This is a genomic window from Paraburkholderia sp. RL18-101-BIB-B (assembly GCF_046026985.1).
Lineage (GTDB): Bacteria > Pseudomonadota > Gammaproteobacteria > Burkholderiales > Burkholderiaceae > Paraburkholderia.
This window is the reverse complement of record NZ_JARESV010000013.1, coordinates 112,145-195,195: the sequence shown is the minus strand read 5'-3', so window position 1 is coordinate 195,195 and position 83,051 is coordinate 112,145. Positions and strand designations below refer to the sequence as shown.

Here is an 83,051-nt window from a genome sequence, read left to right as displayed (position 1 = left end):
TCTTTTCCCCCCCGTCACTCGCTTCCCAAAACCCTTGGGGGGGCGGCGCGTGCCCGGGCCCCCCCCGCCAAGGTTCGAACCGGGTGACTCAATACATTAGCAGCCGTGTTTTACTGGCCGTTTTGCATCGTGCCGCCGGTTCCTTTATTCATGCCATTACCGGTGCCGCCGCGCGTTCCGTTGTTCATGCCGTTACCCGTGCCGCTGTTCGATCGGTTCATCGATGGGCTATTCGGCGTCGCGCCGGTGCCGGTCCCGATGCCGCCGCCGGTGCCGGTCACGCCCGGCGAACCGTAGCCCGAATCGCTCGGGCTCTTCATCGATCCAGCGCCGACGCCGGGCGTTGCGGTCCCGCCCGCGCCACCGGTGGTGCCGCCGCCCGCGCCCACGCCGGTACCGCCACCGCCCGCACCTCCGCCGCCCGCACCTCCGCCGCCACCGGCGCCAGCCTGCGCATAAGCGCCGCCCGACAGTGCTATCACGAGCGCCGAAGCGAAAATTGTCTTGGTAATGCGTTTCATGGTTCACCTCCATAGAGTCGGTTTGATGTCACGCAAGCGCCTGTCGCTCACATGCATGGACTGCCGCAAGCGGTGTGCCTCGCTTGAGCGTGTTCCGCTCGAACATGGGGCCGCGGCAGCATGCCGGTGATCGAGCATGGGGCGTTCCCGGCGTCGCGTGATCAAACCGATATGGAAACCGAACTATTTTGCAGTGCAGCGAAACCGATTCAGCGTGCGCGTCTTGCCATGCCGTTGCGGCCCGCCGTTCGTCCACCTCGACCCCACGTGGTTTCGGTGCGCTGCCGGGATGCGCTGCACGCTTTCGTACTTTCCATTACATTGCGGGTGCGGTGGCGCTTTAGCATCGCTCCCTCTAATCAAACAACGGTGTCTGCCATCGTCGATTCCATGCAGCCAATCGTCTCAGTCACGAACCTGTCGAAAACCTATGCCACTGGTTTTCATGCACTCAAAAACATCAATCTGGCCATCAACCGCGGGGAAATCTTCGCCTTGCTCGGTCCGAACGGCGCGGGCAAAACGACCCTCATCAGCATCATCTGCGGCATCGTCAACGCAAGCGTTGGCAGCGTGACGGTGGACGGCCGCGACATCGCGACCGACTATCGCGGCGCGCGCTCGCTGATCGGCCTCGTGCCGCAGGAGTTGACCACCGACTCGTTCGAAACCGTCTGGGCGACCGTCTCGTTCAGCCGCGGACTGTTCGGCAAGCCGAAAAACCCGGCCTACGTCGAAAAGGTGTTGCGCGACCTGTCGCTGTGGGAAAAGCGCGATAGCAAGATCATCACGCTCTCGGGCGGCATGAAGCGGCGTGTGCTGATCGCCAAGGCGCTCTCGCACGAACCGCGTGTGCTGTTCCTCGACGAACCGACCGCCGGCGTGGACGTGGAGTTGCGCCGCGACATGTGGAAGCTGGTGCGCTCGCTCGCCGAGAGCGGCGTGACGATCATCCTCACCACGCACTATATCGACGAGGCCGAGGAAATGGCCGACCGCATCGGCGTGATCAGCGGCGGTGAGATCATGCTGGTGGAAGAGAAAACGGAGCTGATGCGCAAGCTCGGCAAGAAGCAGTTGACGCTGCAACTGGAGAGCCCGCTCGCGCAAGTGCCGGTCTCGCTGACCGGCTATGGGCTCGACGTCGCGAAGGGCGGCACCGAGCTGATCTACACCTACGAAGGCGAGGGCGGCCGCACCGACATCATCGCGCTGCTCAAGGCGCTCGACGACGCCGGCATCCGCTTCAAGGACCTGCACACCACGCAAAGTTCGCTCGAAGACATCTTCGTCAGTCTGCTCCGAGGTGACCAATGAATATCTACGCAATTCGCGCGATCTACAAGTTCGAGATGGCGCGCACCTGGCGCACGCTGATGCAGAGCATCATCGCGCCGGTGATTTCGACTTCGCTTTACTTCGTCGTGTTCGGCGCGGCGATCGGTTCGCGCATCAAGGAAGTGGACGGCATCAGTTACGGCGCGTTTATCGTGCCGGGTTTGATCATGCTGTCGCTGCTGTCGCAAAGCATTTCGAATGCGTCGTTCGGGATTTACTTTCCGCGCTTTACGGGCACCATTTACGAGTTGTTGTCGGCGCCGGTTTCGTATCTGGAAATCGTCGTGAGTTACGTGGGCGCGGCGGCCACCAAATCGATTCTGCTCGGGCTGATCATTCTTGCGACCGCGGGCTTGTTCGTGCCGCTGCAAGTGCAGCATCCGTTCTGGATGATCCTGTTTCTCGTGCTCACGGCGGTCACGTTCAGTCTGCTCGGTTTTATTATCGGCATCTGGGCGGATAGCTTCGAGAAGCTGCAGCTCGTGCCGCTCCTGATCATCACGCCGCTGACTTTTCTCGGCGGCAGTTTCTATGCGGTCAATATGCTGCCGCCGTTCTGGAGGGTCGTGACGCTGTTCAACCCGATCGTCTATCTGGTGAGCGGATTTCGCTGGAGCTTTTATGGTCTCGCCGATGTGAATGTCGAGGTGAGCCTCGGCATGACCGCGCTTTTTCTGGCGGTGTTTTTGTTGATCGTTGCGTGGATCTTCAAGACCGGTTATCGGCTCAAGACCTGATAGTGCACCCGTCATGCGAAACTCACGGATGCCCCCAACACGGAGCCGGTAGCCATTATGTCCGTCGATCTCAGTCTGATTGAGCGAAGCGCGTGCGAAGTCGTCGATCTGTTGCGTGAGGAAGCGGTGAGTCCGCACGACCTGCTCGACACGCTCGCCGCGCAGGTCGCGCGCGTCGAACCGCAGGTCAACGCGCTGCCCACGCTCTGTTTCGAGCGTGCGCACGCGCATGCCGATGCGCTGCTGAAGAAGCCCGTGGCCGAGCGCGGCTTGCTGTGCGGCCTGCCGGTGCCGATCAAGGATCTGACCGACGTGGCGGGCGTGCGCACCACACGCGGATCGCTGGTCTACCGCGACCGTGTGCCGGAAACGTCGGATGCCGGCGTGACCTTGCTCGAAGCACGCGGCGGCGTGGTCTACGCAAAATCCAACACGCCGGAGTTCGGCTCCGGCGGCCATACGTATAACAGCGTGTTCGGCGTGACGCGCAATCCGTGGGACCTGTCGCGTTCGGCGGGCGGCTCGTCCGGCGGCGCGGCGGCCGCGCTGGCGTCAGGCACCGCGTGGGTCGCGCAGGGCTCCGATCTGGCGGGGTCGCTGCGCACGCCGTCTGCGTTCTGCGGCGTTGTCGGCATACGTCCGACGCCGGGTCGCGTCTCGTACGGCCCGGTGGCCAATCCCTACGACACACTCGGCATTCACGGGCCGATGGCGCGCAACGTGACCGACGCGGCGCTGCTGCTCGACGCGATGTGCGGCGAAGTCGACGGCGCGCCGTTGTCGCTGCGTGAGCCGGCGGCCTCGTTCCTCGAGCATGCGCGCCGGCCGCAACGGCCAGCGCGTGTGGCATTCAGCGAAGGACTCGGCATCGCCACCGTCGAGCCGGAAATCCTGGCGATCTGCCGCAAGACGATGGATCGGCTCGCGGCGGCGGGCGTCGGCGTGGAGGAGAGCGATCTCGACCTGAGCGCGGCGACACAGGCGTTTCACACGCTGCGCGGCATTGCCTACGCGACGAACTACGAAGACGTGCTGGCGCAGCACCGCGACGTGCTGAATCCCAACGTGATCTGGAACATCGAGTTCGGTCTGCAACTGGACAACCGTGCGATGCGTTCGGCGCAGCGCACCCGTGCGGAACTCTTCTACAAGCTGAATGCACTGCTGCAGCGCCATGACGTGCTGATCTGTCCGGCCTCGATCGTGCTGCCGTTTCCGGTCGAAGCACGCGATATCCGTGACGCGGTCGGCCAGCACTTCGAGACCTACATCGACTGGCTCGCGATCACTTATGCACTGACGCTCACCGGCATGCCGGTCATGGCGATTCCGTGCGGGATGAGCGCGAGCGGGCTGCCTGTCGGCATCCAGATCGTCGGTAAGCCGCGTGGCGAGGCGGCGTTGCTCTCGGCGGCGAGCGCGATCGAAGAGATCATCGGCACGTGGGCCACGGGCAAGCCGCCAGTCTTTTGAACGTCAACCTGCGTACGATGCGCGGCGTGTGAGCCGCGTGAGGAAAAGGGTTGAGGGCCGGGTGAGGCGTGCGTGAAGATCGCGCCGTGGCCGGCACCCGAACGGGCATGCCGGCCGCGACGCCAGCCTCTACGTCACATACGCCTGCGCGACGTTGATCAACTGCACGCGGTTGCGCACGTTGAACAACTGCCGCAGACGGCGCAAGTGGTAGTCGACGTTATGCGGCGACAGCCCGAGGAAGTAGGCAATCTCCTTGTCCCGCTGACCCTGCACGACCGCCTTCAGCACCGCATGCTGCAACTCGCTCAGCGTGACGCGCTGCTGCTGCGCGGGCGCGATGCCGATCACGCTCTTCGCGTGTGTCCAGATGAACTCGTGGATCGTGTGCGCGAACATCAGCGTCTCGGCCACGATCGATTCGGTCATCCAGCGCGGATTACCGATCTCCGAATTGAAGCACAGGCTCGCGCTCAGCTCCGGCTCGGGCAGCGGCATCTGCGTGAGAATGCCGCTTTTGCGCCCGGTCGCCTCCAGCAAGTCGATCAGCGCGCCGAGCCGTTCGCTGCGCATTTGCGCACGCGGCAGGTCGGCGCGCATGTCGGCCGTATTCCAGAGGAACGGCATGCCGGTCGGCGAGGCGAGTGCCACGCGCGGGTCGAGCTCGAAATAACGCTCGCGGAAATAGCGCGTGAGCCAGCTTTGCGACTCGTAGCTGGTCAGCACGAACATCGTCTTGTGATGCGCCGACGTGCGCGTGGCCGAATAGCTGAAAGAGTCGAAGCCGAGTTGCTTGATGCGCTGCCGCACGAATTCGATGCGGTCCTGCGCGCTGCCAAAACGCACCAGCGGACTGATGACCGGTGCGGCGCGGCGCGCCGCGGGCGAGGGTGTGCCGATCTCCTCCTCGGTGAAGAGTGTGAGAAAACCTGTGGGCGCCACGCCTGTTGCGGTGCGGCTGGATGCCCTGGATGCTTCAGCCGCGTGGGCTGATTTCTCGAGTTGCCGCGTGCCGGCCGGGTAAGCCGGTTGGGCGGTAACCGCCGAGTTGTATGCTGCCGACGCGTGCCCGGCTTCACCTTGCGGCGAGCCGGTCAGCCAATGCGGCAGCGTATCGCATTCGTGTTCCATGAAACGGTAGCTCCGGCGTTCGAAACGCGTGAAAGACGACAACCTGAATGATTAGCTATTTCCAAAAATTGCGGTAGCCGGTTCCTTGCTATCATTTTTGAGTTCTTGCTCCGACAGCGGATTGGCAACGCGGGTATGGCAGGGTTCACTCTTCATATGGCACCTCCCTGGGAATGGACGTGATGGCACGAATTCCAAAACTCACAACGACGCTCGCCTACAACCGCTACATGGCGGGCCAGAAACTGGTGTCGAGCGTGGATCGCCCGTGGCGGCACCTGGTGCTGCGTTCCTATCTCGAACCGGCCGAGCAGGAACTGCTGGAAGCGCCCGGCTTGCAGGACCTCACGCTGATGACCCTCGCGAGCGGCGCCGAGCACCTCGAGCGCAACCTGAACGGGCGCTGGGAAAGCGCCGATCTGCGGATGGGCGACGTCTGGTTCGTGCCGCCCGCGCCGATCTCGTGGCGCTGGCGTTCGATCAGCGATGAGCCGCTGTCGACCGTCCATTTGCACATCGAGCGCAGCCTGATCGACAGCGTCGCCGATCAGATGGAGCTCGGCGGCTCCCGCGAGCTGTCGCTCGGCGACGCGATGCGGTTTCGTGATCCGTTGATCGCCGCGATGCTTGCTGCATTGCATCGCGCCGCCGCCGATCCGGCCGACTCGCGCCTGTATGTCGATGCGCTGGTTCACGCGCTCGCCGCGCACGTGTTGCAGCACTATTCGCGCGGCCGCCCCGCGTTGGCCGGATTGCTGGCGCGCCCGGAACGCCTCGTGCCGCGCTGGATCCGCCGTGTAACCGATTACATTCGCGCCAATCTCGCCGAGGATCTGGCGATCAGCGAACTGGCCGCACAGGCGGGGTTAAGCAGCTTTCATTTTGCGCGTGTGTTTCGCCGCGAGACCGGCGAGACGCCGCATCAGTACGTATCGCGATTGCGGCTCGAGGAAGCGGCGCGGCTATTGCGTGCCACCGATCAGACCGTGCTGCAGATTGCGATCGCGGTTGGTTTCGAGAATGCCAGTCATTTCTCCGTGCAGTTCAAGCGTGACTACGGCGTGACGCCGCTCGCTTACCGGCTGCGCGGCTGAAGTACGGATTGCGCGGCTGGAAGTGGCCGGCTGGTCAGCCCGGCAATCGCGGGACGGCGGCGGACGGTTCGAGGCAGTCCGATGAGTACACTCGGAGCCTCGCCGCTTTCGTCGCCGGGCAATGCTGCGGCCCCTGTCTCTGACGGCAGACAGGGTTGGGTCGCCGGAAGGTACAGTCCGATGAGCCGCCTTGGGGGAATCACGCACTTTGCGCAGTGTGCTGCGCATTGCGCGGCTTGCAAACTACGAACTTTCGTGGCGCTCGGGCGGTTGGACCTGGCATGCGTGTGCCGTTGTGGCTTGCCGGGCGGTATTCGCACAAGAAAACAGTACTGGTCCAACTGGCCTGACCAGTCGAACGGCAACTGTATCTGTCGAAGCCTTGCATCGGACGACAGAATGATGTGCCTACGGCCTGGCTCCGCCTTGCGTCAAACCTCCGACCGACCACTCCATTCACCCTCACACTGGAAACCTGGCGATGACCCGACTCCGAATCACCTCCTGTGGCCATGTCTTTACCGCCGAAACCCATCCGGACGCGCCGCAAACCGTGGCCGCCTTCCTGAAGCTCCTGCCGTACCGGCAGAAGATCATTCATGTGCGCTGGAGCGGCGAAGGCTGCTGGGTGCCGCTTGGCGACTTCAAGCTCGAGAACGACGGCGCGGCGGTCGGCTTCGAAAATCACACGAGCCATCCGTCGGTCGGCGACATCCTGTTCTACCCCGGCGGCTACAGCGAAACCGAGATCATTCTCGCGTACGGTTCGTGCTGCTTCGCGAGCAAACTGGGACAACTTGCGGGCAATCACTTCCTGACCATTGTCGAAGGCAAGGAGAAGCTGCGCGAACTCGGCACCAAGGTGTTGTGGGAAGGCGCGCAAGACGTGTTGTTCGAAAAGATCTGAAGCAGTGGCGCCGGGTCGCGCAAGGGGGAGACGTTCGGGCGGCTCTTGAGGGGACTTTCTTTGTGAGACCCTCACGGAGGCTTTCTTTGCGGCGCACTACTGCGGACGCGTCCTAACCCTGGTTAATTTTTATTCCATAAATCGCGCATACTGGAGGCGCCCGGGCGGCTTGTGAAGCGCTCACCTTCTGCCTCCTGAGCGCGGTTTGCAGTCCATGCGGACGCGTTAGGTACGCTCCGAAAGCAGTTCTTTGGAGCCGGCGCGGAACACCTATTTTCGCCGCCATGCGGCGCCAGGTCTCGCACATGACGGACTCGCACGTACTGCCGCTTACCGCTTTCGCCACACAGTTGCGCCTGCAACAGGTCGATCTGACCGAACGCTGGATGAAGGCCGTCTTTCACGACGCCGAATTGACCGAATCCGACCGGCTGACCTACGAGCAACTGGCCGATCACATCCCGAACATCCTCGACGAAATCTGCAGCGTGCTGGAGAACCAGGATCTCGACCATGTCGAGAGCGCGATCGAACGCGACGCGCGCCTGCACGGCAAATTGCGCTGGAAGCAGGGCTACCGGATCGACGAACTGGTGCGCGAGCTCGATCTGTTCCGGCAGATGCTGACCGGCGCGATCGTCGAATTCAGCGAAGCGCGGCCGTATTTCACGCGGCGTCATGAGGAGCGGGCGCGGCATTTCATCGACGAAGCCGTCAGCTTTGTCACGCTGACCTCGATCCGCGAGGTCGTCAACGAGCGCGACCGGAAGATCGACGACTACACCGGACGCCTCGAACGCGCGAATCACGAACTGACGCTCAAGCAACGGCTGGTCGGCGATCTGTACGAGTCGCGCATGCAGATCACGCGTAGCGTCGTGCACGATTTGCGCAACTTTCTCAACGTGTTTTCGATGGCGCTGCAACTGATCAGTCGCGCGCCGTCCAAGATCGAGACCGCGCTCGCGCTCGCGAACCGTCAGGCAGCCGATATGAAAACGCTGGTCGACGAACTGGTCGAATACTCGGTCGTGCTCGGCGACGACAGTCCCCTCGTGCTGGAAACCTTCGCGCTGCGCGAGCTGTTCGACGAACTGGTGATTTCGTGCGAAAGCGCGATCGAAGCGAAAGGGCTGCGCCTTCTGACTGCCTTTGACGGGGCGTTGGATGTGGTCGTCTCCAATCGACTCAAACTCAAGCAGGTCGCGCTCAACCTGTTGACCAACGCGGCCAAATACACGAAGGCCGGGCAGGTCGAATTGAGCATGACGGCCGCGGAGGACGATCGCTGGCGCCTGCGCGTGTCGGATACGGGGGTGGGCATCGGCGCGTCGGACCGGGAACGCGTGTTCAAGGAGTTCGAGCGCGCCGCCGATGACGACGTTCCGGGCGCCGGGCTGGGCCTCGCGATCGTCAAGGAACTGTGCCGGGTGCTGGAGGGCGAAATTCGTTTCGACTCGCAGGAAGGCGAAGGGACGATCTTCGAGATCAGTTTTCCGATGCGCTTGCAGGCGGTGGATGGGTAATAGCGTTATTCGGCGTTTGTCCGTTTAAGGGTTTTGGCCGTAATTCTTAATTGACCAATCCATTATTTAAGAATAACTGAACCTCCGCTTAATCCCGCCTAATGCACAGTCCGTGCACATTGAGACGTTTGGCATTTCGCGTCTTAAATGGACTACGCCTTTGAGCTAATTTGAGCTAAAAAATAGCTTTTAAGAATTTGCCGTATTCCGCGTAATCGCGGCATGGCGGCAAACTGTGCGCTTCGCTTTTGTCGGCCAAGTGAAAGCGCAATGCCATCTCAAGTTTTTACTGATTTCTCTTTAATAGTTAGGATGACATAAGAAAAATCTTGGCCTACGAGGCTTTAAGAAAAAGATTGGGAGGAATGTTGAACAAGTCTTATAGGACCGTATGGAACAACGCGACCCGCACCTACGCGGCGGCGTCCGAGGTGGCGAAAAGTCGCGGTGCGAAAGGGGCTTCGGTACGCGGAGCGCTGATGGCCGCCGGAACCAGTCTGTTTGGCGTCCTGGTGGTGGCTTCGCCTGCGAGAGCGGCGGAGGAGTCGCCCAACCCGATCATGAATGCGCCTGTCCAATGGGACGTCGACACGCTGACGACCGTCTCCCAGCCGCCCGAATCCGGCGCGGCCCGTTCGAAAACGCTGACTCTGGGAGCCGCCGCGTTGACGGACGCAGTACCGGTCACCCAATACATTGCTGTGAGTTCGTTCACTACGCCGGCTTTGACGACGTCCGCGTCGGGGGGAGAAAACGCAATGGCGATTGGCGTCGGTGCGATGGCCATCGACGACAATGCGCTCGCAGTCGGTACGAGTTCCGGCGCTGCGCGTAGCAACACGACCGCGGTCGGCGCGGGCGCAGCAGCGTTGGCGCCTTATGCGACGGTGGTGGGCGCCGGCGCGACGTCCAACTATTTCGCCGAGAATGGTGTTGCAATCGGCTACATGGCAGCCGTTCAGAATGTCAACGCGGTGGCTATCGGGACAAACGTCCAGACGGACGCGGTAGACTCGATCGCAGCCGGCAGCGGTGCCTGGATCACGGCGGCCGCAGCGAAAGCGATCGCGTTCGGTTCCGGCTCGAAGGCTACCGCAGCGGGTTCCGTAGCGCTCGGTGCGGATTCCGTCGCGGACCGATCGAATACCGTCTCAGTCGGCAATGCCGCGCTGCAACGGCAGATCACCAATGTTGCAGCCGGTATCCAGGGTAACGATGCCGCTAACGTCACACAGTTGAAGGGCATGGCGGCCGTACTGGGAGGCGGCACGGACGTTGCCGCTGACGGAACGATCGCAAAGCCTGTCTACAAAGTCAGCGGGAAGATATACAACGACGTCGGCTCCGCGCTCGCGGCCGCCGTCACGACCAGTACTCAGGCCAGCGCGGATTCTGTCCAGTACGATTCGAGCTCACACAGCGCCGTCACGTTGGGCGGCACCGCCGCGCCGGTTCGGCTCACCAACGTGCGCGCCGCGAATCTCGCTGCCAACAGTTCGGACGCCGTCAACGGCGCGCAGCTGTTCACCACGAATCAGGCCGTCGCGCAGAACACGGGCAGCATCACGAACCTCGATCAGCGCGTTACGGATAACACGACGAACATCAGTAATCTCGACCAGCGCGTCACCGACAACACGACGAACATCAGCAACCTCGATCAGCGCACCACGACGATCGAAGGCGACGTGAACAACATCACCAACCAGATCACCAATGGCGAGATCGGGCTCGTTCAGCAGGATCAGACGTCGCGTATTCTCACCGTGGCGAAAGGCACGGATGGCGCCCGCGTCGATTTCACCGGTACCGGCGGCGCACGCGAGCTGACCGGGATTGCGGCGGGCACCACCGATGCATCCGCGGTCAATCTCGGCCAGTTCAAACCGATGGTGGCCGCGTTGGGCGGCGGCGCCCAGATCAACGCCGACGGTTCTGTGACCGGCCCGAGCTATCACATGCAGGGCGGCACGCAAACCACCGTCGGCGACGCGCTCGGCTCGCTCGACAACGGCCTCACCACCTTGCAGCAGAACATGGCGACCGGCGGGATCGGCATGATCACGCAGGATCCGGTGTCGCGTGTCATCAATGTCGGTGCAATCACGGACGGCAATCTGATCAACCTGGCCGGCACGGCGGGCAACCGCGTCGTCACAGGCGTGGCAGCCGGCGTGGTCGCTCCGGCCAGCAGCGACGCGGTCAACGGTTCGCAACTGTATGCGCAGTCGGCGGGCACGGCGGTGGCGCTCGGCGGCGGGTCGACCGTCAACGCGGACGGATCGGTGACGGCGCCGTCGTATCGCGTGGGCGGCACGGTCGTGAACAACGTCGGCAACGCGATTACCAACCTGGATGGCCGCGTCACGCAGAACAGCAGCGACATTGCCGGCCTGCAGACCACCGTTGGCAACCTTGGCGGGGCGGTCGCGAATGCGGTGCAGTACGACAGTTCGGCGCATGACAGGATCACGCTCGGCGGCACGGCGGCCAATGCGCCGAAAGTACAGCTGACCAATCTGCAGGACGGCACGCTATCGGCCACCAGTACCGATGCAGTGACCGGTGCTCAACTCTGGAACACCAATCAGACTGTCAGCAGTCTTAGTCAGCAGATCAACGTGGTGCAGAACAGTCAGACCACTGGCAGTCCCTATGTCGCCGTCAGCAGTTCTGGTAACGCGGCTCAGGCGATCGGCAACGGTTCGGTGGCGATTGGCGGCGGCGCCAAAGCGTCCGCGCCGAACTCGGTGGCGATCGGCGAGGGCTCGGTAGCCGATGTGACGAACACGGTGTCTGTCGGCTCGTCCGGCAGCGAGCGCCGCATCACCAACGTCGCGGCAGGCCAGACGCCCACCGATGCAGTGAATATGCAGCAGTTCCAGGGCGGCCTGAGCAACATAGCACGCGCCGCCTACACCGGAACGGCGTCCGCGATTGCATTGACCATGGTGCCGGAAGTGGACGCGACCAAAAATCTCGCGATCGGTGTCGGAACGGCCGGGTATAAGGGCTATCAGGCCGTAGCGGTCGGCGTGTCGGCGCGTGTCACGCAGAACCTGAAAGTGAAGCTGGGTGCCGGCATTAGCTCAGCCACGACGACAGTGGGTGCCGGTGCGGCCTACCAGTGGTAACGCAAGGGGGTTATTCGCCGCACCCGAGCGGCGCGGGCATCAATTCCGCCACGACCGCGCTCACGGCCGGCGCGGTGTCCCAATGGCAACAGGGAGACGGGAGATCGGCGCGTTCGACATGCGCCGGTAGACAGTCAACGAGTCATGCTCGATGCAAGCACCCCGCGCGCTGAACGCGCGGGGTTGCCATACGACATTTACTTGAAGAGCTTCATCGCCTGCGAGAGCGTATTGACCACGCCCCATGCCAGCGGCAGCGTCACATACAGCCAGAAGACGGCGAGTTTGGCCTTGCTGGTCTGATTCCCTGCTTGAACGGTCGACATACGAGTCTCCTTAAGCGCCTTTGGCGAGTTGTGCGTCGGTCATGTGGTGCTTGTCGTCCACGCGCTTGACCAGCAGGTTGCAGACGAAGCCGACTACAAGCAGCACGGCCATGATGTGAACGGTCATCGTGTAGGCGTCCGCCTTGGCGACGCCTTGCGCGACTTCATAGGCGCGAATGTAGTTCACCAGCACCGGACCGGCGACGCCCGCCGCGGCCCACGCCGTCAGCAGACGGCCGTGAATGCCGCCGACGAACGCCGTGCCGAACATGTCGGCGAGATACGCCGGCACGGTGGAAAAGCCGCCGCCGTACATCGTCAGGATCACGCAGTAGGCGAGCACGAAGAGAGCGATGTGACCCGACGCAGCGAAGCCCGGCACGAGGTAATACAGCACCGCGCCGAGCGCGAAGAAGATGAAGTAGGTGTTCTTGCGGCCGATCCAGTCCGACGCCGACGCCCACACGAAACGGCCGCCCATGTTGAAGAGCGACAGCAGGCCGACGAAACCGGCTGCCGCGGCTGCCGACACTGTGTCCTTGAAGCTCTCCTGAATCATCACCGAGGCCTGGCCGAGAATGCCGATGCCGGCCGTCACGTTCAGGAACAGCACGAGCCAGATCAGATAGAACTGTGGCGTCTTCAACGCCTGATCGATATGCACATGGTTGCGCGAGATCATCTTGCTCTGGCTGGTGGCGCTCGGCGTCCAGCCGGCCGGCTTCCAGTCCGCCGGCGGCACGCGGATCGCGAGTGCGCCGATCGTCATCGAGATGAAGTAGGCGATGCCGAGCACGACGAACGTCTCAGCCACGCCGATGCTGGTTGCGCTGCGAAAGTGGTTCATCAACGCCACCGACAACGGCGCGGCGATCATCGCGCCGCCGCCGAAGCCCATGATCGCCATGCCGGTCGCCATGCCGCGGCGGTCCGGGAACCAGCGGATCAGCGTGGACACCGGCGACACGTAGCCGAGGCCCAGCCCGATTCCGCCGATCACACCGTAGCCGAGATAGAGCAGCACGATCTGATGCAGATACACGCCGAGCGCGGAAACCAGGAAGCCGCCACCGAAGCAGCATGCGGCGGTCAACATCGTGCGGCGCGGGCCGACGCGTTCGAGCCACTTGCCGGCGAAGGCCGCCGACAAACCGAGGAACACGATCGCCAGCGAAAAGATCCAGCCGAGCGACGTCAGCGACCAGTCATCCGCGCTGGATTGCGTAATGCCGATGACCTTGGTCAGCGGGCCGTTGAACACCGAGAAGGCATACGCCTGGCCGATACAGAGGTGGACGGCAAGGGCCGCAGGCGGAACCATCCAGCGCGAAAAACCTGGCTTCGCAACGGTGGCCTGTTTTGAAAAGAAGGGGGCGGAGCCTGAATTCCCGCTAGGCTCGGTGATACTGCTCATGGTCGGTCTCCGGGGTGACGAATTAGTTGTTATCGGCGCTTCACACCAATGCTTTAGGTCTCGCGGCGTAAAAATTGTGGTTTTTGGTGCCGTCGATATATGTAATTAAGGTGCATATGGTGTGCACGAATTCGCGCCAAAATCAGCTTCGTCGAACGATAGGGCGCGATCAATCCCTTGGCAATATGAGATGCAAATGCATAAGGTGTTTGCCTGGTGAAACACGACCGTATTTTGTCGAATCGCGGCTTGGCAATGAGACTGTCCGGAATAAGCTACCGAACGCTCAATGCAAAGCGGGCCGGCAATGGCATCTTTCGCCGCGCCGGCCCGCTTATCAGTGATCGAGGGAAACTCAGTCGACGGTGCGTCCGGTCTTCATCTTGGCCGCCACGACCACCGAGATCAGGCAGCCGACGGCCAGATACGCCGCCACCGGGTGCCACGAGCCGCCGGCAAAGCTGACCAGCGCCACCGCGATGAACGGCGTGAAGCCGCCGCCGACCACGCTCGCCACCTGATAACCCACGCCCGCGCCGCTGTAACGGTACTCGGTGCCGAACAGTTCGGTGAACATGGGCTGCTGCACGCTCACCACCATGTCGTGCGCGATGTTGGCGAGCATGACGGCGAACACCACGATCCACACCGTCGAGCGTGCTTCGAGCGCGAGGAAGAACGGCACCGCGCTCAGCATGCCGACCAGCGCGCCGACGATATACACGCGGCGGCGGCCGAAACGGTCTGCCAGCAACGCGAAGCACGGGATCGTCACGCAACTCAGCGCGCCCACCAACAGACCGATGGTGAGGAAGAACTCGCGCGGCATATGCAGATTGGCCGTCGAGTAGTTCAGTGCGAATGCGGTCACGATATACATCGTGAACAACTCGGTCAGACGCAGTGCGATGATCAGCAGGAACGCCTTCGGGTGGCGCAGCAAGGCTTCGACGATCGGCAGGCGCACGCTGCGCTCACCGTGCTTGCCGACTTTTTCGACGAACTCCTTCGACTCTTCCATGCTCGAGCGGATCCACAGCGCGATCAGCACCAGCACCACGCTGAACAGGAAGGGCAGGCGCCAGCCCCAACTCAGGAACGAGGCGTTGTCCATCGAACGGCTGATCAGCGCGACCAGTCCGGTCGAGAGTACGAGGCCCACGCCGTAGCCGACTTGCACGCCGCTGCTATAGAACGCTTTCTTCTTCTCCGGCGCGCTTTCGACCGCCATCAATGCCGCGCCGCCCCATTCGCCGCCCACCGCGAAGCCCTGGATCGCGCGCAGGGTCACGAGCAGCACCGGCGCCCACCAGCCGATGGCGGAGAACGACGGCAGCAGGCCGATCGCGGCGGTCGACAGACCCATCATCATCACCGTGAGCACCAGCATGCGCTTGCGTCCGAGCCGGTCGCCGTAGTGTCCGAACACGAAGCCGCCGAGCGGACGGAACAGAACGCCGACGCCGAAGGTGGCGAACGCGGCCAGCGTGCCCATCGCCGGGCTGACTTTTGGGAAAAACTCGGAGTTGAAAACGAGCGCGGCGACGATGCCGTACAGCAGGAAGTCGTACCAGTCGACCACGGCGCCGACGAAGCTGCCGAGCGCCGCCTGGCGGGCCTGGCTGCGCGCCTTGCGGTTGTCGACCGTAGCGGCCGTCGGGATGGTGGTACTCATGACAATGTCTCCTTGAAACTCTCGGGCTGCTAGGGGCGGGCGGCGGACACTGGGCTGTGGCCGCTCGCGATCAATTGCAGGATGTGCGAAGGTTAATGATGCGGAGTCGATCCCACAATCCGCATCCGATAGAAATTGCGCGATCATCGGACGCGACTGCGCGAATAGCGCGCGTTTTGCGCGTTTACACCGAGCGCCATGCGTTCGTGCATGGCGATGAACCACCGGGAAGCAGCCCGTGCTACCGTGAGGATGTAATCCTGAAACAACAGTTATTGATATACTACATACGGAATATTGATTTTTGCGGCAATGCAGCATATGATTGAGTCATTCCTTCACTCAATCATTCGGAGTTACAAATGGAATTTGTTCCTCTTTCGCTGTTCGCCGCTGCTGTTGTTGGTTTGGGCTCTGCCGCCACTGTGCTGTTGACCCGCTGGATTCCGCGGCCGGTCGCCCAGCTTGCAGCGCAACATGGCCGCTTTGTCGGTCTGGGCGAGCAACGCGTGGCAGTGGCAACACCGTATCGTGCGCATGTTAAACAAGAGGCGATGAATGTCGTCAGAACTTCAAACTGAAACAGTGGCCACACCGTTGACGTTGTCATTGCAGCCGATCGGCGCGAGCGCGAGCTTGCGCGATCAGGCGTATGCGATGCTCCGCCAGGCCATTGCCGACGCGGACATCTATCAGAACCGCGAAGAAATCCGTCTCGACGAGCGGGTGCTGAGCGAGTCGCTCGGCGTCAGCCGCACGCCGGTGCGCGAGGCCATGACGCTGCTCGAACAGGAAGGTTTTTTGCGCATGGTGCCGCGGCGCGGCATCTATATCGTGCGCAAGAGCAAGCGCGAAATCGTCGAGATGATCCAGATGTGGGCCGCGCTCGAAAGCATGGCGGCGCGTCTTGCCACGCTGCACGCCACGGACGAGGAAATCGCCCGTCTGCGCCACATGTTCGACAACTTCCGCGACGCCACGCCGGCTGAGCACATCGCCGAGTATTCGGACGCCAATATCGCGTTTCACCAGGCAATCGTCGAGTTGTCCAAGTCGCAGATCATTCTCGACACGATCAAGAACATCTTTATCCACGTGCGCGCGATTCGCCGCATGACCATTTCGCAGAGCGACCGCGCGTCGCGCTCGATCGTCGATCATCTGCGCATTATCGAGGCGCTGGAGCAGCGGGATACCGAACTGGCCGAGCGTCTCACGCGTCAGCATTCGCTGGATCTGGCCGCCTTCGTCGAGGCGAATTGCGATTTTCTGGACTGATGACTGGCGGCCCAAGGGGAGTCTGATTGGCAAGTTGAACAAGAAGGGCCCGCGGTGGAGACACCGCGGGCTTTTTTGTTTGCCGCCAAACCAACGTGGCGCGGGCCGCACGAGCGATGCGGGATAAACCTCGCTTGACGGTCTTAGAAATATGGTATGTGATATATCAAACGACGCGAGACAACAACCGGCCTCGGTGTTTTCCCTCGAATCGAGGCGACGGCATCGGCACTTTTCCTCGTAACCCTTAGCAGACAAGCAAAAGCAGCAGAACACGAGCCACGAGCATCTGGAAATCCCGATTGATTGAATCTGATATATCACATACGGTATGGTCCAGCTGAGTGGAGTGCAAGGTCGAGACTGTTCGAAGCGGGCGAGTTCACCGATAACCCTTTTGCGTAACCGATTGACCCAGGAGCCGACTATGTCTGCAGTTGTGTCATCCCTGCACCCAGCCACGGACACGATGCGCGTGCTCACGCTCGAGCAGGAGGTGCGCACCGCCAGCGCCTTGCCGCGCGCTGCCCTCAAAGCGACCCATCGCACCGGCCGCCCGGCGGTCGTGAGCATCTGCGCTGACCCGAGCCCGTACGCGCTGGGGACCCGCAACCAGACCACATACCAATGAGCCACCCTTCAGGAGACAGGACATGAGCAAAGCACTCGACGGTGTGCGCATTCTCGACTTCACGCATGTGCAATCCGGGCCCACCTGCACGCAGCTGCTTGCATGGTTCGGCGCGGATGTGATCAAGGTGGAGCGGGCGGGCGCGGGCGACATCACGCGTGAGCAGTTGCGCGATATTCCCGACGTGGACAGCCTCTACTTCACGATGCTCAACCACAACAAGCGTTCCGTCACGATCGATACGAAGAATCCTGAAGGCAAGCAGGTGCTCGAAGCGCTGATCCAGAAATGCGACGTGCTGGTGGAGAACTTCGCGCCGGGCGCGCTGGACCGCATGGGCTTCACGTGGGAGCGGATTCAGGAGTTGAATCCGCGCATGATCGTCGCGTCGGTGAAGGGCTTCGGTCCTGGGCCGTACGAGGACTGCAAGGTCTACGAGAACGTCGCGCAATGCGCGGGCGGTGCGGCTTCGACCACCGGCTTCGACGACGGCCCGCCGGTTGTAACGGGCGCGCAGATCGGCGACAGCGGGACCGGCTTGCATCTGGCGCTCGGCATCGTCACGGCGCTTTATCAGCGCACGCACAGCGGACGCGGTCAGCGCGTACTCGCCGCGATGCAGGACGGCGTGCTCAATCTGTGCCGCGTGAAGCTGCGCGATCAGCAGCGGCTCGAACGCACCGGCGTGATGAAAGAGTATCCGCAATATCCGAACGGAGAGTTCGGTGAGGCGGTGCCGCGCGCGGGCAATGCGTCGGGCGGCGGTCAGCCGGGCTGGATCCTGAAATGCAAGGGCTGGGAGACGGACCCCAACGCGTATATCTACTTCATCACGCAGGCGCCGGTGTGGGCCAAGATCTGCAACGTGATCGGCAAGGAGGAGTGGGCCACGGATCCCAACTACGCGACGCCCGCCGCGCGTCTGCCGCACCTGAAGGATATCTTCGCCGAGATCGAGCGCTGGACCATGACGAAGACCAAGTTCGAGGCCATGCAGATTCTCAACAAGTACGACATTCCGTGCGGACCGATTCTGTCGATGAAGGAAATCGCCGAGGAACCGTCGTTGCGCAAAACCGGCACGATTGTCGAAGTGGATCACCCGACTCGCGGCAAGTATCTGACGGTTGGTAATCCTATCAAACTGTCCGATAGTCCGACCGAGGTCACGCGCTCACCGTTGCTCGGTGAACATACCGACGAAGTCATGGCCGAACTCGGCTATTCGCCTGAGCAGGTCAGTGCATTGCGCACTGCCGGCGCGATCTAGGCCTGATCCAGGCAAATACGGAGCGACGAATGGATACATGGATGCGGTTCATGTCGAGCGACGGCGGCGTCGTGTTCGGCCGTGTGGAAGGCGGCTATCTGCACGAATACGAAGGTCTGGAGCACCCGGTGCCGACTGGCGCCGTGCTGTCGACGCGCGCACTGACGCCGCTCGCGCCGTGCGCGCCCGGCAAGGTCGTCGCGTTATGGAACAACTTTCACGCGCTGGCGGCGAAGCTCGACAAGCCCGTGCCGGCGCACCCGCTTTTCCTGTTGAAGCCGGCGGGTTCGGTGATCGGCTCGGGTGAGCCGATCAGGCGGCCGCTCAGCTATGCGGGCAAGATCGCCTATGAAGGCGAACTCGGCATTGTGATTGGACGGCGCTGCCGCGATGCAAGTGTCGAAGAGGCGGCCGAAGCGATTTTCGGCTATACGCTCGTCAACGACGTGACTGCCGCCGATCTGCTGAACGAAAATCCGCACTTTCCGCAATGGTGCCGGGCGAAGGGCTTCGATACGTTCTGCTGTATCGGACCGGCGATCGTCTCCGGTTTCGACTGGCAGCAAGCGCATCTTGTCACGATGCTCGATGGCGTCGAGCGGCAGAACTATCCGCTCGACGACATGGTTTTCTCGCCCGCCGAGCAGGTGAGTCTGATCTCGCAGGATCTCGCGCTCGAGCCGGGCGACGTGATCGCGTGCGGGACGTCGGTCGGCGTCGGCTCAATCAAGGATGGCGCGACGGTGTCGATCACGGTCGACGGGATCGGAACGCTGAGCAATACCTTGGGCGCCGCGCGCGCGGTCGCCGCGGAGGGCGCGGCGCCGATGGTGGCAGGCGCTGTCTGAACGGTTGACCGATTGCGCGATGCGTTGGCATCGCGCCCATGTATTCCGACACGGAGAAGCGCGCATGCCGCTAGCGTATGACAGTACCGTGTGGTGTTCGCTGGCTGTGGTGTTGGCTTCCGTGCTGGCCGTTGCGCTTGCCGCGGTCGGGCAACTGCCGCTCGAACGGCGACCGAGGCGCCGGCCTGACTGGCACGCCGGTGCATTGGCCGTCGCGCTCGCGGGCCTTTTCGCGGCCGGCATGGGCGCGAGCAACGGCGTGGTCGGAGCAGCGGTGGCGGGCGCGGTGCTCGGCGCGTGGCTGGTGCGCCGGCGCAATCTGACACGGCGCCCGCGCCTCGTTGCGCTGTTGGGCAGCAGCATGGGGCTCGCTGTCATGTCGGGCGGCTTCGCGCGTTATCTGTCGTCGGCGGCGCAGGCGAATGTCGAGCGCGTCGAACTCTATGTCGCCGTGTTCATCGGCGCGCTGATCTTTGCCACCTCGGCTATTGCGTTCTGCAAACTGCGCGGTGCGTTGCAGCTCGGCGCGGCGGTGCGGCCGGGGCACGGCATCGTCAACCTGCTTGCGCTGTTGCTGTGCGGGTGGCTCGGCTACGGATTCGTCACGGAACATGCGCAGCCATTCGGGCTCGCCTCGCTACTCGCGATGAGCGCGCTGGCTTGTGCGATGGGTGTGCATCGGATGCTCAGCCGCGAGTATTCCAGCGGCCACGAGCATGGCCACGATTCAAGCGAGCTTGCCTTTGCCGCGCGTTGCCATAGCTTGACGATGGGCAAGCGCGGCCTGTTGGCACGAATCGAATGGCACGGTGGAGAGGACCAGGCCTGGACGCTGCGCGACGTAGCGCAAGGTAAGGTGCGCACGGCAGCTTACCCGCATCGTCGAAATGGAAGCCATGGCGTGAATGCGGAACGGCGGCAACGTGTGTGCGCCGGCCACCGGCCGGCTCGCGCTACGACACGGCGCACGCCATGAATGCACACAGGCGTCGAATGGTAGGCACGACAACGCGTCGCGGGATCGTGATCGCGCCGACGTCCTCAGTCGCCCGTCGCGGCGAACTCGCTGAAGTACCGAGCCTTCTTGTGCAGAATCATTTGAGCGAGAAAGTCGGCGTCGTAGGCACGGTGCAGATGGGCGTGAAACCGCTCGATGTAGGCAGTAATTCGAGCCGCCTCGCTGTTGAATTCCTGGAGCACGTCGAGCGTGGCGCGATCCCAGCGGAAGCGCAGGCCGAGGTCGCTGAAGGCGGCGTTGTACGCGCTCAGGTGGGCGTCGTCGGGATGGATCGCGGCAACACGAGCGGTGTGCGCGCTGGGCTGGGACTCAACCGAAGCGTGATTCATGATCGGCCTCCTGGGCTGACGAGTGATGGAACTCGCTTGCAGCATAGAAGTCCTGACGAATTTGCAATAGTTAAAGTTTCATTGGGTCTCCATAGCCTACTGCTTATACACGCTCAATTCCTTGACGCGCGTGATCTTCTCGATCAGATTCGCGCCTTCTTCCATCAGGAAGCGTTTGAAGGCAACCGCAACCGGCGGCAGCCGCTTGTTCTTGCGATGCACCACGTACCAGTTGAGCATGACTGGAAAGCTCTCGACGTCGAGCACGACCAGATGGCCGAGCTGCAATTCGAGGCTGATGGTATGCGCGGACAGGAAGGCGATGCCCATGCCCGCGATCACGGCCTGCTTGATCGTCTCGGTGCTCTTGATCTCCATAGCGATCTTGAGGTTGGCAAGACGCCCGGCGAAGCCTTCTTCCATCGAATTCCACGTGTCCGAGCCGCGCTCCCGCACGATAAACGCTTCGCTCGCCAACTGGCTGAACTTGATGTTGCGCTTGTTTGCAAGCGGATGCGTGGGCGCCGCCACGATCACATACGGGTGCGGCGCGAACGGCTCATTGGTCGCATCGGTCTCGTGCGGCGGGCGCACCATCACCGCGAGGTCGGTCTGGTTGGTGGCGAGCTGATGCAGCAGTTCCTCGCGATTGTGCACGGCGAGGTTGAGCACGACGCCCGAGTAGCGGCGCGTGAATTCAGCGAGCAGCCGCGGAAAGAAGTAGTCGCCGGCGCTGATCACCGCGACATTCAGCTTGCCGCCGGAGACGCCTTTGAGCTGACTCATCGCTTCGTCGACTTCGTGGAACTGCTGGATGATCGCGCGGCTGTAGTGAAGCATTTCGGTGCCGGCCGGCGTCAGATAGATTTTTTTACCGAGTTGTTCGAACAACGGCAGCCCGGCGTGTTCTTCGAGTTGCCGGACCTGGGTGGAGACGGCAGGCTGTGTGAGGTGCAATTCCTCGGCGGCGCGCGAGAAGCTCAGGTGGCGCGCCACCGTTTCGAAAACCTTCAGTTGCCGCAGAGTCGCATTCCGCATCGTCATGACCGATGTATAAGCAAATGTGAATCAACATAATAACAAACTTTAATTATTAGTAATTCAGCAATGACCCTAGCATGGCTCTGTATAAGAAAGAGGAATTGCCGCCAGCGGAGTGGGCGAAAAACTCGGGTTAACGCTTGGATTTTAGGCCTGTTGGACGAGGCGGCCGGTGTCTCGCAGTGTAAAAAAGCATTAATTGATCGGAATAAAGCGCTTCCCAGAAAGCGATGATTTAAGCTGGTCTATTTTTAAAGCAGCGAATTAAAGACGCAAATATCAAATATTCCCGAAGGGCACGGCTTTTCGGGTCAAAACCATAAGGTGGGACGCATACAGCACGGCGTCTCCCGAGGGGATTTCCTTCGGGACGTTGGCCGGCTGCACCAAATAAATAGTGGAGACAAGGCACATGGACGATATCAGTCAGCAGACTACGACCCGCGCGTTTTGGGCGAACCGTTGGTGGCAACTCGTCATCGGCATGGTGTGTATGGCCCTGGTGGCCAACCTGCAATACGCCTGGACGCTGTTCGTCACGCCGATGAACGCGCGGCATCACTGGGGCGAAGCGTCCATTCAACTTGCGTTCGCTATTTTCATTCTCACTGAAACGTGGCTCGTGCCGCTTGAAGGCTGGCTCGTCGACAGGTTCGGACCCCGACCCGTGGTCGCGGGCGGCGCCATTTGCGCGGGCATTGCCTGGGTGATGAATTCGTATATCACGACCTTGCCGATGCTGTACGTCTCCGCGGTCATCGCCGGGATTGGTGCGGGTGGCGTGTACGGCACGTGCGTGGGCAATGCGTTGAAATGGTTTCCCGACCGCCGCGGACTTGCCGCGGGTCTCACGGCTGCGGGCTTCGGCGCGGGCGCTGCGGTGACGGTGATTCCGATCGCCAACATGATCACGCGTTCGGGCTATGAGCACACGTTCTTCTTCTTCGGCATTCTGCAAGGTGGATGCATTCTGGCGCTCGCGCTGTTGTTGAAGAAGCCGACCGCGCGCCAGCAAGCCGCACCGAAGAGGAAGTTCGCCGTCTCGAAGGTCGACTTCACGCCGGGTCAGATGATCAAGACGCCAGTGTTCTGGGTGATCTACGTGTCGTTCGTCGCGGTGGCCGCGGGCGGCTTGATGGCGACCGCGCAGATCGGTCCGATCGCCAAAGACTGGGGCCTCGCACGCATCCCGATGACGATCTTCGGCATGACCTTGCCGCTCCTGACCGCCACGCTGTCCATCGACAACGTCTGTAACGGTTTTACGCGTCCGCTGTGCGGCTTTATCTCCGACAAGCTCGGCCGTGAAAACACGATGTTCGTGATCTTCATCGGCGAGGGCCTGGCGCTGCTCGGCTTGATGGAGTACGGCACCAACCCGTATGCGTTCATGACGTTCGCCGCGTTGATCTTCCTGTTCTGGGGCGAAATCTTCTCGATCTTCCCGGCGATCTGTGCCGATACCTTCGGCAGCAAATATGCCGCGGCCAACGCAGGCACGTTGTACACCGCCAAGGGCACGGCTTCGCTGCTGGTGCCGATCGCCTCGGTACTGTCGGCGACGGGCGGCTGGAACCTCGTCTTCATCGTTTCCGCCGTCGTGACGATCGCCGCGGGCATCTCGGCGAAATTCATACTCGCACCGATGCGCTCGCGTTGGATCGAATCGCACGATGAGCCGCAGGGTGTGCTTGCCGTTGCCGGCAACGGCAAGGCGTCGCGGTTGAGCCGCTGGCCTGAGCAGACAGGGGAATAGCATAAATGGCCCACACCCGGCAGTGACGTTATGAATGTTTCGTTGCAGCAACTCAAGGTGTTTGTCGCCGTTGCGCGTGAGCGGAGTTTTACGCGCGCGGCGCGTGAGTTCGATCTGACGCAATCGGCGGTGAGCCGTTGCGTGCGTGAACTCGAAGAAGCCGTCGAATTGAAGCTGTTCGACCGTACCACGCGCCAGGTCGAACTGACTCATGCGGGCGCGAGCCTCGAGCGAAGGATCGGCCGGCTGCTCGATGAAATCGAACTGACGCTGCGGGAAGAGCGGGCCGCTTACGACGGGCACACTGGCGTAGTGGTATTGGCCAGCAATCCCGTGTTGTCGTCGAGTTGGGTGGCGCAGGGACTCGCGCACTGCGCGGCGGCTTTTCCTGAGCTCGCCGTGTCCGTCAGGGATCAGCCGCAAAGCAGTGTGCTAACCAGCGTGGAACAAGGCGAGGTGGACTTCGGCGTGGTCTCGATGGCCGAGCCGCTTGCCGGCGACCTGTTGCACGCGCAACTGGTTTTCACGACGCCGCTCCATGCGGTGATGCCACCTGCCCATCCGCTTGCCCGCCACGCGAGCGTTGCATGGAGCGAGTTGCACGAATGGGCGCTCGTCACGCTGAACGCCGACACGGGTGTGCGCGCGGCGCTCGAACTCGCCTTCAACACGCACGGCGTTAAACGACGGCCGGTGCAGGAACTCGGACATGTCGCGGCGGTGCTGCGCATGGTCGAACTGGGGCTCGGCATCGGCATATTGCCCATCGACACGCATTGGCCCGCAATAGGCGCATCATTGGTCAGCCGGCCGCTCGCGCCCGCGATGAATCTGGCGACACTGCTCGTGCATCGCCGCAACCGTTCCCTCCGACCCAACGCCGCGGCGGCCTGGGCACAGTTCTCCGCGACTTCACATGCCACCGGCGTGTCGCCGTCCGCTTCGCAGATAGACGCGAAGCCGACCGTTGCGCGCGACGGCGCCGTCCTCCACGAGCCCTAGCGTCTTTTGCCCGAACCGGCTCGCAAGCACTCAGCCCACGCAACATCCATGCAAGGAGCTTCATGATGGAAACTGAAACCGACCTCAGGCGCCATGATTTGCTGATTGACGGCAAGCGTTTGCCGCCCGGCACCGGCGAGTATTCCGTCGATATCAACCCCGCCACCGAAGAGCCGATCGCGCTGGTTGCGCAAGGCAGCGCGGCCGATGTGGATGCCGCCGTGCGCGCGGCGCGCGCCGCATTGAAGGTATGGAACGGCATACGGACGGCTGAGCGGGCCCGCATTCTGATGCGTCTCGCCGGCCTGATGCGCGCGAATCTCGAGGAACTCGCCGCGCTCGAAAGTCTCGACGCCGGCAAGCCGATCGCGGCGGTGATGCGCCAGGACATCCCGGCCGCGATCGATACGCTCGAATACTACGCAGGCTGGTGCGACAAGATCAACGGCCAGGTCGTGCCGGTGCGCCCCGATGCATTGACCTACACGTTGCGTGAACCCGTGGGCGTAGTCGCCGCGATCGTGCCGTGGAATTTCCCGCTGATGATCGGCATGTGGAAGATCGCGCCGGCGCTCGCGTGCGGTTGCACGCTGATCGTCAAGCCCGCGGAGATCACGCCGCTGACCGCGCTGCGCATCGGCGAACTCGCACTCGAAGCGGGTGTGCCGCCGGGCGTGCTGAATATCGTCACCGGCAAGGGACGTGTGGTCGGCGATGCGCTGGTCGCGCATCCCGGCGTCGACAAGGTGACGTTCACGGGCTCGCCCTCCGTGGGGCGCGGCATTCTGCAAGGCGCGGCCAGCAATTTCAAACGCGTTACGCTGGAACTCGGCGGCAAGTCGGCCAACCTGATTTTCCCGGATGCCAATCTCGACAACGCGGTGCGCGCCGCGGCGTCGGGGATCTTCTTCAATACCGGCCAGGTGTGTTCGGCGGGTTCGCGCATTCTCGCCCATCGCGACGTGTACGACGAAGTGGTCGAGCGTCTCGCCGCGCGTGCGAAGTCGATCAAGGTCGGCGATCCGTCGTCGCGCGAAACGTCGATGGGGCCGCTCATCTCCGCGGCGCAGATGAAGACCGTGCTGGGCTATGTCGAAACGGGCCGCGCCGAAGGGGCGTCGCTCGTAGCCGGCGGCGCGCGGGTGGGCGAGCGCGGCTTCTTTGTCGAGCCGACTGTGTTTGCCAACGTCGAGCATGAAATGCGCATTTCGCAGGAGGAGATCTTCGGGCCAGTGGCGAGCGTGATTCGTTTCAACGACGAAGCCGACGCGATAAGGATTGCCAATGGCACGTTGTATAGCCTCGCGGCGGGCGTGTGGAGTGCGGACATCGGCCGGGTGCATCGGGTTGCGCGGGATCTGAAGGCGGGGACCGTGTGGATCAACACATACGGCTACACCGATGTGCGCCTGCCGTGGGGAGGATCGGGCGACTCGGGATTTGGCCGCGAACACGGCGACGTTGCGATTGAGAACTTCACTGAACCCAAGGCGGTGTGGCTCGCTATCGATCAGTAGCGTTAAAAAAGGATCGAACGCGCGCGGCGTTCGATCCTTTCTTGTTTGCGTTTGACGGTATGCGAGAGAGAGCGAGTTTCTGATCGCTCTCTCTCTTTTGAGCCTCAAGCCCCCTGCAATGCCATCCGTTCACGCAGTTTGATGAGCGCCAGCACGACATCGATAGTCGGCGTGGGCTCCGCGACGAGGCGGCCCATTTCCTGCACGACCGTCAGCAGCGGATCGATCTCCATCGGCCGACGATTCTCCAGGTCGACCAGCGTCGAGGTCTTGTGCGCGCCGACCGCGCCCGCGCCATCGATACGCTTTTCCACGTCGACGCGAAAGTGCACGCCGAATTGATCCGCAATGCGCTTGGCTTCGAGCATCATCGTGCGCGATACCGCGCGCGTGCCGGGGTCGCTGGTGAGCACGTCGAGCGTGGCATGCGTCAATGCGCTGATCGGGTTGAAGCACAGGTTGCCCCATAGTTTCAGCCAGATTTCGTCGCGGATATTGTCGCGAATCGGCGCCTCGAAACCTGCCGCCTGCATGATCTCGTGCAATTGCTGAATGCGCGGCGTGCGTTCTCCGCTCGGCTCGCCGATCGGGAATTTCTTGCCATACACGTGTTTGATCACGCCCGGTTCGACGATTTCGGCGGCGGGGTACAGCACGCAGCCGATCGCCCGTTCGGGCCCGAGCTTCGTCCATTGGCTGCCGTCCGGGTCGACGCTGGCGAGACGCGTGCCGGCGAATCGGCCGCCGTGCTGATAGAAGTACCAGTACGGAATGCCGTTGACGCCCGTGACGATGGCCGTGTGCTTGCCGAGCAGCGGCTGCATTGCGTCGACCACGCCGGGCAGCGAATGTGCCTTTAGCGTAATGATCACGAAGTCCTGCACGCCGAGCTCGCGCGGATCGGACGTGCAGCGCACGGGCGCGCTGAACGTCTCGCCGTCCATGATCAGACGCGCGCCGTGCTCGCGCATTGCCGCGAGATGCGGACCGCGCGCGACGAAACTCACATCCGCACCGGCGCGTGCAAGTTGCACACCCATCAAGCCGCCGATCGCTCCCGCTCCGAAGACACAGATCTTCATGATGCCGCTCCTCTGATGATGAAAAGTCGCTTGCCCGATGCCGTATCTCGCCGTGCACGGTTTGCGGGTCATTGTTCGAGCATACGGGGGCGGGACGATTGCAGATAGTTAAAGTTTGTCGACGAATGCATTAGGGATGGGTTATGGATGACGCGACGCCCGAGAACGCGGGAAGGGAACTGTACTGAACCGGGAAGTAAGGCGGGAAGCGGACGAATGCCGCAATTGATTGGGGAATCTCTTAAGCCTAGGAAATCTACGTGGGCGCAGAACGCGACTTCTTTGAGAAGTTACGCATGCAGGCGACATCGCAAAACAGCATGTTGAGAGTGGCGCCAGAAAGTCATAGGTTGATGTGAGCTATCCCGTCGTGTTCTTGTGTGTGGCGCCCGTGTGGATAACTTTTCAACCGTTCAAAATACCGGCGAACGGCGGTCGCACGTATTGCCACAAATCAGCCCTGTTGAACACATTGGCGTGGCTCTATTTATTTGCGGAGGATACGGCTCGACATGAGTTGCCGCCTTCTCGTTGAAACCAGCCTCCCGGTCGACAAGATTGCCCGCCGATGCGGAATCGGCAGCGGCGGACGCCTTTCCAAACTCTTCCGCACTCTCCTTGCGACGACACCGACCGGGTATCGTTCGTTCAAGCGACAAACATACAAACTGTCGCAACGAACCGTTTAAGGGGCGGGTGGTATTGAGGCGGTCGCGGCACGTGCGCCTCAAACCAGCTTCCTTGTTGTGGGACATACGATCCAACTTCACACGTACGGCGGCGTCATTGCACGTTTGGGTTCTGTCGCATCATCTGCGTCCTGTGCGATGCGCTCGAGCGAAACGGCGTGATTGGCCGCGCCGAGTGCTCAATGTCCAACTCCCTCACCCCCGCCTCACCATCAAAAACCCCACCCCAATCGCCGCCAGAAATCCCCCACAGCAGCGATTAAACCACCGCCTTACCCTGGCACGCACCAGCCACTTCCCAAGATACATCCCGGCCCACGAATACAACGCAATAGCAAACCACTCCAGCACGAGAAAGCTCGCCCCGAGCACCGCAAACTGCGGCAACATTGGCTTCGCAATATCAACAAACTGCGGCAAGAACGCGGTAAACACGAGAATAGCCTTCGGATTGCCGGCGGCCACGAGAAACTCCCTTCGCGCGACCCGCCCAAGCGACGCCTCTTCCTGCTGCGTCGTGTCGATCGTAGGCGCATCGCTCCGCCAGAGCTGAATGGCCAACCAGATCAGATAAGCCGCGCCGGCCAGTTTGATCGCGAGAAAGAACCACTCCGAGGCGTGCAACACAACCGCAAGACCGGTTGCGGCAAGCACGAGCATCACGGCGAATGCGACCAGGCGCCCCATGCCGCCGACGAACGCGGTCATGAAACCGTGACGCGCCGCTACATTGATCGACAGTAGATTATTAGGCCCAGGCGCGAGATTGATCGCAAAGCAGGCAGGCAGGAAGAACAGCCAGGCGGTGATGGACATGACGGCTCGCAGGTAAAACGCAATTGCCACGGAGCGCGGCACGCTATTGCAAATTGTAGCGAACCCGGCCGACCCGATGTCGACGATGCGCTTAATTCACCGCTTTGACAAACCCCGGATCGCCGATCAAAGCGTCGACGCTCAACTTGACGGTATCTTCAATAGCGATGGTGCTACTGGTGAACTTCGGCGACTTTTGCTTGACCGTCTTGGTGGTCGAAAACACGACCTTCTGGGTCGCGGCGTCGGTCACCACATAACGCATTTTCAGCGTCCACAACGCCGGCGAGCGTGTGTCGTCCACAGTGAATTTCTCGATGCTGCCGCTGAGAACGCGCTCGCCTGCGTCGAGATGAAAGCCGGCGATCCGTAGACTGGTCACAATGCCGTTGCGCACGGTTTCATTGATATCGTCCTTGAGCACGATGCCCGTCATCGCCGTGTTTTCGATGCGGTTCGGCGACACTTGTCCGCTGCGAGCGGGCATATAGGCGAAGTCACGGGCAGGGGCAACGCTGAGCCAGCCGGTCGGATGCGCTACCGCGCGCGGCGAGCTATTCAGGCCGAACCAAGACCACGAGCAGGCGGAGAGCATCAACGGCAGCGCGATCGTCCCGCATCCCTTGAGCACGGTCGATGTCAAAGGTGAACGCGTGGAATTGAGCGACTGCGGCAGAGACGCGCTCCGATGCGGCGACTCAGTCGCTGTGCTGGAAAAAGCGGCGGTCGAGGTCAGAGGAGTTGCCCTTTTAGATTGAATCAAGCCGGGGAATAAACGACATGGTAACAGCGGCCCGGACTCGCGCATCTCTTATTCAGGGAGCGCTCTGCCTCTCGCAAGGAAGAAACACGTCAAGCCGTCAGAAGAACCCGGCTTTTCCTTGAGTCATATCCACCAACGCTCGCTGGGCATCATCGACCGCGTTGATGGGCAAACGGATCGTCATTTTCACCAGCATCGCGTAGGCGCTGTCCACGAGCGCATAGCCTTCGGCATCGATCCATCGGCGCACTTTCGCCTCGTCGGCGTAACTCACCTCGACGATCAGCGAAACCTGTGCAATCCGCTCGACGCGCGGCGCATCCAGCAGCGCCGAAGCGATCGCATCCGTGTACGCGCGCACGAGGCCGCCGGCGCCGAGCTTCACGCCGCCGTAATAGCGCACGACGGCGGCCAGCACGCCGTCCAGATCGTGATGCCGCAACACTTCGAGAATCGGCCGGCCGGCGGTGCCGGAGGGCTCGCCGTCGTCGGACATGCCGGACTGGCCGCCTGCCAGCAGCGCCCAGCAGACATGCGTCGCGGCAGGATGCTCGTCGCGCAGGCGCCGCAATTCGGCCATCGCGGCGTCGCGGTCGGCGACCGGTAGCGCGTACGCAATGAATCGGCTCTTGCGAATCTCGAGTTCCGCGCTCAACGGCGCGGGCAGGGTGTAAGTGGGCAAGGCAAAGACTTCGGTGAATGGAAACGCTGACCGCGCGCGGTCTTACGCCCGCCATGGTAACGGATCGACGGCTCGCTAATGGACAATCTCCGAGACGGCCATGCACGGCACGCACGGCGCGCGCCAGTCGGAAATCGCCCGTTCGTCTACAATCTTCCGCTGAACACGCGCGGCTGTCCGCCGGAACCAGCGCGTCAAAGGAGACGACATGCTTGACCTATCCACGTTAGGGACTTTCGTAGCCGTTGTACTCGGGCTCTTTCTGATTCCGGGTCCGGCGGTGCTGCTGGTGTTGACGCGCACCGTGCATGGCGGCCGCAAGGCCGGCATTCTCACCGGCCTCGGCATTGCGGTTGGCGATTTCATTCATACGCTGGGCGCCTCGGTCGGCCTCTCGGCGCTACTGATGACCTCGGCGCTGGCCTTCAACGCGGTCAAGTTCGTCGGCGCGGCCTACCTCGTTTAACTGGGCATTCGCGCGTTGCGCGAGAAGCAGGCGAGCGCGCATATGCCGACCGTCGCCCCGGTGTCGGCCTCGAAAGCCTTCTTTCAGGCCATTCCCGCCGAAGTGCTGAATCCCAAGACCGCACTGTTTTTCCTCGCGTTTCTGCCGCAGTTCGTTCGTCCCGAACACGGTTCCACGTTTCTGCAGTTCACCACGCTGGGCCTCATCTTTGTCGGCATGAGTGCGCTTTACACGACGCTGATCGTGTTGACGATTCGTCCGCTGGGCAAATTCGTCAAGCGTCTGACGTGGCTGACGCGCTGGCAGAACAAGATCATCGGTGTGCTGTTCATTTCGCTCGGCCTGCGCGTGGCCACGCAAACGCGTTGATCGATCCGCGCGGCCTCGCTTCTCCGCAGCGTCAGCGAGGCCGCATTCCCGCTAGATATTGCGGCGCTGGCGTCTGAGACGGCCTTCGCGCGCGTACTCCATCTGACCTTCCGTGCGGACCGCGAGCCTTTCCTGCTCGGCGCGGCTCATCTGCCGCGTATCGTCGATGTCGCCGACACGCAGCACTTCCTGCGCAATCCTGATGCGCAGCGTCATCAACGGTTCGCCGCGCTCGACCAGCGTGCGGTCCGCGGCGCGCGCCTGCTGAACGCCGCAGTCGATCAGGTTGCGCAGTTCCAGCAGCGTGAGCCGCTGCCGCTGGATTTCGAGGATGAGCCGCTGGACGGCCTGTTCGTCGCGCGTGCGCCACCAGGCGCGCAGCTCGGCGAGCGTGGGAGGTTCGAAGGGTGGAAGGCGCATTGCTCAGACGAAAAAGTACTGTATATATGTACAGTATATCCCGTCTTTTTACGGAATCGCGTAGAGCGCGTTCGCCGGTTCACGGGCGTCGCAGGCGAGGGCGTGAATAGCTCAGGACAGCGCGAGCATGATGGACGTGGACACCACGATGATGAAAAGACACGCGGCGGTGAGAATGTCGTAGGGATAGTTCATGTTATGAGCATCTGACGTAGCGGTGTGAAGGGCCATCATAGGGATAAGCGCGCGGCACGACTGTTAAGCTTTGCAAGACCTAGGCGCTGTCCGGCTACGTATGACTGGAGGGGAAAAGATGAACGAGGCAGCAACGCGCGTGCCTACGCATGCACCGGAGATCGAGTTCTGGTTCGACTTCGGCAGCAACTACAGCTACCTCAGCGTCATGCGCGTCGAAGCTGAGGCTGCGGCGCGAGGCGTGCGGATTCTCTGGCGTCCCTTCTTGCTGGGGCCGGTCTTTCGCGACCTCGGTTTCGACAATTCGCCGTTCGTGCTGCAGAAGGAGAAGGGCGCATATGTGTGGAAGGACATGGAACGGCAATGCCGTAAATACGGCATCGCCCTGACGCGTCCCACCACGTTCCCGCGCGCGGCGCTTCTTGCAATGCGCGTGGCGCTGCTCGGCGCGGATCGCGAATGGATTGCCGCCTACTGCCGCAAGATCATGCAACTGAACTTCGCGCATGACCGCGATATCGGTTCGATGGAGGTGGTGAGCGAAGCGCTCGATGAACTGGATTTGCCGGCGCGGGAGATCATCGCCGAAGCGCAAAGCGACGCGAACAAACTGCGCTTGCGTGAACAGACCGCGGCAGCCGTGGCCCGAGGGATTTTCGGCGCGCCGACGTTCTTTGTCGGCGATGAAATGTTCTGGGGCAACGACCGACTGGACGATGCGTTGGACTACTGCGCATCGCTCGCCACGCGCGGCTAACGTGACGAATGGTGACGAATGGTGACGAATGCGCGGCGCGCGATCGGCGCGCAAGCGAGTTATTCGTTGCCGTCCTGACAAAAACGCCGACCCGGCACGTGCGAGACGACAGCCTGAGCGATTTCAAGCGGCGTACTCTCGGCGGGCACCACCCGGCGGCTCGATTCGGGCGTGTGCTTCATGGTCCATTCGACGAGCCGGTATGAGCGCCCCCAAGGATGCTGCAGCGGGTCCGAGACCTTGCATGAGTGAATCTGGCTGACCCATTCGTTGCCGGGCATGGTGCGCAGATGCTCGAATACCGTGTCTTCAACCATGGTTTGACTCCTTCTTCGCGGGCCTGCAGCCCATCTTCTGGCGCGTCGTCGACACCCCGGGGGAAAAAGCGCCGCCGATGTTCTGGCGGCTTCAACAGGGGATGTTGTGCCTCATGGTTACAGCAAAGAATTAAGCCAGACTTAAGAAGGCGCAAAAGCGGATCGCGTAAAAGCGTGGTCGCCGCGATCGGGCTCTCAAGACCTCGCGAAATCCGCCGTTATTACAGCGATTGGGGGTCGCCAACCCCGCTTCGCCTTCTGGCCCGCACCTATATAGTGACGAACCTCGCCCAAACGCCGCTTTCCGAGCGCCTTCGCTCGCTCGTCGATACCGTGCAGCACAACGAGCGCACGCTGCGGCGCTTCCAGAACGTCGAGTTGCGTTTGATCGGCGCTCAGGACTTCGCATCGTTTCTCGACACGCTGTTCACCCAGTTGCCGCGGGAATTTTCGCTGACGGGCGTGACGCTCTGGCTCGACGACCGCGCGCCGATGCTGCGCGAGCTGCTCGAACCGGTCGCCTTGCGCGCACTCGATCAGTCGAAGCTGCGCACCTCGCGCGAAGGCGGTCTTGCCGCACAAGGTCTGTGCGAGGAGGGCCGGCCGTGGCTCGGTAAGCCGCACGACATGGATGACGCGGCGCGACGCGCGTTCTTCGGCGACACCGAAGCACCGGCAAGCGCCATCCTGTTGCCGCTTGCCGCGGGCGACACCGTCAGCGGCTATCTCTGTCTCGGCAGCGACGACCCGGCGCGTTTCGGCCAAGGCATGGCCACCGACATTCTGGAGCGCTTCGCGAGCATCGTGACAGCGAGTCTCGACAACGTGGCGCATCGCGAGCGGCTCAAACAACTGGGCATGACCGATTCGTTGACGGGCCTCGCCAATCGCCGCTATTTCGACGAGCGGCTGCGCGAGGAGATCATGCGCGCCGTTCGCTATTGCGTGCCGGTGGCATGTCTGTTCATCGATATCGACAGCTTCAAACGGATCAACGACACCTACGGCCATCAGACCGGCGACCGCGCGTTGGCGGCGGTGGCGGCTTGCGTGCGGCAACAGGTGCGCCTGGGCGATACCGTGGCGCGTTATGGCGGCGAAGAATTCGCGGCGCTGCTACAGGGCGACCGCGCCGATGCGCTCACGGTCGCCGAGCGTGTGCGCCTCGCGGTCGAGCGACTCGCTTTGCAGGACGATCATGGCGAGCGCATCGCCTTGACGGTGTCGATCGGTGTGGCGGCGCGTACGATCAGCGGCACGCCGACCGAGGCGGCCAAGCTAGGCGGCGCGATGATGGAAGAAGCCGATCGCGCGATGTATCAGGCCAAACGCAACGGCCGCAATCGCATCGAGGCGCTGGTGAATGCGGGCGGCGAGAAGATGGCTCGTTGATGTGAGCCGCTGAAGCGCGCATCGAACTTGCGTGACCGGCTGCTCGGCGCGCATGCCGCTTGAGGTTCTCAAGTGCCCGGCGCATCCGGCGGCACACCCAGCAATTGCAGCGCTCCGCCCGTCACTCCGCTGAACACCGGACCGGCCACCGTCCCACCATAAAACGCCTTGCCCGCCGGGTCGTCGATCATCACGGCGACGATCAGGCGGGGGTCGCTCATCGGCGCCATGCCGACGAACAACGCGCGGTAGCGGTTTTTCGCGTAGGTCGCGCCGACCTGTTTGCGCGCCGTGCCGGTCTTGCCGCCGATCCGGTAGCCTTCCACCGTCGCCGCGCGTCCTGTGCCGCCCACGCCGGTCGCCATTTCCAGCATCGAGCGGATGGCGCGTGCGGTGGTCGGCGTCGTAACCGCCTGGCCCTTGCCGTCGGATTGCGCGGCCGCGCCCGCTCCATTGCGCAACAGACTCACGCGATGCATCGTGCCGTCGCCGGCATAGGCCGTGTACACCTGCGCCATCTGCAGTAGCGACGTGGACAGCCCGTAGCCGTACGCCATGGTCGCCTGTTCGATCGGCCGCCAGCGTTTGTACGGACGCACCTTGCCCGACGCCACGCCCGGAAAGGTCAGCTCGGGCCGCAGACCGAGCCCGTATTCCTGATACTTGGTCCAGATCTTTTCTGCCGGCAGATTCAGCGCGAGCTTGGCGAGCGCGATATTGCTCGACTTCTGCACGGCTTCGGCGACGGTCATCACGCCATGATTCGAGGTGTCGTGGATGACGGCCGGCCCGATCTTGTACCAGCCAGGCGCGGTATCGATGACACTCTGCGGCCGCACCTTGCCCTCGTCGATCGAGAGCGCGACGACCACCGGCTTGATCGTCGAGCCCGGCTCGAAGGTGTCGACCACCGCGCGATTGCGCAACTGGCGGCCGGTCAGGCGGGCGCGGTCATTCGGATCGAAGCTCGGGTAGTTGGCGAGCGCCAGAATCTCGCCGTTGCGCGCGTCGAGCACCACCACGCTGCCGGCTTCGGCGTGATGTTTGGCAATCGCGTCCTTCAGTTGCGCATAGGCGAGCTGCTGAATCCGCCGGTCGATCGTCAGATGGATGGTCTCGCCGTTCTGCGCGGGCACGAGCGGCCGGGTCTCGGACACCACGCGGCCCAGACGGTCACGGATCACTTCGCGCTGGCCGGGCACGCCGAGCAGTTGCTCGTTGGCCGCGAGTTCGACGCCTTCCTGGCCGTTGTCCTCGATATCCGTGAAGCCGACCACGTGCGCCGCCGATTCGCCTTCGGGATAAAAGCGCTTCGAATCGGCGATCTGCGTGATGCCCGCGAGGCCAAGCTTGGACAGATGCCCGGCGGTCTCGGCGTCCACCTGGCGCTTGAGCAGGACGAAGGTCTTGTCGCCGTTCAGACGCCGGCGCAGTTCCGCCAGCGGCAGATCGAGCAGCTTCGAGAGCGGCGCGATCGCGGCTTCGTCGATCAGTTTGGGCGAAGCCCAGATCTCGTAAGTCGCGAGGCTGACGGCGAGCATCGAGCCATTGCGATCGACGATCCGCCCGCGCGTCGCGTCGAGTTCGATGGTGCGCTGATAGCGCTTTTGCCCTTGGTCGACGTAGAAGTCCTGGTTCACCACCTGCACCCAGAACGCGCGCCCCGCGAGCGAGGCGAACGCGCCGAACACCAGCAGGACGATGAATTTCGAACGCCACATCGGCAGGCGCGCGGCCAGCAACTGGTTCTTCGCGACGGGCGCGTAGGGGTCGTGCGGCTGCGATTTCTTCTTCTGGATCATTGGGTGCGGATAACGAACAGCTCGATTAACTTGCGCCGCCCGAATCGGCGGCGGTGAATACCTTGAGTTGCCAGCGGAATCGCACGGCCAGCATGCGCACCGCGAAACCGCCTGCGAGCACCACGACCGACGCCGGCCCCGGCGCCACGCCGCAGGCTTGCAAGGCCACATACACGGCGCCGGCGCCGAGGGCGATGCTGGCGTACAACTCCTGACGCAACACCAGCGGCATCTGGTTGCACAGCACGTCGCGCAACATGCCGCCGCACACGCCGGTGATCGCGCCGGCCAGCACGACAATGGCGGGGCTTACGTCCAGCGTCGCGGCCACGTCGCAGCCGATCACCGTGAAGGCGATCAGGCCGATCGCGTCAACCGTGACGAAGAGCCTCTGCCAGTTGCGCAGCCACTTCGCGCACGCCGCGGCAACCGACGCCGCCCCGATTGTAATGAGAACGTAATCTGGATGCGAGATCCACGCAAGGGGATAGTGACCGAGCAGGACGTCGCGCACCGTGCCGCCGCCGAGCGCGGTGACGGTGCCGACGAGGCACAGACCGAAGCGATCCATGCCGCGGCGCATGCCCATGAGCGCGCCGGACATGGCTTCCGCGACGATCGCGAGCAGGTAGAGGAGATGGAGCAGCATGACGGCGAGCCTCGATGAACGGCGCTCGCGGCGGCTCCGGCGTGGAGCGCATCTGCGCGGCGGGCGTTAAAAAAGCGGCCATTATCGTAAGCGTGCCGTTAGCATGAAAATGCCTTAAGCAAAATTCGGCGATGCCAAATTCGGCTTAATCTGGTTGCGGTTCGGCGCGTGGTAAGCGTTTGCTGAGCAAGGCGACACCAGGTACGCCAGAGGTGGTCCAAGGTGGACCGAGGCGCGCGCGGGCGTAAAAAAAACCGCGCGGACTTAAAAAATCCGCGCGGCTCTTTCGTTCGATTAATGCGTCGACTCCGACGCGGCGTGTTAAAGAGGCGCTCCCTGCCTGTTGAGCGCCTTCTTTTTTTTGTGCTGCTTGTGCCGGTTTCGGCCGGTCTGACAATACTCAGGCCGGCAGCGCGAAACTCGAAATCGCTTCGCGCAACACACCCACCTGGTCCTTCAGCGAATGCGCCGCCGCCGCCGCCTCTTCGACCAGTGCCGCGTTCTGCTGCGTGACCTGATCCATTTCGCCGACCGCGCGATTGACCTGCTCGATGCCCGCGCTCTGTTCGCGCGAGGCATTGCTGATCTCTTCGAGAATCTCATTCACGCGACGCACCGACTGCACGATTTCGCCCATCGTCGAACCCGCATTGGCGACCAGCGACGCGCCGGCTTCCACCGTATTCGTCGAGGTTTCGATCAAGGCCTTGATTTCCTTCGCCGCCGTGGCCGAACGTTGCGCGAGGCTGCGCACTTCGGCCGCGACCACCGCGAAACCACGACCCTGTTCGCCGGCGCGGGCCGCTTCGACTGCCGCGTTGAGCGCGAGAATGTTGGTCTGGAAGGCGATGCCGTCGATCACGCCGATGATGTCGCCGATCTGCCGCGAGCTGGCGGTGATCTCGCCCATCGTGCGGACCACGTCGTCGACCACGCGGCTGCCGCGCGTGGCGACATCTGCGGCCTGGCCGGCGAGGTGCGCGGCCTGCAGCGCGCTGTCCGCGTTCTGCTTCACGTTGACCGTCATCTGATCCATGCTCGACGCCGTTTCGACGAGCGCGGCCGCCTGTTCTTCCGTGCGTTGCGAGAGATCCGTGTTGCCGGCGGCGATTTCGGTCGCGCCGATATTGATGCTCTCAGTGCCGAGACGCACGCGCGACACCGTCTCGACGAGACCGGCCTGCATCGTCTGGAGCGCATGCAGCAGGCTGCCGGTGTAGTCCGACTGAACCGGCACGCGCGTGGCGAGATTGCCGCGCGCCATCAGCTGCGCGTGTTCCACGGCCACTTCGAGATCGCCGCCGAGCGTGCGGCGAATGCTGCGCAGCACCAGCAGCATGACGGCGGTGGCGATCGCGCCGAGCGTGACGGTGATGACGAGCCAGCGCAGCAGATTGGCGTAGAACGCGCTTTGCACGTCATCCATATACATGCCGGTGACGAGATACCAGTCCCACGGCGCGAAGTGAATCGAGTAGCTGGTTTTGGCGACCGGTTTGTCGCTCCCCGGCTTGGACCACAGGTAGTCGACAAAGCCGCCGCCCTCGCGATTGCCCGCGTTGACGATATCGACGAACAGATGGTTGCCCGCCGGATCGGTGAACTGCGCGAGATTCTTGCCGACCATTTCCGGTTTGATCGGATGCATCAGCATGGCGGGCTGCGAATCGTTGACGGAGATGTAGCCGTCTTTACCGTAGCGCATGGCCGCGAGGCTTTCCAGCGCCTGCTTCTTCGCTTCGTCTTCGGTAATGGTGTGCTGCTGCGCGAGCGTGTAGTAACGGCCGACGATGTGGTTGGCCTGGTCGATCAGCGATTTCAGCTGATCGCGGCGGTCCGAGATCATCGAGGCACGGTTTTGCCATGCGCCGAAGCCGCCGATCAGGATCAGGCCGATCCAGAGGACGGCGATCATCGAGGCCAGTTTTCTGTTCAAAGTCATAGCGGTTTTTGCTTTCGCACAGTGGTCGGTCAGGGATTGGATTCGCTTGTGGCGAGTGGCTTGTCGCTGACTGTGTTTACGGCGCGGCGGCATGGGGTCCGCAGGGCAGGGGAAACCCGCTGTTAAACATTTCTATTCGTCTGACTAAAGAGACCTTTTACCGTTGGAACGGCATTTTTTATGTTTCATCAAGTGGATTTATTCATTTTTTGCTTATTCAATCAGGCTTTCTCGCTATTGCCAATTAAAAATGTCGGTGTTGATGAATCGGCATTAATAATTAAGGCTTTCCGTAATTAAAAAACGAATATTAAAAACTCAACATCGCCACAACTGTTGACGACCAAAACGAAGGGACGCACCGCCCATCAAAGCGCCGCCATACGATTGCATCAGGATTCCACAAAACGCCAATAAAATCCAAGTCACGGTTCGCATTAGTGAATCGCAAAAAACGACACATTTTTCCACTTATCCGCAAATGGAGATAACCGCTGCCACGAAAAAGACGAATAAATAAAAATTCCGCTATAGTCGCCATTTTCCAGTCGTCAGTCGGGCAAAAGAAGAGCACCAATAAGCCCGCCACCAGGAGTACATAAAATGAACGCCCGCGAACCCGCTTTCGTCTCCGCTTCCCGCAGCGCGCGCCTGCGCCAGATGCTCGTCAGCAACGAACTCGAATTCATGATGGAGGCCCATAACGGCCTGTCCGCGCGGATCGTCCGCGAAGCCGGCTTCAAGGCGATCTGGGGCTCGGGCCTCGCGATCTCCGCGCAGTACGGCGTGCGCGACAACAATGAAGCAAGCTGGACGCAAGTCGTCGACACGCTCGAATTCATGGCCGACGCCAGCGATCTGCCGATCCTGCTCGACGGCGATACCGGCTACGGCAACTTCAACAACGTGCGCCGCCTCGTGCGCAAACTCGAACAGCGCGGCATTGCCGGCGTGTGTATCGAAGACAAGCAATTCCCCAAGACCAACAGCTTCATCAACGGCGAAGCGCAGCCGCTTGCCGATATGGACGAGTTCTGCGGCAAGATCAAAGCCGGTAAAGACTCGCAGTCCGATGAGAATTTTTCGATCGTCGCACGAGTTGAAGCGTTGATCGCCGGCTGGGGCATGGACGAGGCGCTGCGTCGCGCGGAAGCCTATCGCCAGGCCGGCGCGGATGCGATCCTGATTCACAGCAAGCTCTCGCGTCCCGACGAAATTCTCGAATTCGCGCGCGAATGGGCCGGCCGCGGTCCGCTCGTGATCGTGCCGACCAAGTACTACAGCACGCCAACCGAAGTCTTCCGCGAAGCCGGCATCAGCACGGTAATCTGGGCGAACCATCTGATCCGCGCGGCGACCTCGGCGATGCAGGCCGTTGCCAAGGAAATCCACGCGAGCGAAACGCTCGTCAACGTGGAAGACAGCATTGCCGCGGTCAACGAAATCTTCCGCCTCCAGGACGCCGACGAATACTCGGAAGCCGAAGACCGCTATCTGTCGAGCGGCCGTGCGGCCGGTTCCGCGGTCGTGCTCGCGGCGAGCCGCGGCAAGGGCCTCGAAGCCGTCACCGAAGACCGTCCGAAAGTGATGCTGCCGATTGCCGGCAAGCCGCTCTTGCGCTGGCTCGTCGATGCGTTCAAGAAGCAGGGCGTGAACGACATCACCGTGGTCGGCGGTTATCGCGCCGATGCGATCGACACGGCCGGCATCAAGCTCGTCGTCAACGAACAGCATGCGCAAACCGGCGAACTCGCGTCGCTTGCCTGCGCGATCGACAAGCTGGCCGGCGACACGGTGGTCTCGTACGGCGATCTGCTGTTCCGCAGCTATATCCTGCGCGATCTCGTGGAGAGCGAAGCGGCGTTCAGCGTGGTGGTCGATTCGTCGCTGACCGACGCGGAAAACGCCAGCGTGCGCGATTTCGCGTGGTGCTCGGCGGCCGACGACCGCGGTTTGTTCGGCAACAAGGTCGTGCTGCGTCACGTGTCGAGCGGGCAGGACGCCACGTCGGCCATCGCGTCGCAAACGCCGCATGGCCGTTGGGTCGGTTTGCTGAACGTGCGTGGTGAAGGCCGTGAGCGTTTGCAGGCGGTCATGAGCCAATTGCAGGCGCGCCCGGATTTCGCGTCGCTCGACATGCCCGCGTTGCTGAACGCGCTGATCGAAGCAGGCGAGTCGATCGAAGTGCAATACGTGCACGGCCACTGGCGCGGCGTGAACGACCTCGAGGACTTCCGCCGTGCGGGCGACTTCGCGCATGCACAAGCGCCGTTCGCGGCCGCGGTCGGCCGTGCGGGCAAAGGCGCGGCGGACGCAGCGAGCGGAGCCGCGCAATGATCGAGGCAGCACAGTTCGTCGAGGCGGCGCGCGAGCGCGGCTTCGACTGGTATGCGGGCGTGCCGTGCTCGTATCTGACGCCGTTCATCAACTACGTGTTGCAGGACGAGTCGCTGCATTACGTGTCGGCGGCCAATGAAGGCGACGCCGTCGCGTTGATCGCGGGCGTCACGCTCGGCGCGCAAAACGGCCGGCGCGGCATCACCATGATGCAGAACTCCGGGCTCGGCAATGCCGTGAGCCCGTTGACCTCGCTCACGTGGACCTTCCGTCTGCCGCAATTGCTGATCGTCACGTGGCGCGGCCAGCCCGGTGTCGCTGACGAACCGCAGCACGCGCTGATGGGTCCCGTCACACCCGCGATGCTGGAGACGATGGAGATCCCCTGGGAAACCTTCCCGACGGAAGCCGACGCAATCGGCCCGGCTCTCGATCGCGCCATCACGCATATGGATGAAACCGGCCGCCCGTACGCGCTCGTCATGCAGAAGGGCAGCGTGGCGCCGTACGAGTTGAAGGACGGCGGCGCGAGCGAGCGCCGCGCACCCGTCACGCCGCAATCGCAGTTCACGAACGTGGCGGCGAGCGAACTGGCTTCGCGTCACGACGCGCTGAACAAGGTGATCGCGCACACGCCGCTCGACTCGACGGTGGTACTCGCGTCGACCGGCTTTTGCGGGCGCGAACTCTACGCGATCGACGACCGGCCGAACCAGTTGTACATGGTCGGCTCGATGGGTTGCGTGACGCCGTTCGCGCTGGGTCTTGCGCTCGCGCGTCCCGACCTGCACGTGGTCGCGCTCGACGGCGACGGCGCCGCGTTGATGCGCATGGGCGCGTTCGCCACCATCGGCGCGTACGGTCCGTCGAATCTCACGCACGTGCTGCTCGACAACGGCGCGCACGATTCCACCGGCGGTCAGGCGACGGTGTCGTCACAGGTTTCGTTTGCGGGCGTGGCCGCGGCGTGCGGTTATGCGTCGGCGGTCGAAAGCGACGACGCGAACGTGATCGACGCCCTGTTCGAAGCGGCGCCGCTCGACGGCCCGCGCTTCGCGCGTCTCATCATTCGCCGCGGCACGCCCGACGGGCTGCCGCGTCCCACCATCACTCCGCCCGATGTGAAGACGCGTCTGATGCGCCACATCGGCGCCGCTTAAAGTCAAGGAGCGCTCATGCTGCTGCTCAATCCCGGCCCGGTGACGCTCACCGAACGCGTTCGCAATAGCCTGTTGCAGACGGATCTGTGTCACCGCGAAAGCGAGTTTTTCGATTTGCAGGAAGAGGCGCGCACGCGCCTCGTCGATCTGTACGGTCTCGACGCGAGCGAATGGCAAGCGGTGCTGATGACCGGCTCCGGCACGGCGGCCGTCGAAAGCATGACCGCCGCGCTGGTGCCGCAAAACGGCAAGCTGCTCGTCGTGGAAAACGGCGTGTACGGCGAGCGTATTTCGCAGATCGCCACGCAGTACGGCATCGCGCATGAATCGCTGAAGCACGACTGGATGCAGGCGCCCGATCTCGCGAAGATCGCCGAACGCCTCGACGCGGACAAGGCGTTCACGCACGTCGCCGTGATTCATCACGAAACCACCACGGGCCGCCTGAACGATCTGGCCGCGCTCGGCGCGTTGTGCCGTGCACGGGGGCTGCGTCTGCTGGTGGACGGCGTGAGCAGCTTCGGCGCGGAAACGATCGATTTCGCCGACACCAGTCTCGACGCGGTGGCCGCCACGGCGAACAAATGTCTGCATGGCGTACCGGGCGCGTCGTTCGTGCTGGTGCGCCGCGCGGCGCTCGCGCAGGCGGCGAGCCGCACGTACTACCTTGACCTCGGCCGTCTCGCGAAATTGCAGGATCAGCGCAACACGCCGTTCACGCCGTCGGTGCATGCGTACTACGCACTGGTCGAAGCGCTGCGCGAACTCGCCGACGAAGGCGGCTGGCGCGCGCGTCACGCGCGCTACGCGGCGCTGGCTGAACAGGCGCGGGCGGGTCTTGCCGAGCGCGGTGTCGGCAGCGTGCTGCCGCCGGAAGAGTCGTCGGTGGTGCTGCGCGCGTACCGCTTGCCGGCAGGCATTGCGTATCCGCAACTGCACGACGCGCTGAAGGCGCGCGGCTTCGTCATCTACGCGGGGCAAGGCGGTCTGTCGGCCGAACTGTTCCGCATTTCGACGATGGGCAACATTCACGCCGCCGACATCGACCGCCTGTTGCAGGGCTTTACCGAACTGATGCGCTGATTCGCGCGTCCGGTGGCTGGCCGCGCAACGCGGTCACACCGGGTCTTTGTCCGGCGGCCCATCGGGCCGTTGCGGCTCCTCGGTGTGATGGCCGGGCGACGGCGGTACTAGCGGATCGGCTTCCGGGTCGCGATTCGGATCGGCGTTGGGGTCGGGAATCGGACTGGTATGCATGTCGTAGCTCATGGCAGCACCTTTGAGTGGAGAAGAGGCCGGTGCGGCGACGGCGTCGAACTCGCGCCGGCCGTGCTCTTCAAGCGTAGGCCTTTCCGGCGCGCCGCGTCTCCTACTTTTTCACGCGACGACCCACGCTGAGCTGCCAGTAACGCTCAGTCGCGAAGATGTCGTCATAATTGCCCGCGCCGAACGCGCGCAACTGGCTTTGGTAAGCGTTGACCGCCTCGCGTTTGAGTTGCGCGCGGCGCTGCGCATCGATCGTGTGGCCGGCGCTCGGACTGGCCGGCGTCGCGACGATGCCGCGCTGCGCGAGATCGGCGAGCCGCGCCTGCACCACGCCGGGCGTGCGCCGGTGAATCGCTTCCTCGTAACCGAACCAGGTCAGATGCGACAGGCGTGGCAGGATTTCACAGCAGGCTTCAAAGACTCGCACGTGATCGTCGTGATACAGGCCGAGCGGCATCAGCAACGTGTTGGCGGTGCTGCGGTAGATAGTTTCCTCGAGCGCCGCCGCCATTTTGCTGATGGAGGGCGAGTCCAGATACTGGCTGTCGCGAAACGGCATGCGCAGCGGAATTGCGTCGAGTACTTCGAGTGCGCGGTTGTCTTCCAGCGTGCGTTCGTGGATGGCCTGATGGGCGTCCGTGAAGCCCGACTTTTCATCCCATTCGGTATGCATCGGCTGCTCGGGTGGGGCGGCGAAGACCGTGCAGACCGCAGCGTCGGGATGGGCGGCGAGCAATGCGCCGCAACTGAAGACGGCGTCGTCGAAATGGGGCGAGACAATGAAAAGGCGTGGGCTGGTTTCGCTCATGGGACGTGTGATGGGTTCGCAACGCGCGGGCCGTTGGCGAGGCCGTTCGAGGCTCGAGCGTCACGCCGGTGCTTGGAAAAATGCGGCGTCACATCAGCTTAGGCGGAATCGTCGCGGCTTGCGCGGCGGGTTTATGGTGCGCAAGCCGCGTGCCTGATCGTGATGGTCGTGCTGATCGGGTCGAGGGTTCCCGTAGAGGCTCACCCTGGTGGGACGGAGGCTTCCTGAATTGGCTCACGATTCGAGGCAAAAAAGCTACGCTCCTTCCGCCGTCAACCCCGCCGCGCGACTGAACGCCGCCACCATGCCCGCGACGATATCCTCGCGCAGCCGGCCGTCCACCATTTTCAGCGCATACGACGGATGCCACGTCGGCACGATCAGCCGCCCGCCGTGGTCGATAGTCTGCCCCAGATATTCGGACAGATTGACGTGCGCGCCCGTCAACGCCTTCAGCGCCGTCGCGCCGAGCGTGACGACCACGCGCGGCGCGATTTGCGTGAGCTCGTGTTCCAGCCAGTACTGGCAAGCTTCGACCTCGCGCCGCGCGGGCGTGCGGTGGACGCGCTGCTGCTCCAGCGTTTCCCACTTGTAATGCTTGACGGCATAAGTCAGATAGAGCGCCGCGCGTTCGAGGCCGGCGCGCGCGAGCACCGTATCGAGCAGTTGACCGGCGGGCCCGGTGAAGGGCGCGCCGTGCTGGTTTTCGTGCTCGCCGGGTTGTTCGCCGACCACCATGAGCGCCGCCTGAGCCGGACCGGCGCCCGCGACGGCCTGCTTCGCGTTGCGCCACAACGCGCAGCGCCGGCAGGTAGCCAGCGGGCCGGTGGGCTCGCGCAGCGGTGGCGTCACCGCCGAATATTCGAGCGGCGGCATCTCCGGAACGGTGACGGTGCCACTCTGCGCGCCGAGGCGGCTACGCTCGCGCGCAAGCTGTGCGGGCAGCGGCGGACCCACAGGCGGCGTTCTCCAGTAACGCAGCGGCACGGGCGCCGGCGCTCCATTGAAGGCGCTGGCGTAATACGCGAGCCAGAGCGCCTCGGTGGGTTCGCTGGTCGTGGCTTCGCCGGCCATGGCGCCGGGTGGTAACGCCTCGGTGGTTAGCGGATTCTGCTGCTGGTGCTCGGGGCAAGAGGTCTCTCCGTCATCCGCTGCCGGCTGGCTGATTCGCAGCAACATGCCGTTCCAGAAAGCCGCGCCTCGCGGTGTCGCCAGCATCCAGGTGGAATCGCCCATGCGCTCGGCAAAGCGCTCGGCGGCCTGCGCCAGCAGATCATGATGCGGCTCGTACCAGCCGACGAATTCCGGCGGTCCCATGGACGGATCGCGCCGCCTGAACAGGGTGAGTGTCACCAGATCATTGGTTTCGTGCTCGACCGACTGGATGCGCTGATCGAGCAGCGCGCCGTCGGCGTCCTGCGGATCGAGGACGTGGCGCTCGCCGTGCGTCCAACGCCACAGGATGCGGTAGAGCAGGGACCAGCGGTCCGGCGCGCAAAAGCAGGCCGCCGTTTTCAGCCAGGCGAGCAGTTCGCGAGGAATGGCGGGCGTAGCGACGACCGGGGCGGCGGAGTTGCCGGGAGCGGCGACGCTGCTGATACCCGTGTCGACTGAATCGAATTCAACCCACTCGATCCGCTCCGGCTCGACGCCTTGCCGCAGCAGTTCCCGCGCCGCGCGGCGCCAGGCGGCAAAAGACGGTTCGATTGAAATGCGTTTCATGCGGTCGCGCCGCGGCCATGCGCAACGTAACGCGCCAGCCCATGCGGACAAAAATACTGTATGGATGTACAGTATGCGCCTGAACACCAGTCCGGATCAAGCGTGTCACGTCACGACTGCCAGGCCAGGGTCGCGCAACGACTACACGTTGCGCAAATCCTCCGGCGTGTCCACATCGCGCAAGATGCCCGCATCGTCGACGTCCAGCCGCGTCACATGCTGCGACATGAGCAAGGCCCTGGCGCCGGTATCGCCGTCGAGCGCCAGCAGCGCGTCGCGATGCTCGACGCCGAAGCCGACCGGATGTCCACGCTGCCCCTGGTAAAACGGCGCGACCAGCGATGCGCCGCCGTCCAGCGCGCGCGCCACGTCTTCGATCGTGCTGGTGGCGATGCGCGGCATGTCCGCGAGCGCGACGATCCAGCCCTCGGCGCTCTCACTGGCTTCGACGCCGGCGGCCAGACTCGCGCCCATGCCGCGTTCGGCGTCCAGCGCGAACACCACGTCGCAACCGGCATCGTTCAGGAGCCGCGCGAGCGCGTCCGAACCCGGCCGCACCACGGCCAGCACTCGCGTCACGACCCGCAGCAGCCGATGCGCGGATTCATGCGCGACCGGTGTGCCGTCCGGCATGCACGCGAGCAGTTTATTGTGCAGGCCGTCCGGGTCGAAGCGCGAACCGAAGCCGGCGGCGAGCAACACGCCAGTGGCGAGCGAGGCGTAGGCCATGGGCGGGCACCGGTAGAAAGGATGAGAAGAAAGGATGAGATCGATTGTGCGATGCAACGCAGCCACAGGCAAGCGCCAATGTCGATTCACGGCGCGGGACTGCCAAGGCCACGCCGCGCTCGCTGCGAAGCAGAACGCCATGCGCGCACGGGCCCGATCCGCCTTGAAAGCAATGGCGAAGATAGACGTGAGCGCGTCCGCCACCGCATCCGCGCTAAGCGAACGCGTTGACGAACACAAACCCGAACGCGACCGCGTCGCCATGAAACGCACTGGCGAACGCGAGTGCGTCAAACCTGCATCGTCTGCATCACCTTGTCGAGCGTGATGGGCAGATCGCGCACGCGCACGCCGGTAGCGTGATACACCGCGTTCGCAATCGCCGCCGGCACGCCCGTAATGCCGATCTCGCCGATGCCGCGTACCCCGAGCGAGTTGATATACGGATCCGGCCGGTCGATAAAGCTAATGTCGAGCGACCCGATATCGGCATTCACCGGCACGTGATACTCCGCGAGATTCGCGTTGGTGAAGCGGCCATAGCGCGTATCGAGCGAGGTCTCTTCCTGCAGCGCCGCCCCGACGCCCCACACGATGCCGCCCATCAACTGGCTGCGCGCCGTCTTCTGGTTGAGCACGCGACCCACGTCGTACACGCCGACCACACGCGCCACGCGGATCGTGCCGAGATCGGCATCGACATGCACCTCCGCGAACACCGCGCCGAACGAGTGAAGCGAGTACTTCTGCTTTTCGTCGCCGGGCTTGACGGTCGCGCTCGCCTCGATCGGCTTGCCGCCCGAGCGCGCGATGATCGCCGCCGCCGGATCGCGCTTGCCCGGTTGCGAGCGGCTCATCACCCAGCCGTTTTCCACGGTGATGTCGTCGAGCGCAATGCCATGCACGGGCGAAGCCTGATCGGCGAGCGCCAGCGCGATCAACTGGCTGCGCGCCTGACTCGCCGCGTCGCGCACGGCCGGCGACACGCTCGCGGCCGATTGCGAGCCGCCCGACCCCGGCGCTCTGGGCAGCGACGAATCGCCAAGCGCGAAGCGAATGTTTTCCGGCGCGAAGCCGAGCGCGTCGGCGGCTACCTGAGTCATCACGGTGTAGGTGCCGGTGCCGAGATCCTGGGTGCCGGAGGCGACCATCGCGGTGCCATCCGGCAAAATTCGCGCGATGGCGCTGGCCTCGCTGCGATTGGCCGGATAGGTCGCGGTCGCCATGCCCATGCCGATCAGAGTGCCGCCGTTGCGCATCGAGCGAGGGGCGGGCGGGCGCCGCGACCAGCCGAATTTCTCGGCGCCGATCTGATAACACTCGCGCAAGGACTTGCCCGACCACGGCTTGTTTTCCTGCGGGTCGGCCTCGGCGTAATTCTTGATGCGCAGCGCGAGCGGGTCCATCTTCAAGGCCGCAGCGAGTTCGTCCATGGCCGATTCGAGCGCGAACGAACCGGTCGTTTCACCCGGCGCGCGCATGAAGGTCGGCGTGCCGAGATTGAGCGGCACGATGCGGTGTGTGGTCACCTGATTCGGCACCGCGTACAGCATGCGCGTGACCATGCAGCAGGTCTCGGTCCAGTCTTCGATCACCGAGGTGTTCGAGATGCTGTCGTGGCGCATTGCGGTCAGCGTGCCGTCGTGCCGCGCGGCGAGCACGAAGTGCTGTTCGGTGCGCGGTCGCGCGCCGACCGGCCCGAACATCTGCGGCCGTTCGAGCACGAGCCGCACGGGCCGCCCAGTCTGCTTCGCCGCCATCGCGCACAACGACACATGCGACCACGACGAGCCCTTGCAACCGAAGCCGCCGCCCACGAACGGCGAAATCACGCGCACGTCGCCGGGCGACATGCCGAACGTCTTCGCGATGGCCTGCGCCGCGCCGCTGACGCCTTGCGTCGAATCGTAGAGCGTGAGTTGCGGACCGTCCCAGTGCGCCATCGTGGCGTGTGGCTCCATCGGGTTGTGATGTTCGATCGGCGTGGTGTAGGTCGCGTCCACGCGCACTGGGCCGCTTTGCAAGCCGTCGTCGAAGCTGCCGCGTTGCGTGTCGGTCTGGCGGCCTTGCGGTTTGTCCGGCGCGTGCGCGTTCGGCTTGGCTTGCGCGAAGTCCACGGTCGCGGCGCTGCTCTGATACGCGATGCGCAACTGGCGCGCGGCGTCGGTGGCGTGTTCGAGTGTGTCGGCGACCACCACGGCGACCGGCTCGTTGCTGTAGTGAATCTGGTTGTCCTGCAGCAGCGACAGGCGGCGTCCGGCCGGCGGCGCCAACGTGGGCTTGCCACCGTTCGGCAGACGCGGCGCGTTCTGATATGTCATCACGAGCAGCACGCCGGGCAGTGACTGCGAGCGGCTTGCATCGATCGAGGCGATGGTCCCACGCGCGATCGTGCTGGTGACGAGCACCGCATGCGCGAGACGTGCTTCAGGAAATTCGGCGGCATAGCGCGCTTCGCCGGTGACTTTGAGCAGACCGTCGGTGCGGTCGATGGGTTGACCGATCAGATTCATGCGACACCTCCCGCGCGGCCGGCGGCCTGGTTCACTGCGCGCACGATCGCGCGCTGCGCGAGCTGCACCTTGAAACGATTGTCGTGTTGCGGCCGCGCTTCACGTAAAGCGGCCGCGGCGGCGTTGGCCAGCGTCGCTTGCGTGAGCGGCTGGCCGTTGAGCATCTGTTCCGCGCCGCTTGCGCGCCAGGGTTTGTGCGCGACGCCGCCCAATGCGATGCGCGCGGTCTTCACGCGATCGCCATCCATCTGCAATGCGGCGGCAACCGAGACCAGCGCGAATGCGTAACTGGCGCGGTCACGCACTTTCAGATAGTGGGAGTTCGCGCTGAAGAGCGGCGGCGGAAGATCGACGGCGGTGATCAGTTCGCCCGGCTGCAAGGTGGTATCGACATCGGGCCGGTCACCAGGCAGCCGGTGGAAATCGGCGAACGCGATAGTCCGTTCGCCTGCGGGGCCGCTCACGCGCACTACCGCATCGAGCGCGGCAAGCGCCACGCTCATATCCGATGGATTCACGGCGATGCACTGCGGACTCGCGCCGAGAATCGCATGCGTGCGATTGTGGCCGTCGAGCGCCGCGCAGCCGCTGCCCGGCATGCGCTTGTTGCACTGAGTGAAGGCGGTGTCGTAGAAGTAGCCGCAACGCGTGCGTTGCAGCAGATTGCCGCCGACCGTCGCCATATTGCGCAGTTGCGACGATGCGCCCGCCAGAAATGCTTGCGAGAGCAACGGGTATTGCTCGCGCACCAGTGCGTGATTGGCGGCATCGCTATTGCGCACCAGCGCGCCGAGCCGGATGCCGCCGTCAGGCAGCGTCGTGACCGTATCGAGTCCGCGGATGTGCGTGATATCGATCAGCCGCATCGGCCGCGCTACGCCGCCCTTCATCAGATCGAGAAGATTGGTGCCGCCGCCGATGAATACCGCGCCCGGCTGCTGCGCCGCCCGCACTGCGCCGGCGACATCGCCGGCGCGTTCATAAGAGATCGCATCCATGCTGTCGCTCCGTCAGGCGTTGGGGTTGTTGCCGCCGCTGTTCTGGCCGCCGCCTTCATGCACCGCGCGTACGGCGGCCACGATGTTCGCGTAGGCGCCGCAGCGGCAAATATTGCCGCTCATGCGTTCGCGGATTTCATCGTCAGAGAGTTGGGCGGGACGGTTGCGCACATCGGCCGTGACGGTGCTGGCGGTGCCGTTGCGGAATTCATTCAAAAGGGCAGTCGCGGAACACAACTGCCCCGGCGTACAGTAACCGCACTGAAAGGCATCGTGTTCAATGAATGCGCGCTGCATCGGACTCAATGCGCCATTGGCGGCAAGCCCTTCAACCGTCGTGATGTTCTCGCCTTCATGCATCACGGCGAGTGTCAAACAGGAGTTGATGCGGCGGCTGTCGGCGAGCACCGTGCAGGCGCCGCACTGTCCGCGGTCGCAGCCTTTCTTCGTGCCCATCAGGCCCGCGTATTCCCGCAACGCATCGAGCAAGGTCACGCGCGGCTCGAGCTGCAGCGTGTACGCGCGGCCGTTCACCGTCAGCGTGACCGGGCGCGGCGGCACGGCTTGCTGAACCTGGGCCGGTGGCGCGGTTGGGGTTTGAGTCTGCGCGCGCAGATGCGGCGCCGCGCCGACCGTGGCGGCAGCGGCGGCCGATTGAAGAAAGCGGCGGCGTGAAGGTTTGGGTGGGGTGGCGGCTGAGACGTCGCCCGGATCCTGACTTTCGTTATGCTTGGACATGACGTTCTATTGACTCCATTGAAAGGTCAATGCAGGCTAGCGATGCGTCGGTATCCGAAGCGTCGCGATCCCTTGGACAGCGGGCAGCAAATTCGGTGCCGTTGCATTCACAACGGTATTAGCAAATATCGGAGACAAAAAACGTGAAGTCCATTTTCAGAGTCCAGCCTGCGCAACGACCGGTGCCGATGGTGCGAACCCTGGCGATCGTGATGGCCGTGGCGATCGTGCTGACCGCCTGCCACGGCGGCGGTGACAGTGATTCGCCGCCGCCGCAAGCCAACACGCTGCCGGGTTTCATTACCGCTTCCTCGGTGAGAACCCAGGCCTACGACGGCAACACCGACGACCTGCTCACCGCGGGCCTCGGCAAAACCGGCCTCGGGTCGGCCACGGCGCCGGCCATTGCCAACGCTGCGCAACCTACTGCCGCCGAACTCCGGCGCCTCGCCATCTGGTCGAACTATCGCGCGCTCGTCGACATGACGGCGACCGGCGGCTATGGACGCTTCTGGGGGCCAAACGTCGACCTCAACGGCAACGACACGCTCGGCGAAGGCAAGATCGCCGGCAAGGAATATCTCGCTTACGCCGACGACGGCAGCGGCACACAGAACGTCACCATGCTGGTGCAGATACCGGCAAGCTTCAATGCGGATCAGCCGTGCATTGTCACGGCAACGTCATCTGGTTCGCGTGGCGTGTACGGCGCGATTTCCGCAGCCGGCGAGTGGGGCCTCAAGCGCGGTTGCGCGGTGGCGTACACCGATAAAGGCAGCGGCAATGGCGCGCATGAACTGTCTTCCAACCTGGTCACGCTGATCGACGGCACGTTGCAGGATGCCACCGCTGCAGGCAAGAACAGTTTCTTCACGGCCAACCTGGGCAACACCGATCTCGCGACTTACAACAGCAAGTTTCCGAATCGCTATGCGTTCAAGCACGCGCACTCGCAGCAGAATCCGGAGCAGGATTGGGGCAAGGATACGTTGGAGGCGATCCAGTTCGCGTACTGGGCCCTCAACGATTCTTTCGGCACGCTGAACGGTTCGACCCGCACGGTGCGATATGCAAGCGGCAGCATCACGACTATCGCGGCCTCGGTGAGCAACGGCGGCGGCGCATCGCTCGCGGCCGCGGAACAGGATACGTCCGGTTGGATCACCGCGGTCGTCGTGGGCGAACCGCAGATCAATTTGCGCTTGCCCGCCCAGGTGTCGGTGGCTCAGGGCGGCGTGCCGGTCGGAGCATTCGGCAAACCGCTCGCCGACTACATGACGCTTGCCAACATGCTGCAACCGTGTGCGGCGCTCGCGCCCGCCGCGGCCGGCGCGCCGTATCTGTCGGCATTGCCGGTCGCCACGACCACGGCGATTCGCACCGCGAGATGCGCGTCGCTGGCAACCGCTGGCGTAATCGCGGGTGGGAACTTGACGACCCAGGCGACCAACGCGCTCGCGCTTCTGCATCAGAACGGCTATCAGACCGACTCCGATCTGCTGCAAGCGCCGATGTGGGACTCGCAAGCGGTGCCGGCCGTCGCCGTGACCTATGCGGATGCGTACGCGAAAGCGAGCGTCACCGCCAACCTCTGCGACTTCAGCTTCGGCACGACGAGTTCGACGGGAACCGCCGGTGTGACGCCGGCCGTGTCGCCGATGCCCACGGTGTTCGGCAATGGCAACGGCGTGCCGCCGACCAACGGCATCAACCTCGTCTTCAACTCGGTCGGGGGCGCGGCGGACCACCGGCTGGCGACCGCCGACGCCAGTTACCAGGGTGCCTCCTGTCTGCGTACACTGTGGACGAACGGTACGCTGACCAACAGCGTCGAGGCCATTCGCGTAAATGCGAATCTGCATGGCAAACCCACCATCATCGTGCAGGGCCGCGCGGATACGCTGGTGCCTATCAATCACGCGTCGCGGCCGTACCTCGGCCTCAATCAACTGAGCGAAGGCGGCGCGAGCAAGCTATCGTTCTACGAAGTGACGAACGCCCAGCATTTCGACGCGTTCCTCGGCGTGGCGGGTTTCGATTCGCGCTTCCTGCCGCTGCATTACTACAACCTTCAGGCGCTCAATCTGATGTGGAGTCATTTGAAGAGCGGTACGCCGCTGCCGCCGTCGCAGGTGATTCACACGATACCGCGTGGCGGCGCGCCCGGCGCCGCGCCCGCGCTGACCACGGCCAATCTGCCCGCGATCGCGGCGAATCCGGGCGTCAATGCGATCACTGTGAGCAACGGCGCGGTGAACGTGCCGAACTGAGTCGCGCACAACGGAAGCACCGGCTCGCGGCTGCGCTTCACGCACGCGAGCCGGCGTGCGTGAAGCGCCGTCGGTGAGCATGGCTGATCGGGAATAAACGATGCTATAGCAGACGAAGTGAAGCGCGTTCAAAGGAGAGCGAATGCAGTTCGACTACAGGCATTTCCATATCGATTGCCGCGCCCGCCACGCAGACGACGGCCTCTACTATGCGAGAGCGAAGATCACTCGCGTACCGCAGAAAAAAGAGCACGTGCAGGCGCACGATTCCGGCGACATCGACGCCTTTCCCAGCCAGGCCGATGCCATTTCATGCGCCAGGTCCTGGGCGATCGAGTGGTGCGACGCGGCCGCGCAATAGGGCGCATTGCAGGGAGTGCAGGGAGGACATGCCGTGGCCAGGCTTCGAATCGCGACTTTCAACATCAACGGTATCCGCTCGCGCCTGCCGGCGCTGCTGCAATGGCTCGAACGCGAGGCGCCCGACATCGTCTGTTTGCAGGAACTCAAGGCGGTGGACAGCGCGTTTCCTGTCGAGCAACTGCGCGACGCCGGCTATAGCGCGATCTGGCAAGGGCAGAGCGCCTGGAACGGCGTGGCGATTCTGTCGAAAGGCGAAGCGCCGCTGGAGAGCCGCCGCGGCCTGCCCGGTTTCGAGGACGACACGCATAGCCGCTACCTCGAAGCGGCAGTCGGCGGCGTGCTGGTGGCGTGCCTCTATCTGCCGAACGGCAATCCGCAACCGGGCCCCAAGTTCGACTACAAACTGGCGTGGTTCGATCATTTCATCGAGCACGCGGCGAAGCTATACAAAAGCGCCCATCCGGTCGTGCTGGCGGGCGACTTCAACGTGGTGCCCACCGACGAAGACATCTATAACCCGCGTTCCTGGCTAAAGGACGCGCTGCTGCAGCCCGAGAGCCGCGAGCGTTACCAGCGGCTGCTCGCGCAAGGCTGGACCGACGCGCTGCGAACGCATTTCGGCGACGAACGGGTCTATACGTTCTGGGACTATTTCCGCCGGCATTGGGATACCAACTCCGGATTGCGCATCGACCATCTGCTGCTGAGCGCCGACCTCGCGCCGCGCTTGCGCGATGCGGGCGTCGACCGCTGGGTGCGGGGCGAGCCGCACGCGAGCGATCACGCGCCCACGTGGGTCGAACTGGAGATGAGTGCGGGGCGCCGCAAGAAAAGCGGCGCATAGGAGTGTAAAAGCGGGCGTATAGCGGGCGTATAGGGGCACATAAGCGCGAAACGGGCGATCGCTCATCGCGGATCGCCCGGCGATCAACCGCGTCGAAAATCAACGGCGATAGTCTCTTCCCGCGGCACCGTGTGCCCACAGCGCACCGGCCACGAAGCCGGCGAGCGCGACCACCGCGATCGCGGTGAAGGGGCTTTCCGCCGTGGTTTCACGCACGAGGCTCGTGGTGCTCGCGGCTAGTTGCTGGGCTTTGCCGCTGAGTTCTTTCGCCTTGCCGGCCAATTGCGTGCCGGTATCGCCCAATACATCGCCGACCGCGCCCTGAACCTTGCCCGCGACTTCCTTCACTGCGCCTTCCGCTGAGTTAGCTGCCGAATTGGTGTCCATACGTTTTTGCTCCCATTGTCATATTTACGTGTGAGCCATTGCGATCGCAACGCGGCCACACCAGGGTGTCGCGCAGGCCGCGCCGAGAAGCGCGGCTTACGTCCACCAGACAGGGCGCAAGAAGCGCGCCCGACGGAAAAAGCAAAACCGGTGGCGCCGGACTGGAGCGTCAGTGCCGCCGCCGGGAATTGATCCCCACGAATACGGCCATCAGCATAAGGAAGCCGCCGAACAGCAGCGCCGAATTCACCACGGCGTGCGTAAACCCGAGTCGCTCGACATTGATGAACGGATAGGGGTAGAAATCCGACAACGTTCCGCGCCAGAAGGTCACGCCGAGATAGGTCAATGGATACACCAGCCACAACAGACAATGCCGCAGCTTCAGGTGAAAACGCGGCACGAACAGCACCCAGTAAAGCGCGGCGAGCATAGGCAAGACACTGTGGAGCGATTCGTTGAGCAGGAGCCGGAATGCCGTAGGTGTCCAGTAACCTCGCAACAGCAGGTTGTAGGCGATCCCGACAAACGCCATGTACACCACCACGGCGGTGACGACGGTGGGTTGCCGGAAAAATCGCGCGGGCGTCGACCGGTGGCCACGCAACGCCACGCAGGTAAAGCAGATCGCGCAGGCGAGAACCGTCAGATTGGTGAGGTAACTGCTCATGCGGGCGAAGCCGTCGAGCACGGTCAGCCCGCGGGCGAGCGTGCGATCGATCGTGACCTCGGCTTGCGCGACGATGGAGATCCACGCAATGACGGCGATGATCGCCGCCAACGTCACCGACGGAACACTAGGCGTATGCAGCGGAAGCTCGGGCTCCCGTTGCTCGGAAAGGGCAGGGCGCATGCGTTCGATTCTATACACACTGCATGGGCTTTGCAGTGTGCGCTATGGCTCTGCAGTGTGCGCTATCGAGCGCACGCGCTGAATCGATCATGCGGAGGGCCGGAAAAATACTACGGCGTGCTACGCGAACCGGTCACCGGCTGCAAGCGCCCGACCACGGCGGGAATGGTCGAACTCGCCGGAGTGGTTTCGTCGATCGCGGTGCGTCCGCCGTCGTGGAAAAACGCCAGTTCCGCGGCTTTGTTCAGCACCAGGATGCTGATGCGACGATTGGTCGGCTCGTCGGCGACATGGCTGTTCAGCGGCAAGACGTCCGCCAGCCCGCGCACCTGCAGCAGCTTTTCGCCATGCATGCCGCCGGCGACCAGCGAGCGGCGCGCGGCGTTGGCGCGTTCGGACGACAGCTCCCAGTTCGAATAGCCTTCCGGGCCCGCGGTGTACGGCACCGCATCCGTATGGCCGGCAATCGAAATGCGGTTGTCGACGTCGTTGAGCGCGGCGCCGATCTGCGTGAGGATCGTCACCGCGTAGGGCTGCAGCTTCGAACTGCCGGAAGGGAACATCGGCCGGTTCTGCAAATCGACGATCTCGATACGCAGCCCTTCGTTCGTGATCGAAATGCGGATCTGATCCTTGAACGCCTTCAATGCGGGGCTTTGCTCGATCAACGTAGTGAGCTTCGCCTTCAGTTGTTCGAGACGCGCCGCATCGGACGGCGCCACGGTCGGCGCGACGGTGGCGGGCGGAGTGGGCTGGGTCTGGCTCTTCTTGCCGTCGCCGGGCCGTGTATCGGAGATGTCGCGGCCGCCGCCTTGCACCACGCTCGGACGCGCGGCGGCGGTGCCTTCGTTGCCGCCGAGCAGGCTCGACAGGGGCGTGTTGAAATAGTCCTCGATACCCTGCTTGTCGTACTTCGACGTGGAGCCGAGCAGCCACATCAGCAGGAAGAACGCCATCATCGCGGTGACGAAGTCGGCGTAGGCGATCTTCCATGCGCCGCCGTGATGCCCGCCGTGGTCATCGCCTTTTCTCGAACGGCGCACGATCACCGGCGCCGGCGCCTGTTCCTCCTGCGAGGCGCGCGATCTTCTTTCGCTCATCATGCCGCTCCGCGTCAGGCCGACTTCGGCATCTTGGTGGCGCGCACGGCGTCGTCGAGTTCCTGGAAGCTCGGACGGTCGGCGGTGAACAGCACCTTGCGGCCGAACTCGACGGCGATCGGCGGCGCGTAGCCGGACAGCGACGCGAGCAGCACGGCCTTCACGCACTGGTACGGCTTGGCCTCAGCGCGGCCCTTCGCGTTGAGCAGATCGGCCACGGGGCCGATAAAGCCATACGCGAGCAGAATGCCGAGGAACGTGCCGACCAGCGCGCCGGCAATCATCTCGCCGAGCACGGCGGGCGGCGCGCCGACCGAACCCATGGTATGAACGACGCCCATGACCGCCGCGACGATCCCGAAGGCGGGCAAGCCGTCGGCCATTTTCTGAATGGCGTTGGCCGCGACCGACGCTTCCGCGTGATGTGTGGCCAGCTCCTCGTCCATCAAGTCCTGCACTTCGAGCACGTTCACATTGCCGCCCGACATCATGCGCAGATAGTCGACGATGAAGTCGAGCAAATGATGGTCCTCCAGCACGTGTGAATACTTCTGGAAAATCACGCTTTCTTCCGGCGCGGTGACGTCCGTTTCGAGCGACATCATGCCTTCCTTGCGCGCCTTTTGAAGCAGTTCATAAAGCAGCGCGATCAGCTCCAGATATTTTTCCTTGGTGTAGCCGCCGCCTTTAAAACATGACGGAATCGCCTTGATGGTTTTCTTCAGCGTGGAAGTCGGATTGCTCACGACAAATGCGCCGATTGCCGCACCGAAAATACAGAGTAATTCGAACGGCTGAACGAGCGCCGGCAGGTGCCCACCCACGCCGACAAAACTCCCGATCACAGAACCGATTACTACAACCCAGCCGATTGCGACAAACATACTCTCTCCGATTATCTTGCGCGACGCACGGCCGATCAGAGCAGGTCCTATTTCAAGGCCTTTTCTTGTGCGTCATAAAATTTTTGCATGTATGGGTAAACGGCTGGATTCGTTGTTGCTGAAGTGCTCGGCTGGGTGAAACACTAAAAATTTCACCAATCGGTTAGTTTATTGAATGGGTGCCGGTAAATTTGTCCGCTCAGTGCGATCGTTGCAATTGCAACTTGTATTCGCCCAGTCCGGTAAAACCCCCGTGTCAATCTGCCGCTGATGCAAACGGATACGTAACCTTTTTACCGATCGGTCTGCTAGCATGACGAACAGTTTGTATCGACGGCCATTCCCCTGGGACACCTCGCCACAGCGCCCCCGTCGACCACGAATACCGGCAGCGCTAGCGACTCACCCGGAGAACAATGCCGCATGCGGAATCTGACATCTGCTGCTCGATATTGGCTGGTTCGCAAGGCGGCCGCCTGCATGACGGGTCTCGGCCTGCTGTTCATTTCCACTCTCAGTCACGCTCAGGAGTTTTCGCTATTCGGCGGCGGCTCGCGCGCGAGCAGTATCAACACCTATACGTGGGCCTTCAACTATCAGGAAGGCCTGGGGCAATATTTCGCCGCGAGCTTCACGTGGCTCAACGAAGGGCACATTCCCGATCATCATCGCGACGGGCAGATGATCCAGTTGTGGGCGCGCCTTCCCGTGGGCAGCCCGCAGTTCGTCGTGCAAGCGGGCGTCGGCCCATACCGCTACTTCGATACGACCACCGCCGAGCAGGGCGGCAGTTATTCCAACACCCACGGCTGGGGCGTGGTGTACAGCGTGCGCGCCGCGTATTACGCGTCGAACCGGTGGATCACGCAGTTCCAGTTGAATCGCGTGCACGTTCAGCGTGGACCGGATTCGACCGGCGTGATGTTCGGGGTCGGCTATCAGCTCGACGCGCCTGGTTCGCCCGGTCCGCGCGACTGGGCGATCGGCAGCACGCACAAGGTCACCAATAACGAAGTGGCGGTGTATCTCGGCAAGACCATCGTCAATTCGCCCAGCTCACCGAACGCAGTGGGCGGCGCGATCGAGTACCGGCGCGGCCTCGCGAAATATCTCGACGTGACGGTCGGCTATCTTCACGAAGGCAGTACCAAGGTGGCGCGCCGCGACGGGCTAACGAGCCAGTTGTGGGCCACACGCGCGTTCCTCAACGATAAGGTTTCGTTGGCGGTCGGCTTCGGCGCCTACTATGCGATCGACGAGAACGAACATAGCGAGACGCCCGGTCCGGGCGCCGGGACGTTCTCCGGCCTCATCACGATTACGGGCTCGTATCGCATCACCGAGCACTGGGATGCGCGGCTCGCATGGAACCGCGTCATGACCCGTTATGATCGTGATTCGGATGTGATATTCGGTGGCGTGGGCTACCGTTGGTGAAGGCTTACTCGACCCACGCAGGATGTTGTCGTGCCAGCAGAAGCAGTCTCTCGAGCCGCTAATCAAGACCCGGAAAAACGGAGAAGAGCATGAAAGCCAGCACCATCGCCGAACGGGAGGCCCGGGGCCGCGCCGCCCGCGAGCATTCGAAACGGTCGAGCCATAAGGCGGTAGGCGAGTTGCATCGCAACCCGATCGAGTTGCTCAAGCAAAGCAGCGAGGGCCGGGTGCAGAACCTCGTGCCGCTGCGCTATGGGCGCATGGCCGCCTCGCCTTTCACGTTTTTTCGCGGCACCGCAATCCTGCAGGCGCACGATCTCAGCCAGGTGCGCGACTCCGGCCTGACCATGCCGATCTGCGGCGACGGCCACTTGATGAATTTCGGCGGCTTCGCCACGCCCGAGCGGCAACTCGTCTTCGATCTGAACGACTTCGACGAGGTGTCGATCGGGCCATTCGAGTGGGACCTGAAACGGCTGACCGCAAGCTTCGTCGTCGCGGCGCGTCACATGCGCCTGAGCCGGGGCGCCGCTGAAAACCTGGTGATGACGGCGGTCACCGAATACCGCGACCGCATGGCGCAGTATGCGCAATGCGGCGCGCTCGAACTCTGGTATGACCGGATCACCTTCGACCGTATGGCGGAAACGGCGTTGACACCGGAACGCCGCCGCACCGTAAGGCGCGGCATGGAAAAAGCTGCGAACCGGACGCACGAAAGCCTGCTCGAGAAAATGGCCGAGCACGACGGCGACCACTGGACGATCCGCGATGCGCCACCGGCGCTGTTTCATGTGCTGGGCGCCAGCACCCTGTTCACCGCGGAAGAGACCGAAGCGTTCCGAGGCGCGAACTGGCGCAAGTTGCTCGAACGCATGTGGGGCGAGTATCTGAAGACGATGTCGCATGACCGGCGCGAACTGCTCAGTCATTTCACCGTGCAGGATCTGGTGTTCAAGGTGGTGGGCGTGGGCAGCGTCGGCACGCGCTGCATGGTGCTGCTGTTGGTCGATCACATGGGCAAGCCGCTGTTCCTGCAGTTGAAGGAGGCGCGGCCTTCGGTGATCGCGCAGTTCTACAAATCGCCGGTCATCAAGCACGAAGGTGAACGCGTCGTGCAAGGACAGCGCATGCTGCAGGCCGCGAGCGACGTCTTTCTCGGCTGGGCGACGGGGCCGCTCGGGCGGCAATTCTATTTCCGCCAGCTGCGCGACATGAAGCTCTCGGCGAACATCGAGTTGTTCGACATCGACCTGCTGGAAGGCTATGCGCGGCTCTGCGGCTGGATCATGGCGCGCGCGCATGCCAAGGCGAGCGGGCAGGCGATCGAAGTCAGCGCGTATATCGGCCGTGGCGACCAGTTCGCGGAAGCGCTCACCGGCTATGCCGCGACCTACGCGGATCAGGTGGAGCGCGATTACGACGTGTTCCTGAAGGCGTGCCGCAGCGGACAACTCGAGGCGCGCACGGACGAAGAGATGGCGGCGGATTTCCGCGTGTAGCGGCGGTGTTGGCGCGGCTCTCCGCGTTGGACTGCATGCGAGCGGTGTAACGCGCATGGACTGAGCGGCCTACGCGCGTACGCGTGTGCGCGCCTCAGTCTCTGCTGTCTACGCGCGCCTCGCGCAACGTCACGAAACGCAAGCGCCGTTGCCGAGCCGCGTCGATCACACGCGGCAGCACCGCGAGGATCAACGGCGTGCCCTCGATCGTGAGCGCGGCGTTGCCGTCGTGGAGTAGCAGAATGTCGCGCGGCGCGAGGCCGTCGAGCAGCCGCCGCGTGACCACGCCTGGATCGCGCTCGCGCGTGTCGTAGCCGCGCCGTGTCCACGCTGCGAGCCGCAGATCGAGCTTGCGCAAGACCGGTTCGAGAAAGATGTTGCGCAGCCCCGCCGGCGCGCGGAAGAACATCGGCCGTTCGCCGCTTAGGGCTTCGAGCGTGCGTTGCGCGGCGTCGATCTCGCGCGTGAGGGCGCCTGGTAACGTCACGGAAAACGTGTGGACGTGAACCTGCGAATGGTTTTCGAGCGCATGGCCGCGCGCGACGATCTCGCGTGCGAGTTCCGGATAACGCTGCGCCTTCGCGCCGATGCAGAAGAACGTGGCGCGCACGCCGAAGGCGTCGAGCAGATCGAGCACTTGCGGCGTGACGAGGGGATCGGGACCGTCGTCGATGGTCAGCGCGATCGCGTCGGCGTTGCGCGCGGACGCGGGCAGGCGGGTCCAGTTCGGACCGAGCAGCGAGGTGCGCGGCAACAGGCCGGCCACCGTGAAAATGGCGTGATTCACGAAGATCGCGGCGAGCCACCAGGGCCACGCGGCGGGCGCGACCAGCCATCCTGCCAGCACGAATACGTGCCATGCGGCGGTGGTGGTGAGCATCGCGGGATAGCCGGTTTGCGGCCAGCGGCGTGGCGGCGCGTGGTGGACGCCATGCGGCGGCGTGGGGAGTTCTTTCATAAAGCGTGCTTCCTGTCTTCCTTCCTCCTTCCTGGGAAGGCCTTGAATCGCGCGCGCGGCGCGCAACAGCAAACGATACCATTGATGCGCGCCGCGACGCGCCCGCGGACAGGAACGGCAAATAATGAAAGCGCGCTGAAAGACGTTATGCTTCGCGACGGCCGGGCCTTCAGGGCGGCCGCTCGTCCAACTCACTGTGCCTAATTCGCCGGTTCGTGCCGGTCATGCGTCCATGCGTTTGCGTCACATCGAAATTTTTCACGCCATCATGCGCACGGGGTCGCTGTCGAAAGCGGCGGAACTACTGTGCGTGTCGCAGCCCGCCGTGAGCAAGGCGCTCGCGCACGCCGAGCGTAGCCTCGGTTTCGCTTTGTTCAACCGCGTGCATGGCCGCTTGCAGCCGACGCGTGAAGCGGAGCTGCTGTTCTCCGAATCGCAGAAGCTGCACGCGAATCTCGACGGCATTCGCCATCTGGCGCGCAATCTCGCGCTGCAACCGGAGGGGCACCTACGCATCGGCTGTCTGCCGAGTCTCGGGCTGAGTCTGATTCCGCCCGCGGTGCAGGCGTTTCGCCGCGACTTTCCGCGCGTGTCGCTGAAGATTCAGACACGGCATACGGAGGAGTTGCTCAACGCGTTGCTCACGCGTGATCTCGATCTCGCGATCGCGTTGAATCCACCGGCGCGGCCCGGCATCACCGCGGTCGAGCTGGGCCGCACGGCGATCGTCTGTGTCTGTCCGCCCGACGATCCCGACGCGCGGCAGCCGATCGATCTCGCGGCCTTCCTCGCGCGCGACTGGATCAGCATCGGCAGTACCGATCCGCTCGGCGAACTGATCGGCAATGCGCTCGAAGCGCAGGGCCTCGATGAAAGTGTCGCCGCCGTCGAAGCGCAGACCTGGTATGTGGCGCGCGCTCTCGCCGCACGCGGCATCGGCTATGCGCTGCTCGATGAACTGACGGCGCGCAGCGGCGCGGAGCCGGTCGCGATCCGGCCGGTGACGCCCGCGCTGTCGGCGGGCGTGTTCGCGCTGTGGCGCGACGGCGGCATGGACTCGCAGGCCGGCAACGCGTTTCTCGACGTGTTGCGCGCGCCCTTCGCCTGAGCCGTCCCTCGGGTTCGAGCTCTTAACCCTGGGTTATGGAGCCGTGCATCTGCTCATTTGCTGCGCGCATTTCGTCGCGCCACTCTCATGTGGATGAATCTTCGAAGGCGTGATGTTTATGCGGGTATGTGTACTCGGTGCGGGCGTGGCGGGTTTGACGAGCGCCTATCAACTGGCGCGAGACGGCCACGAGGTAACGATTCTCGAAGGCCGCGACGGCGCGGCGCTCGAAGCGAGCTTCGCGAACGGCGGCCAGTTGAGCTATAGCTATGTCGCGCCGCTCGCCGATCCATCGGTTCTGCCGCATCTGCCCGCATGGCTGTTGCAAAGCGATTCCGCGTTGCGTTTCGTGCCGCGTCTCGATCCGCAGCAGTGGCGCTGGTGCCTGTCGTTTCTGCTCGCCTGCCGCGGCGAACGCGCGCGTCAAACCGCCATTGAGATGCTGCAACTGGGCGCGTTGAGCCGCGCTACGCTGCACGATCTCGTGCAACGCGAAGCGATCGACTTCAACTACGTGCGCAACGGCAAACTCGTCGTGTACCGTGACGCGAATGCGTTCGATGCGGCACGTCGCAAGATGGCCTATTTGCAAACGGCAGGCTCCGATCAGCGTGCGCTCGACGCCGCCGCCTGCGTGGCGCTCGAACCCGCGCTCGAACGCGCGCAGCCGTTGCTGGCGGGCGGGATTCATACGCCGTCGGAAGAGGCGGGCGATTGCCACCGCTTCAGCGTCGCGCTCGCCGACGTGCTGAAAACGCGCTACGGCGTGACGATTCACTACGAGACGCCGGTTCACTCGTTCGTCACCGAGCGCGGCTCGGCGGTGGCCGTGCGCACGCCGCAAGGCGAATGGCGCGCGGATGCCTTCGTGGTCGCGTTGGGCAACGGCAGCGCGCCGTTGTTGCGCGAGCTCGGCATGCGGCTGCCGATGTATCCGCTCACCGGCTATAGCCTCACCATTCCGGGCGCGCCCGGCCAGGCGCCGCGCGTGAGCGTGACCGATCTGCATCGCAAGCTGGTGTACGCGCCGCTTGGCGAGCGTTTGCGGATTGCGGGCATGGTCGAAATCGCCGGCATGCATGTCGCGCAACGCGAGCGGCGTCTGGCCTTGCTCAAGCGCCAGGCGCAGGAGATTTTCCCGGATGCCGGCGACTACGCGAAGGCGCAGACATGGTGCGGCCATCGGCCGGCCACGCCGGACAGCAAGCCACTCATCGGCGCCACGCCTTATCGCAATCTGTGGCTCAACACGGGACACGGCGCGCTCGGCTTCACGCTGGCGTGCGGCAGTGCGCGTGTGATCGCCGATGCGATCGCGGGCCGCACGCCGCCGCTCGACCTCGGCGCCTATGCATGGCAGCGCTAGCGCACAGTGCGTTGCATTACGCCGTCTTTACAGAACCACCACAACACGCCGCTTCGGCGCCACGAAAGGAGACCTCATGAAACTCGCTGTAGCCCTCACCACGATCGCCATCGCCACGACGCTTGCCGGCACCGCGCGGGCCGAAGAGACTAGCGCCACGCTGAAAAAAATCCGCGACACCGGCGTGATTTCGCTCGGCGTGCGCGAATCGTCGGTGCCGTTCTCTTACTACGATGAACAGCAGCAGGTGATCGGCTACTCGCAAGCCATCGCGCTGAAGATCGTCGACGAGGTGAAAAAGGAACTGAACCTGCCGAATCTGAAAGTGAAGGAAGTGCCGATCACGTCGCAAAACCGCATTCCGCTGGTGCAGAACGGCACCGTCGATATCGAATGCGGCTCGACTACGCATACCAAAGACCGCGACAACCAGGTGGCGTTTTCGAACAGCTTCTTCCAGTACGGCGTGCGCATGATCGTGAAGAAAAGCTCGGGCGTGAAGGACTTTCCCGATCTCGCCGGCAAGACCGTGGTGACCACGGCGGGCACTTCCGAGGAACGCCTCTTGCGGCAGATGAACAACGACAAGGGCATGAACATGCGCCTGATCAGCGCGAAAGACCACGCGGAATCGTTCCTCAATGTGAAGACCGGCCGCGCCGTGGCATTTGTGATGGACGATCCGCTGTTGTATGGTGCTAAAGCCAAAGAGGCGGACGCGGACGACTACCTGATCACCGGCACCTCGCCGATGTCCGAAGTGTATGGTTGCATGTTCCGCAAGGAAGACCCGAGGTTCAAGAAACTCGCCGACGGCGTGATCGCCCGGCTGCAAACCTCGGGCGAGGCCGCGACCATGTACCAGAAGTGGTTCACGCAGCCGATTCCGCCGAAGGGCATAAACCTGAACTATCCGCTGTCGGCGGATATGAAGTCGCTGTTCGCGAACCCGAACGACCGCGCGCTGGATTGAGCGCTCGCTGGGCGTTTCCCGTGGCGCTTTCCACGCCGTCCGGTCCGGCAAGTTCGTGTGCAGCGGTCCGCATCATGCATCAACTGCACAAACGAGGAGACGTGCCGTGACGGAAACGGGAGTCAAGAAGGTCGCGCTGGTGACGGGCGCGGGCAGCGGGATCGGTCGCGCGTGCGCGCTCAAGCTGCTGGAACACGGTTATAGCGTCGTACTGGCCGGCCGTCGTCAGGCGCCGCTCGATGCCGTCGTTCAGGAGGCGCAGCCACTCGGCGGCGACGCGCTCGCCGTGGCGTGCGACGTCACCAACGCCGATAGCGTCGCCGCGTTGTTCGAGACGATCCGCGCGCGCCGCGGCCGGCTCGACGTGCTGTTCAACAACGCAGGCCGCAACGGTTCGCCAGTCGATATCGACGAACTCGATATCGACGAATGGCGCTCGGTGGTCGACACCAATCTCACCGGCGTGTTCCTTTGTACGCGCGCGGCCTTCGGTCTGATGAAAACGCAGAGCCCGCGAGGCGGGCGCATCATCAACAACGGTTCCATCTCGGCGCATGCGCCGCGGCCCAATAGCATTGCCTATACCGCGACCAAGCACGCCATCACCGGCCTCACGAAAGCCGTGTCGCTCGACGGCCGCAAATACGACATCGTGTGCGGGCAGATCGACATCGGCAATGCGGCGACGGAAATGGCCGAACGCATGGCGCGCGGCGTGCCGCAGGCCAACGGCGAAATCGCGGTCGAGCCGCTGATGGACGTTCAACACGTGGCGGACGCCGTGCTGCACATGGCGGAGCTGCCGCTCTCGGCGAACGTGCAGTTCATGACGATCATGGCGAGCAAGATGCCGTTCGTCGGGCGGGGGTGACGGCTGCGCGCGCGCCCGACGCAAAGAGCAAGCGGCGCGAGATCAACTTATACTGATCGCTTCCCGCCTCGATGGAAAGCGATTCGCCGTGCCCCGAGCCACACCCAAGGACGACCCGCAACCGGTGCCGCCCGTGCAGCCCGATCTCGACGACTGTTGTCATAGCGGCTGCAATCCGTGTGTTTTCGATCTGTACGACGACGCGCTCGAACGTTATCGAACTGCGCTCGCCGAGTGGCAGGCGCGGCAAGCGCAGCAGACGCCACATACGGCAACGCGGCAGAGCAAGCCGCGTTCGCACCGTTGAACGGCGCTCGAGATTTAGCCTTGAGACCGCCGCAGCCCTTCACCATGCCCCGTCATGACCGACCTTCAGTCCGCGCCTCACGAACCCCTGAATGATTCGCACACGCTGGACGACCTGCATCGCTTCGTGCAGCGTTATCCGCGGCTGTTCGTGCTGACCGGCGCGGGCATCAGCACCGACTCCGGCATTCCCGGCTATCGCGACGACAAAGGCGAGTGGAAACGCTCGCCGCCCATCACGGTGCAGGAGTTTCTCGGCACGCTCGCCATGCGCCAGCGCTACTGGGCGCGCAGCATGGTCGGCTGGCCGGTGGTCGCGCACGCGCAGCCCAACGCCGCGCATACCGCGCTGGCCCGGCTCGAAGCGGCCGGCCACGTGCCGACGCTGGTGACGCAGAACGTCGACGGCCTGCATCAGCGGGCGGGCAGCCGCGAGGTGATCGAACTGCATGGCGGCATCGATGGGGTGACGTGTCTGGACTGCGGCATGCAACACTCGCGCGCGTCGATCCAGCAGACCCTTGAAGCCGACAATCCCGCGCTCCTGAACGTGACCGCCGAAACCGCCGCCGATGGCGACGCGCATCTCGAATGGCACGATCTCGGCGGCTTCCGTATTCCGGCGTGCTCGAACTGCGGCGGCTTGCTGAAGCCGGCGGTGGTGTTCTTCGGCGAAAGCGTGCCGAAGGAGCGCGTGGAGGCGGCCTCGCACGCGCTCGACGCGGCGGACGCCGTGCTGGTGGTCGGCTCGTCGCTGATGGTCTACTCCGGCTATCGCTTTTGCGTGTGGGCGCAGAAGCAGGGCAAGCCGGTCGTCGCGGTCAATCTGGGGCGCACGCGCGCCGACCCGCTCTTGTCTCTGAAAATCGCCGCCCCGTGCGCCGCCACGCTGACCGCGCTGGCCGGCCGCCTGGCGCTGGATTAAACCGGTCACACCGATATAAAAAGGAATGCCGATGTTGACGACGATCGCACAGCTCGAAGCCCTCTACGGTCAGCCGCACGAGCGCGCCGTGCGCAAAGAGATTTCATACATCAACGAGGACTATCGCGCGTTCATCGAAGTCGCGCCGTTCGCCGTGCTCGCGACCGCCGGACCGGAAGGCCTCGACTGTTCGCCGCGCGGCGACGCGCCGGGCTTCGTGCGCATCGTCGACGAACGCACGCTCGCGCTGCCGGACCGGATCGGCAACAACCGCCTCGACAGTCTGCGCAATATCATCGTCGAGCCGCGGCTCGCGCTGCTCTTCATCATTCCCGGCGTCGGCGAAAGTTTGCGCGTGAACGGCCGCGGCCGTATTACCAACGATCCGCACTGGCTGGACAGTTTCGCCGTCGAAGGTAAACTGCCGCGCACCGTGCTGCTGGTCGACGTGGACAGCGTCTATTTCCACTGCTCGAAAGCGTTGGTGCGCTCGAAACTGTGGGACCCGGCGCGGCACGTCGAACGTTCGCGGCTGCCGAGCGCCGGCGAGATTCATCGGCGCATCAACGGCGCGCAGTTCGACGCGGCCACCTACGATCGCGAACTCGCCGAACGCGTGCGCACGACCCTGTACTGAAACTGAAACCGAAGCTCAACCGAACCTGAACATGACAGATTCCCAATCGGCGTTGCGGCAACATTCGCCATCCGCTGAACGCAACCGCGAACCGATCCTCGCGGTGTTGCGTGCGGCGCTGCCGGTCATCGGCCGCGTGCTCGAAATCGCGAGCGGCACCGGCCAGCACGCGATCTGGTTTGCCCGCGCCATGCCCGGACTCGACTGGCAACCGAGCGACGCAGATGCCAGCGCGCGTGATTCGATCGCCGCGTGGACCGCGCACGAGGGGCTCGCGAACGTGCGCGCGCCGCTCGCGCTCGACGTGCATCAGCCGGACTGGCGCGTGGACACGCTCGACGCCGTGGTGTGCATCAACATGATTCACATCTCGCCGTGGAGCGCGGCGCAGGCGCTGTTCGCGGGCGCGAGCCGCCGTCTCGTCGATGGCGGTGTACTGTATCTGTACGGTCCTTACAAACGCGGCGGAGCGCATACTTCTCCGAGCAACGATGCATTCGATCAGCAGTTGCGCGGCCGCGATCCGGAATGGGGCGTGCGCGACATGGAAGCCGTGGTGGCGTTGGGCGCTTCAGTCGGACTCGTATGCGACGAGCCGATCGCGATGCCGGCCAACAATTTCAGTCTGGTGTTCAGGAAACGCGCGGACGCGGCGCGGGTCTGACGAACGTCAATGCAGGTTAAGCGCGGGTTGGACGCGGATTCAACGCACTGAAAAGCGCCGCCCGGTGTCCGCCAACGAGCGGCAAGCTGGCATTTCTTTTATTCTTTCACCCTCGACGTCGCACTGACGTTCTTTCCGGCGCGGCGTCACGACATTTTTTGGACTCTGGAGAATTCACATGGGCAAACAGGCAATCGGCGTGGTGGGGCTAGCGGTCATGGGCCGGAATCTGGCGCTCAACATCGAGAGCCGCGGCCACGCGGTATCGGTGTACAACCGTAGCCGCGAGAAAACCGACGAACTCATCGCCGAATATCCGGACAAGAAGCTGGTGCCGGCTTTCACGTTGGAAGAATTCGTGGAGTCGCTGGAAAAGCCGCGCCGCATTCTGCTGATGGTCAAGGCAGGCGAAGGCACCGACGCCACGATCAATCAGTTGAAACCGCTGCTGGACAAGGGCGACATTCTGATCGACGGCGGCAACACGCATTTCACCGACACCATCCGCCGCAACCAGGATCTCGCGAAGTCAGGTCTGCACTTCATCGGCACGGGCGTGTCGGGCGGCGAAGAAGGCGCGCTGAAAGGTCCGTCGATCATGCCGGGCGGCCAGCGCGACGCGTACGACCTCGTGGCCCCGATCCTCACCGAAATCGCCGCGAAGGCGCCGGACGGCGAGCCGTGCGTCGCTTACATGGGGCCGGACGGCGCGGGCCACTTCGTGAAGATGGTGCACAACGGCATCGAATACGGCGACATGCAACTGATCGCGGAAAGCTACGCGGTGCTCAAGCAGGTGGTCGGGCTGTCGAACGAAGAACTCGGCAAGGTCTATACCGAGTGGAATCAGGGCGAACTCGACAGCTACCTGATCGAAATCACCTCGAAGATTTTCAGCAAGAAAGATGACGAGACCGGCAAGGATCTGGTCGACGTGATTCTCGATCGCGCTGCGCAGAAGGGCACCGGCAAGTGGACCAGTCAGAACGCGCTCGATCTCGGCGCGCCGCTGCCGCTTATCACGGAAGCCGTGTTCGCGCGCGTGCTGTCGTCGCTGAAGACGCAGCGCGTGGCGGCGAGCAAGTTGCTGGAAGGGCCGCAGGTCAGGCCGCTCGGCGTCGAACGCGACGCCTATATCGAATCGGTGCGCCGCGCGCTGTATTTCAGCAAGGTGATTTCGTACGCGCAAGGCTTCGCGCAACTGCGCGCCGCCTCGGAAGAGTACAAGTGGGATCTGGACTACGGCACGATCGCGAAGATTTTCCGCGCCGGCTGTATCATCCGCGCCCGCTTCCTGCAAAAGATCACGGACGCTTATACGAAGGACAAGGCGATTGCCAATCTGCTGCTCGATCCGTATTTCCGAGATATCGCCAGGAATTATCAGGCGGCGTTGCGCGAGGTCGTGGTGGCAGCGGTCAACGCGGGCGTGCCGGTGCCGGCGTTCGCGTCGGCGATCGCGTATTTCGACGCGTATCGTTCGGAACGCCTGCCGGCGAACCTCGTGCAGGCGCAGCGCGATTTCTTCGGCGCGCATACGTTCGAGCGTATCGACAAGCCGGGCAGCTTCCACGCGAACTGGAGCTGAGCGTTTGAATCGCCGTCCGGCGCGCCCTTGCAGCAAGGCGCGCCGGCCTGTGAAAGCGCTTCAAACCCAGTTGATGAATTATTGCTGAAAGCCAGCGGACAGGTAGCGCGGCGGTTCGGTCCGTCTGCTACTGTTGCGAAATTCGAAATAGAGTTTCGTCGTTTTAGGGGTTTCCCCTAGGTGTCGACACTCCTAAACTTCTATTTAAGCGCTACGGCACAACAAGCCCACAGCGAATTAAAAAACAAGTTCTGGAGGTTTACATCATGAAGGCTCTTATCTCTGCAGTTGTCGTCGCCGCCGCTCTGGCCGCTCCTGTCGCTTCGTTTGCTCAATCGAATCAGCCGGTGACGCGCGCTCAAGTCCGCGCTGAACTGGTTCAGCTGGAAAAGGCCGGTTACAACCCGGTGGGCGATCACTTCGACTACCCGGCTAACATCCAGGCCGCCCAGGCACGTGTCGATGCGCAAAACGGTACCGCTCAAGCTGTGAACAGCGGCTACGGCGCACCGATCGCCGGCAGCTCGCAAGCTGGCCGTCCGGTGAGCAGCAACGACCGTAACTCGGTTTACTTCGGCAACTAATTTGCGCCGAAGCTGATGGAAATGCCGCTTGGCTCATAGGCGGCAAGCAAATAAAAACGCCGTCCGGATTGCCGGGCGGCGTTTGTCGTTTACGGCGCGGCGCGGGCGCCGGCATCCGACACGATGTTGGTGCGCGCTCGTCGACCCGCGATCCTCAACGATTGGGCAAATGCGGAATCGCTTCGTTGCTCGTCAGATTGAGCTGATGAATCTGCCGATGCGCCTTGTTCAGATGCGCCTGCGCGGCCACGCGCTGCGCTTCCAGTTGCGACACCTCTTTGCGCACCTGATGCTGCCGGTTCGACACCGCCTGCTCGTGCGTGCCGCGCCTTTGCAGATCGCTGCGCAGCCGCTCGGCCTGCGCCTCGGAGCGCGCGATCATGCGCGCGAGCTGTTCGTTCTGCGCCTCGAGTTGGGCGCGGCGGGTTTCGCCGTCCGCGAGCCGCGTCGCCTGCTCCTCGAAATGATGGAAGGCGGTTTGGGCGGCTTCGAGATCGGTGGCTTTCAGTGCGCGCCATAGCGAGCCGTCCTCATACAGGGCGACGTAGTAGGTCAGTTCCTTCGCATGGAAGAGCAGGCTGACCGAATAGTCGAAGCTGCGGAATACGCGAAACGGCGTCAACGCTTCCTCTTCGGCGAGCCATTCGACTTCGGCGATGTCGGCAATCTGCACGCCGCGCACGCCGACCTGTGCCGGCACCACCGGCACCGGCCGCAAGGTGCTTACCGGACGAACCGGCCTCGGTGCCGCGTCCAGCGCCGCGGAGCCGGCGGACGAGTCGTCGGCCGCTGCCGGTTCGTCGTCGTCGGACGAGGCGGGATCGGAGGCGCTCGCGCGCACGTCATGCACGAGATGCGACGGGCCTGCCAGCACGTGGCGGCGGTTCAGGAGACTTTTCACGGCGGTCCTCCGGTTGAGTCGCCCGAAATCCGCAAACGGCGCCGACAGTGAAGCGTGCCGGTTAGTCTGGCAGGCGAGCGGTGAGCGAAACATGGCGGACCGGCGGCGTTGGTGAACGGACGCCGGGGGTGCGCGGCAACCCGGATGCAATCCGCGTGCGTGGCTCTAATGCAGCGTGCGATGCCGGCGGCCTATTTCATCGAATAATGCGCGGCTCGGTTCGAGGGCGAGCAGCCAGGATTCGTCGTAGCCGCTCAGATTGTCGAGCGCCTCGCGCAGCCGCTCGATCGCCAAAGCGGGAATCTCGACGCTCGCCTCCACGCCGCTCGACAATCCCGCAATGCTGGCCAGTTGGACGAGGGCGTCGGCGGCTTCGGCCACGTCGGCGGCGAAGACCAGGTGCGTGTTCAGCAACTCGACCAGACCAGGCGACGCCGCGACATCGTCGACGTGGAGTTGCACGGCCAGAAAAGTGGCTTTGTTCATTCTCAACTCCCTCGCGGAATCAGTCGTTTTGCTTACGGCGCGTCGCGGCAGCATGACTGAGTATAGGCGAGGGCTCAAAGGATTCAATGCTCACACAAATCGGCCGCGCGGCCTGCTGACGACGGGCGAGCGGGCTAGCGCACCTATAATGGGGCCAGCCCGGAGGTGGTTCGCCCAAGGCCTGGCGGCCCGCTATGCACAATGGATCGCATGACTGGCCGGTGTCGTTTTTCTCAACTGCCTCGTGACCATGAAGATCATTCGCAGCAAGAATTTCACCGCGACGCGTGCCTGGGGCGCGCTCGATATCGCCAACATGGGCGGCATCACGACGCGCCTGCATTGGACCGATCAGCCTTATAAATGGCACGTCAACGACGGCGAGGAAGTGTTCGCCGTGCTCGATGGCCGCGTCGAGATGCGCTATCGCGAAGGTGGCGTCGAACAGTCGGCCATTCTGGAGACCGGCGACGTGTTCTACGCAACGGTCGGCACCGAACATGTGGCGCATCCGATCGGCGCGGCGCGCATTCTGGTGGTCGAGGCGGAAGGCAGCGTCTGAATGTTGGCGGACGGCCGATGCCATGCCGGCGCGGTTGTCGCCGCGCACGGCGGCATAATGGATAACCGTCGCCGCGCCCTCGAGACGAGCGGCACGGCAAATGCTTGGGCATCGATTGAATCCGATTGATTGAACAAAGTGTCGAGGAAAATCACATGACAAGACCATGGCAATTGACGGGGACCCGGTTGCTAACAGCGGCCGCGCTCGGCGTGATGTTCAGCGGCTGTACGACGATGCCGTGGGAGAGCACGCCGTTTTACAGCAGCACGCCTTCCGGCCCGACCACGCTCAGTACGGTTCCGGTTCCCGCCGGTTTCTACCGGGTCAATCCGGGCGACACGATCGGCGGGATTGCGTCGGCATATGGCCGCAAACCGCAGGAGGTCGCGGCGTGGAACGGCCTTGCGGCCAATGCCGCCGTTACGCCGGGCCAAGTGCTGCGAGTCTCTCCGCCGATGGCCTCGGGCAGTGTCGTGACGCCGCCGGTCGCCGTCGGGCCGAACGGTCCCGCTACGCCCGGCGCGCCCCCGGCATCCGCCGGACCGCAGCAAGGCGTGTTGCAATGGCCGGTCCGCGGCCCGGTGCTGAGAGCCTTCGCGCCGGGTAAATCGAACGGCATCGTGATCGGCGGACGTGCGGGCGATCCGGTCAAGGCAGCCGCTACCGGCCGCGTCGTCTATGCCGGCTCGGGTATCGAGGCGTACGGCCCGCTCATCATCATCAAGCACGACGACTCGCTGATCACCGCCTACGGGCAGAACAGCACGCTGCTCGTCAAGGAAGGCGACGCGGTCGCGCAGGGGCAAACCATCGGTGAAGTCGGAGTGGATAGCCGCGGTGTCGCGTCGATCCAGTTCGAGGTCCGCCAGAACGGCCAGCCGGTCGATCCGCTCGCGTGGCTGCCCAAGTCGGGCGGCTGAAGCTTCTTTTTAGCGCGATTTCAGCGCCGCGTTAATTGAATATACTGTGTGGCTAAACTGCCGGCGCCGTGTCCGCCCGTCGATACCGACGGCGCGGTGCGTCGACCGGCTGTCATAGGCTGTCATTCACAGGCGCACAGGAACACACAATGATCGATTTACGCAGCGATACCGTAACCCGTCCAACGCCGGCGATGCTCGCGGCCATGACGGCCGCCGAAGTCGGCGACGACGTCTGGGGCGACGACCCCACCGTGTTGCGTTTGCAGGCCACGCTCGCCGAACGCACCGGCAAGGAGGCCGGCCTGTTCTTCCCGAGCGGCACGCAAAGCAACCTGGCGGCCTTGATGGCGCACTGCGCGCGCGGGGACGAATACATCGTCGGCCAGTTGGCGCACACCTATAAGTATGAAGGCGGCGGCGCGGCGGTCCTCGGCAGCATCCAGCCGCAGCCGCTCGAAAATGCCGCGGACGGCTCGATCCCGCTGGAGAAGATCGCCGCCGCGATCAAGCCCATCGACAACCACTTCGCGCGTACGCGGCTGCTGGCGCTGGAAAACACCATCGGCGGCAAGGTGTTGCCGGCGGGGTACGTTGCCGAGGCGGTGCAACTTGCGCGTCAGCACGGCCTGTCCGCACATCTCGACGGCGCGCGTGTCTATAACGCGGCGGTCGCGTCGGGCAAGCCGGTTGCGGCGTTGTGCGAGCCGTTCGATTCGGTCTCGGTCTGTTTTTCGAAGGGGTTGGGCGCGCCGGTCGGCTCGGTGCTGGTCGGCAGCCGCGCGCTGATCGACGTGGCGCACCGCTGGCGCAAGGTGTTGGGCGGCGGCATGCGTCAGGCCGGCGTATTGGCGGCGGCGTGTCTCTACGCGCTGGATCACAACGTCGAGCGCCTCGCCGACGACCACGCGCATGCCGCGCATCTGGCAGCAGGTCTGGAAGCCATCGACCAGGTCAAAGTGCAGTCGGTCGCCACTAATATGGTGTTTGCGCAGTTTCCGCAGCAGCACTGCGCGCCGCTCGAAGCATGGCTCAAGGAGCGCGGCATTCTCACGCAGATGCTGTATGCGTCGCGATTCGTGACGCATAAGGACGTGTCGCGTGGGGATATCGATACGTTTATCGCCGCGGTGAAGGGGTATTTCGCGGCGCGGTGATGTTTGGGCGGAGCGCGGTCGAACTTAAGTTTTTAAACGGCCGCGCTCGCAAAAGTCTGGGCGCAAAGTTGGTCGGCAATGCGAGGTGAAGACTGAGGCACGGGAACGCCGCGTATCAATGCCGCTGGCAACAGCCGCAAAGCCGGATCGCAAGACGAGGCGCCGAACAAAAGCAGCAACGAGAATCAGCAAAACAAAGCGGACGCACTGTCACCCCAGCGCGCCCGCTTTTTCATTTCATCGACGCTTTCGCATGCGCCCCCGACCGATGCGACGGCGCCAGCAAACGCAGGCCGCTCGCGAGGCTCGCCGCGCCCGCGAAGAAAGCGCCGGTGCTCAGCGCCAGCGTCGGCCCATGCCGCCCGGCAATCCCGAAGCTCAACGCGACGAGCGCCGCGCCGGTGGTCTGCCCAAGCAGCCGCGCGGTCGCGACAATGCCGCTTGCGCCGCCGCTGCGCTCGGGCGGCGCGCTCGCCATCAACGCCTTCAGGTTCGGCGACTGGAAGAAACCGAAGCCCGCGCCGCAAATCGCCATGCGGATGCCGATGTCGAGAACGTGCGGATGCACCGGCAGGAGCGCCAGCGACGCCATCCCCGCCGACATCACCGCGAGACCGATCGCGCCGAGCAGTCCCGGCGGATAGCGGTCGGACAGGCTGCCCGCCAGCGGCGCGGCCAGCGCGACCACCACGGGCCACGGCGTCATCAGAAAGCCGGTTTCGACCTGGCTGCGATGCAGCACGTCCTCGAAGTAGAACGGCAGCGAGACGAACGCCAGCCCTTGCGCGGCGAACGAGCAAACCGCCGTCACCGCCGACAGCGCGAACACCGGCCGCTTGAACAGATCGACGGGCAGCATCGGCGCCGGATGGCCCGCTTCGCGGCGAATCAGCAGCAGACCGAACACCACGGCAATCGCCGCCGCGCTCAGCACCAGTTGCGTCGAGGCGCGCTGGGCCGCCTCGCCGAGCGCGAAGATCAACGCGGCGAAGGTGATGACGTTCAGGAGCGCCGCGACCGGATCGAAGTTGTGCTTGCCGCGCTCGGTGTGCGGCAACGCCGGCCACGCGAAGCCCAACGCCAGCAGGCCGAGCGGCACGTTGACCGCAAACAGCCACGGCCACGCGGCCACGGACAGAATCAGCGACGCCACCGTCGGCCCGACTGCGAACGACACGCCGACGATCAGCGCGTTGGTGCCCAGACCGCGTCCGAGCCGGTGCGGCGGAAACAGATAGCGGATCAGCGCGGTGTTCACGCTCATGATCGCGCTCGCGCCGAGGCCTTGCAGGACGCGCGCGGCGGCCAGCAGCGGCAGCGTCGTCGCTAGCGAGCACGCCAGCGAAGCCAGTGTGAAAAGCGCAATGCCGCCGATATAGATCCGCCGATGCCCGACGATATCGCCGAGCGCGGCGAGCGGCAGCAGCGTCGCGACCATCGCGAGCTGATACGCATTGATGATCCACACCGACGCCGCCGGTGCCGCATGCAGGTCCGCGGCAATGGCGGGCAGCGCGGTGTTGGCGATGGCGGTATCGAGCGTGGCGAGCGCGACGGCGAGCATGATCGCGGCCATCGCGCGGCGGTTGGCGGCGGACATCGGAACGTCCGCGGGGAAGGGCTGGGCGGCGGTGGCGCTGGGTTTGTCGGACAAGGCGGTGGTTCGTCGGGTTGAGCATGCCCGCGCGCAGCCGGACGAGTCGAGGCGCGCGGCGCGGGAGTGGCAGGAGTTGCGAGGCGTGTGGCGCGTTGGCCCGAATCCAGCGTTTGACGCGTTTCAGGCGGGGCGCGCAACGAATGTAGTGATTGTTACAGAGACGCGGAAATCGTGCTGGGACCTGGGCGGAGAGGGTGCTGATCACGCGGTCATTAATGCAACTAACGGTCAAGCCCGCCGCCATCCGCGAACTGCTGCGCGCTCGCGGTGTCACATGCCATTCCGGCACAATCGCTTAGCAGACGAGGCGCTTCCATTTGACCACGCACCGGCCCATCGGCTCATTCATCCGCGCGTCACGCGGCGAAAAAATAATGGCGTTGCCTTCCATTCAATGCGCATTGGACGATTCGCAATCGTTTGCCTGTTTTGCGCAACCGATGCACGCGCGCAGTGCCACGCACACGTGGCTTGCACCTCGCGCGTGCGAAAAAACGCCGCGCCGGCTGATGTCGGTAGGCATGGCATGTGCGTAACCAAGCGCTCGCGCTCGCCAGTGTCCGGTGGTCGTAAAATGTCGTACTCTGCTTCTTAACCCGCCTGACCGGCACGCGCCTCCCGCCCGTCATCTGTGCGGTTCGCGTATGTCGCGTCTTTTTTCCCGGAGGCTTCGATGACAGCCGTCGATCTGGAATTCGACCAGCTCAACAGTACCGTCGACGCGCTACGGCGCTCAATTTCCAATCGCATGATGTACGGCGTCGGCAAGGACGCCGTCACCGCGCATCCGCATGACTGGCTGCACGCCGCGGCGCTTGCCGTGCGCGACCGGCTGGTCGCGCGCTGGATGAAGACCACGCGCCTGCAATACGAACAGGACGTGAAACGCGTCTACTACCTGTCGATGGAATTCCTGATCGGCCGGACGTTTACGAACGCCTTGCTCGCTCTCGGCATTCATGACCAGATGAAGGAAGCGCTCGCGAGTCTCGGCGTCGACATGGATGCGCTGACCGATATCGAGCCGGACGCCGCGCTCGGCAACGGCGGCCTCGGCCGGCTGGCGGCCTGCTTTCTCGATTCGATGGCGACGCTCGGCATTCCGGGTTTCGGCTACGGCATTCGTTACGAATACGGCATGTTTCGTCAGCAGATCGTCAACGGCGAGCAGGTCGAAGCGCCGGACTACTGGTTGCGCGCGGGTAATCCGTGGGAGTTTCCGCGGCCCGAGATCAAGTACATGGTGCACTTCGGCGGCCGCACGGTACAGCGTGGCGAGCATGTCGAATGGATTGACACAGAGCACGTGAACGCCACCGCGTACGACACCGTCATTCCGGGTTACGCAACCGACGCGACCAACACGCTGCGCCTGTGGTCCGCGCGCGCGACGGAAGAACTCGATCTCGGCGCGTTCAATCGTGGTGACTACCGCAACGCGGTCGACACGAAGAACATGTCGGAGAACGTCTCGCGCCTGCTGTATCCGGACGACTCGACACCGGCCGGCCGCGAGTTGCGTCTGCGGCAGGAATACTTTTTCGTCTCGGCGACCATGCAGGATCTGATTCGCCGCTATCAGCGCACGCACAGCACGTTCGGGCGCTTCTCCGAAAAAGTGGCGGTGCATCTGAACGATACGCACCCCGTGCTGGCGATTCCCGAGTTGATGCGTTTGCTGGTGGATGTCCACCATCTGCAGTGGGACAAGGCATGGAAGCATGTCACGCAGATCTTCTCGTACACGAATCACACGCTGATGCCCGAAGCGCTCGAAACGTGGGACGTGGAGATGCTCGCGCGCCTGTTGCCGCGGCACCTCGAGATCATCTTCGAGATCAACGCGCAATTTCTCAAGCACGTCAGCGAGCAGTCGGGTCATGACGCCGAGATGATCCGCCGCATTTCGCTCGTCGACGAATACGGGCAGCGGCGCGTGCGTATGGCGTATCTGGCGATCGTTGCGAGCCACAAGGTGAACGGCGTCTCGAAGCTGCATTCGCAACTCATGACGCGCGATATCTTCGCCGACTTCGCGCGCATCTATCCGGACCGCTTTACCAACGTGACCAACGGTATCACGCCGCGCCGCTGGCTCGCGCAGGCGAGCCCGTCGCTGTCGTCGCTGATCGATCAGCAGATCGGCAAGCATTGGCGCAGCAATCTGTTCGAACTGGAGCAACTGCGCAACCTGCGCACGGACAGTGGCTTTATCGAGGCCTTCCGCGAAGCGAAGCGGCAAAACAAATTGCGGCTCGTGCACCGTCTCGCGCATCACACGAAACTGCATTTCGATCCGGATGCGCTGTTCGATCTGCAGGTCAAGCGCATTCACGAATACAAGCGGCAACTGCTCAACGTGCTGCACGTGATCGTGCGGTACAACCAGATTCGCGCGAATCCCGAGCGCGACTGGGTGCCGCGCGTGGTGATGTTCGCCGGCAAGGCCGCGTCCGCGTACCGGATGGCGAAGACGATCATCAAGCTGATCGGCGACGTCAGCGAGAAGGTCAATCACGACCCGCTAGTGGGCGACCGCCTGAAAGTGGTGTTCGTGCCGAACTACGGTGTGAGCGTGGCGGAGTTGATCATTCCGGCCGCCGATCTGTCGGAGCAGATTTCGATGGCCGGCACGGAGGCGTCGGGCACCGGCAACATGAAGCTCGCGCTCAACGGCGCGTTGACGATCGGCACGATGGACGGCGCGAATATCGAAATCTGCGATGCGGTGGGCCGCGAGAACATCTTCATCTTCGGCCACACCGCCGACGAAGTGGACAACCTGCGCGCCACCGGCTACCGGCCGCGGCAAATCTACGAAGAAAACGCGGAACTGCGCACGGCGCTCGACCAGATCCGCACGGGCTTCTTCTCACCGGATGATCCGCTGCGCTTCTCGGATATTTTCCACACGCTGGTCGATTGGGGCGATCACTACATGGTGCTCGCCGATTTCGCCGCGTTCGCCAAGGCGCAGGACGAGGTGGACGCCCGCTTCGTCGACAAGCGCGCGTGGGCCGAAAGCGCGATCGAGAATGTGGCGGGCATGGGTCAGTTTTCGTCGGATCGCACGATCGGCGAATATGCACGCAATATCTGGCATGTGAATCCGCTGAATATCGAATAGCAGACGCTTGCCTCGTTTCAGTCTCGGAGTGGAAAGGCCGTGCGATTGTTGATGAATCGCACGGCCTTTTTTTACTGGCTGCTGCCAGTGTGGCTACTGCGCGAACTGCTCGACGCCGTTCGCGGCACGCAGGCCCATCTGGCCATGCGGGAAGTCGAACAGCACGTCGATATTCTGCATGCCCATCAGGCCGATCACGATGCGGTCGGCGCCCGGTTTCGCCTTGACGATCGTCACTTGCGCGCCTTCATAGCGATGCACCCATTTGCCCGTGCCGACCGCCGCGTTGTAGTTGCCCTGATTGAGCACCTTGCCCGCTTCGTCGTCGCCGGTCCAGTTCGGCGCCTTGTCCATTTCGACGCGGATCATGTCGGTGCTCGCCGTGGCGAACACCAGCGGCGCGCAAAAGGTCATCTTGTCGCCGACGTTCACGCAACCTCTCGGCCATTGCGCGGTGCCGTCTTGGGGGACAGTCAACGGCACCATCGTGTAGTCCTTCGTGATCGCGCTCGACGGACTCAGCACCAGGTAAGGTTTCGCAAAGTTCGAGTGCACCAGATAGCGCTGACCGATATTGCCGGGCAACGCGCGCAGCGGTTGCGTGCAGCACGTGTCATCAGATTGCGCCGCGCCAACGCCGAACAGACCCGAGAACGCCCAGCCGAATTCACCGGTGTAGCCGTCCATGCCTACGCAGCGCCGGGCGTTGGGCTGACAGTTCACCATTTCGACGGCTTGTACGTCGATCTGCGCCGGCTTCGTGCCCGCGAGACTCATCGGCAGTTTCACGGCCGCGCCGGAAACTTGCGCGCCGTTCGCCAAAGGCAGCGAACTCGATGGACCGGCGTTCGGATAATTTGTGGCCGGCAAGACCGACTTCAGCACGCGCACGCCCTGCGTGCCCGTGTCCAGTGCGACATACACCGGCTTGCCATCGAGTTGGATCGGTAGGCCGAGGCGCGCGTGACCTGCGTCGACGCGCTCCACTTGCAGCGGAATCAGCAGACCGTCCTGGCCGCCGTTGATCAGGGAGGCGGTTGGCGCGGGCGGCGTGGGCGTGGGGAAGGTGACGGCGCAGCCGCTGAGTGCGGCGAGCGCCCCGGTCACGACAAGCGCGGCCGCGCTGGAATGACGCAGGGCGAGGCGTAAATGCCGGCGCGCGGTATCGAGAGACGACAGGAACATAGATCACACGCTTTGCAAAAAGGCGGGTCCCTGACGAAGGCGAGGCATCGCACGCTGTGAGGCGGACGGCACGAGCGGCAATCTGGCTGGATTGGCCGTGGCGTGGGCGGTGAAACCGGGACGCTTGCGAACCTGCGGAAGGGAACACGCGATAACAGGAGCGGCGACTCTACATGGCCGCTCGGGTGCAATTGCAAAGATGTGTGAAGGCGCGGGCGCGGCAGGCAACCGGCCCGTGCACGTGTCGATCTACATCAATAGTCGCGCGGACGCCGGATCACGGTTGATTGCGCGCGGCCGAGCGTGGCGCGATCGAGTTTGACGGTCAGCAGGCCGATCACGTCTTCGAGGGTGCGCGAGGTGACTTCGACGCGGAAGGTCACGCGCTCGCGTTGCTGGTCGATGGTGACGACATAAAGACGCAGGTCGTCGCCGAGCGCGGCGTGCAACGCGCGCCGTCCGTCGGCCGACGACCTGCCGGGCACGGTGACGTCGATAATGACGAGTGGCACGACGATATGCGTGCGGCGAGCCATGTGCGGCGCTTGCGGCGCGCGCTGGGTGCGCGAGGACGTGCGCGTGATGGGGAGATCGGACGTGGCGACGGAGGGGGGCATAGGGTTGCGCCGACCCGGCGGGCGGCGCGCGTTGTTGGCACCCGCCCACAATAACGGCGCGCGTCTCAAGGAAGCGCAAAAGCTGCCGCGCGGCGAATTAAAATTGTGTTAACGCGCGGACTGCGTGTGGTGTGGTAACGCGGCAAACAGCGGCGAACCGCGGCATCAAACCTTCGGCGCCGCAGCCGTGGCCTTCGCCTCGTTCACGGCCACGCCGACGCGTTCGACGAAATCGCGATCGGTGCTCGACAGCGCTTCGCGATCGCCGTTCGCCGTTCGCACCATCAGACGATGCGTGATGTCCTGGGTCAGCCAGGTGAGCCAGCCGACCACGACCAGCATCGTGCCGCACACCATGCCGACCGGCGAGCGCAATATCGCGCCGACAATAGCGCCGGCGAGTCCAAGCAGCGAAATCGTGAGCGGCAAGACCTTGTTCTTCGGCACGGTGACGACCCGCACGTCCACGATATCGCGCAGCGGAAAGACCTGGCCGGCGGACGAAAGTGCGTTGCGCGTGACCGACACGCCACGATCATTGAAAGGGGTTTCCATCGAGTCGAATGCAAGCGGTAGCAAAGGCCGCAGCGTACCAGACTTCGAATGTCGAAAGTTACGGGGCCTTTCGCCGGCTCACAGGCTGACTGCGCAAGGGGAGCGTGCGCAGTCGGCTCAAACCTGCAATCACTGGATTTTTCTGCCCGCATGGTGCGGGCGATCTTCGAGCGCTGCTGGCAATTAGTCGCAACTAGTCGTTATCGTTTCACGCTTCGGAAGTAAGGCTCCCTGGGCGACCATTAGTCACGGGCTACGTAGACGATCGGGCGTACATCCCGGATTCCCATATGCAAAGCGGCGCCATTCCACCGATGGCGCCACTTGGGGGCGTGAAGTCGTAGGCTTGCTTATCGCGCCTCGTGCCCGACGTGATGACCCAGCCGAAGCTCGAAGTCGCCTTCCTTCTGCAGACCTTTCTCGTACATTTTGCCGATCAGAGCCTGCGTTTCCGGCCAGGAGGTCGTGCCGATGAAGGCCTGATTCGAGGACCAGCGCTCCGCTTCGGACGGAATGCCGGCGCGCGCATTGACGAGCTTCTTCGCCAGTTCGAGCGCGCGCTTTTCGAAGCTCGCGACACGCCGGGCAAAGTTATCGACGAAAGCGTCCAACTCGGCGTCAGGAATCGAGCGATTCACCCAACCATATTTCTCCGCGGTGTCGGCGTCGAAATCGTCCGCGCCGCAGATGATTTCCAGCGCGCGTGAGCGACCGGCCAGAGCGGAGAGCCATTCGGTTGCGCCGCCGCCGGGGACCACCGCCACGCCAACTTCGACCTGTGCGAGCACAGCCCTTTCCTTCGACGCGAAACGCATGTCGCATGCCAGGGCGAGTTCCGAGCCGTGGCCGCGGGCGCGCCCACGAAGCTTGGCCACGCTGACGACCCGCGATTGCGCCAGCCGGGTGACGAATTTCGGCCACGCGCTAAATTCAGCGGCGCCCGGTTGTTCCGGGATGACCTCGCCACGATCGAGATCGTAGTGCGCAACGAAGTAGTCGGGGTTGGCACTTTCAAAGACAACAACCTTCAGATCACGGTCGGCGTCGATCTTGTCCATCAGGACATTGAGTTCCGCGAACATCTCCGGGTCGTAGAGATTGATTGGCGGATTCTCGATGATCACGCGCCAATAGCTGGGGGTCACAGTGTCGATCGACAGTCGGTTCTGGTTGGAAGTCATGTGTTTCTCCAAGTGATTTTACGGCCGAGCCACGTTGGCAAGAGGTCCGTTATCTGGTTTCGTTATGAAACCATGTGGAGGAGCGTAACAACAATGGTTTAGTAACGCAACCAGTTCGTAGGGGAAATTCTGGAATGGTATGTTGTCGATTTGGAGGGTGGTAACCGTGGAAAAATGGGGTAATTAAAGGACATTAGATCTATTTCGTGCATAATTGTCATGCACGAAAATCATCTCGTTGTGGTTGTATAACAAGACTAGATACAATAAGATCAAACCGAATTGATCGATCATGCACCGAGAGGCAATCGATCCGACGCTGGATTGGCTTCAGTGATTTTTTAGCTTAGAGGAAGAGAGCAATGTCACTTCAACAACACGTTTCAGACGACAACACCCAGGAGTATTCATGGCCTGGCGTGTTGGCCATTGCGCTTGGCGCGCTCTCGCTGGTTGTCACCGAGTTTTCTGCCGGTTGGGTTGCTGTCGGGAATCTCCCGCG

Annotated in this window: 77 protein-coding genes and 2 pseudogenes (1 of these 79 cut by a window edge); 43 read left to right on the top strand and 36 right to left on the bottom strand. The window is 63.4% G+C overall.

Annotation, left to right across the window (positions count from 1 at the left end):
• Positions 1-110: 110 nt before the first annotated feature.
• On the bottom strand, positions 111-521 hold the full coding sequence (locus tag P0D73_RS20685; RefSeq protein WP_408432718.1) for a hypothetical protein: 411 nt from the start codon (positions 519-521) through the stop codon (positions 111-113).
• Between the two features lie 390 nt (positions 522-911).
• Here P0D73_RS20685 and P0D73_RS20680 point away from each other — a divergent pair, with 390 nt between their 5' ends.
• The 3 genes from P0D73_RS20680 to P0D73_RS20670 are packed head-to-tail and all read left to right on the top strand — an operon-like array spanning position 912 to position 4,069.
• Positions 912-1,838: an ABC transporter ATP-binding protein gene (locus tag P0D73_RS20680; RefSeq protein WP_132383256.1), complete on the top strand. Its 927-nt coding sequence runs from the start codon at positions 912-914 to the stop codon at positions 1,836-1,838.
• A complete protein-coding gene (locus P0D73_RS20675; protein ID WP_132382060.1) occupies positions 1,835-2,596 on the top strand; it encodes an ABC transporter permease in 762 nt (253 codons plus the stop codon). The genes P0D73_RS20680 and P0D73_RS20675 overlap by 4 nt, the downstream gene beginning before the upstream one ends.
• Before the next feature lie 57 nt (positions 2,597-2,653).
• Entirely contained in the window at positions 2,654-4,069 is a 1,416-nt protein-coding gene (locus tag P0D73_RS20670) for an amidase (RefSeq protein WP_408176928.1), read from the top strand.
• A 129-nt stretch (positions 4,070-4,198) separates the two neighbouring features.
• Here P0D73_RS20670 and P0D73_RS20665 read toward each other — a convergent pair whose 3' ends face one another.
• On the bottom strand, positions 4,199-5,200 hold the full coding sequence (locus tag P0D73_RS20665; protein WP_408176929.1) for a helix-turn-helix transcriptional regulator: 1,002 nt from the start codon (positions 5,198-5,200) through the stop codon (positions 4,199-4,201).
• A 182-nt stretch (positions 5,201-5,382) separates the two neighbouring features.
• Here P0D73_RS20665 and P0D73_RS20660 point away from each other — a divergent pair, with 182 nt between their 5' ends.
• The 4 genes from P0D73_RS20660 (at position 5,383) to P0D73_RS20645 (ending at position 11,861) form a co-directional block, all read left to right on the top strand.
• Positions 5,383-6,294, top strand: a complete 912-nt coding sequence (locus P0D73_RS20660) for a helix-turn-helix domain-containing protein (RefSeq protein ID WP_408432715.1) — start codon at positions 5,383-5,385, stop codon at positions 6,292-6,294.
• 481 nt (positions 6,295-6,775) lie between these two features.
• Entirely contained in the window at positions 6,776-7,201 is a 426-nt protein-coding gene (locus P0D73_RS20655; protein WP_132382068.1) for a DUF3830 family protein, read from the top strand.
• Positions 7,202-7,506: 305 nt separating this feature from the next.
• Positions 7,507-8,727, top strand: a complete 1,221-nt coding sequence (locus P0D73_RS20650) for a sensor histidine kinase (RefSeq protein ID WP_408432713.1) — start codon at positions 7,507-7,509, stop codon at positions 8,725-8,727.
• Between the two features lie 365 nt (positions 8,728-9,092).
• Positions 9,093-11,861: a YadA-like family protein gene (locus P0D73_RS20645; protein WP_408176933.1), complete on the top strand. Its 2,769-nt coding sequence runs from the start codon at positions 9,093-9,095 to the stop codon at positions 11,859-11,861.
• 197 nt (positions 11,862-12,058) lie between these two features.
• Here P0D73_RS20645 and P0D73_RS20640 read toward each other — a convergent pair whose 3' ends face one another.
• From P0D73_RS20640 to shiA, 3 genes are all read right to left on the bottom strand, one after another.
• Positions 12,059-12,187 (bottom strand): MFS transporter small subunit, encoded by a 129-nt coding sequence (locus P0D73_RS20640; RefSeq protein WP_408176934.1) that lies wholly within the window; start codon positions 12,185-12,187, stop codon positions 12,059-12,061.
• A 10-nt stretch (positions 12,188-12,197) separates the two neighbouring features.
• Positions 12,198-13,601, bottom strand: a complete 1,404-nt coding sequence (locus P0D73_RS20635; RefSeq protein ID WP_408176935.1) for an L-lactate MFS transporter — start codon at positions 13,599-13,601, stop codon at positions 12,198-12,200.
• A gap of 355 nt (positions 13,602-13,956) precedes the next feature.
• Positions 13,957-15,276: a shikimate transporter gene (shiA, locus tag P0D73_RS20630; protein ID WP_408432710.1), complete on the bottom strand. Its 1,320-nt coding sequence runs from the start codon at positions 15,274-15,276 to the stop codon at positions 13,957-13,959.
• A gap of 362 nt (positions 15,277-15,638) precedes the next feature.
• Here shiA and P0D73_RS20625 point away from each other — a divergent pair, with 362 nt between their 5' ends.
• The 6 genes from P0D73_RS20625 (at position 15,639) to P0D73_RS20600 (ending at position 20,279) form a co-directional block, all read left to right on the top strand.
• A complete protein-coding gene (locus P0D73_RS20625) occupies positions 15,639-15,857 on the top strand; it encodes a hypothetical protein (RefSeq protein ID WP_132382080.1) in 219 nt (72 codons plus the stop codon).
• Positions 15,835-16,554: a GntR family transcriptional regulator gene (locus tag P0D73_RS20620; protein WP_132382082.1), complete on the top strand. Its 720-nt coding sequence runs from the start codon at positions 15,835-15,837 to the stop codon at positions 16,552-16,554. The genes P0D73_RS20625 and P0D73_RS20620 overlap by 23 nt, the downstream gene beginning before the upstream one ends.
• Before the next feature lie 427 nt (positions 16,555-16,981).
• A complete protein-coding gene (locus P0D73_RS20615) occupies positions 16,982-17,185 on the top strand; it encodes a hypothetical protein (protein ID WP_408176938.1) in 204 nt (67 codons plus the stop codon).
• 22 nt (positions 17,186-17,207) lie between these two features.
• Positions 17,208-18,455, top strand: a complete 1,248-nt coding sequence (gene frc / locus P0D73_RS20610; protein ID WP_106282483.1) for a formyl-CoA transferase — start codon at positions 17,208-17,210, stop codon at positions 18,453-18,455.
• A gap of 29 nt (positions 18,456-18,484) precedes the next feature.
• A complete protein-coding gene (locus P0D73_RS20605) occupies positions 18,485-19,303 on the top strand; it encodes a fumarylacetoacetate hydrolase family protein (RefSeq protein WP_408176939.1) in 819 nt (272 codons plus the stop codon).
• 64 nt (positions 19,304-19,367) lie between these two features.
• The gene (locus P0D73_RS20600) at positions 19,368-20,279 is read left to right on the top strand and encodes an NAD(P)(+) transhydrogenase (Re/Si-specific) subunit beta (RefSeq protein WP_408176940.1); all 912 of its coding nucleotides are present in this window, start codon (positions 19,368-19,370) and stop codon (positions 20,277-20,279) included.
• A gap of 65 nt (positions 20,280-20,344) precedes the next feature.
• Here the strand turns inward: P0D73_RS20600 and P0D73_RS20595 are convergent, their stop codons facing one another.
• Positions 20,345-20,650 carry a hypothetical protein gene (locus P0D73_RS20595; protein ID WP_408176941.1) on the bottom strand — a complete coding sequence of 102 codons (306 nt, stop codon included), beginning with the start codon at positions 20,648-20,650 and terminating at the stop codon, positions 20,345-20,347.
• Positions 20,651-20,746: 96 nt separating this feature from the next.
• The gene (locus P0D73_RS20590; protein WP_132382092.1) at positions 20,747-21,694 is read right to left on the bottom strand and encodes a LysR family transcriptional regulator; all 948 of its coding nucleotides are present in this window, start codon (positions 21,692-21,694) and stop codon (positions 20,747-20,749) included.
• 409 nt (positions 21,695-22,103) lie between these two features.
• On the opposite strand from P0D73_RS20590, the gene oxlT reads away from it, so the two are divergent.
• The 3 genes from oxlT (at position 22,104) to P0D73_RS20575 (ending at position 25,966) form a co-directional block, all read left to right on the top strand.
• Positions 22,104-23,447 carry an oxalate/formate MFS antiporter gene (gene oxlT / locus P0D73_RS20585; protein WP_408176943.1) on the top strand — a complete coding sequence of 448 codons (1,344 nt, stop codon included), beginning with the start codon at positions 22,104-22,106 and terminating at the stop codon, positions 23,445-23,447.
• Between the two features lie 30 nt (positions 23,448-23,477).
• Entirely contained in the window at positions 23,478-24,449 is a 972-nt protein-coding gene (locus P0D73_RS20580; protein ID WP_408176944.1) for a LysR family transcriptional regulator, read from the top strand.
• 65 nt (positions 24,450-24,514) lie between these two features.
• The gene (locus P0D73_RS20575; protein ID WP_408176945.1) at positions 24,515-25,966 is read left to right on the top strand and encodes an aldehyde dehydrogenase family protein; all 1,452 of its coding nucleotides are present in this window, start codon (positions 24,515-24,517) and stop codon (positions 25,964-25,966) included.
• A 104-nt stretch (positions 25,967-26,070) separates the two neighbouring features.
• Here P0D73_RS20575 and P0D73_RS20570 read toward each other — a convergent pair whose 3' ends face one another.
• Positions 26,071-27,048 carry a 2-dehydropantoate 2-reductase gene (locus P0D73_RS20570; protein ID WP_408176946.1) on the bottom strand — a complete coding sequence of 326 codons (978 nt, stop codon included), beginning with the start codon at positions 27,046-27,048 and terminating at the stop codon, positions 26,071-26,073.
• Between the two features lie 482 nt (positions 27,049-27,530).
• On the opposite strand from P0D73_RS20570, the pseudogene P0D73_RS20565 reads away from it, so the two are divergent.
• Positions 27,531-27,737 (top strand): annotated as a pseudogene (locus P0D73_RS20565) (helix-turn-helix domain-containing protein); the annotation flags it as partial.
• A 195-nt stretch (positions 27,738-27,932) separates the two neighbouring features.
• Here P0D73_RS20565 and P0D73_RS20560 read toward each other — a convergent pair.
• The 3 genes from P0D73_RS20560 to P0D73_RS20550 all read right to left on the bottom strand — a co-directional run bounded on the left by P0D73_RS20560 (position 27,933) and on the right by P0D73_RS20550 (position 29,998).
• Positions 27,933-28,553, bottom strand: coding sequence for a LysE family translocator (locus P0D73_RS20560; RefSeq protein WP_408281915.1), 621 nt, complete (start codon positions 28,551-28,553; stop codon positions 27,933-27,935).
• 91 nt (positions 28,554-28,644) lie between these two features.
• Positions 28,645-29,184, bottom strand: a complete 540-nt coding sequence (locus P0D73_RS20555) for a hypothetical protein (RefSeq protein ID WP_132383260.1) — start codon at positions 29,182-29,184, stop codon at positions 28,645-28,647.
• A 229-nt stretch (positions 29,185-29,413) separates the two neighbouring features.
• Complete coding sequence (locus P0D73_RS20550; protein WP_132382102.1) at positions 29,414-29,998, bottom strand: IMPACT family protein; 585 nt, start codon at positions 29,996-29,998, stop codon at positions 29,414-29,416.
• A gap of 208 nt (positions 29,999-30,206) precedes the next feature.
• On the opposite strand from P0D73_RS20550, the pseudogene P0D73_RS20545 reads away from it, so the two are divergent.
• Positions 30,207-30,833: pseudogene (locus P0D73_RS20545) on the top strand (LysE family translocator).
• Between the two features lie 51 nt (positions 30,834-30,884).
• On the opposite strand, the gene P0D73_RS20540 reads toward P0D73_RS20545, so the two are convergent.
• Positions 30,885-31,253 carry a hypothetical protein gene (locus tag P0D73_RS20540; RefSeq protein WP_132382106.1) on the bottom strand — a complete coding sequence of 123 codons (369 nt, stop codon included), beginning with the start codon at positions 31,251-31,253 and terminating at the stop codon, positions 30,885-30,887.
• 111 nt (positions 31,254-31,364) lie between these two features.
• A complete protein-coding gene (locus tag P0D73_RS20535; RefSeq protein ID WP_279388643.1) occupies positions 31,365-31,487 on the bottom strand; it encodes a hypothetical protein in 123 nt (40 codons plus the stop codon).
• Between the two features lie 79 nt (positions 31,488-31,566).
• Between P0D73_RS20535 and P0D73_RS20530 the strand changes: the two genes are divergently transcribed.
• On the top strand, positions 31,567-32,205 hold the full coding sequence (locus P0D73_RS20530) for a 2-hydroxychromene-2-carboxylate isomerase (RefSeq protein WP_408176949.1): 639 nt from the start codon (positions 31,567-31,569) through the stop codon (positions 32,203-32,205).
• 59 nt (positions 32,206-32,264) lie between these two features.
• Here the strand turns inward: P0D73_RS20530 and P0D73_RS20525 are convergent, their stop codons facing one another.
• Positions 32,265-32,522, bottom strand: a complete 258-nt coding sequence (locus P0D73_RS20525) for a DUF2866 domain-containing protein (protein ID WP_132382110.1) — start codon at positions 32,520-32,522, stop codon at positions 32,265-32,267.
• A 276-nt stretch (positions 32,523-32,798) separates the two neighbouring features.
• Here P0D73_RS20525 and P0D73_RS20520 point away from each other — a divergent pair, with 276 nt between their 5' ends.
• Positions 32,799-33,914 (top strand): GGDEF domain-containing protein, encoded by a 1,116-nt coding sequence (locus tag P0D73_RS20520; protein WP_408432706.1) that lies wholly within the window; start codon positions 32,799-32,801, stop codon positions 33,912-33,914.
• A gap of 68 nt (positions 33,915-33,982) precedes the next feature.
• Here the strand turns inward: P0D73_RS20520 and P0D73_RS20515 are convergent, their stop codons facing one another.
• From P0D73_RS20515 to P0D73_RS20505, 3 genes are all read right to left on the bottom strand, one after another.
• Positions 33,983-35,716, bottom strand: coding sequence for a peptidoglycan D,D-transpeptidase FtsI family protein (locus P0D73_RS20515; protein ID WP_408176952.1), 1,734 nt, complete (start codon positions 35,714-35,716; stop codon positions 33,983-33,985).
• A 25-nt stretch (positions 35,717-35,741) separates the two neighbouring features.
• Entirely contained in the window at positions 35,742-36,365 is a 624-nt protein-coding gene (locus tag P0D73_RS20510; protein ID WP_132382116.1) for a trimeric intracellular cation channel family protein, read from the bottom strand.
• Positions 36,366-36,765: 400 nt separating this feature from the next.
• A complete protein-coding gene (locus P0D73_RS20505) occupies positions 36,766-38,307 on the bottom strand; it encodes a methyl-accepting chemotaxis protein (protein ID WP_408176953.1) in 1,542 nt (513 codons plus the stop codon).
• Positions 38,308-38,910: 603 nt separating this feature from the next.
• Here P0D73_RS20505 and aepX point away from each other — a divergent pair.
• From aepX to P0D73_RS20490, 3 genes are read left to right on the top strand one after another with little or no spacing between them, the layout of a single operon-like run.
• Complete coding sequence (gene aepX / locus P0D73_RS20500; RefSeq protein ID WP_408176954.1) at positions 38,911-40,644, top strand: phosphoenolpyruvate mutase; 1,734 nt, start codon at positions 38,911-38,913, stop codon at positions 40,642-40,644.
• The gene (aepY, locus tag P0D73_RS20495) at positions 40,641-41,804 is read left to right on the top strand and encodes a phosphonopyruvate decarboxylase (RefSeq protein WP_408176955.1); all 1,164 of its coding nucleotides are present in this window, start codon (positions 40,641-40,643) and stop codon (positions 41,802-41,804) included. The genes aepX and aepY overlap by 4 nt, the downstream gene beginning before the upstream one ends.
• A gap of 15 nt (positions 41,805-41,819) precedes the next feature.
• Entirely contained in the window at positions 41,820-42,887 is a 1,068-nt protein-coding gene (locus P0D73_RS20490; protein ID WP_408176957.1) for a 2-aminoethylphosphonate aminotransferase, read from the top strand.
• Positions 42,888-42,920: 33 nt separating this feature from the next.
• Here the strand turns inward: P0D73_RS20490 and P0D73_RS20485 are convergent, their stop codons facing one another.
• The 7 genes from P0D73_RS20485 to P0D73_RS20455 all read right to left on the bottom strand — a co-directional run bounded on the left by P0D73_RS20485 (position 42,921) and on the right by P0D73_RS20455 (position 50,578).
• Positions 42,921-43,073: a hypothetical protein gene (locus tag P0D73_RS20485; RefSeq protein WP_165614491.1), complete on the bottom strand. Its 153-nt coding sequence runs from the start codon at positions 43,071-43,073 to the stop codon at positions 42,921-42,923.
• Positions 43,074-43,173: 100 nt separating this feature from the next.
• Complete coding sequence (locus P0D73_RS20480; RefSeq protein WP_132382126.1) at positions 43,174-43,878, bottom strand: PIG-L deacetylase family protein; 705 nt, start codon at positions 43,876-43,878, stop codon at positions 43,174-43,176.
• Positions 43,879-44,133: 255 nt separating this feature from the next.
• Complete coding sequence (locus P0D73_RS20475; RefSeq protein WP_408176958.1) at positions 44,134-45,600, bottom strand: UdgX family uracil-DNA binding protein; 1,467 nt, start codon at positions 45,598-45,600, stop codon at positions 44,134-44,136.
• Between the two features lie 141 nt (positions 45,601-45,741).
• Positions 45,742-46,329, bottom strand: coding sequence for a nucleotidyltransferase family protein (locus P0D73_RS20470; protein ID WP_408176959.1), 588 nt, complete (start codon positions 46,327-46,329; stop codon positions 45,742-45,744).
• Between the two features lie 290 nt (positions 46,330-46,619).
• Positions 46,620-48,842 (bottom strand): xanthine dehydrogenase family protein molybdopterin-binding subunit, encoded by a 2,223-nt coding sequence (locus tag P0D73_RS20465; protein ID WP_408176961.1) that lies wholly within the window; start codon positions 48,840-48,842, stop codon positions 46,620-46,622.
• On the bottom strand, positions 48,839-49,840 hold the full coding sequence (locus P0D73_RS20460; RefSeq protein ID WP_408176962.1) for an FAD binding domain-containing protein: 1,002 nt from the start codon (positions 49,838-49,840) through the stop codon (positions 48,839-48,841). Before P0D73_RS20460 ends, P0D73_RS20465 begins: the two co-directional genes overlap by 4 nt.
• 12 nt (positions 49,841-49,852) lie before the next feature.
• Positions 49,853-50,578: a 2Fe-2S iron-sulfur cluster-binding protein gene (locus P0D73_RS20455; protein ID WP_408176963.1), complete on the bottom strand. Its 726-nt coding sequence runs from the start codon at positions 50,576-50,578 to the stop codon at positions 49,853-49,855.
• Between the two features lie 188 nt (positions 50,579-50,766).
• Here P0D73_RS20455 and P0D73_RS20450 point away from each other — a divergent pair, with 188 nt between their 5' ends.
• From P0D73_RS20450 to P0D73_RS20440, 3 genes are all read left to right on the top strand, one after another.
• On the top strand, positions 50,767-52,848 hold the full coding sequence (locus P0D73_RS20450; protein ID WP_408177224.1) for a D-(-)-3-hydroxybutyrate oligomer hydrolase: 2,082 nt from the start codon (positions 50,767-50,769) through the stop codon (positions 52,846-52,848).
• A gap of 142 nt (positions 52,849-52,990) precedes the next feature.
• Positions 52,991-53,209 (top strand): hypothetical protein, encoded by a 219-nt coding sequence (locus P0D73_RS20445; RefSeq protein WP_408176964.1) that lies wholly within the window; start codon positions 52,991-52,993, stop codon positions 53,207-53,209.
• 33 nt (positions 53,210-53,242) lie between these two features.
• On the top strand, positions 53,243-54,055 hold the full coding sequence (locus P0D73_RS20440; protein ID WP_408176966.1) for an exodeoxyribonuclease III: 813 nt from the start codon (positions 53,243-53,245) through the stop codon (positions 54,053-54,055).
• Between the two features lie 99 nt (positions 54,056-54,154).
• On the opposite strand, the gene P0D73_RS20435 is transcribed toward P0D73_RS20440, so the two are convergent.
• The 4 genes from P0D73_RS20435 to motA form a co-directional block, all read right to left on the bottom strand.
• The gene (locus P0D73_RS20435; RefSeq protein ID WP_132382142.1) at positions 54,155-54,442 is read right to left on the bottom strand and encodes a CsbD family protein; all 288 of its coding nucleotides are present in this window, start codon (positions 54,440-54,442) and stop codon (positions 54,155-54,157) included.
• A 169-nt stretch (positions 54,443-54,611) separates the two neighbouring features.
• Entirely contained in the window at positions 54,612-55,295 is a 684-nt protein-coding gene (locus P0D73_RS20430) for a Pr6Pr family membrane protein (protein ID WP_408176967.1), read from the bottom strand.
• Between the two features lie 110 nt (positions 55,296-55,405).
• Positions 55,406-56,395, bottom strand: coding sequence for a flagellar motor protein MotB (gene motB, locus P0D73_RS20425; protein ID WP_408176968.1), 990 nt, complete (start codon positions 56,393-56,395; stop codon positions 55,406-55,408).
• A gap of 14 nt (positions 56,396-56,409) precedes the next feature.
• Positions 56,410-57,279: a flagellar motor stator protein MotA gene (gene motA, locus P0D73_RS20420; protein WP_408176969.1), complete on the bottom strand. Its 870-nt coding sequence runs from the start codon at positions 57,277-57,279 to the stop codon at positions 56,410-56,412.
• A 423-nt stretch (positions 57,280-57,702) separates the two neighbouring features.
• Here motA and P0D73_RS20415 point away from each other — a divergent pair, with 423 nt between their 5' ends.
• Both P0D73_RS20415 and P0D73_RS20410 read left to right on the top strand, forming a co-directional pair.
• On the top strand, positions 57,703-58,716 hold the full coding sequence (locus tag P0D73_RS20415; protein ID WP_408176970.1) for a hypothetical protein: 1,014 nt from the start codon (positions 57,703-57,705) through the stop codon (positions 58,714-58,716).
• A gap of 89 nt (positions 58,717-58,805) precedes the next feature.
• Entirely contained in the window at positions 58,806-60,218 is a 1,413-nt protein-coding gene (locus tag P0D73_RS20410) for a DUF2252 domain-containing protein (protein WP_408176972.1), read from the top strand.
• 94 nt (positions 60,219-60,312) lie between these two features.
• Here the strand turns inward: P0D73_RS20410 and P0D73_RS20405 are convergent, their stop codons facing one another.
• Positions 60,313-61,176, bottom strand: coding sequence for a polysaccharide deacetylase family protein (locus P0D73_RS20405; protein ID WP_408176973.1), 864 nt, complete (start codon positions 61,174-61,176; stop codon positions 60,313-60,315).
• A 232-nt stretch (positions 61,177-61,408) separates the two neighbouring features.
• Between P0D73_RS20405 and P0D73_RS20400 the strand changes: the two genes are divergently transcribed.
• The 10 genes from P0D73_RS20400 to P0D73_RS20355 all read left to right on the top strand — a co-directional run bounded on the left by P0D73_RS20400 (position 61,409) and on the right by P0D73_RS20355 (position 70,198).
• On the top strand, positions 61,409-62,284 hold the full coding sequence (locus P0D73_RS20400) for a LysR family transcriptional regulator (RefSeq protein ID WP_408176974.1): 876 nt from the start codon (positions 61,409-61,411) through the stop codon (positions 62,282-62,284).
• A gap of 118 nt (positions 62,285-62,402) precedes the next feature.
• Positions 62,403-63,650 (top strand): D-amino acid dehydrogenase, encoded by a 1,248-nt coding sequence (locus tag P0D73_RS20395; protein WP_408176975.1) that lies wholly within the window; start codon positions 62,403-62,405, stop codon positions 63,648-63,650.
• A gap of 76 nt (positions 63,651-63,726) precedes the next feature.
• Positions 63,727-64,623, top strand: coding sequence for a glutamate/aspartate ABC transporter substrate-binding protein (locus P0D73_RS20390; RefSeq protein WP_408176977.1), 897 nt, complete (start codon positions 63,727-63,729; stop codon positions 64,621-64,623).
• A 106-nt stretch (positions 64,624-64,729) separates the two neighbouring features.
• Positions 64,730-65,494 carry an SDR family oxidoreductase gene (locus P0D73_RS20385; protein WP_132382162.1) on the top strand — a complete coding sequence of 255 codons (765 nt, stop codon included), beginning with the start codon at positions 64,730-64,732 and terminating at the stop codon, positions 65,492-65,494.
• An 88-nt stretch (positions 65,495-65,582) separates the two neighbouring features.
• On the top strand, positions 65,583-65,801 hold the full coding sequence (locus P0D73_RS20380) for an oxidoreductase-like domain-containing protein (RefSeq protein WP_132382164.1): 219 nt from the start codon (positions 65,583-65,585) through the stop codon (positions 65,799-65,801).
• Positions 65,802-65,855: 54 nt separating this feature from the next.
• A complete protein-coding gene (locus tag P0D73_RS20375) occupies positions 65,856-66,725 on the top strand; it encodes an NAD-dependent protein deacetylase (RefSeq protein ID WP_408176978.1) in 870 nt (289 codons plus the stop codon).
• Between the two features lie 31 nt (positions 66,726-66,756).
• Complete coding sequence (locus P0D73_RS20370; RefSeq protein WP_408176979.1) at positions 66,757-67,362, top strand: pyridoxamine 5'-phosphate oxidase family protein; 606 nt, start codon at positions 66,757-66,759, stop codon at positions 67,360-67,362.
• Between the two features lie 31 nt (positions 67,363-67,393).
• The gene (locus P0D73_RS20365) at positions 67,394-68,026 is read left to right on the top strand and encodes a DUF938 domain-containing protein (protein WP_408176980.1); all 633 of its coding nucleotides are present in this window, start codon (positions 67,394-67,396) and stop codon (positions 68,024-68,026) included.
• A gap of 178 nt (positions 68,027-68,204) precedes the next feature.
• Complete coding sequence (gene gnd, locus P0D73_RS20360; protein WP_408176982.1) at positions 68,205-69,614, top strand: NADP-dependent phosphogluconate dehydrogenase; 1,410 nt, start codon at positions 68,205-68,207, stop codon at positions 69,612-69,614.
• A 266-nt stretch (positions 69,615-69,880) separates the two neighbouring features.
• Entirely contained in the window at positions 69,881-70,198 is a 318-nt protein-coding gene (locus P0D73_RS20355; RefSeq protein WP_132382174.1) for a DUF4148 domain-containing protein, read from the top strand.
• A gap of 154 nt (positions 70,199-70,352) precedes the next feature.
• On the opposite strand, the gene P0D73_RS20350 is transcribed toward P0D73_RS20355, so the two are convergent.
• Both P0D73_RS20350 and P0D73_RS20345 read right to left on the bottom strand, forming a co-directional pair.
• Positions 70,353-71,099, bottom strand: coding sequence for a DUF2968 domain-containing protein (locus tag P0D73_RS20350; RefSeq protein WP_408176983.1), 747 nt, complete (start codon positions 71,097-71,099; stop codon positions 70,353-70,355).
• A gap of 165 nt (positions 71,100-71,264) precedes the next feature.
• Positions 71,265-71,585, bottom strand: a complete 321-nt coding sequence (locus tag P0D73_RS20345) for a hypothetical protein (RefSeq protein WP_132382178.1) — start codon at positions 71,583-71,585, stop codon at positions 71,265-71,267.
• 250 nt (positions 71,586-71,835) lie between these two features.
• On the opposite strand from P0D73_RS20345, the gene P0D73_RS20340 reads away from it, so the two are divergent.
• From P0D73_RS20340 to ltaE, 3 genes are all read left to right on the top strand, one after another.
• Positions 71,836-72,147, top strand: a complete 312-nt coding sequence (locus P0D73_RS20340) for a cupin domain-containing protein (RefSeq protein ID WP_408176984.1) — start codon at positions 71,836-71,838, stop codon at positions 72,145-72,147.
• A gap of 155 nt (positions 72,148-72,302) precedes the next feature.
• Positions 72,303-73,070 (top strand): peptidoglycan DD-metalloendopeptidase family protein, encoded by a 768-nt coding sequence (locus tag P0D73_RS20335; protein ID WP_408176986.1) that lies wholly within the window; start codon positions 72,303-72,305, stop codon positions 73,068-73,070.
• 149 nt (positions 73,071-73,219) lie between these two features.
• Positions 73,220-74,227 (top strand): low-specificity L-threonine aldolase, encoded by a 1,008-nt coding sequence (ltaE, locus tag P0D73_RS20330; protein WP_408176988.1) that lies wholly within the window; start codon positions 73,220-73,222, stop codon positions 74,225-74,227.
• Between the two features lie 232 nt (positions 74,228-74,459).
• Here ltaE and P0D73_RS20325 read toward each other — a convergent pair whose 3' ends face one another.
• Positions 74,460-75,827, bottom strand: a complete 1,368-nt coding sequence (locus tag P0D73_RS20325; RefSeq protein ID WP_408177225.1) for an MFS transporter — start codon at positions 75,825-75,827, stop codon at positions 74,460-74,462.
• 730 nt (positions 75,828-76,557) lie between these two features.
• Between P0D73_RS20325 and P0D73_RS20320 the strand changes: the two genes are divergently transcribed.
• Positions 76,558-79,011 carry a glycogen/starch/alpha-glucan phosphorylase gene (locus P0D73_RS20320; protein ID WP_132382186.1) on the top strand — a complete coding sequence of 818 codons (2,454 nt, stop codon included), beginning with the start codon at positions 76,558-76,560 and terminating at the stop codon, positions 79,009-79,011.
• A gap of 93 nt (positions 79,012-79,104) precedes the next feature.
• Here P0D73_RS20320 and P0D73_RS20315 read toward each other — a convergent pair whose 3' ends face one another.
• The 4 genes from P0D73_RS20315 to P0D73_RS20300 all read right to left on the bottom strand — a co-directional run bounded on the left by P0D73_RS20315 (position 79,105) and on the right by P0D73_RS20300 (position 82,549).
• A complete protein-coding gene (locus P0D73_RS20315; RefSeq protein ID WP_408176989.1) occupies positions 79,105-80,196 on the bottom strand; it encodes a hypothetical protein in 1,092 nt (363 codons plus the stop codon).
• 254 nt (positions 80,197-80,450) lie between these two features.
• Complete coding sequence (locus P0D73_RS20310; protein ID WP_132382190.1) at positions 80,451-80,813, bottom strand: hypothetical protein; 363 nt, start codon at positions 80,811-80,813, stop codon at positions 80,451-80,453.
• A gap of 165 nt (positions 80,814-80,978) precedes the next feature.
• On the bottom strand, positions 80,979-81,368 hold the full coding sequence (locus P0D73_RS20305; RefSeq protein WP_408176990.1) for a DUF6232 family protein: 390 nt from the start codon (positions 81,366-81,368) through the stop codon (positions 80,979-80,981).
• Between the two features lie 350 nt (positions 81,369-81,718).
• Positions 81,719-82,549 carry an enoyl-CoA hydratase/isomerase family protein gene (locus P0D73_RS20300; RefSeq protein ID WP_408176991.1) on the bottom strand — a complete coding sequence of 277 codons (831 nt, stop codon included), beginning with the start codon at positions 82,547-82,549 and terminating at the stop codon, positions 81,719-81,721.
• A 435-nt stretch (positions 82,550-82,984) separates the two neighbouring features.
• Between P0D73_RS20300 and P0D73_RS20295 the strand changes: the two genes are divergently transcribed.
• Positions 82,985-83,051 carry the start of an MFS transporter gene (locus tag P0D73_RS20295; RefSeq protein WP_408176993.1) on the top strand. The gene runs 1,058 nt beyond the window's last position, so 67 of the gene's 1,125 nt are visible here — the first part of the coding sequence; the start codon lies at positions 82,985-82,987; its stop codon lies beyond the right edge, outside the window.

Excerpts from the sequence above, each read along its gene's own strand:
- P0D73_RS20685 (WP_408432718.1), bottom strand. The coding sequence starts at position 521 with ATGAAACGCATTACCAAGACAATTTTCGCTTCGGCGCTCGTGATAGCA.
- P0D73_RS20680 (WP_132383256.1), top strand. The coding sequence starts at position 912 with ATGCAGCCAATCGTCTCAGTCACGAACCTGTCGAAAACCTATGCCACT.
- P0D73_RS20675 (WP_132382060.1), top strand. The coding sequence starts at position 1,835 with ATGAATATCTACGCAATTCGCGCGATCTACAAGTTCGAGATGGCGCGC.
- P0D73_RS20670 (WP_408176928.1), top strand. The coding sequence starts at position 2,654 with ATGTCCGTCGATCTCAGTCTGATTGAGCGAAGCGCGTGCGAAGTCGTC.
- P0D73_RS20665 (WP_408176929.1), bottom strand. The coding sequence starts at position 5,200 with ATGGAACACGAATGCGATACGCTGCCGCATTGGCTGACCGGCTCGCCG.
- P0D73_RS20660 (WP_408432715.1), top strand. The coding sequence starts at position 5,383 with ATGGCACGAATTCCAAAACTCACAACGACGCTCGCCTACAACCGCTAC.
- P0D73_RS20655 (WP_132382068.1), top strand. The coding sequence starts at position 6,776 with ATGACCCGACTCCGAATCACCTCCTGTGGCCATGTCTTTACCGCCGAA.
- P0D73_RS20650 (WP_408432713.1), top strand. The coding sequence starts at position 7,507 with ATGACGGACTCGCACGTACTGCCGCTTACCGCTTTCGCCACACAGTTG.
- P0D73_RS20645 (WP_408176933.1), top strand. The coding sequence starts at position 9,093 with ATGTTGAACAAGTCTTATAGGACCGTATGGAACAACGCGACCCGCACC.
- P0D73_RS20640 (WP_408176934.1), bottom strand. The coding sequence starts at position 12,187 with ATGTCGACCGTTCAAGCAGGGAATCAGACCAGCAAGGCCAAACTCGCC.
- P0D73_RS20635 (WP_408176935.1), bottom strand. The coding sequence starts at position 13,601 with ATGAGCAGTATCACCGAGCCTAGCGGGAATTCAGGCTCCGCCCCCTTC.
- shiA (WP_408432710.1), bottom strand. The coding sequence starts at position 15,276 with ATGAGTACCACCATCCCGACGGCCGCTACGGTCGACAACCGCAAGGCG.
- P0D73_RS20625 (WP_132382080.1), top strand. The coding sequence starts at position 15,639 with ATGGAATTTGTTCCTCTTTCGCTGTTCGCCGCTGCTGTTGTTGGTTTG.
- P0D73_RS20620 (WP_132382082.1), top strand. The coding sequence starts at position 15,835 with ATGTCGTCAGAACTTCAAACTGAAACAGTGGCCACACCGTTGACGTTG.
- P0D73_RS20615 (WP_408176938.1), top strand. The coding sequence starts at position 16,982 with ATGTCTGCAGTTGTGTCATCCCTGCACCCAGCCACGGACACGATGCGC.
- frc (WP_106282483.1), top strand. The coding sequence starts at position 17,208 with ATGAGCAAAGCACTCGACGGTGTGCGCATTCTCGACTTCACGCATGTG.
- P0D73_RS20605 (WP_408176939.1), top strand. The coding sequence starts at position 18,485 with ATGGATACATGGATGCGGTTCATGTCGAGCGACGGCGGCGTCGTGTTC.
- P0D73_RS20600 (WP_408176940.1), top strand. The coding sequence starts at position 19,368 with ATGCCGCTAGCGTATGACAGTACCGTGTGGTGTTCGCTGGCTGTGGTG.
- P0D73_RS20595 (WP_408176941.1), bottom strand. The coding sequence starts at position 20,650 with ATGAATCACGCTTCGGTTGAGTCCCAGCCCAGCGCGCACACCGCTCGT.
- P0D73_RS20590 (WP_132382092.1), bottom strand. The coding sequence starts at position 21,694 with ATGACGATGCGGAATGCGACTCTGCGGCAACTGAAGGTTTTCGAAACG.
- oxlT (WP_408176943.1), top strand. The coding sequence starts at position 22,104 with ATGGACGATATCAGTCAGCAGACTACGACCCGCGCGTTTTGGGCGAAC.
- P0D73_RS20580 (WP_408176944.1), top strand. The coding sequence starts at position 23,478 with ATGAATGTTTCGTTGCAGCAACTCAAGGTGTTTGTCGCCGTTGCGCGT.
- P0D73_RS20575 (WP_408176945.1), top strand. The coding sequence starts at position 24,515 with ATGGAAACTGAAACCGACCTCAGGCGCCATGATTTGCTGATTGACGGC.
- P0D73_RS20570 (WP_408176946.1), bottom strand. The coding sequence starts at position 27,048 with ATGAAGATCTGTGTCTTCGGAGCGGGAGCGATCGGCGGCTTGATGGGT.
- P0D73_RS20560 (WP_408281915.1), bottom strand. The coding sequence starts at position 28,553 with ATGTCCATCACCGCCTGGCTGTTCTTCCTGCCTGCCTGCTTTGCGATC.
- P0D73_RS20540 (WP_132382106.1), bottom strand. The coding sequence starts at position 31,253 with ATGCGCCTTCCACCCTTCGAACCTCCCACGCTCGCCGAGCTGCGCGCC.
- P0D73_RS20535 (WP_279388643.1), bottom strand. The coding sequence starts at position 31,487 with ATGATGGCCCTTCACACCGCTACGTCAGATGCTCATAACATGAACTAT.
- P0D73_RS20530 (WP_408176949.1), top strand. The coding sequence starts at position 31,567 with ATGAACGAGGCAGCAACGCGCGTGCCTACGCATGCACCGGAGATCGAG.
- P0D73_RS20525 (WP_132382110.1), bottom strand. The coding sequence starts at position 32,522 with ATGGTTGAAGACACGGTATTCGAGCATCTGCGCACCATGCCCGGCAAC.
- P0D73_RS20515 (WP_408176952.1), bottom strand. The coding sequence starts at position 35,716 with ATGATCCAGAAGAAGAAATCGCAGCCGCACGACCCCTACGCGCCCGTC.
- P0D73_RS20510 (WP_132382116.1), bottom strand. The coding sequence starts at position 36,365 with ATGCTGCTCCATCTCCTCTACCTGCTCGCGATCGTCGCGGAAGCCATG.
- P0D73_RS20505 (WP_408176953.1), bottom strand. The coding sequence starts at position 38,307 with ATGACTTTGAACAGAAAACTGGCCTCGATGATCGCCGTCCTCTGGATC.
- aepX (WP_408176954.1), top strand. The coding sequence starts at position 38,911 with ATGAACGCCCGCGAACCCGCTTTCGTCTCCGCTTCCCGCAGCGCGCGC.
- aepY (WP_408176955.1), top strand. The coding sequence starts at position 40,641 with ATGATCGAGGCAGCACAGTTCGTCGAGGCGGCGCGCGAGCGCGGCTTC.
- P0D73_RS20490 (WP_408176957.1), top strand. The coding sequence starts at position 41,820 with ATGCTGCTGCTCAATCCCGGCCCGGTGACGCTCACCGAACGCGTTCGC.
- P0D73_RS20485 (WP_165614491.1), bottom strand. The coding sequence starts at position 43,073 with ATGAGCTACGACATGCATACCAGTCCGATTCCCGACCCCAACGCCGAT.
- P0D73_RS20480 (WP_132382126.1), bottom strand. The coding sequence starts at position 43,878 with ATGAGCGAAACCAGCCCACGCCTTTTCATTGTCTCGCCCCATTTCGAC.
- P0D73_RS20475 (WP_408176958.1), bottom strand. The coding sequence starts at position 45,600 with ATGAAACGCATTTCAATCGAACCGTCTTTTGCCGCCTGGCGCCGCGCG.
- P0D73_RS20470 (WP_408176959.1), bottom strand. The coding sequence starts at position 46,329 with ATGGCCTACGCCTCGCTCGCCACTGGCGTGTTGCTCGCCGCCGGCTTC.
- P0D73_RS20465 (WP_408176961.1), bottom strand. The coding sequence starts at position 48,842 with ATGAATCTGATCGGTCAACCCATCGACCGCACCGACGGTCTGCTCAAA.
- P0D73_RS20460 (WP_408176962.1), bottom strand. The coding sequence starts at position 49,840 with ATGGATGCGATCTCTTATGAACGCGCCGGCGATGTCGCCGGCGCAGTG.
- P0D73_RS20455 (WP_408176963.1), bottom strand. The coding sequence starts at position 50,578 with ATGTCCAAGCATAACGAAAGTCAGGATCCGGGCGACGTCTCAGCCGCC.
- P0D73_RS20450 (WP_408177224.1), top strand. The coding sequence starts at position 50,767 with ATGGTGCGAACCCTGGCGATCGTGATGGCCGTGGCGATCGTGCTGACC.
- P0D73_RS20445 (WP_408176964.1), top strand. The coding sequence starts at position 52,991 with ATGCAGTTCGACTACAGGCATTTCCATATCGATTGCCGCGCCCGCCAC.
- P0D73_RS20435 (WP_132382142.1), bottom strand. The coding sequence starts at position 54,442 with ATGGACACCAATTCGGCAGCTAACTCAGCGGAAGGCGCAGTGAAGGAA.
- P0D73_RS20430 (WP_408176967.1), bottom strand. The coding sequence starts at position 55,295 with ATGCGCCCTGCCCTTTCCGAGCAACGGGAGCCCGAGCTTCCGCTGCAT.
- motB (WP_408176968.1), bottom strand. The coding sequence starts at position 56,395 with ATGAGCGAAAGAAGATCGCGCGCCTCGCAGGAGGAACAGGCGCCGGCG.
- motA (WP_408176969.1), bottom strand. The coding sequence starts at position 57,279 with ATGTTTGTCGCAATCGGCTGGGTTGTAGTAATCGGTTCTGTGATCGGG.
- P0D73_RS20415 (WP_408176970.1), top strand. The coding sequence starts at position 57,703 with ATGCGGAATCTGACATCTGCTGCTCGATATTGGCTGGTTCGCAAGGCG.
- P0D73_RS20410 (WP_408176972.1), top strand. The coding sequence starts at position 58,806 with ATGAAAGCCAGCACCATCGCCGAACGGGAGGCCCGGGGCCGCGCCGCC.
- P0D73_RS20405 (WP_408176973.1), bottom strand. The coding sequence starts at position 61,176 with ATGAAAGAACTCCCCACGCCGCCGCATGGCGTCCACCACGCGCCGCCA.
- P0D73_RS20400 (WP_408176974.1), top strand. The coding sequence starts at position 61,409 with ATGCGTTTGCGTCACATCGAAATTTTTCACGCCATCATGCGCACGGGG.
- P0D73_RS20395 (WP_408176975.1), top strand. The coding sequence starts at position 62,403 with ATGCGGGTATGTGTACTCGGTGCGGGCGTGGCGGGTTTGACGAGCGCC.
- P0D73_RS20390 (WP_408176977.1), top strand. The coding sequence starts at position 63,727 with ATGAAACTCGCTGTAGCCCTCACCACGATCGCCATCGCCACGACGCTT.
- P0D73_RS20375 (WP_408176978.1), top strand. The coding sequence starts at position 65,856 with ATGACCGACCTTCAGTCCGCGCCTCACGAACCCCTGAATGATTCGCAC.
- P0D73_RS20370 (WP_408176979.1), top strand. The coding sequence starts at position 66,757 with ATGTTGACGACGATCGCACAGCTCGAAGCCCTCTACGGTCAGCCGCAC.
- P0D73_RS20365 (WP_408176980.1), top strand. The coding sequence starts at position 67,394 with ATGACAGATTCCCAATCGGCGTTGCGGCAACATTCGCCATCCGCTGAA.
- gnd (WP_408176982.1), top strand. The coding sequence starts at position 68,205 with ATGGGCAAACAGGCAATCGGCGTGGTGGGGCTAGCGGTCATGGGCCGG.
- P0D73_RS20355 (WP_132382174.1), top strand. The coding sequence starts at position 69,881 with ATGAAGGCTCTTATCTCTGCAGTTGTCGTCGCCGCCGCTCTGGCCGCT.
- P0D73_RS20345 (WP_132382178.1), bottom strand. The coding sequence starts at position 71,585 with ATGAACAAAGCCACTTTTCTGGCCGTGCAACTCCACGTCGACGATGTC.
- P0D73_RS20340 (WP_408176984.1), top strand. The coding sequence starts at position 71,836 with ATGAAGATCATTCGCAGCAAGAATTTCACCGCGACGCGTGCCTGGGGC.
- P0D73_RS20335 (WP_408176986.1), top strand. The coding sequence starts at position 72,303 with ATGACAAGACCATGGCAATTGACGGGGACCCGGTTGCTAACAGCGGCC.
- ltaE (WP_408176988.1), top strand. The coding sequence starts at position 73,220 with ATGATCGATTTACGCAGCGATACCGTAACCCGTCCAACGCCGGCGATG.
- P0D73_RS20325 (WP_408177225.1), bottom strand. The coding sequence starts at position 75,827 with ATGTCCGCCGCCAACCGCCGCGCGATGGCCGCGATCATGCTCGCCGTC.
- P0D73_RS20320 (WP_132382186.1), top strand. The coding sequence starts at position 76,558 with ATGACAGCCGTCGATCTGGAATTCGACCAGCTCAACAGTACCGTCGAC.
- P0D73_RS20315 (WP_408176989.1), bottom strand. The coding sequence starts at position 80,196 with ATGTTCCTGTCGTCTCTCGATACCGCGCGCCGGCATTTACGCCTCGCC.
- P0D73_RS20310 (WP_132382190.1), bottom strand. The coding sequence starts at position 80,813 with ATGCCCCCCTCCGTCGCCACGTCCGATCTCCCCATCACGCGCACGTCC.
- P0D73_RS20305 (WP_408176990.1), bottom strand. The coding sequence starts at position 81,368 with ATGGAAACCCCTTTCAATGATCGTGGCGTGTCGGTCACGCGCAACGCA.
- P0D73_RS20300 (WP_408176991.1), bottom strand. The coding sequence starts at position 82,549 with ATGACTTCCAACCAGAACCGACTGTCGATCGACACTGTGACCCCCAGC.